Source organism: Neolewinella xylanilytica (assembly GCF_002934605.1).
GTDB lineage: Bacteria > Bacteroidota > Bacteroidia > Chitinophagales > Saprospiraceae > Neolewinella > Neolewinella xylanilytica.
In genome coordinates, this window is record NZ_PTJC01000005.1 from 1,557,130 (window position 1) to 1,672,472 (window position 115,343).

Sequence of the window (115,343 nt, forward strand, 5' to 3'; positions counted from 1 at the left end):
AGACCCTTACGGTGACGGAGGCCACGGTAACAGCCGATGTCCATCAGGCGCTTGATATTCGTTTGTACTTCGGTACGCAGATCACCTTCCACCTTGTATTCGTTGGTGATGAGGTTGGAAATGGTCCGGATATCTTCGTCGGTCCAGTCCTGCACCTTGGTATCCTGTTCGACACCGGCGCGCTGGAGAATCTCCGCAGCGCGGGTATCCCCTACGCCAAAGACGTAAGTAAGACTGACGATGCCGCGCTTGTTACGCGGCAGATCTACTCCTGCAATTCTTGCCATAGTAACTCTAGCTTAGCTTATCCCTGACGTTGCTTGAACTTCGGGTTCTTTTTGTTAATAATGTAGACTTTTCCCTTGCGACGCACAATCTTGCAATCGGCCGAACGCTTTTTGACGGAGGGTCTGACTTTCATAGTAAGGTTAATTTACGACCAGCGGCAGTCCGAAGGCTATTTGTAACGGTAAGTGATGCGTCCGCGACTCAGGTCGTACGGACTCATCTCTACAGCTACCTTATCACCGGGAAGAATTTTGATGTAGTGCATCCGCATCTTGCCGGAGATCGTCGCCTTGATTTCGTGGTCGTTTTCTAGCCGTACCCGGAACATCGCGTTCGAGAGGGCCTCTTCAATCACGCCATCCTGCTTGATCAGGTCTTTTTTGGACATGTTTTAAATTTCGGAGGGCAAAGGTAAGATTATTTTCTTATCCGCCCAAATGGTTTACGGAGCTATTTTCCCTAGGTAAAGGTTTTTACCCCCTAAGTAGTTGAAAATAAGTAGGTAACCGCCAGCTTTACTGATTCGCTGCCGATCGGTTACCGCTTCACCGTCCTGTGGATCTGACCAGGGACGACCTTGCCAACCCCCCGCGCCGAAGCAAAAGGATAGCTCGCCTACCGGATTACCTCCACCGGTTGATAGACCGCCACCAGCGCCTCGTCGAGGTTATCGACGTATTTAAGGTTGTCGTTCCGGCGAATGGCCTCCTCGATGGGGCGGTGATCGCTCATCAGGTCGGCTGGTTCGCCGTCGGGCCGGATGGCGATGCTGTGCTCGTAGTGGGCCGCCGGGCTGCCGTCGACGGTAATGATGGTCCAGCCGTCCGCCCGACTCACCACGCTGCGTTTGCCCAGGGTGATCATCGGTTCGATCGCGATAATCAGGCCGGCCTTTAGGACGGGTCCCCGGCCACGCTTGCCGAAATTCGGTACGTCGGGGGCTTCGTGCAGGCTGCGGCCCAAACCGTGGCCGACCAACTCCCGTACGGCTCCGTAGCCACATTCCCGTTCGGTGTAGTGCTGGACCGCGTGGCTGATATCGCCTACCCGGTTGCCTTGCCGGGCGGCGTCGATGCCCAGGTAAAGGCTGTGTTTGGTTCGGCGGCAGAGGTCCATGATGGGTTCGGTCACGTCGCCAACGCAGAAGGTATAGGCCGCATCGCCGTAGAACTCGTCGACGACCGTACCACAATCGATGGAGAGAATATCCCCGTCCTCAAAAATCTGGTGCTCGTTCGGTAGGCCGTGAACGACCTCTTCGTTGCGCGATACCAGCAGGGTAGAGGGGCAGCCGTACAGTCCTTTGAAACCAGGTACCGCGCCGTGATCCCGGATGTACGTTTCGGCGAAGGCGTCAATTTCCTTTCCGCTCAGGCCGGGGCGAAGCATTTTGGCTACCTCGGTGAGGGTATCGCACACCAACTGGCAGGCCTTGCGGCTACGTTCGATCTCCTCAGGCGTCTTAAAAATCATCTTGCGGCCTTTGCGTGCCATAGTTCGCGGGGTTACGTATTGGGGTAGGTAACGCGGGAGGACAAAGGTAGTTGAAGTTTTGCTGTCGTGCATGGGGTCCGCCCCGCACCCGCGCCCCGGCGCCCCCCGCTCATGAAGTAGCGCGGCTAATTCATTACCTTCGCCGCCATGGGCAAAGTAGTTGCAATTGCGAACCAGAAAGGGGGGGTGGGGAAAACCACCACTACCATTAATCTAGGGGCGTCCCTGGCCATTCTGGAACGTAAAGTCCTCATCGTCGATGCCGACCCGCAGGCCAATGCGACCAGCGGGGTTGGCATACCCGCCGAAGACCTGGAAGCCAGCATTTACGAGGTGCTGATCAACGGCCTCGACGTCAACGAGGTCGTTTACGAGACGGAGACGCCAAACCTCCACATCGTCCCCTCCAGCATCAACCTGGTCGGGGCGGAGGTCGAGCTGATCAACCGCTTCCGCCGGGAAGACGTGATGCGCAACAGCATTATCGAGCCGTTGCGCCGGCATTACGATTATATTCTCATCGATTGCCTGCCGAGCCTGGGGTTACTGACCATCAACGCCCTGACGGCGGCCGACTCGGTGCTCATTCCCGTGCAGTGCGAGTATTTCGCCCTGGAGGGCCTGACCAAGCTGCAGAGTACCATTCAGCTCGTGCAGAAACAGCTAAATCCGAAGCTGGAAATCGAGGGTATCCTGCTGAGTATGTACGACCAGCGGCTGCGCCTGGCGAATATGGTGGTGGATTCGGTACGGGATACCTTCGGCGACGAAGCCTTCAAGACCATCATCCACCGCAACGCCCGCATCAGCGAGGCCCCGAATATGCACCTCCCCGTCGTAATGATCAATGCCGGTAGCCGAGGGGCGAAAAACTTCCTCAGCCTGGCCGAGGAATTTCTGCTTAAGAACGGCGAACGCATTACCCGGTGAGTAGAAAAAAACGTCGCAAGGCCAGCGTAAGTCAGTCCCCTAACCCCGGTCCGGTTCCGGCGTCGAGCCAGTGGCGTTTCTTCGTCTGGGCGTGCTGCTTCTTCTTCCTGGCCGCCCTCCTCGTCCAACTGGACGTGATGACCGCCTGGCCCGGAGGGGAAGGCTTTGCCCTGGCCCGGGCCCTGGATGCCGGCTGGGGCGACTACCTGCCCGCCTCGATCAACCACGTCCTGCTGCCCCTGGGCGACGCGCTTTCCGACGACCCCGATTCCCGCTTCCTGTTCCCCCGCATGCTCTCGGCCTTCTGGCTGGTGCTGGCCGCATTCTTTACGTATCGGTGGACGAGCCGCTTGTTCGGCACCCAGGTCAGCCAGTTGGCGCTCCTTTGCGCCGGGGCTTCCTTGTTCCTGCCGTTCTTCGGCAAGGTCGCCACGGCCGATACCCTGGCGTTGCTGGGCCACGCCGGCATGCTCTGGTCGTTGCTGCTGTACGCGCTGGCGAAAGACCAGCGGAAGATCTACGCCTTCGGGGTGTTCGTGCTGCTGGCAGCCATTGCCGCTCCGGTTTCCACCCTGCTGCTTTCCATGATGGTGGTGGTGCTGGCGGTCTTCCAACGTACGGACTACTCCTGGACTACCCCGGCCGGCGTGGCGGTCGGGATCAGCATGCTGGTGTTGCTCGTGCAGGGCCCCCAGGGAGCGAACACTTACTGGTATTACGGTCAGGAAGACAGCCGCGTATTGGACCTGCTCTACTACGGCCTGCTCGGTATGCTGCCGCTGGCGGGGTGGGTAATTGCCGGCTTCCGCGACCTCATCTTCAAAGCCCGCAATTTCGAACAGTTTTCCATGATCGTCGGCATGGCGATGGTCGTCACCCTACTGGCCCAGTCGCTGTTGTTTATGTACCTCGTCGCGCTGCTCGCCGGTAAGCAAATGCAGCTGTACTTCAGCGAACCGAACTACCCGTGGAAGGATTTCGTGCGGGCCACTTCGGTGGTTCAGTTGGTAGTGGCCTTCATCGGCGCGTTCTTGCTGCTTACGGGCGGGGCGATCTCCTTTCCCGGCGGGGGCTTCCGGGCCGCTCTGGGCATGGCCGCCGCCTACTGGATCTTCAGTCTGTTGGCGGTATTGGGCATCTTCGGCGACCGCCGGAATTTCGCGCTGGGTGGTTCCATCCTTTCCGGCATGCTCACGGTGATGTTTTTCTGGGTGCAGGTGTATCCCTACGTGGAGGTGGAGCGCTCCTGGCCCGAGGATTTGCTGTCGCAGGTAACGGAGCCGGCCACCCTGCAAATTCCCGACGAGGCCGACGAGAGCGAGCTCAGTACGGCCCTTCCGTACTTTCGCATGGCGGGTTGGGAGTTGGCGCAGGAAGGTAGCTACCGCCTTTCCATGGCTCCCGTTGCGGCCGATTCGTTGGAGGGCGCCGGCGCGCGGGTGCGGGGCCGTGCCATCCTTCAACCGCTCACCTTCGTCCTTTCCCCGGTGGAATAACGTCCGGCATTGTCGGAACCGTAAGGAATGCATCGCCCGCGGTAACCTATTTCCTTGGCCCGGCAGACCGCATATTTTTCGCCGCGAAACGGAAGAATCGGTGTAAGTTGCTCGAAACTTTGCGATCATGAAAAAAGAAACCATCGGGTTGATCCTGGTAGGCCTGGTTGGTCTGGCGCTCTTCGCCAGCGGGATGATGAAACTTTTCGCCCCACCACCGGAAGTCGTGGAATCCATGGGGTCGAACCTACCGCTGTTGGCCATCGTGGAGATCGGCACGGTCGTGGTCATGGCCATCCCGCGGACGCGACTGCTGGGCATCCTGCTGATGGCGAGTTACCTCGGGGGCGTCATCGCGTTCGAATGGCTACAGATGCCGGGCTTTCCGGTGGCGGGGGTTATCCTCAACACCCTACTTTACGTGGGCGCCGCGCTTTACCGTCCGTGGCTGACCAAGGGCGCTTATTCCGGTATCCCGACGGCCTAGGCTTATCTTTCCGCACCGCCGGTCTGGGCGGGATTAGTAAAATCATCGATCATGAATACAGCACGGGTCTGGACTTGGGCCATCACCGTCGCGCTGGGCGGCTTTCTTTTTGGTTTCGACACGGCCGTCATCAGCGGAGCGGAGAAAGCCATCCAGGCGGAATTCGGCCTGAGCGACCTGGCCATCGGTCAGATCGTGGCCATGGCCCTTTACGGCACCATTATCGGAGCGATCTTCGGCGGGGTGCCGGCCGACCGCTTTGGGCGCAGGGCTACGCTCATCGCCATTGCGGTGCTTTACCTCGTTTCCGCGGCCGGTTCGGCGCTGGCGGCGGACCCCCTGCAACTCAATATCTTTCGCTTCCTCGGCGGACTCGGGGTTGGGGCCAGCTCCGTGGTTGCCCCCATGTACATCACGGAAGTAGCACCGGCCGGGCAGCGAGGACAGCTGGTTGCGGCCTTTCAGCTCAACCTGGTCCTCGGTATCCTGGTAGCCTACTTCAGTAACTACCTGATCGTGAACGCCACAGTTACCATCGACTGGCGGTTGATGCTGGGGGTAGAAGTGGCGCCGGCACTGTTGTTCCTGATCCTGCTCTTTTTCGTCCCGCGCAGCCCCCGGTGGCTGCTCACTAAGGGGGGAAACCGGGCGGAGGCGCTGGATGTACTGATGCGCATCAATCCGGCCACCGCCAACGAGGAATTGCGTAAGATCGAGCAGTCCAATACGACCCGGGAAAAGGTCGCGCTGGCAAAATTCTTCAGCGGGAAGTACAATCGGCCGATCCTGTACGCCTTCCTGTTTGCCTTTTTCAACCAGGTATCCGGCATCAACGCGGTGATCTACTACGCGCCCCGCATCTTCGAAGCCGCGAATCTGGGCACGGAAAGTGCCTTCCTTTCGTCGGTGGGTATCGGTGTGGTAAACGTAATTTTCACCTTCATCGGGATGTACCTTATCGACCGCAGCGGACGCAAAACGCTGATGTACCTCGGATCATTCGGTTATATTATCTCCCTCTCCGCGGTCTCCTGGGCCTTTTACACCGATAACCTGGAGGGGTTGACCGTGCCCATCTGGCTATTCGTTTTCATCGCCAGCCACGCCATCGGACAGGGAGCGGTCATTTGGGTATTCATCAGCGAAATCTTCGGCAATGAGGTCAGGGGGCTAGGTGCTTCCCTAGGCAGTACTACGCACTGGATTTTTGCCGCCATCATCGGGGGCAACTTTCCTTTCCTGGCGGCTACGTTCGGTCAGGCGGCCATTTTCGCGGTTTTCGCCTGCTTCATGGTGGGGCAGTTGCTATTCGTTTATTTCCTGATGCCGGAGACGAAGGGGGTGGAGCTGGAAGATCTGCAGAAGGAGTTGGTGCGGTAGTCGCTCCCTTCGGTCGCGGTTAGTTCTTTAGTCGCTCCCTTCGGTCGCGGTTAGTTCTTTAGTCGCTCCCCGCGGTCGCGGGGAGCGACTAAACTACTACCCCGGAAGGCGAAGGCAGCCGACTACCGTATTACAACTTACTCCACTTCTCGGAGCGACGCGAGTTCTCCACCACGACCTCCACGAAGCGCATGCCGCGTAGTCCGTCCTCCACGGTAGGGAAGTCCGCTTCGATTTCGGTAGGTTGCCGTCCTTCCATGCGGGCCCGCAGGGTGGCGGCGAAGTTTTTGTAGATGTTGGCGAATGCTTCCAGGTAACCCTCCGGATGGCCGGGGGGCGGTACACGCTGGGCGGCCACCGCGGCGGGGTCCAGTTCACCGACGCCGGTACGGTAGTGGATAGCGGGTTGCTCGTGCCGTTTGTAGATCAGGGTGTTCGGTTCTTGCTGGTGCCATTCCAGGCCGCCGGTTTCGCCCCATACGCGGATGTTGAGGCCGTTTTCCTCACCTACGGCAATCTGGGAACAATGCAACAGGCCTTTGGCTCCGTCCTCGAAGTGAAGCAGGATGTTGGCGTCGTCGTCCAGTTGGCGGCCTTCGACGTAGCTGGTCAGGTCGGCGCAGACTTCGGTTACCTTCAGGCCGGTGACGTATTCCGCCAGGTTCTCGGCGTGGGTGCCGATATCGCCCATGGCACCGCCAAGGCCGGATTTGCTGGGGTCGCTGCGCCAGCTGGCCTGTTTGTTGTCCGTGGCTTCCTTCTTATCCGCCAACCATCCCTGGGGGTATTCGACTACGATCTTGCGGATCTTGCCGAGTTTGCCGTCGCGCACCATCGCTTTGGCCTGTTTGACCATCGGGTAGCCGGTATAGTTGTGCGTCAGGGCAAATACCAATCCCGTTTCGTTCACCAGAGCTACCAATTCCCGCGCCTCGTCGACACTGAAGGCCAGGGGCTTATCGCAAACGACGTGGAAGCCGTTCTGCAGCGCCAGCTTGGCCGGACCGAAGTGAACGTGGTTGGGCGTGACGATGGAAATGAAATCCATCCGCTCTCCCTCGGGAAGCTCCTTCTCCTTTAGGATCATCTGCTCGTACGATCCGTAGACCCGGTTCGGTGGGAGATAAAAATCCTCTCCGCTTAAACGGGATTTCTCCGGATCCGAGCTGAACGCGCCACACACCAACTCGATCTGCTGATCGATCGCCGCGGCTATGCGGTGTACACCACCGATGAAGGCGCCACGTCCGCCACCTACCATTCCCATTCTTAATTTCCTTGCCATTCGTTGCATGATTTTTTACGGTGGCAAGTATAGGGAAAAGATGGTTGTCGCGGTGGGATAGGTGGCGAACTGGCGGTCGGCGGTGGAAGCACGCGTTGAGGGCCTCGTACTTTTCCGCTTACCGGGAAGGACAACACGTCGAAGTGTCGCCGTACGCGGTAGGCGACCGGTGAGGATGCGGACCAACGAAAAACCCCGCCAGGAAACAAGTCCTGGCGGGGTTTCAATCAGCCATGCTGTGGGAGGTCAGCAGTGCCTACGTAGTTACGGGTGATTCTGCTTCGGTCTTCACCGTCTTGACTTCCTGCTCGTCTGTCAGGTCGTACACGATAGGGGTAGCAATGAAAATCGAAGAATACGTACCGACCACGATACCCACCAGCAGGGCAAAGGCGAAGCCCTTGATGCTCGCTCCCCCGAAGAGGAACAGCACGAACACCACCAGTATAGTCGTGAAGGACGTCATGACCGTCCGGCTGATCGTACTGTTGACGGCCAGGTTGATCATGGTCTTCTTATCCTGGCTGACGTGGTTGTTCAGATACTCCCGGATCCGGTCGAATACGATCACGGTATCGTTGATGGAATAACCGATCACGGTCAGGATGGCGGCGATGAAGGCCTGGTCGACCTCCATGTTGAAGCCGATCCAGCCCCAGCATGCCGCAAAAATACCCAGCGTAATGATGGAATCGTGAAAAAGGGCGACTACCGCACCCGTTGAGAAGCGTTTGCCCTTGAAGCGGAGCAGCAGGTACAGGAAGATGCCCAGCAGGGCGATCACGCCGGCCCATAGCGCCGAGCGCTTGATGTCGTCGGCGATCGTTGGCCCTACCTTGCTAACGCTGGTGATGTGCGTTCCACCGTCGGATTCGATATTGCCGAATTCTTCCAGGGTCAGGGCGGTATTACCGGTCGCTTCCACTACGCCTTCGTAGAGGGCTGCCAGTACGATATCCTGCGGCTCCTGGTCGTCGATCAGGCCGGTTTCGTTCACCAGGTAGTTGGTGACGATGTTGTAGGTATTATCCGTGTCTACCGATTTGATGGTCGGGGTACCCTGGAAGGGACCTTCCAGACTGGTACGCAGTTCCTGGGCGGTGACGTTCTCCTCCAGAACGACGGTGTAGCTGTAGCCCCCCTTGAAGTCGACCCCGAGGTCGAAGCCACGGACCAGGATAGCCACGATGGACAGTGCCACCAGAATGCCGCTGAAGGTATAGGCGGCTTTCCGCTTGCTGAGCCAGTCGATATTCACATCGGCAAATAGGTCCTTGCTACCGCCCGTCCAGAAGGTCATCGTGCCCTTCTTTTCGACCCAGTAATCCACCAGGAGGCGACCCACCAGTACGGCCGTGAACACCGAAGCCAAGACACCCACGATCAGCACGACGGCAAAGCCCTTGATCGGGCCGAGGCCGAACCAGGCCAGTACGGTAGCAACCAGAATGGTGGTCACGTTGGCGTCGATGATCGCGCTGTAGGAATTGCCGAAACCATCCCGGACGGCCTGGGGCACCGTTTTGCCCGTGCGCAGTTCCTCCCGCACCCGCTCGTAAATGATTACGTTCGCGTCTACCGCCATACCGATGGTCAGCAGGATGCCCGCGATGCCCGGCAGGGTCAGTACGGTTCCTAGGCTAGCCAGGGCGCCGAAGATGAATACCAGGTTAAGCAGCAGCGAAATGATGGCTACGATACCCGCTCCACCGTAGTAGAACAGCATGAAGGCGAGCACGAGGCTAAAACCGATCAGCAGCGCCGTAATGGAGCTGGTGATGTTGGCCTCACCCAGCGAGGGGCCGACGATGCTTTCCTGGATGATCTCCGTACGGGCGGGCAAGCGGCCTACCTGCAGGATATTGGCGAGGTCGGTGGCTTCCTGTACGGTGAAGTCGCCGGTAATGCTGGTGCTTCCGCCGGTAATCGCGCCGTTCACGCGGGGAGCGGATACCACCTGGCTATCCAGCACGATCGCCACCTGGCGGTTGCCGGCATTGGCGGCTTCGGTGGTCATGCGGGCCCAGATGCGGCTGCCCTCGGAGTTCATGCTGAGGTTGACGGCGACCTGGCCGTTCGGATCGGGGCCGCTGCTGGCCCGGGTCACGTACTCGCCGGTCAGGGGCGCTTCGCCGCCGCGGGGGAGGTTCAGTTGGTAAAGCGGGTACAGCTCCACCGCGTCACCGCCCTGGTCGCCGAAGTCGAGCGGCCGATCCGCCCAGCGGTAAATGGCGTTGCGGGGGAAGAGGCGGGCGATCTCCGGGTCGCTGAGGTAGTTGGTTACCGCAGCGCGGTCACCCGCCGTGGCTACGCCGACCACCGCCGGGCCCAGGTTACCCTGGTTGGGCGTCAGGACGCTGAACAGCGGGCCGGCCGTCTGCCGGGGCACCTCGCGCTCCTCGACGGAGGCAATGCTGTCGGGCAGCAGGTTGCCGTCAGCGTCCGTGGCGTAGATGGTGTCCAGCACGATCTCCGTGGTGGAGAAGTCGGCGCTGTCCTGGCCTTGCGCCAATGCTTGCCGGCGGGCCAGCAATTCATCGGCCTGGATCAGGGCGTTGACGCTGGCCTGGTCGATGTTAACGACGTCGTAGAATTCCAGGTTGGCGGCAGCTTGCAGGAAGCTGCGCGCCCGCTCGGGGTTCTCGACTCCCGGTAATTCGACCAGGATGAGGTCGCGCTCGGCGTCGAGGCTGACGTTCGGTTGCACCACGCCGAGTTCGTCGATCCGCTTGCGCAGCATGACGTACGTCAAATTGACCGTTTCGTTGGCTTTTTCCCGCAGGATGCGGAGCACCTCGGCGTCGGAGGTGTTGATGCCGATCTGGTCGCGCAGGGCGTCGTTCCGGCCGAAGATGGTGGCCAGCTGTTGGTCGCCGGCGCGTTCCATCCAGGCGTCGCCGAATAGCTCGATAAAGTCGGCGTCGGCGGTTTGCTGAGCTTGGGAGGCTGCATTGAGGGCTTCTTCAAAGGTGGGGTCCTTGGTATTGCGGGCCAGGGTTCGGAGGAACTCCCGGAGATCCACCTGGAGGACGACGGACATGCCGCCCTTTAGGTCCAGGCCGAGGGCCAGCTGTTGGGCCTTGAGATCCTGGTAGGTGTACGATTTAATGAGCGGAAGTCGGAAGACCTCCTGGTCGGAAATGCTGTCCAGATAGGACGCGCGAGCAATGCGGTAAGCTTCGCCTGAGTCTTCTCCCGTGAGGTTTTGCGCGTACTCGTCCGCGTCATTTTCCACCGCGTTGGTGGGGATGACGAAGAGGTACTGTGCAACCGTCACGAGGATCATGACCACAAGGAAAAACTTGATAAGTCCCTTGCCTTGCATAGTAAAGAATTTAGGTTCCGGCGGTGCCGCCGTCGGAATCGGGCGGACCACCACGTTGAAGAAGATGGTGAAACCTTTCGCCGTCGGGGCCTCCCAGACCCGGGCCTGCGAAAGGGGCCGCAAATATACGGTTCAGCCGATTACTAAATTGTTCGCCCCCCGTCAGGCTTTTGCGGGAAGTCGGCCTCCCTACGTGACCTTTTAACGATTCTCCGTCTAGGAATACCGCACAACCCCGGCTGCCCGGGGGTTTTATAGCTTGCTTCTAATCCTACCTGAATGACATCGCACCTGCGCTTCGGCGCAAAATTTTTCTTGCTCCTCGGTCTGTTGAGTACCTCCTTTCGGGGGGGCGCCCAGTCTCCTCTCGACGTAGGCGTTCACCTGACGCCCCAGGTTCGCTACATCACCTCGTCACCCGCCGATCTGCGCCAGACGACCATTCCGACGGTCGGTGAAGACGGCCTGGCCGTAGGTTTCGGCGGCGGCGGCTACCTGGAATACGAGTTCGCCCCCGGCTGGTCCGCCCGGGGTGGGGTTGACTTCTCGTACAAACGCAACCACTATACCGTCAAACGGACCTTCACGGAGACCGGTGAAGTAGTCGAAGGGCACAATCGCATCGCCTACGCGAGCATCGAAGTGCCGGTTTCGCTGGTCTACCACTTCGACTACCTCCGCCACGACAACCGCTACCTCATCGGGGTCGGTACTACGCTCAACCGGTGGAACGGCGCCCCGACCTTCCGCACGCGGTTTTTTCGGAAGGGTACGGTAGATGAGCCCGTCTCGGTAGCCAAGCACACTTTCACCGTGTTCGGCGGCTACGAGCATCCGGTTTCCCGGGCCTTCGTACTGAGTTTCGAACCCTACTTGACCTACGTGCCCAGCGAGTTTCTTCTGGAAACCGCCAGTCGCTCGAAAATTTTCCTGGAAAGCGGACTATCCGTTCGCCTCCGCCTCGACAACTGAGACCATCCCGTCGGTCCAGTCTTGCCACTGCATTTTACTGATGCCGACCTTACCCGCCAGGGCTACCGCTTCGTTCCGCAGCCGGTCGAGCACCGGCCCGTCGTGCACGTTCGGCCGCTCGTTCCGCCCGTGCACCTCGGCCGTTACGCACTGGCCGATTTGCCTGACGATAAAAGTGTTGGTGGCTCCTTCCGCGTAGAAGTGGGCGATGGTCCGGTCGTTGCCTGCCGGATTGGCGCATGGGGTAATGGTCAGGGACGCCCAGGGGGTGGGTACTTCTCCCGCGTTGATGGCCGTGATTCGCACCCAGTCGTAGCCGGCCCCCGAAGGACTACCCGGCCCCACCAGGTCGATTCGGATGAAGTCGCCGGGCCGCGGTGGTCGCTGCACGGGCTCGCCACTATCGCCGCATAGCCGAAATTCCGTACGGATGCCATCGTTCAGTTCTTTCCAACGATCGATTTCGTACAGCCGGGTGCTGAGCTGCTCGAAGGCTTGTCCGGCGCCGCTATCGAGGCAGTGCATGCTTACCGTATCGTGGTGGCTGCCTTCCCGGCGGCCTGGTATGTCGGCGGTTGTCATATGCGGTGGTTTGGGCGCCGGAGCGCGGGAATAAAGATCCCGGTGGAAGCAGTACGGACCAGCTCTTTCCATCCCCTTAACACCGGCGAAAGTGATTTGTGCCGCCGGCTTAGCGGAGGATCAATACCGTGGCCGCGCGGGCCGGTACGGTCAGGCCGCCGGACAGTTGGTGTACCTCCCCGTCGAGGGTTTCCCCGGTAGTGGCGGAACCGAAGAGCTCCCGGTAGCGGTCGAGCGGCAACGTTACCTCCGACGTGTTTTTGTTTAGGATTACCGCTACCCGCCCGCCGTCGTCGTCGAGTCGGCCGTAGACGTACACTCCGTCCTGAGGGGCGAAGTGCAGCGTACGGCCCCGGGCGATGACCGCCTGGTCCTTCCGCCAGCGAAGCAGTTGTCTCAGGTAGGCCTGCACTTCCCGTTGCTCGGCCGATAATCCCGAACCGGAAAAGGCACTGACGGCATCGTCCGCCCAGCCGCCGGGCATGTCGGCGCGGATCACCCCGTGGTCTCCGGGCGCCCCGTCATTATTCAGCAGCACTTCCGACCCATAATAAAACTGGGGGATGCCCCGCACGGTGGCTAAGTAGGTCAGGGCCATCTTGATGGCGGCCACGTCCCCGTCGAGTTGGGTGGCCAGCCGGTCCATGTCGTGGTTTTCGGCAAAGACCATTACGGAAAGCGGGTCGGCGTAGAGGAAGTCCATGGCCAGGGCCTCGTAGAGTTTGATGAGTCCGCGGTCCCAACCCTCTTCTTCCTGGAGTGCGGCGATCAGCGCCGCTTGCTGGGGGAAGTCCATGACGCTCGGCAGGCACGAACGATACCCGTCACTGTTTTCCTTACCGCGCTGCCAATAGGCAACGATGGCCGGTTCGTACGACCATTCCTCGCCGACGATGGAGAAGTCGGGGTATTCGTTCATGATCCGGCACGACCATTCGGTCAGGAAATCGGCGTCGGGGTAGGGGTAGGTGTCCTGGCGAACGCCGCCCAATCCGAGCGTCTCTACCCACCAGATGCTGTGCTGGATCAGGTAGCGGGCCAGGAAGGGATTGCGCTGGTTGAGGTCGGGCATGGTGGGAACGAACCAACCGCCGATCATCAGCTCATGGTCGACCTCGGCGGCGTAGGGGTCCTGGTGGACGGTCCGTCGATGATTGGTCACCTCGGGGTTGTCCTGGAAATTCAGCCAGTCGGAGAAGGGCAGATCCTCCATCCACCAGTGCCCGGACCCGCAGTGATTGACGACCTGGTCCATGATGAGTTTGATGCCCCGCTCCCGGGCGGCTTCGGCCAGGTCGATGTAATCTTTCAGGGTGCCGAAACGGGGATCCACGGCGTAGTAATCGGTGATGGCGTAACCGTGGTAGGACCATCCAGGCATATCGTTTTCCAGCACTGGACTGGGCCAGACGGCGGTGAAGCCCATATCAGCGACGTAATCCAAGCGGTCGGTGATGCCCCGGAGATCGCCGCCGTGGCGGGCGAATCCGGCGGTGCGGTCCACGAGCCCTTCCCGCATACCGGCTACCGAGTCGTTTTCCGGCACGGCGTTGGCGAAGCGGTCGGGGGTGATAAGGTAGATCGCGTCCGCGGAAGTGAAACCCGCAAAGGACTCCGGGTCGCGGGCGCGGGCCTGGATGGGGTAAGCGTGGGATTGGACGAGCCGGCCATTCCGCGTAAAGCGTAGTTCGATTTCCCGGGCCGGTGCGTTCGGCGAAATCGCTAGGTCCACAAAGAGGTAATTGGGGCTGTCGGCGGAGTGGGTAGCGGTCACGGCTACGCCCTCGGCTTCCACTTCGACCTGCAGGGCTCCCACCTCCGCGCCATGAACGAGGAGTTGCAGGGTAGTGTCGTGCATGCCGGTCCACCAGTTCGGGGGCTCCACCCGTAAATCCTGGGCGGATAGGGATGCTGCGAGTAGCAAGGCTATGGGAAGCAGGTGCCGAGTAAGGTGCATGGTAGGGACTTTCTGAGCGGAAGGTACACTTCCGGCTTGGATGGGCTATTCAAGCCTATGTATGGACAATTCAATCTTTAACATTTAATTTTCCGGTAAAGCCGCCTCCGTTTACATCTATTGGAAGGGTGACTTGTTGCACTGGTAGAACGACCCCATCCAAAATTCGCAGAATGCCCAACCAATATTTGAATTGGTCAATCATTTTTAGCGCGCTATTCTTCCTGTTTTCACCTATTTCGACGGTTACCGCCCAACAGCGGCTCGATCTGGGCGTAGTGGGTGGTCCCGAAGTTAACTTCGTGGGGTCCGAACCTCGGCAGAGCGAGTTGTCCCGCATTCAGACCATCGGGGAAGCCGGAACCGCAGTCGGATACTTTCTTGGCGCGTATTTAGAGTATGAAGTGTTGGGTGGCCTGTATGTACGGGGCGGACTCAACTACAGCCGAAAGCGGTACAGCTACGCCGTTTCTCGCGGGCTGCCCGAACGAGGGGATGTTTCTTACGGGCAAAACCGTATCGTGTATACCGCCATTGAGGTTCCGTTAGCGATCCTTTACCGTTTCCCTTATTTACCGAACAACGACCGCTTTCTTGTGGGCTTGGGTGGGGTAGCTGACCGCTGGGTAGGCGATCCGCAGGTGAAAACGGATTTTCTGCCCGGAAGCGCCGATCGGTCGTACATCCGGGAAGCGCACCGCTCCGTGAATTTTTTTATTGGCTACGATCATTACCTGTCCGACCGCTTTGTCATCGGCATCGAGCCTTACCTCTCTTATTCCCCTACCGAATTCCTGTTTGAGACAGAAACCATCAGTGCCAACCGCGTACAGGGTGGGATTGCCGTAAGGATTCGCTTCGACAACTGATCGGGGCGCGCCTTCGCCGGGCCGTCGAAAACTCTTAACATCGTACTAAGGAAAGTTAGTTGTGAGTTAGAAGGAAGACATTCATTCTTCCCAAAAAACTCCTGCCTCTATGCGGCAATTGCTACGCTATTCTACCGTATTCGTGTTTTTTCTTGGATTACAGTTTAGCCCACTCGGGGCGCAGACTAGGCTATCGTATGGATTCCATCTCTCTCCGGAGGTGAATTATATCATGTCCACGCCTAAATCAAGCCGCGATAAAAAGCTGACCACCGGCAAGTCCGGGATGGCTGCATCCGCCAGTCTGGGAGGCTATTTGGAATACGAGCTGATCCCGAACATCTACCTCCGCGGCGGCATGAACGTTGCCGTCCGCCGGCATTACTACGAAGTGGAGCGCCGCTTCGAGGAGACCGACGAAATAGCGATGGGAGAAAACAAGGTGACGTACTACGCCATCGAGATGCCCGGCGCCATCGTGGCCCGAACCAATTTTATGAAAAAGAACGACCGCTTTCTCATCGGAGTCGGTGGCGTACTCAACCGCTGGATCGGCGATCCCTGGATTGAAAACAGTTTCATAAACGGGAGCGCCAACCCCGAGTATCGCACCTTCGCCAAGCAGACCGTTACCGGCTTCATTGGCTACGAATTCGAGCTGTCGCGCCATTCCTCGATGTCCATCGAGCCGTATCTTTCCTACACTCCGACCAGGTTCTATTTCGAAAATTATTCTTACGCCGACGTGAAAGCCGAAGGCGGTATCTCCTTCCGCGTCCGCTTCGATACCTAGGACAGGTTACAGCGCTACCGGCACCAGATGCCAGAGTGCCGCTGCCGCAGTTGCCCCGAGCATGGGCCCGACCACCGGGATCCACGCGTACGACCAGTTGCTATCGCCCTTATTCGAGAGCGGTAGGGTGGCATGGGCAACGCGCGGCCCGAGATCGCGGGCCGGATTGATGGCGTAGCCGGTCGGTCCGCCCAGGCTCAGACCGATACCCAGTACGACCAGGGCTACGGGCAGGGCATCTAATGCACCGAGACTTCCCGCGTCCTCACCGAATTTAGGTCCGGTGATGTAGAGCACGGCAAAGACGAGCACGAAGGTTCCGATCGCTTCGGTGAGGACATTGGATACCGCATTCGGAATGGCCGGATCGGTACTGAAGGTCGCCAGTATTTTCCCCGGGTCGTCCGTGGCACGGTAGTGGTCCCGGTAGGCCAGGATCACCAGCGCTTGACCGACGAAGGCCCCGGCAACCTGCGTCAGGAAGTATCCCGGTACCAGTGCCCAGGAAAATTTCCCCGCCCATGCCAGCCCGAGCGTAACCGCCGGATTCAGGTGGGCCCCGGAAAGGGGAGCCGTAATAAATACCGCCGTGAATACGGCAATGGCCCAGGCGAAGGTGATCGAAATAAGACCGCCGTCGTGCCCCTTGGTTTTGTCCAGCAGCACGTTGGCCACTACGCCGTTACCGAGCAGAATGAGGATGGCGGTGCCGATGAATTCACCTAGGTAAGCAATGGTAGCTGTTGTCATGATCGAACGCTAAACGGGTAAACCGAATGCTGATCGGTCGAAGGAAGCGCTCCGACCGGTAATTTCCCTCCAGTATACGCAGAATCAGCGTTTCAAAGCCAGACCGGCCTCCCATTCATATTTCCCCCTTCAGTTTTTTGTGTACTACCTCCATTTTGGAGTTCACCTGCAGTTTGCGGTAAATATTCTTGATGTGGTCGCGGACGGTTTCGATGCTGATGTCCAGCCGCTCGCCGATCTCACGGTAGCTCAGGTTGTCTACCAGGCCCTGTACGATTTCGAGTTGCCGCGACGTCAGTTGGTCGGCTACGTTGACGGTCGACTTTTTGCGCTGCTGATTGTGGAAGGCCACTACCTGCCGGGCGATACTGGGGCTCATGTAGCTACCTCCCCGGTTTACGGTGTGCACCGCGTCGCGGATAATGGTGGGGTTGACCCGTCGCTTCGAGATGTACCCCACGGCCCCCGCCTGCAACGCCCGGAAGATGTTATCGCTCTCATCGCTGTTGGTCAGCATGATGATGTCCATTGCCGGCCAGCGCTCCAGCAGCTTGGGAATTCCGGCGATGCCGTTCATTCCCGGCAGCATAATGTCAAGGAGTAGCGTGTTCAGTGGGCTACTGGCTGGCAAGCGGGTCAAAAACTCTTCTACGCTGGTCGCTGCCAATTCTACCCGGACTTCCCGGTTGCCCTCGAAGCATTCCTCGACACTGGCGAGCATGATCGGCTCGTCTTCAATTATACCCAAATGGATCATTCCTGTTGTAGTTAGTTACGGGTCTAAGTTATTCGGTGGATGCCCGACGGTTGCGGTAAGCTACGGCCCCGCGGTACACCAATAGGCAGAAGAGCAATACACCGATTCCAAGGTACAGATAACTTAGCTCACCGACTTTGCCGTAAATCACTATAAATACGATACTTACCAGAAAGAACGTGGGGACCTCATTCCACAACCGTAGCTGCCAGGTCGAGAAGGGGCGTTCGCCGGAGCGCATCGGTAGCATCAATTTTCGTTTGGTATACACCTGGTAGACCGTCAGCCCGACTACGGCCGCTAGTTTGACCGCAAGCCAACCGGGCGTCCCACTGATGAAATAGTCGGGATTTACGGCAACCATCACTAACCCACCAGTCCAGGTAACCATCATGGCAGGGTTGGTAATGATCCGATACACCCGGTCTTCCATCCCGATGTATTCCCGTTGGAGAATTTCCGCCCGTAAGGCACCGTCCGGTGCACCGTCACTAGGCAGCCGATCCGTCTCGGCGTGATTCACCAACAGCCGGCCCAGAAAGAAGAGTCCGGCGAACCAGCTGACGAATCCGATAACGTGGAGCGCTTTGGCGAAAAGGATCAGGTCCATAGACCGCAAAACTACGGTACCCGTGTTCGCCATCGCTCAATTTCGCGTCAAAAGAACGGGCTTACAGCGTCTCCCGGGGTTAAGTGTTAAGGACGAATCTTTGCCGAACATGGTCCCTTACCCCGCCGTTTACGCACCGAATGCAAGGGGTTTGGGCCCCGGCATGGGCTACCTAGTAACAATCAACTATCTGATATCCGTTTTATGAAATTTGACGAGCTTTGCGGCAAGTTATTCGTAGTTCTGCTACTCATCGCGCTCTTGTACGCATAATGTGAAACCTGCTTCCACGCTTTCTATCGTTGTACCCGCCTTTAATGAAGCGGCAACCATTCACCGCATCCTCGATCGGGTGAAAGCCGTGGAGTTGATCGGTAATCTGCAAAAGGAAATTCTGATTATCAATGACTGCTCCACCGACGATACCGAAGGGGCCATCGATCGCTATGTCCGGCAGAACCCCGATCTGAACATTCGCTACCACCGCCATCCCCAAAATCTCGGAAAGGGTGCCGCCCTGCATACCGGTATCCGCCTGGCAACGGGAGAGTACCTCATCATTCAGGACGCAGATCTTGAGTATGATCCCCGGGAATACAACGAATTACTGCAACCCATTCTCGATGGCTTCGCGGACGTAGTCTACGGCAGTCGGTTTCAGGGAAGTAAGCCCCACCGCATCCTCTTTTTCTGGCATACGCTGGGCAACAAGTTTCTGACCACCCTCAGCAATGCCTTCAACAACCTGAACCTGACGGATATGGAGACCTGCTACAAGCTGTTCCGTACCCGGCAGTTACAATCGCTCGTTCTGCGGGAGCAGCGGTTCGGCTTCGAGCCGGAAGTAACGGCCAAGATCAGCCGCATTCCGGGCATCCGGATTTACGAAGTCGGTATCAGTTATTACGGGCGTACCTACCAGGAAGGAAAGAAGATCGGTTGGCGCGATGGCTTCCGGGCGATCTACTGCATCCTGAAGTACGGTATGTAGACCGACCCATAAAAAAGCAGCATGGGCGCTCATTGGCTCATGCTGCTCTTTTTTAGGACACGCCTTTTGTTACGGCTAATCGATGGTAAAGATTTCCGGATCCAACTCCGTATTCACTTCCACGGAAGTAGCCGACAGCTCGATCGGGAAAGGTGCCATACCCGTCAGGGTCATTTGGTGGGGGAAAAGTATCCCCCGCACCGGCTGATAGTCGGAATAGCGCTGGGTGAGCGTCTGCGGGCCCTGGCTCCGGATCGTTTGCACTTTCAGCATGGTCTCCGCGTCGTAGTACTCGCGTACCGGGCCACCCGCACCGTTCACGACGAGCACGACGGCCTGCTTGCCATCCACCATTTCCGTACCCTCCAGGGTGACATCGGACAGGTTTTCGAGGTAGTTGGCTTCCGGGAAGATCACGGCCTGTTCCGCCAGGGCCTGTACGGCCGCTTCCGGTAGTTCAACGGCCTGTCCCATCTGCTTGACCTGTGCCTTGCCGGCCGCATACCGCTGGTCGGCCACGACCATGCCGCTCATGCTGGTCTGGCTGCTCATCCTGCCGTCGCTGGTGGTAGTCATGGACTGGGAGAGGGTTTGCCCCTGAACGGATCCCTCCAGCATCATGGAAACGTTCTCCAGGGCCAGCGCCTGTTCCTTGCCGCCGATCGCGTCGAAGTACCCGTTCAGTACCTGTTCCGCGGTCAGATCGGTTGGTGCAGCGGTTTCCGTCCTATCCACTGGTTGCCCGTTCACGTCATAGTAGTTCACGGTACCGCTGGTAGCGAAGCGGGCGAGTTTGTCGGCTACGGAGGGGTCGCCCACCACGATGATGTTCGTATTGCCGGCGGTAACGATATCGTTGGCTACCTCGGCCACGTCGTTGAGGCTGCTGTTCTGTACCACCTGGAGGTATTCCGGGTAGAAATCGCGGTCCAGATCGTAATGGACGGTATTCAGTGCATAACTGGCTATCCGTTGGGGGCTCTCCAGCGCACGGCCGAAGGAACCCATCGTCCGGGCCTTGGCCACGGCCAGTTCCGCGGAGTCTACCGGCTCGTCCGTCAGGCGCTCCAGTTCGTAGAGGAATTCCGCCACGGCCGAATCCGTCACCTCATTGCGGACGCTAGCGTAAGCGCGAAAACTACCCACCCGGGGATCGTCGCTGATACTGCTATACGCGCCGTAGGTGTAGGCTTTGTCTTCGCGCAGGTTCGACAGCAACCGGCTGTTGAAACCACTGCCCAATGCCTGGTCCACTAGGCCCGCGCGGATGGACGCTTTCGTACCAGGCTCCAGTTCCACGGGGTGGGAAACGATGATGTTGGATTGAACCGATCCGGGGCGGGAAACGAAGTTGACCGTTACGCCATCGGGCCGCTGGGGAGTAGGGAACTCCGGAACGGCCACGTCCCGTTCCTCCCAATCGCTGAAATGCTCCGTCGCCAGGCGGCGGGCTTCTTCCGGACGGAGGTCGCCTACCATCACCAGGTAGCTGCGGTTCGGTACGAAGTACGTGTCGTAGACCGACTTCACTACCTCCAGGTCGATCGAATCGAGGGTTTCCTGCGTCATCTGCTCTCCGTAGGGGTGATTGGTGCCGTAGGTGATCGCCTGGCTTACCCGTCCGGCGATGGCGTCCGGGCTGGTGACCTGCTGAGCGAGGGCCGCACGGGCGTCTTCCTTCACCTTCGCGAATTCAGACTCCGGGAATTCGGCGTTCAGGATCACCTTGCTCATGAGGTCGATCACTTCCTCCTTGTATTTGCTGATGGTAGAGGCGTAGGCCCCGGCCCCGCTGGTGCTCAGATTGGCGCCGATGAAGTCGACGGCCTCGTCGATCTCTTCCTTGGTCATGTCGGTCGTTGCGCGACGGAGCATACTGCCCAGGAGTTGCTGTGCACCTGCGTACGCGCCCTCTAAATGCGGCGGAACGTCCACGAAAAGCTGGTAGCTGACCCGGGGGAGCTTGTGGTTTTCGACCAGGACTACGGTGAGCCCGTTATCCAGTTCGAATTCCTCGAAATCGCCCAACTGAATCTCGGGCGCCGGTCCGGGCTCGGGGGCCGTGGCTCTGAAATCTTCGTTGGCCACCGGTGCCGCGGTTTGGGTGGGCGGCGGGGGCGCGGGTTCCGTGCCGGTGGTAGCCGGCTTGGGTGTCCCGCAAGAGAAACCCAGCAACAGAAGCAGGATTGCCAGGGGAAAATATAATCGTTGCATGGTATAGAATTCTTGGTGAGGGTTTTAGGCTAGCGGCTGCTGGGCTGGGGAAGCCAGTAAAGGAGGACGCGGTTGTCGTCCGTGTAGTATTCCCGGGCGACGCGGCGGATGTCTTCCTTGGTCACCGCTAGGTAGCGATCGGTTTCGGTATTGATCAGGTTGGCATCTCCGAGAAACATTTCGTTGTTGGCGAGGCTTTCGGCAATGCCCGCCACGCTACCGTAGCCGGAAATGGCGCTTACCTCGATCTGGTTGCGAAGCTTCTGAAATTCCCGGTCGGTGATGAGATCATTCTGCAGCCGCTCGATTTCGGCCTGAAAGGCTTCCTCCACGGGGCGCAGGTCTTCGGTGCCCGGAGGCGTAAGGGCGTAGGCGATGGCCAATCCCGGATCCTGGCTGGAGGAGGGGAAGCTACCGACCTGAACGGCTAACTCCTTTTCGTCAACCAGCGCTTTGTTCAGTCGGCTGCTCTGTCCCTGGCTGAGCACCTGGTTTAGCATGCTGATGGCGTAGTAGTCCGGATTGCTACGGGCAACGGTGCGGTAACCCATGACCAGGGCGGGTAGGGGCACCTGGTCGTAAACGGTGTCCCGGATTTCGCCGCCGAGGGGTGGTTCGACTACGTCCACCCGGGGGGGCTCCGGTCCGCGGGGAATATCGGCGAAGTACTTCGCTACCAATTCCTTGGTTTCCTCTACGTTGATGTCTCCGGCGATACTGAGGATGGCGTTGTTGGGCACGTAGTAGGTCTCATAAAACCGCTTAAAGTCGGCTTCTTCGGCACTGGTGAGGTCTTCCATGTAGCCGATATTGGGGTCCTTGTACGGGTGTTCCTTGAAGGCGCGCTTGTACAATTCCATGGTGAGGGTACCATAGGGCTGGTTGTCGTACCGCTGCCGGCGTTCCTCCTTGACGACGTCGCGTTGGGTTTCTACGCCGACGTTCTGGACCTTGGCGTGCAGCAGCCGTTCGCTTTCGATCCATAACCCGAGCGCCAGTTGGTTGCTGGGAAGAATCTCGTAGTAATAGGTCCGGTCGAGGCTGGTATTGGCGTTCAGCGCCCCGCCGGCTCCTTCGACGTAGTCGTCAATGGCGCCGCGTTCGAGGTTTTCGCTTCCCTCGAAGAGGAGGTGCTCGAAGAAGTGGGCGAACCCGGTGCGGTCCTCGAAGCTGTCCTTACCCCCGACTTCATACATAATGGAGACGGCTACGATGGGAGTGGTGTTGTCCTGGTGGAGAATGACCTTCAGGCCATTGTCCAACTCATACTCCACGAAGTCGATGGTGGTCGACTGGGCAACGGCCACGACGGACAATCCGACCAAAAAGCAAAGCAGCAACAGCCACCGGTTTAAAGCATGCATAAGGGTAGTGTTTTCTCGAATAACCGAAAATACACCACTTCGTTGAAAAACGGGTAGGGGGTTAAATCGCGCCGACGTCCTTCCGGCGACGCTCCAGTTCCTGTTGGATAATGCACCGCAGCCGTTTGCCCCGATCGTGGCATTGGAACCTGCCCCGCATGTACAGATTGCCGGCGATGAGCAAAAGGGTGAGGAACAACAGCGCGGCCAGCGTGCCATACACTACGGGAAGCCACCCGAGTAAACCCGCCGCGCAAGCCATGAATAACATGAGGGGAACGCAGATAGCGAGGCGGAAAATGGTCCGCCGGATTTCCCGCAACCGCATGGATTCAATGCGTAACCGACGCAACAACTGGTGCAGCTCATGCGTAGCGTATGCTTTAGCGCCTCCCGTTAGGATCAGGAGAAAATCATTGTTGCCCGCCTGTTCGAGACGATTGATTTGCCGGTTCCAGAAGCGATCTGCCATCTTAACAGCTAAAATTATAGACTTGTCCCGGAGGTTCAAAGGAAAAGAAAAGAAAATCATTTCTACCGGCAGATATAATTCAAACAGCCTTGTAATTATTAAAACATTTTGTAATATTTGCGATTGCTGCCACAAAGAGAGACTATGACATCCGTACCGGCCCGCGCCGCCTTGAAAAAGTATTTCGGTTACGACGATTTCCGGCCGTTGCAGCAGGCCATCATCGAGCACGTGTACGCGGGTAAGGATGGCATCGTGCTGATGCCCACCGGCGGCGGTAAGTCCATGTGTTTCCAGATTCCTGCGGTTACGATGACCGGGACGGCGGTGGTCGTCAGTCCCCTGATCTCCCTGATGAAAGACCAGGTCGACGGGCTACGCGCGGTCGGGGTACGCGCCGCCTTTCTGAATAGTACCCAGCGGGGAAGCGAGAGCCATGAGGTCGAACAGGCCTACGAAAACGGCGAACTTCACCTACTGTACGTGAGTCCGGAAAAGCTGCTCTCTTCCGGTTTCTTCACCTTTCTCCGGCGGCGGCGGGTCTGCCTCTTCGCCATTGACGAGGCCCACTGCATCTCCGCCTGGGGGCACGACTTCCGTCCGGAATACACCCGGCTGCGGCAGCTCAAGCAAGCCTTTCCCAATGTTCCGGTACTGGCCCTGACCGCCACGGCCGACCGCCTGACGCGGCGCGACATGGCCGAGCAGCTCGGCATCGCGGACGCCCAGCAATTTATCGCTTCCTTTAACCGGCCGAATTTGCGGCTGGAGGTACGGCCGGGCCAGAAGCGCCGGGAGCAGATCGTACGCTTTCTGCGCGACCGCCCCCAGCAGGCCGGCATTATTTACTGTTTGAGCCGGAAGCAAACCGAGCAGCTATCGGAAAAGTTACGCGAAGCGGGCTACCGCAGTGAAGCTTACCACGCCGGACTTACCGCGGATCGGCGGGCCAAAGTGCAGTCCGACTTCATTCGCGACAAAACCCTCATCGTCTGTGCCACGATCGCCTTCGGCATGGGGATCGACAAGAGTAACGTACGGTGGGTGATCCACTACACCATGCCCAAAAACCTGGAGAACTACTACCAGGAGATCGGCCGGGCAGGCCGCGACGGGACGGATGCCGACACGCTGCTATTTTACTCCTACAACGACTATTTGACGCTGAAGGACATGATTTCCGGGAGTGGGAACGCCGAGATCCAGTTGGCTAAGCTCGACCGGATGAAGGAGTACGCCGAAAGCCTGGCCTGCCGCCGCCGAATCCTGCTGAATTACTTCAGCGAGGACCACGGCGAAGATTGCGGCAATTGCGACGTCTGCGCCAACCCCCCGGAACGCTTTGACGGTACCGTACTGGCGCAAAAGGCCCTTAGTGCGGTTGCCCGACTGCGGGAGTCGACGGGCATCGGCCTGACCATCGATATTCTCCGTGGCTCCGGACGCAAGGACGTGCTCGCCAACGGCTACGATCAGATCAAGACGTACGGGGCGGGGCGGGATATGTCCACCTACGATTGGAGCCAGTACTTCGGACAGCTGATTAGCCTGGGGTACCTCTACGTTGCCCACGAGGACTTCAATAAACTTCGCCTCGCGCCCGCCGCCCGCCGGGTGCTTTTCGAAGGGGAAACCGTGGAGCTCGTAAAGTTCCAGACCATCCGTGATCGCAAGCAGGCGGAGGAAAGCCAGACGGCCAAACGCGCCGCTGCCCCTCGGAGCCGCAACTCCCTCTTCGATGTACTGCGAGAACTCCGGCGCACCCTCGCCCGGGAGGCCTCCATACCGCCATACCTGATCTTTTCCGATAGGACGCTCGAGGAAATGGCCGCCGCCGAACCGACTTCCGAACGGGAGATGGCCCGGATTAACGGGGTCGGCGAAGTCAAGCTGGCCCGCTTTGGCGATCACTTTATCCAGGCGATTAAAAACTTCGACGGCGGAGCGGAAGCGCCGGAACCGGAACCCGTAAAGAAACGCGACGGCGACGTCCGCAAGGCCCGTCGCGCCGAGGATCGCGAGCGCCACGGCGATACGCCCACCCATCTGGTGAGCCTGGCGGCACTGCAGGCGGGGGAATCCGTGAAGGCCATCGCTACCGCCCGCGGGGTTAAGCCGGCTACGGTGTACAGCCACCTGGTAAAGGCCTATCGGGAAGGAAGCGACTTTGCCATCGAATCCCTGTTGCCGGCGGAAGCCCGGGACTGGATCGACGAGGCGACACAATCGACGGACGAAGCCGGGGGGCGAAAAGCCATCCTGGCGTACATTGCCGCGCATCACCGCGAGGGAGTGGTACAGTATCACCACCTCGAGCTGATGGAAGCCTTTCGTAATCGCTACCCCCTAACCCCAACCCCATGAGTGATTCATCGAACTACCTATTCGTATACGGTACGTTGCGCAGCGACATACCCTCGAGTATGAGCAAGTTTCTCCGGCGCCGGGCTACCCTGGTGGGTAAGGCCACCGTTGTGGGACGGCTGGTGGACCTGGGTGGTTATCCGGGCTTCATCACGGGAGAAGGCACCACGAAGGGAGAGTTGTACCGCATTGGTGAAGAGCAGGCGGCGGAAACCTGGCAAATGCTGGACGCTTACGAGGGGGTGTCCGGGCTGGATTCCGATCACTACCGACGGGTAGTGGTTGACGTACAGGTGGGTGACGGTGGCCGTTTCCGGGCTCAGACCTACGAATACCAGCAATCGGCCGAAGGGAAAACGGAAATCCCCCACGGAGACTATCCGCCCTTCTACCGCAACAACCCCGCGCACCGAAAATTCACCGGCAACGACTGATGCGCATCCTTCATACGGCAGACTGGCATCTCGGGCACCGGCTGTACGGCAACGACCGAACCGAGGAGCACGAGCGGGCACTTGATTGGTTACTCCGGACCGTTCGGGACCGGCGGGTCGATCTCCTCATCGTAGCCGGCGACGTGTTCGATAGCATGAACCCATCCAATACCGCCCGAAATTTATACTACCGATTCCTCGGTCAGTTACAGAGCACCGGCTGCCGTACCGCGGTGATCGTAGGGGGTAACCACGATAGCCCCAGTCAATTGGATGCTCCCGCCAGCCTGTTGCGGCACCTGAACGTTCATGTCATCGGTGGCGCCCGGGAGGTCGTAGCCGATCAAATCATTCGGATTACCGGTGCCGATACTTCCTCCTCGGAGGTCGTTATCGCAGCTGTACCATACTTGCGGGACCGCGATCTGAAATTCAGTGTGGTCGGAGAGAGTGCGGGAGATAAGGTGGAGCGGATGCGCGCGGCTATTCGCCAGCATTACCAGGACGTGGCCGCCGCCGCCCGGGCTGCCCGCACCGATGCCCGGACTCCGATCGTCGCCACCGGCCACCTCTTCGCTTCCGGCGGGGAAGATGCTGACGATAAGATCACCAACATCTATCTCGCGGACCGGAACAACATCGAGGCGGGCCACTTCGACCCTTGCTTCGATTACGTGGCCTTGGGCCATATTCACCGCCCGCAGCGGGTTGGGGGGCAGGAGCACATTCGGTACTCCGGTAGTCTGATCCCGCTCACCTTTGGGGAAGCGCAGGTCGATCAGTCCGTTTGCTTGGTCGAGTTGGCCGGAGCTGGGGAACCGGTTAAAACCGAGAAGATTGCCGTTCCGACCTACCGAGCCCTGGTAACCTGTCGGGGCCCCGTAGAGGAGGTGAAAGCCGCCTTGTCACAACTCGTGTCCCGACAGCGTAGCGCCGATCGCGATGATCGCCCGCCCTGGGTCGACATCCGCGTCGAAACCCCGCATCCACTACCCTTACTTCGGGAAGAACTTCAGGAGGTGGTCACCCCCAGGGAAGACGAAAGCAATGCGGGAATGAATAGCCTTCCGCTGATCCTGCGGTGCACCACCGTGCTTCCCGTGGGTAATCGCCGGCAGTTTGAAGTAGAGACGGTGAATCTGGAAGAGCTACACCCGGAAGAGGTCTTCCATCACCTGTGCCACGGCGGAGAAGCAACACGACCGGACTATCCCGAATTGCTCGAATCTTTCCGTGAATTGCGCGGATGGATGGAAGATCAGACGGGCACATGAAGATTCTGGCGATCAACATTTTTAATCTCAATTCCCTCGTGGGGCTTCAGACAATCGACTTCCGCACCGAGCCCCTGCGATCGGCGGGTTTGTACGCCATTGTCGGTCCTACGGGTGCCGGCAAGTCCACCGTACTCGATGCCATCACCCTGGCACTCTACGGGCGGACGGAACGCGACACGTACGGTGCCGAAGTAATGAGCCACGGCACCGGCGAATGCTTTGCCGAAGTGATCTTCGAAACCGGCGCGGGTACCTTCCTGAGCCGGTGGGAACGCCGTCGCGCCCGACAACGCCCCGACGGGAACCTACAAACCGCCCAGCTGCAACTCAATCGCCTGGATCCGGACGACGGGCTGTTCAAACCCTTGCCCGCCGATAAGCTCCAGGAGGTGAAAGAGTTGACCCGCAAGACGATCGGATTGGACTACGACCAATTCGTTCGATCGGTCATGCTTACGCAGGGTCAGTTCGCGCGCTTTTTGTCCTCCACCACCAAGGAGCGGGCCGATATTCTGGAGAAGATTACGGGCACGGAGATATATAGCCGCATCAGCCAATCCGCCTTCGAACGGCATAAGCTCGCCCGCGAAGCCTTCGAACGGCTACGGGAAAGTCAACGGCACTTGGTCCCCTTGTCGGTGGAGGATCGCGCGGAAGTTCAGGGCCGCTACGATACTTTGCACGCCGAAATTGAGACCCTACGACCCCGACTAGCGGAGTTCCGCCGGCACATCGAGTTGCACCGACGGTTCCAATCCATCACGGAGCGGCACGGTCAGCGAAAGGAAACGTATGCCGTGGCGGAAAATGATTGGGCGAATTTGCTATCCATCCGCGAGGCACTATCGGCAAGCCGGCGCGTTGCTCCTTTCCGCGAGCCTCTTGCCGGCCATGACCGGTTAAAGCGGGAAAGAGAACAAGCCGAAATACATCTCCGGGAACAAACGGCCCTCCGCGAAGCGCGTAACCGGGAAGTGGGAGAGAAAGCGGCCGCCGCCCAGGGAGCCCGCACTGCGTGGTCGGATTACGAATCCGGAAAGCCAGACTGGCAGCAGCGACTGGCTGCTGCCGCGGAGACGGAAACCCAGCTCACCGTACGTCAGCGGGAGGAGGCAGCCGATCTATCCGAGCGGGCTCAGGCGGAGGAGCGGGGGAACCGTTTGGCGGAGGAAGTTAATGCGTCCGCCAGTCAGGCCGCGAAGCTGCGGCAGCTGTTGCAGGAGCGGGATCCGGAAGCCATTACCCGGGAATTGACCGAACTCGAGGATCGGCTGCAGGAACTGGTTAATCGTCGCGATCAACTCCAGGAATGGCAAGTCCGCCTCGATCTCGAATCCCGCCTGGAAGGTTTACGGAAAGAGAGCGAACGCTTTAGCAGCGAACTGGAGGAAGTTAGGTCGTTGCAGCAAGCCGCCGCGCAGGAACTCAGCCGCGCCGAAAAATTGGTAGAAACCCGGCAGCGCATGCTGACTCGGCTGGAGCAATCCAAGGGAGTCGAGCATTTACGGCACGAACTCGCGGAGGGGGAGTCCTGTCCCGTCTGCGGTTCGACCCACCATCCCGCCCTAGAGGAAGGAGCGACCGATCTGGATGCCGATATTCGCACCGCACGATCGGATCTCCGCACCATCACGGAGCAACGCAACCTCGCGCGTCAGCAGGATCGGCAAGCAGCTACCGCGCTGGCGCAAACGGAAACGCGCTATCAGGAACACCGGAAGCGCGAACAGGAATTGAGCTTGCAGCTCGAATCCGGAGCGCCGGAACGGGAGCGTCCGCCGGGTAGTCTGGAGGAAATTGTCGACCTGCTCGCGCAGGTTCGTAGTCAGGGACAATCCACTCAGGATCAACTGCAAAAACTCCGGCAACTCCGCTCCGCAGCGCGGGAGTTATCCCAGCTGCTACCCAAATTGGAAGCCCAGCAACGGCAACTGAAAGAGAACGAGGGTGCCCTGAGCCGGCTGATGGAATGGGGCCGGCAACGGACTACGGAAATGGAGGCACTGCGGGATAAACGCCGCCGGCTCATAGGAGGGGATTCCGTGGAGGCAGCACGAAAACAAGCGGACGATCGCGAAGCCGGCCTGCGGAAAACGCTCGCAGAGCGGGAATCCGAGCTGCAACAAGCGCTGTCGGCGGCCCGAACGGCGGAGGAGCGGGAAGCGGATCGCCGTAAGCAGCTCTCTGAATTGGAGCAATCCATCGCGGCCCTTGATCTGCACCTTGGCCAGTTGCTAAACAAGCATGGCCTGGAGTCCTTAGCGGTGGCCCGCAGTCTACTGCTACCGGCCGACCGGGAAGCGCAATACACCAAACTACGCGAAGCAACCCAGCTGAGACTCCACTCGCAGCGGGATGCCCTGGCTTCTGCTACCCAGGAGCTTGCGGCTGCCGCAACGGCCGTTAAGGACCTGCCGGCCGCTCCGGACCTATCCGCTGAACTCGATAAGGTGGAACGGCGGGCGGAGGAATTAAATCAGGAAAAGGGATCGGTGCTGAAAGAGCTGGAGCAGGACGATCAGCGCCGCTTCGCCTATGGCATCTTGGTCGAAGAACTGGAGCGAGCCGATAACGAACGGCAGCGTTGGGCGCGCCTCAACGACCTGATCGGGCAAAAGGACGGGGTAAAGTTCAGCCGCTTCGCCCAAACGCTCACCCTGCAACGACTCGTCGAGGCGGGAAACCGTCACCTGCGGCGAATCAACGAACGGTATCGGATGCGTCACCGGGCCGCGGACGATATGAGCCGGGAAAATCTGGAACTCGAAATCATCGATACTTTCCAAAACGATAACTGCCGGCCGATGACCACTCTAAGCGGCGGGGAAACCTTCATCGTCAGCTTAGCCTTGGCCCTCGGATTATCGGAACTCGCCAGCGGTCAGACGAACATCCGCTCGCTGTTCATCGACGAAGGCTTTGGCACCCTGGATGAAAAGATTCTGGACGATGCCGTCTCCGCACTGGAACAACTGCAGGGCCAGGGGAAGACGATCGGCCTCATCAGCCATGTAAAGGAGTTGCGTGAGCGGATCTACTGCCAGATTCAACTCACGCCGCGGGGAAGCGGCCACAGTCAGCTTTCGGTCACTCCCTCGTCGTGACGAGCTAGCCAACCAAGCAGCGCACCGCGAAACGCGTCCGGCGCTTCGGCAAAGGACACGTGCCCCACGCCGTCCAAGGCAAGTAACTCGCCGTTGGGTAAGCGCTCCGCGTACGCCCGCTGGTGCGCGAAGGGGATGATGGGATCCCGGGTGCCGGCGATGGCCAGGACGGGAATCGTGATGCCGGCCACTTCGTCCATCAAGTCCATATTCAGCAGGTAACGGAATAGCACCCGCTGTCCGTGAATGGAATGCCGGCTGACGTCCGGAAAGATGTGCTCCAGGGTGGGGTCCAGCTCGGGGTAAGCGAAGAGCTGTCGCCACCGTCGGGCGTAGAAGACGGTGGCGAGTTTCAGAAAAACGATGTGTTGCTGCATCACCCACCACGCCAGGTGAAAGAGGGCCTTCCGGAATAGATTCCCCGTACTGAAGAATTGCAGTACCCCCTCCAGTCCCTTTGCCCGCCCGGTCATAAATCCCCCAATACTAATCACCGAAAGCACCCGACCGGGATGCTTCGCGGCGTAGTTCAGACAGGCAAAGGCGCCAAGACTGTAGCCGGCCAGGTGAAATTTTCCGGCGGGGAGCACGGAATCTACCGCTTCACGTACCAACTCGGCAAAGAGCGTTTCGCTCAGCGCGTCCACGCTAATATCCCCCGCATAGGTGCTGGGGTAATGGAGCGGCAGACTGATGGAGTACCAGCTGCGCGAAGCCCGGATCTCTTCGTACATGGCGGCCTCCCAGAAGCGCAGACTGGCCGTCAGTCCGTGAATCCAGACCACGGGCGGGCGGGTAGCTTCCGCATTCGAGTGCGACAAGATCGCCAGGCTATGACCGCCGTGGCTAACGAAAGAAAGGAGTGGCTCGGACATAAGTCGGCTGGCGAACGAAATCGGGGCCGGGGGGTTAGATTGGGGCAGCCCCGCTGATTAGCGGTCGCAAGGTAGGCCCAAACCGGCTTACCACTATTTCCATCACCAAAACCAAGCATTTATGCAGGTTATCATCCATAACTCTTCCGAACTGTCGGACGTCACTACCAAGGTCATCAACGAGAAAGTCAATAAGCTCGAAACCTACTACGACCGCATCGAACGGGCGGAAGTGTTCCTTAAGGAAGACGATGGCAGCGCCGCCAACGGGCACACCGTGGATATCCGGCTCTTCATCCCCGGTAACGATCTTTTCGCCACCCACACCGACGAAAGCATCGAGCGCGCGACCGCCGAGGTCACCGAAGCCCTCCGTCGCCAGATCCTTAAGCACAAGAGCAAGCAAAGTAACTAGGCCCATTCACTGGCAACTAGCCGCCCAAAAGGCCCGATCGAATTTTCGGTCGGGCCTTTTGCGTTTATTTCGGGCGCCGGGGCGCGGGAACCAAACCAGCCCGATATCCCGTAATATTGCCCAAAATATTCCCCCATGGCCAATGCCCTCCGCGAAACTAATTTTTCCTTCGATCCGCCGGCCACGCTGTATCGGGGCAAGGTCAGAGACGTCTACCGGCGGGACGGACAATTGCTGATGGTCGCCAGCGATCGCATCAGCGCCTTCGACCACGTACTGCCGCGCGCCATCCCCCACAAGGGACAGATTCTTAACCAGATCGCCGCCCATTTTTTGGAGGCTACCCGCGACATCTGCCCCAACTGGCTGGAAAGCAACCCGGATCCCAACGTAGCCATCGGCAAGGCCTGTCAGCCGGTGCCCATCGAGATGGTCATCCGGGGCTACCTCGTCGGACACGGATGGCGGGAGTACCAGGCCGGCAAACGGGAACTCTGCGGCGTGCCGATGCCCGAGGGCATGAAGGAAGCCGATGCCTTTCCCGAACCCATCATTACCCCCGCCACGAAGGCCGAGGAAGGGCACGACGAAGACATCAGCCGGGAAGCAATCCTGGAACGGGGTATCGTCGCACCCGACGTCTACCGGAAATTGGAAAACTATACCCGCCGTCTCTTTGCCCGGGGTACGGCCATGGCCGCCGAGCGCGGATTGATCCTCGTTGACACCAAGTACGAATTCGGCATTGCGGACGGCGAGATCTACCTCATCGATGAAATCCATACCCCCGATTCCAGCCGCTACTTTTACGCCGAGGGTTACGCCGACCGGCAGGCCCGGGGGGAGCACCAAAAGCAGCTCAGCAAGGAGTTCGTTCGGGAATGGCTCATGGAGCACGACTTTCGCGGCCTCGCAGGCCAAACGATGCCGGAGATGCCCGACGAGTTTGTCGAGCGCATCACCGCCCGCTACACCGAGCTTTTCGAACTCATCACCGGGAAAACGTTTCAACCCGCCGCTACGGAGGATATCGCGGCCCGAATCGCTAGCAACCTTTCCGCCACGGACTGGAAACCCATCGCGAAAGCCTGGTGACGCGGCCCTGATCATCTATGTTTAACGTCCAAACCCACCACCCATGAAAATCATATGCATCGGCCGGAACTATGCCGCCCACGCCGCCGAACTCGGCAACGCCCGCCCCGAGCGGCCTATTGTGTTCATGAAGCCAGGTTCCGCTATTCTGCCCAACAACAAACCCTTCTACTACCCGGAATTTAGCAAGGATATCCACTACGAAGTGGAACTGGTCGTCCGGATCGCGAAGAACGGCCGCCACGTCGAACCCCAATTCGCCCTGGACTACGTCGAAAGCATCGGCCTGGGGCTGGATCTCACCGCCCGCGACCTACAGCAACACTGCAAGGAAAACGGCCATCCCTGGGAGGTTGCCAAGGCTTTCGACCATTCGGCTCCGCTTTCGCCCGAATTTTACCCACCCAAGGATTTCAGTGACCTCAACGATATCGAATTCACCCTGGAAAAGAACGGGGAAGAAGTGCAGCACGGCCACAGCCGCAATATGATTTTTCCCCTCACCGAGTTGATCTGCTACACCAGCCAGTATTTCCGACTACAGAAGGGCGACCTGCTCTTCACCGGTACACCGGAAGGGGTAGGGGGCTTGCAGGTCGGTGACGAGCTCATCGGCCACCTCTATACCAAAGAGGGAAAGAAGGAGATGTTCCGGACGCGGGTGAAGTAAGGGGGGTAGTGCCGGGCGGCCTATGTAGTGGCTCTATACCTACCGATCAGCATCTTTGCTGGGATGGGTTTTGCTTTTGGCGCGCTTATCATTAACGTAAAAACGAATGCGTTCCCACCCGAGGTGAGAATCGGCCGCGTATGTTTCGGCTGCTAAGGGGAGGGGGGGACTGTTGTAATGACTTGCCCGGATATGGATCACCACCCGGTTGGGTAAGCAGAGCCGGAGAATTACCTCACGTAGGAGCATAAAAATACCCGTAGTCAGTCGTAGCCAGATAACGAGTTCGTAACTGACTGATGTACAACTAACTACGGGTGAAGTGGAGGCGGCGAGATTCGAACTCGCGTCCAGCGAAAGCGCAAGGCAGCTTTCTACATGCTTATTTACCAATCGAATTTTCGAGCACCGGGTAAGTATGGTAACCCACTCATTCGGTGCCTTAAATCCTTAATCTCGCTCACGATTCGGATTAGGATCATGAGCCAGCCCGAGGGGGTGATGATATGCGGCGCAGTGTGTATCAGGCGTCAACTACACGGCACATTTAGACAGCTAAACTGAGTTTAGGCTGCCATGGCATAGCTGGGAGTGCCAACTAAGGGTTGGATCGTTATTTTTTACGGAGTAACCAATCATGCTCCGGCATGCTTACTACAAAGCTTACTTCCCTGTCGATTCCGGTACGCCCCCGTTGGGACTCAGCTCCTCTTTCGATTCACTGACCTTCTGAGGGTAAACGCGCTCGGTTCGGGGATAGTTCGGAGGTTAATCCGCTTGTTGGTAAGTCTTTTCATTTTTATCAACCGAAGCAGGAGCGGGTCAACTACCGACTCCGGCTGCGCTCGCTTATAGAAAAGGGAATCGCGCGATGCATGCTGCGCCGTCCTAAAGGAGCGTAGAGAGTTATTCCGGTGTCGTTAGGGTAGAGGACCCCGAGAGATCCGGATGATTGCCTCTCTCCGGCCCGTACCACTCCCTACTGGCTGCTGGCGTCGTAGGTAACGACCTGGTTGGGGCCCACCCCGTCAAAACGGTACTCGTTGTTACTGACTTTGTAGTACAGCTTTGGCCGCACCAGGGTGAACTCGAACTTATCGAGGGGATTCATCGCCGCATCGAATTTAAAGCCCGGCACGTTGGTCACGATCGGCATACCGTGGATTTCCATTTCCACGTCCGTACGGAAATTGGTCCGCCCGGCGTCGCCCGCCCCGGTAACCAGCGCCCCGTGGGATATGCGGCGATCGTCGATGTCGTCCGACCTGCCCCCCTGCCACACCGCGAGGCTGTTGCGCATGAGCAACGATTGGGGCGGGCTCCGGAAAACCTGGTCGAAGTTTCCGATAAACTCGAAGTCGTTGATTTTCGATACTCCGCCAATGGTAAAGGCCGTCTCCCCGTTCTGGCCCACGCCGCTCACGCTCGTCAGGTCGGTCTCCTCCGGACCCGATCCGGTCGCACCGAAGATGGACGAGACCACCCCGCTACCCCGCAAGCCGTTGATGAACAAGCCCGGCGATTTGATACTGATCAGCGCATCCACATCGATCGCGGACATGGTGCAATCCTCTATCGTTACTCTTCCCCCCGCGGTCGCCGACCATTGGTTGATGTCATTATTCAGGATCACGCCATCCCCGCCCATCTGTACGAATTCGCAGTCGCGGAAGAGGGTATTGCCGGTAGTCAGGCCGACTGACATCACCCCGATGGGTTGGTTTCCACCCATCGGGGAAGCCCGCTCCGTATTTTTTGCGTCGAAGAAGAAGTAGTCACCGATAAACTTCGTTCCCTCCGAAAATTCAATGATGGCGTGTTTGATGTTGATCCAGCGGGTCCCCGTACTCACGAAATTGGTCATGCTGCGGGCGATTTGTGAGCCGACCCACTGACCCGGCGCGGCCTCGATCACGCAGTCTTTCATCCGAAAGTTCAGGCCGCCGTCGCCGTTCAGGGTCAGCCCGCCTTTCTCGTTCGCTTTGTACAGCATATGGACGCGCTCCGCTCCGCAGTCCACCAAATTGGATACGGTAAAGGCATTGTAGTTGGCCCGGACAGACATATCCCGCACCCAGCCGCCGCGCAGCGTCCGGGTTGCCAGGAACAGGGTCCGGCTCTTCATCACCCGTAGCTCGTTTTCCGCATACCTGGTACCCGCCGGGTCATTGAATTTTCCCGCTACGTTCTCGATGGTGTAGGTGTTATTCCCGTCGTCCGATACCAGTCGGAACAAGTTGTTGCCGTATGAGAAGGTCTTATCGGGCCCGCCCGGCGCTTTTCGACTGGCGAAACCGGGGTCTCGGTTGAACTGAACCTGCACGGTCCGGCCCTCCACAGGCATCGTAAAGGCACTTAGTCCGCCAATGCTGCTCGCATTCTCCACGCTCAGGTCTCGTTGAAACGGATACTCGAAGATGATCCGGGCACCCCGAATCTCCCGCACCACGTTGAACTGGCCGCCGTCGACGTCGAAGCCCATCCCGCCGTTGCGGGCAAACACCGTCTGGCCCGACTTGAAAATCCCCGCCATGGACGCGTCCTTCAAGTCCAGGTAGTTCTGCCCGGCGTTGACCTGGTCCGTAAAGGTGGCCTGGAACTCCAGGTTCGAGTCGGAGTCGGTCCACCCGAGCGACCGTGCCGGACTGTACTCAATGCCTCCGGGCTGAAAACCATCGGCGTTGTAGCGCTCACAGAGGAGGTAGGTTTTTCCCATCCCCTGGCCGTACACCTCAATACTGTCGTAGAGTACGTCCTCGCTGTTCTCGTAGCGCAAGTGCAGCGTGAGGGCTCCTTTGCTCACCCGGTGTTTGCCCCGCTCCCGACCGAAGAGGGTACGGACCCCATCCGTGGTATCGACCATGGCGTAGCCCCCGTATCCGAACTCTATGCGGCCCTTCCCCTTGACCGCGGCCAGCGCCTTGCGGTATCCGTGGTAGCTCTTCGTTCCGTAACTTTTTAGCTCCAGGTCGGAGGAGTCGAATACCGCATCCGGTTTGGAACCGAACCAGTCTACCTTCGCGTATTTTTTGCCCAGATGAACGTGCCCCTCTCCGATAAAAATCTCCTTAAACGGGGCGTTCACCGCTCCATTTATGGTAAGGTCGACCGCGTTGTCCAGCAACTGGAACTGCCCCGGCCCTTCCTGGAAAGTGAAGTTAATGCGGTCGGAGAGCTCCAGGTCCTCCCGGAGGTATACTTTTTGCCGCAGGATAATCAGGATCTCCTCGTCGGGGTCCAGCGCGCGTAAATACGCTTCGGTAACGTCTACCTCCTGTTTTCCTTCGGAGGTAATGACTTCGGAAGGACTTCCCGGGTCGACCGGACTCGCGGCCCCGGCAAGCGAAAAATTGTCGACGGACTGACCGAGCAGGTTAGTCGCTACCGTCATCGCAACCAGATCCCCGGCATGCAAACCCCTTCGATTCGCATCCTGGGCCGTAAGCGTCGGGTAGGAGCTTACGGCCCACAGGCAGCATATGGCGGTTCGGATAAGAGAGGTTAGGGATAGAGCGGATAGCGGGTATTCCGTCATGCTGGAAGGCTTGTGTGCTGGTGGATAAATCGGTGCGGGGGAAATCGGCCGGCTACGCCCCCCCACACACAATACGCACGGAACCTACCGCCTGGTTGTTGCCGCTCCTGACAATTAACGTATTCCGTTGCCCACTGCCACGGCGAAGCTCTGGAAGGTGGGAGGGGGACCCCCTAATTTAAACCGAGGATGCCTTCGGACGGAACGTCCCTTACATCTTCATCCGAATGGGAACTTCCCCGAAGTACCGGTGGAACATGCTCTTGCCGTTCAGGCTTTTGGCGGACTTCCGGGCCTCCTGCTCGGTACAGGGAGCCATGGCCTCGATGGCGGAGGGATGAATCAGCAGCTGCCGGTCCAGCAGCACCGGAGCAAGCCGCACCATGTCTGGAATTTCAGTTGCTCCCTCTCCAAGCGCGGCAACGAACCGCATTTTAGACTTCAGGGTAATGACGTAGTAGGAACGTTCAGACATAGTGGACAATAGCTAATTCGAGTAATGAAAAGACAACAGGCGATCAGCGGCCATTCGGATAACAAACGGCCTGACCGACATTGACAACGCGTGGGTTTATTGTAGTAACAACGCATTGACCGCGGAAGTGCCTTCCGCGCGGATTTGAATAAAATACGTTCCGGCGGGGAGATCCCCCAAAGCGCTTTCCAACCGCTGCGGGCCGGCGCTTAGTTGTCCGTCGTAAAGGTTACGGACCGGCCGGCCCATCAGGTCGAGCAACCGTACGTTCACCGGGGAGGCACCCTCTAGCGTGAACGTAGTCACTACTTGCCCCGCCGTCGGGTTCGGACTGAGGGTGAAGCGGAAACGGTCGACCGCAAGGTCGTTGGTAGCGGTGAGCCGACCACCGTCCCGGGCCACGTCCTGCGACAGGTACAGGTGGTATTCCCCCGGCGCGAGCTCGATCGCTGCGGCTGGATCGATTACTTCCAAGGTTTGTCCGCCGAAGTAATCGTACCAGGTGCCCGCCCTTGGGAACGGATTGGCTACCGTTCTGCTTGTTACGCCGAAATTACCGATCACCGCCGCCGCGCCATCGGCACTACTGAGGTGGACGTATTTGGTTTCCCCGGCAAAACTGGCGGAGGTCACCTCCCCGTGGAAGTAATCGTAGTTATTACGGACGTACAGTAGGTCCGCGATCGTGTGGTACAGGTCCTGTCGGTTCGGATCGTCCCGGTACTCCCAAACGATGGGCTTCGGGCCGGTCCGGCAGGGCTCGCTGACGGTACCGTCCTCGCAGTAATTGATTGGGTAGTCGTAGCCGAGTTCACCGAACTGCCACAGCATCTTCGGGCCGGGCAGGCTATAAAAGAAGGCGGAAGCGAGTTCCGCTCGGTCGAGCGCCGTAGGCAGTTCGGTGATGTCGTAGCTCCCGCTGCCGTTGCCGAACTGCACGTTTTTGTAGACCATGCGCTCCTCGTCGTGGCTTTCCATGTAGGCAAGCAGGCTAGGCTGTTCGAAGCCCCGGTTGTCGGCCAGGGCGGAGGCGAAATCGGATTTGCTGTCCTCGTTATAGCCCATCGCACCCTCCAGGTAGGCGTCGTGGGGTTGGCCGCCCGACCAGAAGTACATTCCCTTGCCGTACTGCGCCAGTTCGTTCTCCTCCCGGCTTTCCCCGAGGTGCTCCATGATGACGTAGGCTTCGGGATCCACCGACCAGACCTGGTCGGCGTACTCCTTGATAATCGCGACGCGGGACGCATCGTAGGCATTCCAACCGGGGATGTCGGTACTTACATTCTGGGTGAAGCCTTTACTCAGGTCGAAACGGAAACCATCCACGTGGAATTCCCGCAGCCAGTAGGCCAGGGTGGTCTTCACGTACTCCCGGGTCAACGCGCTTTCGTGGTTCAGGTCGCTGCCTACATTGAAGGGATGGCGGGCGGTCACGTTGGCGTAGGGGTTATTCGGTCCGGGGTAGAACGACTGTTCTCCGGGCCACATCCCGATCAGCGGGCTCTCCCCGAAGGCATGGTTATAGACAACGTCCAGAATGACGGCTATGCCCCGCTGGTGGGCGGCGTCGACGAACCGCTTCAGGCCTTCCGGTGCCCCGTAGTACTTATCCAGCGCCATGTGAAAACTCACGTTATAGCCCCAACTGATGTTCCCTTCGAATTCGGTGACGGGCAGCAGTTCGATCGCGTTGACCCCCAGGCGGGCCAGGTAGTCGATGGTATCGGTCAGGGTCTGGTAGTCGTGGGCGGCGATAAAGTCACGAATCAACAACTCGTACACGACCATCCGTTCCGGGTCTGGTGCCTCGAAGTCCGTAACGGTCCAGTCGTACGCCGGTGCATCCAGGCGGACCCAAGTGAGTATCCCGTCCGCCTTCTCCGAGGGGTAGGGGGGGATACCCGGAAAGGTCGTCTCCGGGATGAAGGGGTCATCGTCCGGATCGAGTACCAGGGTACTGTAGGGGTCCGCGAAGCGGCCGTCGTCGTCAATGGCGTACTGGTACAGCAGGTCTTCCGCCGGCAGGTCTTCCGCTTCGATTTTGAGCCAGAAGGAGGTGTCGTTGGGGGAACGCACCATCCGGGATGCGGCCGTCGGCGACCAATTGTTGAAGTTGCCCACCACGAATACGTCGGATTTTTGCGGCGCGCGCAGGTGTAATAGCATTCCCCCGTCAGACGTAGGGGTGGCTCCGGGACGAGCGTCATCCGGAACCGCGGCAACCTCCGGAGATCCGGTGATGAAGGTAACGGTGGTGTAGGCGGATGCTCCCAGGTAAGTAGCCGTAATGGTGTAGGTAGTGACGTCACCCTCCGGTAGCGTCACCGATTCGGTAACGGTAGCGGAATTGGTCGTGGCGATCACGGTGGTGCCGTCCGAAATTTCCAGATCGGCCGTGACGTAGGAAGTCGCTGCAATGGTGTACGCTTCTCCGGGATCAGCCTGGATAACCGAACTACCGGGAGCCGTGAGATCCACCACGAGTTGGCCGCTGATCCGAAAAGAATCGGCTGCTGCTTCGGTGTTGTTGCTCGCCACCGCCCGGATAGTGTGCATCCCCGGGGTAAGTAGTCGTACGTCGTAGGACAAGTCCGTAGCCGTGGTAGTCGTCAGCAGGCTATCGTTATCGTAAAGCGATATGGTGGCCTCCGAAGTGGTACCGACCGTCACCGGCAGTGGCCGTCCGAGGGCGTAGGTCGGGGTTCCCGGGTTGCCGGCCAGATTAATGGCCAATTCGGAACCATTGCTGACGGCTACGAAGATGTCGGCGTTACCGGTGGCTTTGCCTTCCCGGTTGCCGGTGGCGTCCCGGAATACCAGGGCCAGCCGCAGGATATCTTCCGCTTCGGGTACATTGAAGTATTCCCGAAGACTGGGGCTGAAGGTGTAGGTGTAGGTATTGGGCGCGCCGTCGACGGGGCTGAGCTTCCATGCTTCGTTGGCTTGTCCCCACGTGGTGGCCGTATACCGCCATTCCACGTCCGTGGCGCTTTCGGAAGTAACCACTCCGGTGTGCAGGTAAACGTCGCAGTTGCAGTCGTTGAGCCCGCCGGTGCCGAGGCTGGCATCAAAGGTTATGGTGAGGGGTTGGTCGGCGACCGGCGCGGCCGGATTCGTCGTAATAAGTTGGGCGTTTGCAAGGGCTCCGGCCACAAGGACCAGCATGAGGGTAAAGATTTGGTGCATGATCGGGCGGTTAGGGTAAACGGGAAAAAGAAAACTAGCGGAGCGGGTAAATATAAAAGCCCCCCGGAAGTAAATCCGGAGGGCTTCTTATTCAGTCGGAGTGTCCGAAGACACTAGTTGTTGTAATCGTCGTTGCGGCGATTGCTCGGACGCCGGTTGCGGTCGTCGTAACGATTGTAGTTTTCGTAGTCTTTGTCGCCGCCGCGGTCGTAGCTGCCGCCACGGTTGCCGCGATCGTAACGGGAGCCGCTGTCGGTGCCACGGTCGTAGCTACCACGCTCGTAGCCTCCGCCACCGCCGCCGCTGTAGCCGCCACGGTCGTAACCGCCGCCGCCCCCGCCGCGTCCGCCACGGTCATAGCCGCCGCCACCGCCGCTGCCGCCGCGTCCGCCACGGTCGTAACCGCCGCCGCCACCGCCGCGTCCGCCACGGTCATAGCCGCCGCCGCCTCCGCCGCTGCCGCCACGGTAACCACCGCCGCCGCCTCCGCCGCTGCCGCCGCGGTAACCACCGCCGCCGCCGCCGCCGCCGCCGCCGCCACGGTAGCCTCCGCCACCGCCGCCGCCGCTGTAGCCGCCACCGCCGCCACCACCACCGCCTTTGCGGTCGTTTTCTTTGACGACAATAGTGCGACCGTCGAGGTCAGATTGGTCTAGCCCTTCTATTGCAGCTTGGGCTTCTTCGTCGTTCGGCATTTCTACAAAGCCGAAGCCACGGGAGCGACCGGTTTCCCGGTCAAGGATGATCTTTACCGACTCTACTTCACCGTAAGCGTTGAAGGTATTGCGAAGCGTGTCTTCGTCGGTATCCCAGCTTAGCCGGGCAACAAATAAATTCATAATGAGGAAGAAAATGGATAAAACAAATGGTAATGTTGAAGGCAATGCCTAAATAGATATTGTAAGCAAAATCAGATTATACGGTAGCCAACTCCAAAACCGTGACAGAATAATTAAAAAACAACATTCATCCGAAATGTTCCGGACAGTTGCAAAAATAAGCCCTAAATAGATGGAAAACCTAACTTTTTGCGGAATTCTCCTCTTCTTTCTACTTGGATGTCAGGAAATTGGGTCTTCCCGGGAGCCCGATGCCGCGATAGAGGCCTCCATCGGGCAATTGCGCCGCACGTACGCACCGGATCGCCGCACCGATCGCGTAGAGGTAGCGGTGATCCGCAGCGGCGACAGCGTGGTCTTCGACGGGTATACGACCGTAGCCGCGGCCGCCGCGTCGCTTGACTCCCTGGTGGCCGCTACCCCGGGAGGGGTCAACCGCGTGCGGCAGCTACCCGCGGCGGAAGGCTACGCGCTGATCCGGGTGTCGGTAGCCAACATCCGTACCGAGCCGGGCCACTCCAGCGAGTTGACATCGCAAGCGCTGATGGGCACCCCCGTAAGCCTGCTGGACTACCGGGACGGCTGGTTCCTGATCCGCACGCCCGATCGGTACATCGCCTGGCTGGAGGAGGGGGCGCTGGTCCGGGTTTCGGCTGAGGAATTGGCTGAGTGGTTTTCCGGCGATCTTGTTGCCTGCGCTCCGGCGCAAACGACCGTTTATGCCACGGATCGGGGTATCGTCTCGGAGCTCGTGGCGGGTGGCCTGGTGAAAAAAATAGGCGATGTGGCGGGTGATCGGGTACCCATTCGGCTACCCGACGGGCGGACGGGGTACGTAGGCCCGGACGAAATACTCCCCTACGAGCAACTGGCGACGCCGGCATCCGTGTCCGTGGACGACGTGCTGGCCACCGCCTTCGCCCAGGCCGGCAAACCCTACCTGTGGGGCGGCACCAGTCCGAAGGGGATGGACTGCAGCGGCTTTACCAAGACCGCCTACTACCTCAACGGCTACGTCATTCCGCGGGATGCCAGTCAACAGGTGCACGCGGGGGAGGTGGTAACGCTGGACGAGTCCTTCAGCCGCTTGGAACGGGGCGATTTGCTCTTTTTCGGCAACTACCGCGACGACGGCAGCGAGCGGGTTACCCACGTAGGTTTTTACCTCGGAGACGGTCGCTTTTTGCACGCCGGGGCCGACAACGGCTACATTACGGAAAATTCGCTGATCGAGGGAACGGCCGACTACGCCGAGCACCGACGCAACAGTCTGCTTCGGGCGCGGCGGCTCCGCGAGGGGGACCCCGGCGTGGTCCGCATCGATACGGCCTTCGCCGCCGTTTATACGAGATCTTCGTCGCGGTAGGGGCGCCGGTCGAGTTCCTTGAGCTCCATCCGGTCCTCCAGGTCCGGCAGGGGAGTGCCCCGCTCCTCCTCGCGGGGGTGGACGTCTTCGGGGTCGGCAAGCGGCCCGTACAAGCTCATGGCCTGCATGGCGATACCGATGCCCCAGCCGAGAATGGGCCACACGGCCCAACCGATGCTGCCGATGGTGAAGAGGTTGAGGATGATGAAAAACGCGGACATGACCAGGTAGGTACGTAAGTGCCGGCGGAAGTCGATCTTCTTCTCCCGGAGGCTTTTGTCGTCGTACTTTTTACTGCGTTGCTTTCTCATGCTCCTTATTCAAGCTCGGCGATGACGGTTTTATTGCCCTTTACCTTCTGGCCGATCTCGACCCGGAGGCGGGTACCGATCGGAAGGAAAAGATCAACCCGACTACCGAATTTGATAAATCCGAAATCTTCTCCCTGAACCACCTGCTGGCCCTCCTCCAGGTAGTTTTTGATGCGCTTGGCCAACGCGCCGGCGATCTGTCGCAGCAGGATCTCCGTTTCGCCGGTGTCGATGACCACGGTGGTGCGTTCGTTCTCCGTGCTGCTTTTGGGGTGCCAGGCAACCAGGTATTTTCCGGGGTGATATTTATTGTACTTCACCAGTCCGCTTACGGGGTTGCGATTGACGTGCACGTTCACCGGTGACATGAAGATGCTCACCTGCAGCCGTTTGGCGCGAAAGTATTCCGGTTCGTAGGCCTCCTCGATGACGACGACCTTTCCGTCGGCCGGGGCGTAAACCAGGTGGTCCGCTTCCTCGGGCACCATGCGGCGGGGATTGCGGAAAAACTGGAGAATAGTGAGGAAAAATAGACCGGCAGCGATTGCCACGATCGGCAACTGAGCCGGAGCTTTCCAGGCCACGAGGCCGACGATCAGGCCTAGGCCGACGAAGAGTAACGCCAACATCCGGCGACCTTCCGGATGTATTCGCATGGGTTTACGCAAGGCAGGGTGGTTTAGTAGCAGACAATGAGCTGGCTTTCGGGGATATGTCAGAGGATAACAGGGTGGAGGGGGTAGAGTTTGTTACCGTAAAGATATGGATCTAACAATCTGAAGAATTACTACCGACGGCAGGGTGCTAACGCACGGATGGGCCATCGGTCGGTTCCGCATGTTTCCCGTGCTAACAGCAAGGGTGGCTGTACAACGTCGGGTGACCTACCGATCGGTACGCCCGGAAGATAAATACCTTTTCCTAGGTGCTCAATGATTTTTCTCCGGTCGCCGCGGGTCGCGGGTCCGGGTTCACGAAGCGGACTGCCACCGCGACAACGGTAGCGGCGACGCGCGCCAAAACCGGAGGAAAGTTACCTTTGGGCGGTGGAAACCTTGAACGCCATGCTACTTGGGCTGGCCGCCGCGGCCGGGGCGACCTTGCTTCCGGGCATGTTGAATATGACCAGCGTGAATGTCAGCCTCCGGGCCGGCCGTCGGACCGCCTACATCTTTGCCCTGGGAATGGCTACCACGGTGCTGCTTCAGGCCGGGATCGCCGTGTTTTTCGCCGGCTTCCTGAACGACCACGCTTTGGTGGTGGATGCCCTGCGGCAGTGTGCCATCCTGGTCTTTCTTTTCCTGTCGGCTTTCTTCCTCTTCAAGGGTATCCGCGCCCGGGTCGCGGAGGCTTCCCAGCCCGATCGGCCCTACCGCGGAAGCCCCTTCCTGCGGGGCACGTTGCTGGCGGTGATGAACCTCCTCACGGTGCCTTATTTCTTTGCTACCAGTGGCTGGTTTCTGGCCAATGGATCGCTGCACGACACGGCCCTGGCCCGGATAGTCTTTGCCGGGAGCGCCGGCGTCGGTGCCCTGGTCATCTTCATGGGCTACGCGCGGGCGGCCCACTGGATGCACCGAAACGCCAGGTTCGTGACCCGGAACATCAACTATTTGCTGAGCGGCCTCCTGCTCGTGTTGGCGGTAGCGCAGGGACTTCGTCTCTATTTCTGACCCACCGGGCCGCGATGGCTAATTTCGAGAACGGCAAACATTGGGCGGGTCGCGGGGATTTGATTGGCATATGTCAGCTAATGTCAACACCGGGGAATTTCCCTCCCCGAATGCGATCGGGCAAGGGGTCAAAAACCAGTTTAAGGAGTGGGCGGCGGAGACCTTCGCCCACGGCGGATATCCCGCATCGGAGATGGGTGTACTGGCCAACGCCGGCCTGCTAAGCTGTATGCTGCCCGGCGAACCGCTGGATCTCACCGCCCCGGGGCGGGGGAAACTTCTCGAGCTGTTGCGAACCATCGGGGAAGGCAATCTTTCCGTAGGCCGCATCTACGAAGGGCACGTAAACGCTATACAGCTAATCGCGCTTTACGGCACCGAGGCACAGCGACAGCGCTACTTTACGGATGCCCGTCGGGGCCACGTATTCGGGGTCTGGAATACGGAAATGGCCGATGGCGTCCGCTTCCATCCGGCACCCACCGGCTTGCGGGTCTCCGGGAGCAAATCCTTTTGTAGCGGATCCATTCACGTGACGCGCCCCATTATCACCGGGCAACTGGCGCCGGGCGGGAATACGGCCGGCGGTTGGCAGATGGCCGTCGTCCCACTGGACAAGCACCAGCCACCGGTGGACCGCACCTTCTGGACCACTACCGGAATGAAGAACAGCGTCAGCCATAAGATAGACTTTACCGACATCCATCTCGCAGCGGACGACCTGCTGGGGCAGCCGAACGACTACAACCGCCAACCCCACCTGAGCGGAGGAGCCGTACGTTTCGCGGCCGTTCAACTCGGCGGGGCGGAGGCGATCCTGCACGCCACCCGTACCTACCTTCGGCAGATGGAGCGGACCGCAGACCCCCACCAGCGGATGCGATTAGGACAGATGGTGATTGGGGTGGAAAGCGGCAAACTATGGCTCCGGAGAGCAGGAGAAATGCTGGACAGCCAACCGGACGCCGACGCCATCGTGAATATGGCCAATCAGGTCCGGACGGCCATTACCGGTTACTGTAAAGAATGCCTCGAGTTGTCCGACCAGAGCGTCGGGGCACGCGGCATGCTCCCCCCCCAGCCCCTTGCCCGACTGCACGCCGATCTACGGGTGTATTTACGTCAGCCAGCTCCCGACGCTACCCTCGGCGCGGTCGGTCAATACTTTCTGGATGGAGCATCCTAACCTGAACCCGGAGCGGCTGGAGGAAGCTAAGCGCCGCCTCTATTCGGAGGTTCCCCCCCACCCGGCGAGCGATTTACTTGCCTGGCAGTCCACGGTAATTTTTTCTCCTCATCCCGACGATGAGTCGCTGGGGTGCGGGGGCCTCATCAGCCAACTGGGCGATTACGGCAAGGACGTGCGGGTCGTGTTCGTGACGGACGGGAGCATGTCCCACCCGAACTCCACCAAGTTTCCGCCGGAGGCCAGGGCGGCACTGCGGCGGGAAGAGGCCCGGAAAGCCTGTTCGTTACTCGGTGTAGGCCCGGACCGGGTGTTTTTCCTCGCCTTACCCGACGGTCAGGTTCCCTCCGAGTGGGAGCCCACCTTTTCCGGGGTGGTTTCCGACTTGGTAGCCTTGATCGCGCCGTGGGGGGTGGATACGTTCGTGGTGCCGTGGCGACGCGATCCCCACGAAGACCACCGCGCCACGTGGGAAATCTGCCGCAGCGCCGCCAACCGCTTGGAGCAACCACTCCGGTGGGTAGAGTATCCCGTTTGGATGTGGGAGGCCCGCAATCTCGTCGACTTGCCGCGGGAAGAAGAAGTAATCGGCTGGGGGCTGGAAATCGAAAACAAGCTAGCGGTGAAGGAGGCGGCCATCCGGGCCCACGCCTCCCAGTGGCTGGGGGTGATCGACGACGACCCCGCCGGCTTCCAACTGCCGGAGGAAATGATCGCCAAGTTTCTACGCCCCCGGGAGGTCTACTTCGTGCCACCGGACAAACGCTACCGCAGCCTGGATAGCACCTACTTCGATGAGGTGTATCGGGACGGAACCGACCCCTGGAACTTCGAAACCAGCGCCTACGAGCGGGATAAATACGCGGCTACCCTGGCTGCCCTGCCGGATGCCCGCTACCGGCGTGCGTTGGAGATCGGCAGTTCCATCGGGGTGCTCAGTGAAGGGCTGGCGGCGCGGTGTGATGCGCTGGTCGGCGTCGACCCGGTAGCGAAAGCCCTCGACGTGGCACGTGCCCGATTGCAAGATCATCCGGCGGTATCCTTTTTACGGATGAGCGTGCCCGACGATTTCCCGGATGGGGCGTTCGATCTGGTGGTCGTTTCGGAAGTAGGTTATTACTGGAGCCGGGCCGACCTGGAAAAGGCCATCGACCTCATCGGGAAAGCACTGGAGCCGGGGGGCGTATTGCTGCTGGTCCACTATACCCCCTACGTTCCGGATTATCCCCTCACGGGTGACGAAGTGCACGAGGCCTTCAACCAACGGCTGACCGGCTTTTACCGCGTACGCGCGGATCGCGCCGATCGGTATCGGCTGGACGTATGGCGGAAAGAACGGGCTGATGGCCACTCCGCGTAAAGGTGCGCAGTTCCTGAATAGCCACCTCAAAGGTCCGGTCGGAGAAGGAGTGGGTACGCTCGATCCGCTGCCGTATATCCAGGTAGAGTGCCCCGAAGGTCGTTGCCTGGACGATCGTCCGCTGGAGTTCGCCGGGAGAAAGCTCGAGAAATGCGGCGAGCGTGAATATGGCGGGAAGGCTACCGATCCGGCGCTCGTAAAACGCACGTCGTAGAGCTACCTTCCACTTATAGAGATCGATGCAGTGCTGCAGGCCGAAGACTACGGGACGCCGGTTTTCCTTTACCATTTTAGCCCATTCCTCCAGACTTTGGCTGAAGGTGACGCCCTCGATCCGGTTGCTGACCCGGTCGGAGGTATATACCCGCACGGCGGGATCGTGCACCGGTTCCACGTCAATCCGTTCGAGGGCCCACGCGAAGGCGGCGTCTTCGATGGACCGGAGGGGTGGCATACCGCCGCTAGCAACATACGCTTCCCGGGAAACCGCGAGGCTGGGGCCGTAATGCTGGAAATGCCGCGGCCAGGGGTCCTGAATACTCGGGTCGATCATGCACTCCAGCAGGGCACGGAGGCTGCGGTAGGTTACGTCCTGCAGGTGAATCTTGCGATAGTCGCGGCGACCGTTCGGCGGCACCAGTATGCGCCCCCCTACGGCCCGTGCGCCCCGTCCGAAGGCCCGTAGCGTAGCCGCGATCCAGTGAGGATCGACGACCGTATCGGCATCCGTCATGGCGATGATGCCACCCTCCGGCAGGCGCCGGGCGGCTTCGTCCATCATTAGTTTCCGGGCCACGCCCACACAGGCCTGGGCGTCCGGAAGGTCGACTTCGATGACGTGTATTGGCACCGCGGGGTATTCGTCCGCTACCCGTCGCGCCACGGCGGCGGTGGCATCGGTGCAATTATTAGCGAGCACCATTACCTCATAAAGCGATGGATCTAGCCGGCTGCCGTCGAAATCCAGCTGGTTTGCCAATGCTTCCAACGTAGGCCGTAAGAAGGCCGCTTCGTTTTTGGCAGGAATGGTTACGCAGAATTTGCAGCTCGGCAGTACCGGGGGCAGGCAAACGGGGATCACCGGCGAAAAATCATGATGTGACAATACCTGGATTTACCCTATAAATCCGCTTTGACCCGCTCGTGTTCCGGTTGCCGTTTAATATGTCCGTGGTGGGGGACAGTGAAAGCCCCGTCTGCGGCTGCTTGGGTGGCTAATCCTGGTTGCCGACGACCTGTACCTCCGGCTCCAGGTCGACGCCGAACTTTTCCGCTACCGTCTCCTGCACGTGACGGCTGAAGGCCAGAATATCGCCTCCGCTGGCGCCGCCGCGGTTGACCATCACCAGAGCCTGGCGTTCATAGGTGCCTACGCGTTCGTTTCCGGCACCCCGCAAACCGGCCCGATCGATCAGCCAGCCGGCGGGGAGTTTCACGTAGGCGTCGTCGATGGGGTAGGCAGGCAGGTCGGCATACGTCTCGCGGAGATTTCCGTAGTGGCTTCGTTCGACGACCGGGTTTTTAAAGAAGCTGCCGCTGTTGCCCAGGAAGAACCAGTCCGGGAGTTTACTGCGTCGAATATGCGTGACCGCGTTGGCGACGTCGCGGGGAGTAGGATCGGTGATGCCGGCGCGTTCCAGTTCTTCGGCAATAGCCCCGTATTCCAGTTTGAGGGGGCGTCGTTCGCTGAGGTTGAAGTCGACGGCCGTTATGAGAAAGCGACCGGGCTCCCGCTTGAAGCGGCTGTCCCGGTAGCCGAAGGCGCAGTCTTCGGGGGTAAGTTCGACCATTCCCTTACCGTATTCCCAGGCGTGGACGGCGGTGATGAACTCCGCTACCTCCGCCCCGTAGGCGCCGATGTTCTGGACCGGGGCGGCGCCGACCGTGCCGGGGATGAGGATGAGGTTCTCCATGCCCGGGCAGCCCCGCTCCAGCGTATAGCGTACGAACTGGTTCCAGTCGGTGCCGGCGCGGACGCGGAAGCGGCCATTTCCGTCCGTGGACTCGATGCCGCTAAGCAGCACGTGAACGGTCAGCCCGGGGATTCGCTCCAGCAGCACCAGGTTGCTGCCGCCGCCGAGGACGAGGGCGGGCTGTTCGGTAAATGCCTCCCCGGATAACTGGCCGACATCGGTCAGGGCCAGGTACCGTTCGGCGATGGCGGGTAGCCCGAAGGTATTGTAGCGTTGTAGGTTAACTCCTTCTCTCATTCGGCCAGATCGAATTGCAGCCGGGCCAGGGCGGAGTAGGCACCGTGGGGAATGGCGCTGAGCTCGCCGTGGGTGCCGGATTCCACGATGGACCCGTTTTCGATCACATAGATACGATCCACGTCGCGGATCGTCGCCAGCCGGTGGGCAATGATGATGCTCGTACGCCCCCGCATCAGGTTGTCGAGGGCTTGCTGGACTACCCGTTCGCTCTCGGCGTCCAGGCTACTGGTAGCTTCGTCGAGCAGGAGGATTTTGGGATCCTTGAGGATGGCGCGGGCGATGGCTACCCGTTGCCGCTGGCCGCCGCTGAGCTGGATGCCGCGGTCGCCGACAATGGTATCCATTCCTTCGGGGAAGCCGTCGATAAAGTCGAGGGCATTCGCCTGACGGGCCGCTTCGCGGATCTCCGCCTCGGTGGCGTCGAGCTTGCCGTAGGTAATGTTCTCCCGAATGGTACCGCCGAAGAGCAGGACTTCCTGGGGAACCAGGGCGAGGCTGTCCCGGTAGGCTTCGAGTCCGAAATCCCCGATGTCGTTTCCGTCGACCGTGATGCGGCCCCCCTGTACGGCGTAAAAGCGCAGCAGCAACTTGACGATGGTGGATTTGCCGCTTCCGCTGGCGCCTACCAGGGCGATCTTTTCTCCGGGCGCCGCGTAGAGATCGATATCGCGCAGCACGGTCACGTCCGGACGGGTGGGGTAGGCAAAGGCGACGTTTTCGTAACGGATGGCGCCTTCGAACGCATGTTGCACCTGCGCTCCGGCGCCCGCTTCCGCGTGCTCGTAGTCCTCGCTGTCCAGAATGTCGATCACGCGATCGGAGGCCCCCAGTGCCGCTACGATCTCCGTGTAGAAAGTGCCGAGGCTGGCGATCGTGGCGCCGATCATGGCGGTGAAGACTACGAAGGAGAACAGGTCGCCGACGGGAAGATCGCCCGCCTGCACCAGCAGGATCGCCCGGTAAATGATGTAAAAAAGGGCACCGAACATGACGGTGACGATGAAGGCCGAAAACAGCCCCCGGACGTTGGCGGTGCGGATAGAGATAGCGACCGTTTCGTCGATACTGCGGCCGTACCGCTGCAGCTCGAACTCCTCGTTGGTGTAGGCCTTAACGGTGGAGATGCTCTGCAGGGTTTCCTCGACGATGACGTTCGACTGCGCCAGCTTCTCCTGTCGCTCCTTGGTCATCCGGCGGAGGTACTTCCCAAAGAACATGGCCGCCACGACCACGGCGGGAAATACGAGCAGACTTACGAGTGCGAGCTGGTACATCGTTACCAGGATGTAGGCGATGGCACCGACCAGGATAATGATCTGCCGGGCAAACTCGGTGAGGGTAAGGGCGAAGACACCCTGGATCTGGGTGATGTCGTTCGTGATGCGACTCGTGATCTCGCCCACGCGACTCCGTTCGAAAAAGGGGATATTCAGCCGCAGAATTTTCTCGAATAGATCCTTGCGCAACGAAGCCATCGACCGCTCGCTGACGATAGCCTGGATCCGGACCCGTAGAAAGCTGAGGGGGGCCTGTGCGACGATGAGGACGGCCAATACCGTAAAGATCTCGTCGATGGTGAGTCCGTACTTCCCTTCACCCTGGTAGACGTTGAGGGCCTCACCCGGCAACTGGAGGATGGTCAGGAACACGAGGCTACTGAGGCCGAGAATAATAAAACTGAGGAGGAACAGCCAGCGGTACTGCCAGACATAGTCGAAGATGCGCAGGGAGCGGCGCAGCCTAGCCTTGGAGAGGCGGGGTTTCGGAGCTTCGGTCGGGGGAGTGGTAGCGGCCATTTGAACAAAGGAAACGCTTTCGGGGCCAAAAGGTGTCGCCCGGAGCGTTTTTTGAACTTACTGTGAGATAAGTCGGTATTATGGATTGCCCGTTGCCGTTCCGACCATGCTAAACTAATGTCGCTACCTCCGATAGTGAACGCACAATTTTAGCGGGGCTCAGTCAGTTAGAGGCATACATTCAGTTCAAAGCTTACCCCCCAGCATACCTTACGCGAACCACCTGCGATGAAAAGATTCACTATTCCCTGCTTGCTAGTGGCCCTCGGCCTAACATTTTCCGGTAGCCTGACCGCACAGGACAGCTACTTCGAACTTGGTATTCAAGGCGGCGACATGCCCTACAACGGCGATCTCAGTGCGGGTGGCGTCGGATTTCTTTCCAACTGGAACACCTTCGGCGGCTTTTACCTCCGCTACCGGCCGATTAATCGGGTCGGCTTGCGGTTTAACGGCATTTTCGGGCGCATCGATGCGTCCCGCGATTACACTGTCAGCGTCCCCGGTGGCGGTCGAACTTCCTACACCCGCACCTTCCGTTCCCCGATCACGGAGTTCAGCCTGGCCGCCGAGGTCGACCTCTTTTACCTCGGTGATCCCGACGATCGCTTCGTAGCCCCCTACATCATGGCCGGTATCGGTCGTACTTCGTTCAACCCGCAGGCGGAGAACGCCGACGGCCTGCTGGTCGATCTTCAGCCCCTGCGTACGGAAGGTCAGGGCATCGAGGGTGGTCAGTACGATCCCTTCCCTTACGACCTGGACATCATCACCTTCCACCTCGGTGGCGGTATTCGCGCTAAGCTCAGCGACCGTTTCGTACTGGGCGGCGAAGTGAGCGGCCGCGTTACGGGTACCGATTACCTGGACGACGTAAGCGCCACCCGCCTCAACTACAACGACGTGCTGGAGAACGGGGGCAGCCAGTCCGCCTACTTCTCCAATCCCGCCATTACCCCCGGTGATGACGTCCCGGATGATTTTACCTATACCCGCGGTGGTGCTTCCAACGACTTCTACTTCCTCATCAACCTGACCCTGGGTATCCGGCTCGGCGGTTTTGGAGGCAGTGGAAGTGGCTGCTACAGTTTCTAGCGGACGGCAATAAACCTTGCCGCGTAAGTCCGGTTGTGGACAAATGGCAATTTTGCCGATCGTTCACAAACACACCGTATGAACTTACGTTACTTTACCCTCCTCCTTTTGTTGGTGACCATCTCGTTTGGTACGTCTAACGCAGCTATTGTATCTCCGGCCACCGTCACGCCGGCGGAAACCGCCGCCACCGAGGTCACCGAAGCCGAAGCCCTCGCCGCCGCCCGGGAATACAAGGAATCGCTCGAAGCCATGTCGGCAAAGGAGCGTCGGCAGCTGAAGCGGGAACAACGCCGGGAGGTGAAGTCGGCCCTCAATGATTACCAGGGTGCCGATACCAACACCATTCTGTTGGTTATTTTGGCCATTCTCCTTCCCCCCGTTGCCGTATTGGTACACCAGGGAGAGCTGAACTCCAAGTTCTGGATCGCCCTTTTGCTGACGTTGTTGTTCTACCTGCCGGGATTGATCTATGCCCTGCTGGTGATCTTCGGCAACAATTACAAGAAATAAATTACCCGATAATGGCCGCGGCGGCGCGTTCCGCCGCTCCGCCTTCCCCCAGCGTCTGTCGCAGTTGCGCCAGATCCTTTAATTGCCGGTCCCGCAAGGGGCCGGCAATTATTTTTTTGAGCTCCTGGGTCAGGCGTTCGGCGGTGAAGTCGTCCTGGATTAACTCGGTAACTACCTCCCGGTCCATCACCAGATTGACCAGCGAAATGAATTGGATGCGACTCGCCACCAGTTTGCGCGCCAGCCAGTAGTTCAGGCGGCTTCCGCGGTAGCAGACCACCTGGGGCACGCCGAAGAGCGCGGTTTCCAGGGTGGCGGTTCCGCTGGTCACCAGGGCTGCTTTCGCGCCGGCGAGCACGTCGTAGGTGCGCCCGCTGACGAAGCGTAGCCTGGGCGGCCCGTCGGATTCCGCCAGGAGCGTACGGTAGAAGCCCTCGTCCTGACCGGGGGCGCCGGCCACTACGTAGTCGTGTTCCGGTAGACGCGCCGCCGCGGCAAGCATCCGGGGCAGGCTGCTGCTGATCTCCTGCTTCCGGGAGCCAGGCAGGAGGGCTATATGTTCCCGCGGCCGGGCTGGCCGGTCCTGGACCACGTCCAGGAGGGGGTGGCCGACGAAGGTTGCCTGGACCCCGTGCTCGGCGTAGAAGTCGGTTTCGAAGGGCAGGATCACCAGCATGCGGTCGACGTTGGCGCGCACTTGCTTGACGCGGCTGGTGTGCCAGGCCCAGATCTGCGGGCTGATGTAGTAACTGATATCTAGGCCGGCGCGGCGGGCCCATTTGGCCATGCGCAGGTTAAAACCGGGGTAATCGATCAGCACGAGACGGTCCGGACGGAAGCTTTCAATGTCGCGCTTACAGGCACGGAAGTTGGCCAGGATGGTCGGCAGGTTCCGGATCACCTCCACGAAACCCATGAACGCCAGGTCGCGGTAATGCTTGACCACGGTGGCTCCGGCTTGTTCCATCAGCTCGCCGCCCCACGCCCGGATTTCCGCTTCGGGGTCCAGGGCGCGCAAGGCGGCTACCAGGCGGGAGCCGTGGAGATCTCCGGATGCTTCGCCGGCAATGAGGTAGTAACGCAAGTCGAAGGGTATTTTTGCGCCGGGGCGCGGGAGCAAGGAAGATCAAAGATAGCCGGGCTATTCCGGTAGTTGTCCGAACTTGGCGGCCAAAACATATCGTATGTCCCTCGACTGGAAGGCCTATCGCTTCGACGAACTCGACGTGCACCTGCTCTACGCCATTCTCGCCCTGCGGCAGGAAGTCTTCGTAGTGGAGCAGACCTGTTGGTACCTGGACGCCGATGGCAAAGACCAACCGGCTATTCACGTAGTTGGCAGCTTGGACGGCAAGGTGGTGGCATATACCCGGGTTTTGCGTAAGGGCGTTTCTTACGACGCTTACGCCAGCATCGGCAGGGTAGTTACGGCGCCTTCGGTGCGCGGACACGGCGTTGGCAGGCCACTGATGCGCCAATCCATTGCGGAGCTCTACGCACGCTACGGCCGACAGCCGATCAAAATCAGCGCTCAGGCGCATTTGCAGCCCTTTTACGGGAGCCTGGGCTTTGTGGGCACCGGCAATATCTACGACGAGGACGGCATTCCGCACCGGGCGATGCTGTTGGACGATGGGGCGAGTTAGGGAATGATTTGCGGCCTTATTCTATATCAAAGTAGACCAGCTTTATTTGGATCTCCTCGACGGTTTGTCCGGCGCGTCGCGCCGGAACGAACGTCGGCAACTGCCGCAGGGTGCGGGCGACCTCCTTGCTTAGGTCAGCTTGCCCCCTTTTCAGCCGCTTTTTGTTAGTCGTGGCGGTGCCGGTATAGGCCGGACCGCCAACGCTGTAAGCTACCACGCGCAGCACGTCGCTCTCGCGTATGCGCATGGGGCGTGCGGCCAATTCCTCCGGGCTGAAATAGCGCGTCTCTTTTACGGTCAGCCCCCCCGCAGTATCGATGGTATAGGTAACGAAAACGGCCCCGGTGATGCCGTAAGCCCGCGCGGTTTGGGGATATTGGATGTTTTGGTAGATGGCGGTGAGGAAGCGTGATTCCGCATCGTCCGAGGTGCCGGCTTCCAGCCGAACGGAACCGGCCGGTAGGTGAGCGGCAGAATCCTGAGCGGAGAGTCCGATCACGAAACATACACCTACCCATAGGGTCAGGAAAAATCGTATCATCGATGAGGTTGATTAAGGAGCAGTGGCACTTAGAAGGTAGATAGAACAAACGGTGGAAAGACGGATAAGCGCCGATTGTTAAGGACTTTGCTGTAGATGCAGTTGGTTAAGCGCGCCCATATAGAGGGGATTTGTCAAAGAGGCTGATGCAGATGCGGTTTGTCAAGGACGGTGATACAGATGTGATTTGTGAGGGCGTAGAAGTGCTCACTGTCGGATCGCTGCTTCGTCGCCGAGCCGTGTTGGTCGCAAACTTTCGCGAGCAAACCGGTAAAGCGTATGCGGTCGTTGGAGAATTATTGTTCCCTGGCCGGGTTTGCCCCCCGGGCTAAGTAGCTGTGGCCCCTTCCCCAGCTACCGCGAATAGGGAGGTACCCGCCTAGCCACGCATCCATTCTATGTAGGTTAGCTACGACGGATAGGGAGAATTGCCGGTGAAGCAGGCTAATGCAATGCAGTTCGTTCAGGACTTTGATACAGATGCGGATTGTTGAAGGGCGCTGATGCGGATGTGATTTGTCTCGGACCCCGATGCAGAGGTGATTTGTTGACCCTGCTGCGGACGTGCTTTGTCCCGTACCCCTAGGCAGCAGCGAGTTGTTGACACTAGTGCAGCGGTGCTTTGTCAAAGATTCTGATGCGGCTGTGATTTGTTGACCCTGATGCGGATGTGCTTTGTTGACCCTGGTGCAGCGGTGCATTGTCAAAGATTCTGATGCGGCTGTGATTTGTTGACCCTGATGCGGACACGATTTGTATCGGAACCCGAGGCAGAGGTGATTTATTGACACTGGTGCAGCGGTGCATTGTCAAAGATTCTGGTGCGGATGTGATTTGTTGACCCTAATGCGGACACGATTTGTATTGGACCCCGAGGCAGAGGTGATTTGTTGAGGACCCTGATACGGATGCGATTCGGAAGGGTAGACGGCTCCCCTTAGTGGGTGGGAGAACCCACCCGGCCGCCGCCACGCTGGCTCCCTTGCCGCGTCCAAACCACCGCCCACGCCGGTGGCCCTCTCGTTCTGTCCGGAAAGGTGAACGAAGCAAGGGATGGAGCAATGCGCCCGTATCCCGACCGGTACCTGGCCAGGCTAAGCGAATTGCCTATGTACGATGATTGGTGCCGACGGAACTAGTGCGGTCATGGAGGGTTCGTAGAGGGAATCTCCGTCGGCGATAACCCAATATAGGCGCGTTTTTTCAAACAAACAAATTGTTGGTAAATTTGCTTCCTCTGAATCAGTTACTTGCCCGCCCTTTTTAGGGTGCCGACCTTGCATCATTTATTCCATCTCCCCCTAAGCTTTTCCCCATGCAGCCCTTAGCCGAACGAATGCGCCCGAAAACCCTCGACGATTACGTCGGCCAGCAACACCTGGTCGGCAAGGGAGCCGTGTTGCGGCGGGCCATCGAGACGGGTAGGTTGCCCAGCTTTATCCTTTGGGGACCGCCCGGCGTAGGCAAAACTACCCTGGCCCAGATCGTGGCTAACCAACTCGAGGTGCCCTTCTACATGCTGAGCGCGATCAACTCGGGGGTGAAGGATGTCCGGGATACGATCGAAAAAGCGAAGCGGGGCAAGTTTTTCGAATCCGCTTCCCCGATCCTGTTCATCGACGAGATCCACCGGTTCAGTAAGTCGCAGCAAGACAGCCTCCTCGGGGCCGTGGAAGCCGGCATTGTCACCCTGATCGGGGCCACCACGGAAAACCCCAGTTTCGAAGTCATTCCCGCCCTGCTGTCGCGGGCCCAGGTATATGTGCTCGAACCGCTCGGCCGCGAGGAATTGAAGGGGATGGTCGATCGCGCCCTGGCCGACGATGACTATCTGAGCAAGATGGAAGTTCAGGTAGACGATTACGATACCCTCATCCGGTTTTCCGGGGGAGACGGCCGCCGCCTCTACAACGTTCTCGAGTTGGTCACCCACGAGGCCGCCGATGGCCGTTCGGTGACGCTGGACACTGACTACATCACTTCCCGGGTACAGGAAAATCTCACCCGCTACGACAAAACCGGCGAGCAGCACTACGACATCGCGTCGGCCATGATCAAAAGTATCCGCGGCAGCGATCCCAACGGGGCCGTCTACTGGCTGGCCCGGATGATCGAAGGAGGCGAAGACCTCAAGTTCATCGCCCGCCGATTGGTGATCTCCGCATCCGAAGATATCGGCCTGGCCAACCCCAATGCCCTCCTCATGGCCACCACCGCAGCCCAGGCAGCGCAAATGGTGGGCTACCCGGAAGCGCGGATCATCCTGAGTCAGGCAACGGTCTACCTGGCCACCAGCCCAAAGTCCAACAGCAGCTACAAAGCCATCGGGGAAGCGCAGCAAGCCGTTAGAAAGACCGGTACCTTGCCCGTCCCCTTGCACCTGCGCAACGCGCCCACCAAGTTGATGAAGCAGTTGGATTACGGGAAAAATTACAACTATAGCCACGATAATCCCGGCAACTTCAAGGCCCAGGAATACCTCCCCGAAGCGCTATCCGGCACCGCGTTTTTTAAGCCGCAGACCAACAACGCCACCGAGGTAAAGATCGCCGAGCGGCTGAAGCAGTTGTGGGGAAAGAAGTACGACTAGGAAAGCGCTACACCGTATCAATCAGGAAGTGGAGGTAGTGCTTGAGCAGCTTCGGGGCGGTATACAGGAGGTCGTGTTGCTTATCCGGCACCATATGGTGGATCAGGATAGGGGCATTGACGAGCTTATCGCAGGCGTAGTAGGCATTGCGGGGGTAGATCAGCCAGTCGTCGGTGCCGTGCAAAATGACGGTAGTGGCGTTGATATGGTACCATTCATCCGCCATATCCACAAGTTCCGCTTCGTGGGCCAGTTTCTCGTGGTTCGCGCTGTTGAGTCCGCTGGGAAGCAGCCAGGAGAGGGCCCAGAGCGAATTCGGGTTCGTGATCCAGTAGGTGTACTCCTGGGATGGAGCCAGGCTGGCCGATTGCAGCAGCAGGCCGTCGATCAGTTCCGGAAAATCCATCGCGATCCGGGCACTCACCGTGCCCCCGTAGCTGCTCCCGTGCAGAATCACCTTCTGGCCTGGATACCGCCGGGTACGAATAACACTCGCCACGTTCGCCGCCTGCTCCTGTACCGAGGTCATGGGTTTACCGAGCCCGCTTCCCCCGTAGCCGGGTCGGTCTATGGCCAGGATGTTTGCATCGTGGCGTAGGGAGCTGTCGCGCATCATACTGAGCCACCAGGCACTGGAGGAGGGGGCCCCGTGGATAAAGACCAGCAACGGTTTACTCGAGTCTTGCCCGATTTGCAAGTAGCGCAGTCGCCGCGTCGTTCCCTCCATGTAGCCAATCTCCGCGACATCCAGGTTGGCCCGTAGCATGGTGGCGCTGAGGGTTTCGTCGTCCATCTGAATCCGCACGTAAGGCTCCAGCCGGTAGATCGCGTAGGTCACGAACACCAGGAAGGCGAGTAGCAGGTACAGCCTTTTCATTTTAAGCAACATCGCGCGGCGGAGTGTGCTAGGAAGACACTTTCGGACGGAAGCTGGTTGGAAATAAACCTATTCAAACCACCTTTTAAAGCAACCTTTTGCCACGCACCACGAATCGGCTTTCTGGCCCCGCAGAAATTCCCCGGGAAGGCGTAGGGTCGCTCCGGAATTAATTCGGGCATTTGGCGTCGCCGACTTGCATCACCAGCAACAAATGCCATAAATTCACAGTTGCAATAGCAATAGTTGTCATAGCAAAAAAAAGTTCATCATGCCTACCACGATCTCCGATAAGCCCGTCCAGAAATACGATGCCTACACCGCAACGGACTACCGCATCTGGCGGCTACTCGCCCAACGGCAGACCGAGGCGCTCAAGCCGGTGGCGGCCGCCGAGTATCTACGCTGCCTCAACGAACTGTACCCGATCCTTTCACCCGAGCATCCTCCCCGTTTCAGCGACCTCAGCCGCGCCCTCCGCGAGGCCCACGGTTGGTCCATTGAGGTAGTGAAAGGGTTTCTTCCGGTGGACGAGTTTTTTGCCCTCCTTTCCCGCCGCCGCTTCTGCTCGAGCACCTGGCTGCGCAACGAAAACCAACTCGATTACCTGGAAGAACCCGATATGTTCCACGACATCTTCGGTCACATTCCCCTCTATCTGAATAAGAACTACGCCGACTTCGCTCAGCAACTAGGTGCGCTCGGCGTGAAGTACGCGGGAGACGAGCACAAGATCACCAAGCTCCAGCGCCTCTACTGGTTCACGATCGAGTTCGGCGTCATGCGCCAGCGCGGAGAGCTCAAGGTATACGGAGCGGGTATCTGCAGCAGCCCCCAGGAAACCAAGCACATCTTCGAAAACAAGGAAGTCCAAGTCGTCGACTTCGATCTCGACCAGGTCATGGCCCAGGAGTTCGTCATCGACAAGGTCCAGATGAAGTATTTCGCCATTGACAGCTTCGCGAGCCTGTACTCGGCGGTGGATGCTTTGGCGGAGCGGTGGGGGTAGAATAGTACGGTAGTAGAAAGTCGCTCATTTCATTCGCGGGGTAGTACGGTAGTGTGCGGGTGCTACCGTACTACCGTACTAAATTCTACCGTACTAAAAAGTGCCCCGTAAAGGATTCGAACCTTTGACCTGAAATTTAGAAGATTCCTGCTCTATCCAACTGAGCTAACGGAGCTTAATCCGTGCAAAACTACGGTTCCCGGCGTACATCGCAAAGAAAGTGCCGCCACAGACCGGGAGAAGTCACTACCGCACCTTTGTAGGTTTGCCTTTGTCCACGATTATGCGAACTTATTTACCCAATTCCCCCTGGGTAGTGCGTACGGGAGCACCGCGGAAACTGACGACCAGGCGGTACTCGTCGCCGATGCCGGAAACCAGCGGACCGAACATCGTGTCCATCAGGTTGGTGGCCTGGGTTTTCGCGCGATCCATGACGTTGCTTTCCAGGGCGTCTTCCCGGAAGCTTTCCCGTAGGGCATTCACTCCTTCGTTGATGTTGCCGCCCTCGACCTCACGGAGCCAGCCGATGTCGAGTTTTTCCACCTTGGGAAGTACCTCGTGGCTCAGGATTTCCGGTTCGGGAAGGGTGATGTTGACGGTTTTGTTTTGCTCGTCGAGTTGGAGGTCGAAGTACTCGTTGAGCCGGAATCCTACCTTCAGGATCGATAGCGCCGTAATCTCCACGTCGGTTTCGCTCACGTTCATTCCCCAGATGGTGGTCTGCAGGTTTTTGTTGATGCCCTTTTTGTCGCGGATCTCGATCGTCGCCAGCTCCCCGATCACACTCTCCACTCTTTCCTGGAACAAGCCCCTGCTGCGGCTGAAATCCTCGATGGCCGCCCGTTCGCGCATACGGCCTACGAGCGGGCGCAAGGCCTCCCCCATGGCGATGGAACAGGGGTTCTGTACGTCCGCCCCCCTGGCCAGGATGTTCCCGTTGCGGGTGCGGATGACGGCCGCCATCACCTTGTTCAGCATGAAGCAGGTGTAGTTACTCGCCACTTCCTCGAAGATTTCGGTGACCTTCTGCCCGCCCTCGTCGTACCAGGTTTCGTACAGGGCCGCGCTGGTGTCGCGCAGCCGCATGAAATCGTTGAAGTAGAGGTCGGTAAGTTGGGGGTGCTGGCGATCGTATTCCGCGATTACTTCCTGCTGGAGACTGTCGTTGAGTCCCATGCGGTTGCTCACGTGGCGCAAGATATCCGTATTGATGCCGTAAACCAGGTCGTCGAATTCACGGCGGTAGCGGCGGGGGTTCCGCAAAATGGCAAGGGCGGTTTCGGTGTCGATGTCGAGATTGAAATCCGCCGGCTGGTATTGCAGCTCGTACTCCGCCGGTCCGGCCAGGAAACTACCCGGCGTATTCCGCAGCGTCCGGTAGCCAAGCACCCCGAGAATGCCGAGGATGGCCACCACGATCAGGATCTGGGCGGTGCCGATGCTTTTGGTTTCCTGGGGAGGGTTGCGGGCCATGGGGCGTTAGATGCGTTGCAAATGGTGAAAACAGGGTAGGGGCGCCAAAGTTGGCGGCGTGTCCCGGGAGCAGCTACGGTCGGCCGATTGGCCCGGACAAGTGGGAGCCATCGGAATCAACGGCCGGTATTGGCTATGCACCCGCGCGCCGCCGCCCCAATAGCTATACGAGCCTACCCGAAAACCGAAAACCAACCCCCGACAACCGACAACCGACAACCCCCGACAACCCACAAATCACTCCCCAACCAGCCGAGCCTCCTCCAGCAAACGGTACAGCTTCACCGTTTGGACCGCTTCCTTCACGTCGTGCACCCGCAGGATCGACGCCCCTTGCTGTAAGGCGTAAAGGTTGAGCGCCGTGGTGGCCGGCAAAACGTCGGCGGCGGTGGACTTCAGCGGTTTGTAAATCATTCCTTTCCGGCTGATGCCAGCGAGTACCGGGGCGCCGAGGTGGCGAAACGCATGCAGGTTCTTGAGGAGCTCGTAGTTCTGTTTTAGGGATTTGCCGAATCCGAAGCCGGGGTCGATGATGATGTCTTTTACCCCCAGATTCCGGATCGCGATCAGCTGTTCGGCCAGAAAGTCCCATACCTCCGTAACGACTTTATCGCCGTAGCTCTTGGTGTGTTCCTGCATGGTCGCCGGCGTAGCTCCGACGGGCATGTGCATCAGCACGTAGGGGACCTTTAGCCGGGCCACGGTGGGCACCAGTTCCGCGTCGAAGCGGCCCGCCCCGATGTCGTTGATCATCCCGGCACCGGCGGCCACGGCGGCCCGGGCGGTGGCGGCGTAGATGGTGTCGCAGCTGATCACCGCGCCGGGGGCGGCATTCCGGACTTCCTCGATGACCGGAATCACCCGGTCGATTTCCTCCTGGGCCTCGATCAGTTCTGCGCCGGGGCGGGAGGACATGCCGCCGATATCGATGATGGTCGCGCCGTCTTCCCGCATGCGGGCTGCATCCGCACCGGCCTGGGCCACGTCCGTCCGGCTGTCGGCGTGAAAACTATCCGGCGTGGCATTCAGAATGCCCATGACGAGCGGTCGCTCGACGGTCAGCAGTCTGCCATTGCAGTTCAGGGAAAAAGGGGAAAAGCGCAAGGTGGTGGCAAGTTATGCGCGAATTACCGCATTATGTACGACTTTTACCAACCGATGCCCTATACCGAACAGCAGATCCGCGGCCTGGCTATCAATTTTCTGCGGTTTCACTACAAGCTACGGCCCCGTTACGGCGGCAGCGGTACGCGGGTGGTGGATAAGCCCCACTACTATCAGGGGGTGCTCATCGATGCCCGTCTGGCCTACCGCAAACCCGATCGTACCTACTTCACGGCTACGGTCGAGGCCACCAGCGTCGATCGCCAACACGAGATTCTGTATCAGGCGAATTACTGGCGGATCGGCTGGCATACCCTGGTACTCACCCTCTTCGTGGCCGCCTTGCTGGTCTGGGCGGGGCTGCCGCCGCTGTCTGGATTGTTGGGCGCCGGAGCGCCGGAGCCGAGATTCAACCTGTGGCGCGCGTTCGGCAGCCCGGGTGTTTACGGCTTTCTCTTGCTTGCCCTGCTGGCCATTGCGGCTACGATCTTCGCCTTCCTGCGCCGCTTACGGACGTATCGCTACATCTACGCCGTCGACCAGTTCAAACACTTTTTCGCCGACGCCCAGTGGGTGGCTTACGACGTAGAAATATTCCAACCCGACAACTGGCGCAGCCGCCGCAAATACCGCGAACTGGAACGGCAATGCGTCAAATACGGCTTCGGCCTGCTCGCCGTCGAGGCGGATAAGGTGGTGAAGAACGTGATCAGTCCGAGCCAGGTAGACCAGTTTCGCGGCCACCGCATTCGTTTGCCGCGGTGGCTGGCCCGGGCCGAGGAAACCCAACCGGCCGACCCCGGCACCCTGCCCCCGGAAGTGGTGGACCCCCTGGCGCTCGAAAGTCCGGAAGTGGTGGTCCTGCCGCCCCGGCCCGGTCGGCCCAAGTTTTACGAGGAGCCGCGCCGGCGCGGTGCTCTGTGGCGCGCCCGGGCCCGGCGGGTGTACCGCAAGCTTTTTCCCAGCGCCCTGCGGAGTCGGCCGGGCTACTATAAGCTAGGGTGGTGGGTCCTCATCCTGGGGCTGCCTTCGCTGGTGCTGCTCGGTTACGGACTGTACCGCCAGGCGGCCTATAGTCCCCTGGCGACCGCGGGCGGCAAGTTCGCGGCTCCCGACCTGGCGCCCCTGGAGTCCGAAAACGACCCGGTCCCGTTCATCGATCCGGAGGTTGGCGAATACCACCGCACCATCGAGCCCGATCCGGGCGAAGCGGCGGAGCGGAACGTGCCGGAGGAAGCGCTCGTGGCTCCCGAGCGGATCGAGGACCTGATGAGCCTGCGCCGGTACCGCCTCTCCGCCGACGGACAGGAAATCCTGGACTACGACTGCCTGCCACTGTACCAGCTGGAAGAATCGGTATTTATTCTGCTGTTCGGCCGCTACGCTTCCTTTGCGTCCGCCCGCGAATGGGCGCTGGAACTAAACCGGCTGTACGGCTCGCCGGTTACCGTTGCGGCGGGGGATTGCGTGGAAGCGGACGGCTCGGGTTACCTGCTGTACATCGATACCCCCACTTCGGACGAGGGCGCGGCGAATTACTTGGCGCGCACCTTCATCCGGGAGACGGGACTGGACGTGGAGATCATTGAAATTAACTGACGTCCCACGTTCCTGCGCCCCGCCGCGAAAAAAAACACCACAGCCCCTTAGTAAACAAGCATGGAAGTAAAAAATAACATCCTCGAGACCATTGGTAACACCCCCCTGGTGCAACTACACAAAGTGGTCGAAGGGCTGCCCTGCCGGGTCCTCATGAAGGTGGAGACCTTCAATCCCGGCCACTCGATCAAGGACCGCATGGCCCTCAAGATGGTCCAGGACGCCGAGGCCGACGGCCGTCTCAAGCCCGGTGGCACCATCATTGAATGCACCTCGGGCAACACGGGCATGGGCCTCGCCCTGGCCGGCTGCGTGAAGGGCTACCGCTGCATTTTTACTACCAGCGACAAGCAAAGCAAGGAGAAACTCGACATCCTGCGGGCCATGGGTGCCGAGGTGATCGTGTGCCCCACCAACGTCAGCGCCGACGACCCCCGCAGCTACTACTCGGTAGCCGAGCGGCTGAGCGAGGAGATCCCCAACAGCTTCTGGTTCAACCAGTACGATAACCTCAGCAACCGCAAGGCGCACTACGAAAGCACCGGACCGGAGATCTGGCGGCAGACCGACGGGGAGGTTACTCACGTAGTCGTCGGTGTCGGTACCGGCGGCACCATCAGCGGTGTCGGCAAGTATTTAAAGGAGCAAAACCCCGACGTCCAGGTGTGGGGCGTGGATACCTACGGCTCGGTCTTCAAAAAGTACCACGAGACCGGAGAATTCGACGAGAAGGAAATCTACCCCTACATCACCGAGGGCATCGGCGAGGACATCCTGCCGAAGAACGTCGACTTCAAAATCATCGACCTCTTCGAAAAGGTGAGTGATAAGGACGGTGCCGTGATGGCCCGCCGGCTGGCCCGCGAGGAGGGGCTGCTGCTGGGCTACTCCGCCGGAAGCGCCGTCGCCGGCCTGCTCCAGCTAAAGGACCGGCTCAAGCCCGACGACCTGGTCGTAGTGGTGATCCACGACCACGGCAGCCGCTACATCGGCAAGATCTACAACGACGACTGGATGCGCGACCGCGGCTTCCTGGAAACCGAGCTCAAAGTCCGCGACCTGATCAGCCACAAAAAAGAAGCTTCTTTCACCGGCGTCTCCCGCGACGAAAGCGTGCGCGCCACCCTGAAGATGATGAAGGACCACGAGTTCAGCCAGATGCCCGTCATGGATGGCGAGGAAGTGGTCGGCTCGATCACGGAAACCGACGTACTCAACTTCCTCCTGCAAAACCCGATGGACCACGCCGAGCGCCCGGTCCGCGACATCATGAAGCCGCCCTTCCCCGAGGTGGGTACCGACCTGACCCTCTCCGAACTCGGTCGCCACATCACCAAGGAGAACCCCGCGGTGGTGGCTACGGACCGCAGTGGGCGGAAGCATCTGATCGCGCAGTACGATATTTTGCAGGCGATTTAAGGGCGTTAGACATCGGATGTGTCAGGTCCTGCCAAAATGGCAAAAGGCCTGACACATCCGATGTCTAGCTCCGCCTTGCGAGGGTGATTTTCCCGGAATCGAGGTTCAGGGCCGTGAGAATGCCCATCCCCGGATGCCGCATTGCACAGCCGGAATCAAGGCAAACAATCTTTCGTTCGTGCATGTGGGTTACCTTGGCTTGAACCTCCGCCGCGGTGCGGGGCGTATGCCCGTAGAGCAATACGCGATCCCCGAGCCAGGCCAGGTCGGTTTCCGATTCCCAATCGCGGATCCACAGCATGGCGTGCTCGTCTTCCAGTGGGTCGGGGACGCCGAAATTCAGTCCGGCGTGGACGAGTACGTAACCCGGTATTTCCAGGTACAGGGGTAGGCCTTGCATCCAGATCAAAGTCTGCTGGCGTTCGGCGTAGGCGGGCATGTAATCCCAGGCGGGGCGGCTCTGCTGCATCGCATCGATCAGCATTTGCTCGTGGTTGCCCCGCAGGCAGTGCACGCGGTAGCCCTCCCCCTGTAGCTTCCAGACGAGTTGCAGCACGCCGCGGCTATCCGGTCCCCGGTCGATGTAGTCGCCCAGGAGGAAAAGCTCGTCCTCCCGGCCGAAACCGATCTCATCCAGCAACCGCTGAAAGGCGAAGAAGCAGCCGTGAATGTCGGTGATGGCGTAGCGGGGCATTACAATTGGTGAATTTTTGAATTGGTGAATCAGTGAATTTGCGGGGATGCTCGCTACGCTCGTGGGATGCTCAGGGGGTGAATGGTTGAGAGACTGAATTAGTGAATGGGTGGGGATGCTCGCTACGCTCGTGGCGGACGTGTCGCCCCCCCACTTTGCAACAGGCTAGCTACGAGGAATGAAACATAGCAGCAAGAACGTGGATTGTTCTTTTCCTCTTTATTTTAGCTGCCAAGTCACGAGGAGAGGTTCTTGCCAAGGCTTCTAAGAAATAACGGGAACCAACCTCGCCGCTTTCCTCAGTCGCTTGTATTCCACCACACTCGGTAACGACCGCATTCAGTAATTCACGAATTCGGTCCTTCAACCCCTGCCGGTATCGCCGGAAGCCGACTGCATTCAGTCCTTCACGCATTCAGTCATTCAACCCCTGCCGGTATCGCCGGAAGCCGACCGCATTCAGTAATTCACGAATTCGGTCCTTCAACCCCTGCCGGTATCGCCGGAAGCCGACTGCATTCAGTCCTTCACGCATTCAGTCATTCAACCCCTGCCGGTATCGCCGGAAGCCGACCGCATTCAGTAATTCACGAATTCGGTCCTTCAACCCCTGCCGGTATCGCCGGAAGCCGACTGCATTCAGTCCTTCACGCATTCAGTCATTCAACCCTTGCCTGTATCGCCGGAAGCCGACCGTATTCAGCAATTCAAAGATTCACCAATTCACTCCTTAATCCGCACCCAGGCCTGTTTCTCATGGCTCTCCAAAATAGCGTCGCAGAGGATCAGCTCCCGGTGGCCGTCTTCGAAGTTGGCGTAGAGGGATTCGCCGGCGCTGGTGTCGCCCAGGATGGCGTTGTAGAAGGAGCGGAAGCACTGCTTGAAGGTATCGGGGAAGCCTTCGTTGTGGCCGCCGGGGTAGTTGACGAAGGGGGCGGCGGTGCCGGTCATCAGTCCGGGGTCCTTCATCAGTACCTGGTTGAGATCACCGCGGCGTCCGATATGGAGTTCGTTGGGGCGTTCGCTGTTCCATTCGTAAGCGGCTGACTGGGTGGCGATATCGTACTTCAGCTGATTCTTGTGGCCGGCGGCTACCTGGCTGACGAAAAGTTGGCCCTTCGCTCCCCCCTTGAATTTGAAGAGGATGCTGGCGCAGTCGTCGGTGGTGATGTCGATCGTTTCGGTAGCCTGCTCCTTTTCGCTGTCGTTAGTGAAGGAGCTCACTTCACCGAGGGGGCGCTTGCGTTGCGGGTGGACGGTGGTGAGGTCGGCCAGGATGGCTTCGGCCTCCAGTCCCGTCACGAAGTGGATGAGGTCCAGCCAGTGGGTCCCGATATCGGAGACGGCGCGTAGGGCACCGCCCTGATCGGCCAGCACCCGCCAGTTATAGTCGGTATCGTAGAGAAGCCAGTCCTGCTGGTAGCTGCCGGTCACCGAGAAGATACGGCCATCGTCCTTTGCCAGCCGGTCGCGCACGTTAAGGTTGATGGGGTAGAAGCGCAGGTTGTAATTGACGGCCGTCTTGAGGTTGCTTTTGCGGGCCAGTTCGACCAGTTCGGCACTCTGCTCGGAGGTCATCGCCAGGGGCTTTTCACACATCACGTGCTTGCCGGCGGCGAGGGACTTTTTCACCATACTGTAGTGCAGCACGTTGGGTACGGCGAGGTGTACGGCGTCGATTTCCTCATCGGCGAGGAGGTCCTCGAAGGTAGCGTAAGGGTGCTCCAGGTTCAGCTGCTTACAGGCGGAGGTAGATTCCTCGAGGTCCTTGCCTAGCAAACCTTTGACGCGGATGCCGAGGCGGCGCAGGCCTTCGACGTGAACGGGGCCGATGAATCCCGCCCCGGCAACGGCGACGGTGATCGAATCATACATAGTGGGTAGAATTGATAGGATGAATGGCCGGCCAATATAGTAAAGCAACGGGTGGGCGCCGGAGCGCGGGAGAAGGGAACGGCCCCTTTCCGCACCCTCACAGGTCGTCTACTGCGTACGGCCACCCTCCGGGGTGCTATGCCTATCGGTAATCCGATGAGCGCCAGGCCCTCGGAGGGTGCTTGTACCTCCGAGCGTCCGGATCGGCGAAACAACTTGACCCGGCTACCGTACCTTCCCTTCGCCAACCCTACCGTTTCCGTTCCACGCCAACCTCGTCCGATGCGCCGTTTCTTCCTTGCCCTGTTCGTATTCCCCGCCCTCCTGGCCGCCCAATCCGCGGACACTTACGCCGCCATCACGCCCGTCCAAACCCAGCTCGACGCTTACAATACCGGCGACCTCGACCTCTTTCTCAGCGCCTACGCCGATTCCGTGCGGATTTACAACTACCCCGACGAGCTGCGCAGCCAGGGGAAGGAGGGTATGCGGGCTACCTATGGCAATATGTTTGCAGAGCTGCCCGATCTGCAGTGTCGGCTTGTCAACCGGATGGTCATGGGCAACCGCGTGATCGACCACGAGAGCGTGATCTTCACCGCCGGAGAAGCACCGGTGGAGGTGATCGCCATTTATACGGTGGCCGACGGAGCCATTACGGAAGTACGGTTTATGCGGTAGGGGAGGGTGGGCGGTTTTCCGTTTCCCCTGGCTCCTGCGCTCCGGCGCCCTATTTTGTGGACTTAACGTTCCCGCTATGTTCGTCCGCCCGATACTGTGTCTGATCCTGCCGACCCTGTTCCTGACCTGCGAGCGAGAGCAGGAGGTCACTACGGTAGACCCGACGAACTGGAATACCCGGCGCGCGGTGACCTTCGGCGGCGATTCGCTGATCATGGGATCGACGTACCTGTCCAGCTACTCCCAGATCTATACCGAAACCGAGCACCGGACCTTCGACCTGACGGGCACGATCAGCATCCGCAACATCAACCGGCAGGATAGCATTTATATCCGCTCCGCGGCCTACTACGGTACGAACGGGCAACTGGTGCGCACCTACTTTGAGGAGCCGATCTACCTAAGCCCGCTGGAAACCGTGGAAATCATCATCGAAAGCCAGGACCGGGAAGGCGGCACGGGGGATAACTTCTACTTCGAATGGAGCGTGCCGGCGGGGCTGCACGAGCCGCTGTTCGAGGGGGTGTTCATTTCAACTTACGGGCAGCAGGGGATATCGTTTACTACGCGGGGGGTGCGGGTGGAGTAGGGGGTGGGGAATTGTTGAATTGTTGAATTGTTGAATTGTTGAATTGGTGGGGGTGCTCGCCTGCGGCTCGTTAGCTCCGCTTGCGGGTTATGGTAGCTCGCCTGCGGCTCGTTTTTGGTTAACACGGAGGGCGCTGCGCGCTTCACAGAGCTGTCACAGAGATTTAGATGCTCGCCTGCGGCTCGTGGGTTTAACACGGATCTTCACGGATTTACTTCGCAGCTGCCTTCGGCGGTTGGGGCACTGATTTGACACGGATTTTCTGGCAGCACAGTGGCTTAGCTCTCCTCCGGCTCGGGGGAGCAACACGGATTTTCATGGCAGCTGCCTACGGCGGTTTAGGGACGGATTCGCATGCGTTTTGGATAGACAGGCCCGCACTCGCCCCCCGCGAAACGCAGCGACCTTGGCGTCTTTGCGATATCCCTCCGTAGCGCGGCGGCTACTCCGCTGTCCGCCTCCGTGGCAACTCTGTGCGGTACTCAGTGGCACCTCTGTGTTTCCCTGTCACGCAGTAACCGGGCCAAGTCAAAGTACCTCGGGGAACACCACCACGCCAAAGGATAATTGGGATTCAACCGGATTTTGGTACTCAGCCCCACGCTCGCCTCCGCGAAACGCAGCGCCCTTAGCGTCTTTGCGGTAACCCCTTCGTCGCGCAGCGGCCGCTCTTCGGTCCACTTCCGTCGCCTCTAATTACGTTACTTGGAGTCACCGCCGTGTTTCCCCTGTACGCAATAACCATGTCGCTTCCCGCGTAGCCGCAGGGAACTCAACCTGACTCAACACATGAAAACTCGTTCATATTTCCATACGTTACGTATGTCCAAGCCTAACCCTATGAACGATCGACTCACCACCGAGGACGTCCACCGCTATTTTCCCGAATTTGTTGAACCGGGCTTACTGCAGGTGATTGCCAATGAGGGCCGGATTCACCGTTTCGCGGAGGGGGGCGTGATCATGGATTATGGCAACTATGTCCGTATGCTGCCGCTGATCCTGGAGGGGACGATCAAGATCAGCCGGCAGGCCGACGATGGGTCCGAACTCTTTCTGTACTACCTGACCCGGGGGGAGAGCTGCGCCATGACCTTTAGTTGCTGCATGGCCGCCAAGCGCAGCGAGATCCGGGCGGTGGCGGAGGAAGATACCGTCATCCTGGGGCTTCCCCAGCCGAAGCTCGATGAGTGGATGATGCGGTACAAGAGCTGGAAGAACTTTGTGATGCAGGCCTACGACCAGCGGATGAACGAGCTGGTGCGAACCATCGACCAGGTTGCCTTTCAGCAACTCGACGAACGCCTGGCCGATTACGTGAGCAAGCGGGCCGCCATTCGGGAAGACCGCACCATTCTCTCCACCCACCAGGCCATCGCCGACGACCTGCACGTGAGCCGGGAAGCGATCAGCCGGTTGCTGAAGACCATGGAAAACCGGGGGATGGTCGCCCTGGGCCGCAACCGCATTACCCTCCTGCAACCGTCCTGATTATTCCCTGTGTGACCCGGATCACCGATTGGCGGGAACGGGGACGGGATCTTTGCCAGACACGTATAACAGCTTTATGCCCAAGCCCGTCTGGCCCCCCGCCCGCTCCTGGATTGCCCACTACGACCGCAGCTGGTTCACCGACGACCTGACCGCCGGACTCACCGTAGGCGTCATGCTCATCCCGCAGGGAATGGCCTACGCCCTGCTGGCGGGGTTGCCGCCCGTATACGGACTGTACGCCGCCACCCTTCCCTTGCTGGTCTACGCCCTACTCGGAACCTCCCGGCAACTGGCCGTCGGACCGGTGGCGATGGACAGCCTGCTTACCGCCACCGGGGTAGGGGCGCTGGCGGCCGTCGGGACGGAGCAATACCTCTACCTGGCGGTTCTTCTGGCGCTGCTCGTGGGCGGGATTCAGTTGCTGGCGGGAGTGTTGCGGCTGGGGTTTCTGGTAGACTTATTGTCGCGGCCCATCATCAGCGGCTTCACCTCCGCGGCGGCCCTCATTATCGGTCTGAGTCAGCTGCCGCATCTGATGGGGGTCGACCTGGGGCGGAGTCCGTACGTACAGGAGATTCTTTATTCGGCGATCGTGCACGTCCCGGAGATAAACCCCGTAACCCTGGTTCTTGGGCTGGGAGGCATCTTCGTGCTGGTGGGCTTGAAGCGGTGGCTGCCCGCCGTGCCCGGCCCGCTGGTGGTGGTCGGGCTCGCGATCGCCGCGGTTTATTTCGGCGGACTTTTCGCCACCGGGGTAAGCATCGTGGGTGAGGTGCCCGCCGGCCTGCCCGCGCTGGGACTTCCCGCTATGGCGCTGACCGACGTACGCGCGTTACTGCCGACGGCGCTGACCATCGCCCTGATCGGCTTCATGGAAGGTATTGCCGTGGCGAAGGCGGTCAACGCGCGGCACCCGGAATACGTCGTCGTTCCGAACCAGGAACTGGTGGCCATCGGAGCTTCCAATATCGGGTCGGCCCTGGTGGGCGGTTTTCCGGTGGCGGGGGGATTGAGTCGGACGGCCGTCAACGATGCGGCCGGAGCGACGACCGGCCTGGCCGCGGTGATCAGTGCCGGCGTGATCATTATGACCTTACTCTTCCTTACCCCGCTGTTTTACTACCTGCCGCAGGCCGTGCTGGCCTCCATCATCATGGTGGCGGTGTTCAAGCTGATCGACTGGCGGGAGGCCGTCCGGCTCTGGCGGGTGGACCGGTCGGACTTCTGGATGCTGGCCGTGACCTTCCTGGCTACGCTGTCGTTGGGCATCCAGACGGGCATCGCGGCCGGGGTGGCGTTGTCCATCGGCGTGCACGTCTACCGCAGTATGCGCCCTCACCTGGCGGTGCTCGGTCGCATCGAGGGAACGCATACCTACCGGAACGTCAATCGGTTTCCGGAAGCATTGGAGGAGCCGGGTACGTTGATCCTGCGCTTCGACGCCCCCCTGTATTTCGGGAACATGAGCTACTTCGAAGCGCAGCTCGAAAGCCTCCTGGCCGAGCGCCAGCGAGCGCTGCACACCATCGTGCTGAACGCCGAAGCGATCGCCGGCATCGACAGCAGCGCGATGTACGGACTGCGCCGCTTCGTAACCGACCAGCGCGGCCGCGGGGTGACGGTGCGCCTCGCCGGCGTGATCGGCCCCGTGCGGGACGCGATGAAGCAGGCCGGACTGTACGAGGACGTCGGGCGTGAAAATTTCTTCCTGGACGTCGACCAGGCCGTCCACAATCATTGCCGTACCGGCTACGCCCTGCAGAGCAATGTGCCCTGATTTAGGGCTGTGTGATGCACATCACTGAACCCGGGAAAGGCCCGCCCTACCTTTGTATTACCAAAATATCTATACCATGAACGTCGAACAGATCTATACCGGATGCCTCGCCCAGGGCGCTTACTACATCGAAAGCGCCGGGGAGGCCGTTATCATCGACCCGCTGCGGGAAACGGGGCCGTACCTGAAAAAACTAGCGGAAACCGGTGCCCGGCTGAAGTATATTTTCGAGACCCACTTCCACGCCGATTTCGTCTCCGGCCACCTGGACCTGGCGCGGGAAACCGGGGCGCAGATCGTCTACGGACCCCTCGCCGATCCCGACTATGCGATCTACTCCGCCGCCGACGGGGAAGCGCTGCGGGTGGGGGAACTCACCTTCGTAGTGCTTCACACCCCCGGCCATACCATGGAGAGCAGCACCTTTTTGCTCCGTGACGCCTCCGGCAAGGACTACGCCCTCTTCACGGGCGATACCCTGTTCCTGGGCGACGTCGGTCGGCCCGACCTCGCCATCAAGCAGGGGGAGGTGACCAAGGAAGACTTGGCCGGCTACCTTTTCAACAGCCTGCGCGGTAAGATCATGCCGCTGGCCGACGACGTGCTCGTTTACCCCGCCCACGGTGCCGGATCGGCCTGTGGCAAGAACCTGAGTAAGGAGACCTTCGGCCGTCTGGGTGATCAGAAGCGGACCAACTACGCGCTGCGGGCCGATATGACCCGGGAGGAATTCGTACGGGAAGTGACCGCCGGGCTGACCCCGCCGCCGCAGTACTTCGCCAAAAACGCCCAGATGAATAAGGGGGGCTACGACCGATTCGACGAGGTACTCGGTCGTGGAAACCGGGCCCTGACCGCCGACAAGTTCGAGCAACTGGCCGAAAGCGAAGACGCCCTGATCCTGGACGTGCGCGACCGGGCCGACTTCGCCGCCGGCTTCATCCCGAACAGCATCTTTATCGGCATCGACGGGCAGTTCGCCCCCTGGGTGGGCGCCCTTATCGTGGACATCAAGCAGCCCATCCTGATCGTGGCCCCCGCCGGCCGGGAGGAAGAGGTGGTGACCCGGCTATCGCGGGTAGGCTACGATACTACCCTCGGCTACCTCGACGGCGGCATCGCTGCCTGGCGGGCAGCCGGCCGGGAAGTGGATACCATCGAAACGATCTCCGCCACCGAGTTTGCTACCCGGGTGGAGCGGGGCGGGGTGGACCACATCCTGGATACCCGCAAGCCCACCGAGTTTTTATCCGAGCACCTGGAAGCCGGGGAAAACTTCCCCCTCGACTACATCAACGGGAGCCGGATGCAGGAACTCGACCGCGAGGAGACCTATTACCTGCACTGTGGCAGCGGTTACCGTTCCCTTATTGCCGCCTCCATCCTGCAGGCCCGGGGCTACCGCCACCTGGTGAACGTGGAGGGTGGCTGGAGTGCCATCAAGGATACCGATCTACCCAAAACCGCCTATACCTGTCCGACCAAAATCGATCAGCAAGCGGTGGACCGAGCCGTCATAGCCGTTTTATAAGTTAAGGTGTTTTTCCGGAGGGTTCCCGCATGTGCGGGGCCTTCCCCTTTTTATAACCCCAACCAACTATGTTAGAAACCATCTCCGGACCCTGGCACTGGTCCGTCAGCGGCATCGCCATCGCGGCCGTTATGTTCATGCTGCTCTACGCCGGTAAGGAATTCGGTGTTTCCTCCAATCTGCGCACCGCCTGTACCATCGCCGGGGCGGGGCGGAAGTACCCCTTCTTCGACATCGACTGGCGGGCCCAGCAGTGGAACCTGCTCTTCGTAGGCGGCAGCGTTTTTGGCGGCTTCCTGGCGTACTACGTCTTCCCCTCGCCGGAGCCGGTGCAGATCTCTTCGGAAACCATCGACTATTTGCGTTCGGTGGGGGTCTCCGCGCCGGGCGAGCAGGTGGGCTCTTCCTACGTGCCGGCGGAGCTGTTCGCCCTTAGCGAGTTCTCCCTCGCCACCCTCCTTACAGTAGTCGTGGGTGGCTTTCTCATCGGCTTTGGCGCCCGCTGGGCCGGGGGCTGTACGAGCGGGCACGCGATCAGCGGCTTGTCGAATCTCCAGCTACCGTCACTCATCGCCGTGATCGGCTTCTTCATCGGCGGACTGGCCATGAGCTGGTTGATCCTTCCCCTCATCCTGCAACTCCAATAACCCATGCACTACTTCACTTATCTCACCATCGGGGCCTTCTTCGGCTTCGTGATGACGAAATCGGAGGCCGTTTCCTGGTACCGCATCCAGGAGATGTTCCGCTTCGAGAGCTTTCACATGTACGGCATCATCGGTACGGCGGTCATCGTCGGGGCGATCGGCATAGCGCTGGCCAAGCGCTTCGACTGGAAGGCCATCCACGGGGAGGAGCTACGGCTTAGACCCAAGGACTTCAGCGTGCCCCGCTACCTCTACGGCGGCATCCTCTTCGGTCTGGGGTGGGCGCTTACCGGGGCTTGTCCGGGACCGATGTTCGTCCTCCTCGGCCAGGGCATCTGGCTGATCGGGGCGGTGATCCTGAGCTCCATTTTGGGCACCTTTACCTATGGCGTATTGCGCGACCGATTGCCGCATTAGGGGACTGTCTTGGCGGGGCGGCTAGTGGTCGCGCGAGTAGTGGTCGGACGGCTAGTCGCCCGACGAGTTTTCGCCCGACGAGTAGTGGTCGGACGGCTAGTCGTCGGACGAGGTCACGAAAATTAACCTACGGTTAACATTGGCCGCCAGCCACGCGGCAAATTTCGTAATAATCACCACGCAATCTTTCCCCACCCCATCTTCTCATATTGCTTCGGGGCGCCGCAGCGCGGGAACCAAGCCAATTTCTGAACGTATAACCTGAACCATGAGCATCAAGCAATTCTACGACGAGGGCCTAGCCCACGCATCCTATATCGTGTACGCGGACAACGAAGCCGTTGTCATCGACCCGGCCCGGGACTCGCAGCCTTACTATGATTATCTGGGAAAGACGGGCACCAGGCTGACGGCCATCATCGAGACCCACCCCCACGCCGACTTCGTTTCCGCCCACCTGGAAATGCACGGAACGACTGACGCACCCATCCTGACCAGCGGCAAGACCGGCGCCGGCTACCCCCACCGGGCCTTCAACGGGGAGGATACCTTCTCCCTCGGCGACCATACGCTTACCGCCCTAGATACCCCCGGCCACTCGCCGGACAGCATCTGCATCCTGCTGACGGATGCCAGTGGCAAGCAACTTGCGGTCTTCACCGGGGATACCCTATTCGTGGGTGACGTCGGTCGCCCGGACCTGCGGGAATCCGGCGGCGAGGCGGAGAGCAAGAAAGAGCGGCTGGCCAGGGCCATGTACCACAGCCTGCGCGACAAACTGATGCCGCTCGACCCGGGCACCGAAGTCTACCCCGCCCACGGCGCCGGCAGCCTCTGCGGTAAGGGACTGAGCGACGAGCGCAGCTCCACCATCGGTAAACAACTGAAGGAAAACCCAGCGCTGCAGGCAATGACCGAAGCCGAATTCGTCGAATGGCTACTGGCCGATCAACCCTTTGTGCCACAGTACTTCCCCTACAACGTGGAGGTGAACAAGCAGGGCGCGCCGAATCTTCAGGATAGTCTTGCGGATGTACGCCGCGAAACGTACGGATTCACCCCGGAAAAGGAGGTGGTCGTAGTCGATACCCGCGACGAAGCCACCTTCAAACTCGGCCACCTGCCCGGGGCCCTCAATATCCAGGACGGCGGCAAGTTCGAAACCTGGCTGGGGGCCATGGTAGCGCCGCGTACGCCGTATTACCTCGTTGCCAAAGATGAGAAGGCGCTGGAGCAGGTTCTTCGCAAAGCCACCAAAATCGGCTACGAATCCTATCTCCGTGCCGCTTTTCCCATGCGCGAATCGGCTGCTTCGGCCGGCCTCGATCCGCTCGACCTGCCGGACTTCCGGGAACACCCCGAGCACTACACCATCGTGGACGTCCGCAACGGCAGTGAAGTAGCCAAGGGCAAAATTTTCGCTTCGGCAATCCCCATCCCCCTGCCGGAGTTGCAGGACCGGGTAGGGGAGATCCCTACCGACAAGCCGGTGGTGGTCCACTGTGCCGGGGGATACCGCTCGGCCATCGCGGCGAGCATCGTTGCGGCGCGGACGAAGGGAGTGGACGTATTCGATCTAAGCGAGGCGGTAAAGGACTTTCAGGATTGAGCTACCCCGTCACCGATTAATCTCCCCCTACGCTATGTTCCCCACGCTGAAGCGATTCCTCAACACCTGGTTCTTCCCCGGCCTGGTCTTTGGCGGGCTGTACCTGACGGGACTTCACACTCCGGTAATCGCCTTCGTTCAGCGCGGCATCCTGGCTACCGGGCTTCTCCGACCGGAGACCGACGTGACCCTCCCGACGGCCACTACCGTTACGCCGCCGACCACCGACCACCTGAAATTCCGTATGACCGATTCCGCCGGCCGAACCGTCGACGCCCACGCGCTGGCGGGTAAGGTAATATTCCTCAACCTGTGGGCCAGCTGGTGCCCGCCCTGCCTGGCGGAGCTGCCGAACATCGCCGCCCTGCATGCCGACTACGCCACGGATCCCGACATCGCCTTCGTACTGCTTAACGTCGAGGAGGATGTTACCAAAGGCACTGACTACGTCGAGCGCCACGGATTCGATTTTCCGGTCTACCACCTTCGCGGCACACTACCGGAAAGCCTCAGTTCCGGCACCCTGCCTACCACCTACGTCATTGCCCCCTCGGGAGAGGTGGTGGTGGCGCGGAAGGGGATGGCGCAGTACGATACCCGGGCATTTCGGGAGCTACTGGAGCGGCTGCGGCCGTAGTGGTCGCGCGAGTATTCGTCGGACCAGTAGTCGTCCGACCACTACTCGTCCGACGAGTTGGCTACCGACGACCCGGCGAAAATTAACATACGGTTAATATTGGGGCCCACACGGCACGCCCTCCAGGTACTGGGCGGGGCCGGTTGATGCAGGAGTAGGGCCGATCAAAGGTTTCCCCGCTTTCCAGGGAAAAATGTGGCAATTTTGCGCGGCGGAGCGCGGGTGCAACGCCAAAATCCGATTAGATGAGGCGTGCCGTTCTCCTTTTTTCCTCGCTGCTAATGACCCTTTCCCTATTCGGGCAATCCGACAGCAGCCGCATTACCCGCCTCCTGGCCGACTACCGGATCAAACCCTCGATCGGACTTCAGTTCTGGTCCACCTACAGCATGAATATGCAGGTGTACGATGCGGAGACGGGGACCTACCGACGGGTGGACGATCGCGTGAACGTGCAGTTGCGGCGCAGTCGCTTCGGACTGAGCGGTCAGCCCTACGAGCGGTTAAAGTTCAATATCGTCACGGCCCTCGATCTGCTGGGGCACGACGTGCTGGCCGCCACCCAGGCCGGCAGCCTCAACGGCAATGCCCCCATATTCCGGATCTGGAACGCCTGGCTGCAGTGGCAACTGACACGGGAGAGCGACCGGCTTTACCTGGTCACCGGCTATTTCCTGCCGCTCATCGGCCGGGAGAGCATCACCCCCGCCCTGCGGAGTACCAGCTTCGAAAAGGCCTGGTCGCAGTTTTACCTCCGCCGGCAGTTGACGGGCGCCGGATCGGGGCGGGCGCTCGGCCTTATGCTGGCCGGCCAGTACCACGACCCGGGCGGTAACTTTCACCTGACCTACGAGGCGGCCCTCCAAAATCCCACCTTTACCGCCTACGACGGTAATTCGGTGGGGGAGCGCTACCGTCCGCTGCTGAGTAGTCGGGTGTCGTTTCAGTTTGGCGACGCGGAGGCGGCAAGCTACTCCGTCACCCGGCGCGTGAACTACTTCGGGGACCGTACCGGGCTGACGGTCAGCCTCACCGCCGCCCGACAGGGGGAGACCGACCTGTTTAGCTCCAACGAGGCTTACGGATGGGAATGGGTGGGCAATCACGGTCAGTGGCAAGTAGACGGAGAGTACCTTTGGCTGCGCCGGCGACTGGAAACGGAACCGGTTACCCAACGCTGGGCCGCCCGTACCGGCTACCTGCGCATCAGTCGAAACTGGCCGCTACCGGCGGAGCGCACCCTGCAACCCACGGTGAGCTACTGGTGGTTTCGGGGACCGACGACGCGGGAAGCCGTCACCACCGCCCAGCAACTAGAGTTGTATACTGGCAGCGACTCCGGCCTGGACGTCGGGTTCAATCTCTACCTGAATCCGGATACGAAGTTTTCCCTCTTCTATGCGCACCGCAGCGGGAGCGCCGGGGCGGGTGATCCGGTGGTGACCAACAACACCTTTTTTCAGCAAGCGGGCGCGGGATCCGTGCGTCGGGGTTCCTATCTCGGGCTTGGAAGCGTAGTTATCTGGTAGCTCCGCGGGCGGAGTGAAAAATTTTCACCCTATTATTAACAAACAAGGTATTTTTAACCCGCCGCGGAGCAATATCACCCGGGGCCCAACCATGATTCATCCGAATACCCGTCTGCAATTCATCAACCCCAGTATCGGTTACGGCGTCTTCGCCACCGCCGATATCCCCGAAGGCACCATCGTCTATGTCAAGGACAGCCTCGAGTTGGTGATCACCCCCCAGGATTACGCCGGCCACGGTCCGGAAATGCGGGAGGTAGTCGACAAGTACTCCTACATCGACGAAAACGGCAACCGCATCGTTAGCTGGGACTTCGCTAAGTACGTCAACCACTGCTGTGACTGCAACACGATCAGCACCGGCTACGGCTTCGAAATGGCGATCCGCCCGATCAAGGCCGGAGAGCAGATCACCGACGAATACGGCATCTTCAATCTCGACATCGAGATGGATCTCATGTGCGGGAAGCCCGGCTGCCGGAAACGCATCGGTCCGGGCGATTTCGATAAGCACTACGAAGTCTGGGACGAGAAGATTCAACGCTCCATCCCCCGCCTCTTTGCCGTCGACCAGCCCCTGCTGCCCTACCTTACTCCCGCCACCCGGGCCGATCTGGACCGGCTGGAGAACGACGCCGATGCCTACCGCTCGGTCTATGCCCTGAAATTTCACGGCAGTACGGACGCGGTGGAAAGCGCGAACCACGTAGCTTCCAATACCAAATAGACGGCTGCCCGCCGTTCACGCCGCAACATAGCCTTACGGATTCGGCGGGATACCTTCCGCCGATCCGTAAGGCTCTTGCCTCAACGTGGCCACGGGGCAAGGGCCGTCATCCAGCCCTATCACCGTACCGCCGGTCCAGGGCATACGCTACGATCACGCCCAGGCTATAGGCCACCAGGTCCCCCAGGCTGAATCCCGTGCCGATCACGGTCTCCGCGAGCCGGTTGCCCTTTAATCCCAGTACCTCCACGATCCGGAACAGCTGGGCGAATTCGACGGCGAAGGAAAACACCAGCGTCACCACCGCCAGCGTAAGCGGCGGCCGGGCGACGAAGGTGCGCAGGAAGCAGTAAATCAGGATCACGACCAGGAAGTCACCGCCGTAGGGCCGTACCCACGCGTCCCGGACGAAAAGGGCGATCGCCACCTCCACGAGGAAAAGGACGACGGTCAGCAGGAAATACCGGGGGCGAAAGGTCAGCATTGGGGTTGCAAAATAAGCCTACAAGCGCGGAGAAGATTTGGTTACCCGATTCCCCTCCACGCTTGTGGCTCATTACCGGTTCGCCTACTCCGTTTTAACCAGCCGGTGGGAAACACTTTCCGCACCCGCCCGGACGCGGACGACGTACATACCGGCGGGCCGGCCGCTCAGGTCGAAATCCAGTTCGTGGGTGCCGGGGAGGGCTTGGAAGGGCCATTGCTCCAGCGTACGGCCGCGGACATCGGTGAGGGTGACGAGGCCGTTTTCCAGGTCCGCGTTCAGGCGCAGTTCCAGGTGCACGGCGCCGTCGGTCGGATTCGGGTAGAGGGACAGCGCCATCCGCTGCGGGGCATCGGTCACCAGGGCGGCGCTTACCGCCTCGAAGCGGAAGTCGTCGTTCGTCCCGAGGGTGCACGACCACTGGATCGCGTTCCCCCCGTTGGCCGTCGAGCTTCCGCTGATGTTCACGCATTTGTCCGTGTGGCGGGCACGGAGGTGGTAATAGCCGTCGCCGACGGATTCGATCAGCCACCGCTGATGGCTATCCCCTGCGTAGGACCAGTTCACGATGTTGGCACCGTTTTCAGCGCTGCCGGCCAGCACCTCCAGGGCCTTGCCGGTGTGCTCATTGATCAGTCGGTACACGTCGTCACCGAGGTGCACCAGGTTCCACTTTTGGGAGCGGAGATCACGGGAAACGTGTTGCACGACGCTGGCGCCGTTATTTTTCTGTCCCGCTTCGATGCGGAGTTGTTTGCCGCTGTGGCGGGCGGTGAGGTAGTACTGGCCGTCGGGGAGAATCGCTACGTCATCGTCATCGTCTCCGCCGCCGGTGCCTGTCCCGCAATCGTAGCCGGTACAATTGGCCGCGGCGGCGCGGGAGCGGATGCGGTCACCGGGCTGCTCTCCGAAACCCTTGGAGAAGTTGATTCCCACGCCCTTGATGTGGCAGTAGCTCATGATCGTTCCGCCATCCTGGGGAATAAAGTCGGTCGTTGCGCAGCCGCCGTTCATGGAGGCGCAGTTGTCCAGCGGGGTGTTGTTGCCGTTCCAGGCGCAATCGTGGGTGTGCTCGGACCCGAAATTGTGGCCGAGTTCGTGGGCGAGCACGAAGACGGTCCAGGAGTAGTTCGGTACGGCGCGGTAACTGTTGTCGATCCCCGAGAGGCCGTAGCCGTAGTTTTCGTTGCACAGCACGTTTAGATAGGCCACGCCGCCGCTGCCGCCGCGATGGACGTAGTGGGCCACGCTGCCGTCCGCGTTGTCCGCGGCGCGGTGCGCACGGTAGCGGTCGAGGTTTTTGTAGAAGGGCTCCCGGGTGGTCCACACGGTGGTGCCGCTGACGGTAAGGTCGATGTCCTCATTAGCGTAGAGGGTCGCGACCTGCGCAAAGGCTGCCAGAAGGAAGGATACGGCGGCATTGCTGCTCCCGCGCTCGGCGTACACCTCCTGCCCGATGTCGAGGTAGATGCCGAAGCAGCCGTCGACCTTACCGACCACGCCCTCCGGTTTGGATTTGTCGACCGGCGGTTGGCCGCCCCCGGGCGCGCGGACCTCGCAATCCAGGTCGGGAAATTTATCCTCGATCTGCAGGTCGTCGTAGAAGAGGTAGGCAGCCTCGTCTTCCAGTCGGACGAGGTTCAGTTCCCCCGATTCGCCGGGCAGGCTGACCAGTCCCGTGACCGCCCCGTCGATGATGCTCAGTACGGCCACGGACCCTTCCCGGCCGGCAACCTCACCGCGGTAAAACACGCTTTCCGGCTGGTCGGTAACCACGACATTGGCGGGCATCTCGACGATTTGGAAACCCGGCCCCAGCAATTCGAAGCGCGCCAGCTCCAGGTCGAGCGTGCCCCGTCCCCGCGGATCGGGCAGCGCTACCGACAGGGTGGGGGGGCGGTCGCCGAGCAGCCGGAGGGCTTCGGTCTCGTCGAGGGTGAGGAGGGCGAAGGCCGTGAGGTCGGCATCGCGGTCGCCCACCCGCCGTTCCAGCTCGGGGGAGTCGGCGGGGCGGAACAGCTTGGTCGATTGCGCGGCCGCCGCGGTACTTAGCAACAGGGCCAGCAAGAGCAACGGCAGGGTGGGGCGGGGCGCCGGAGCGCGGGAGCCGGACATGAGATCGAGCAGGAACTTCGGGTAAAGATTGAATCGCATACGGAGTTGATTGTAGATGAAATGATCCGGCCCCTACGTGCACGAACCAGGCGGGCGCGCACGAACGATCACCGGCAAGGAGGTGATGCAAAAGCAAAAATCAACTGGGGGGATCGGTAGCCTGGGGAACTCCGGTTAGGCGGACGAATTGCCCGTCCTGAATAGGTGTCTGGTGCGGAAGGATCGACTCCGGGGTATCAACGTTTTTCCCGGCGCAGCGCCGATCCATTCAAAAGCCGGGTCAAAATAGGGGAAAATTTGGAACAGGAGCCGGGAAGCCCGGTCCGCCGCCACCGAAGGAGACCCTGTTCCCGCAGCGTGCCGTTACTTTGAACCCGGACTAAAATTTCCGGTTTTCCCCGTTTCGCCCTTCCCCGCTGCCCATGATTACCCAAAAATTTCTTCCCTTTAGCTACATCTTCGACAAGGTCAAAGTGCCCTTTTTCATCGTGCTGACCGGCGCGGTGGCCTTTGAAACCTTACCGTTGATCCTGGGGTACCGGCTTCCGGAGATCCCGATCAACATCGCCACCACCCTCGGTATCGCGATTTCCATCCTGTTGTCGTTCAAGATCGGCCAGTCGTACGACCGCTGGTGGGAGGCCCGCAAGATCTGGGGGGCCATCGTAAACGACTCCCGCTCGCTGGTGCTACAGCTGCAACTGTATCTGGAGGCTGAGAATCCCGTCATCCGCCAGATGGCCTACCGCCAGATCGCCTGGTGTTACGCCCTCACCCGGTCGCTGCGGGAGCAGGAGCCGATGGTGGACCTCGACGGGCTGCTCCCCGCCGACGAGTTGGACGGGCTACGGCGGCACAAAAACGTTCCCCTCGGTATCCTGGGCCTGCAGACCGCCTCCGCCAAGCAACTCAGCGGCTCCGAGTTGCTCGACAACTTCAGTCGCCTCCAGATCGATGAGACCCTGGTGCGGCTGACCGCCTCCATGGGGAAATGCGAGCGGATCAAGAATACCGTTTTTCCGACCAATTACCGCAAAGGCCTGCACCTGGCGATCTACCTCTTTTCGATCTTTCTGATCCTGTCGGTGCCCCTGCAGCTCAGCATCGTGCTGGAAATCGTGATCGTCGTGGTGCTCTCCATGATCTTCTTCTACCTGGAAAAAGCCGCCTACCTCCTCCAGGATCCCTTCGAAAACCTCCCCACCGATACCGCGATGACGGCCATCAGCCGTACCATCGACATCAACCTGCGGCAGCTGCTGGGGGAGACGGAGCTGCCGCCCAAGGTGCAACCGGAGGATTTTTATCTGATGTAGCGGTACCGCAATATGGCGGCGGAGCGCGGGTAATCGTGCGTTCGCGGGCCGGGAAAGGACCGTTTTTTGCTCGAACCTGAGCCAGGATCCGGGCCGGATCCTCTTCAGCGGCTGCCGGTACCCGGAAGGCGCGGGCACGCTGACGGCAATTGACCGTTGCGGCGAAGCGCCAGGATGGGCGGTAAAACCGGACCGGATCAAAACGCGGCCGGAAGACACAACAACCCAATCACTGACTACGTGGTGCAACACCATTAGGATAGCGAATTGACAATGGTTACTTTTCGACATCCGACCGTGGGCCCCGTGGCTCATCGAGCTCGGTAAGCTTTCAAAACCAACTCATTTCCCTAACCCAAGTCACTGACTTTATGCTTATCAAACGTTTACCCTTTTCCACCACCGTCTTCCGGGCACTCTGTGCCGCCCTGCTCTTCCCCGTGCTGTTTACGGCCTGTACGGAAGACACCGACGAGGTGATCGCTCCCCAGGAGGAAGCGCTCCCCCAGCAGATCATCGAACTCGCTCCCAACCCCGAGGAGTGGGTGACCATCCAGGCAAGCGACGTTGCCGGAATGGAAGAACTGGGAAAGAAGAAGCGCGCGACCCAGGCCCCCGGCGTTGATCGCGGCCGCTTCAACATCACCCTGAAATATATCGTCCCGGTCACGGAACAGCAGGAGCAGGTCTTCAACGACGCCGCCGCCCGCTGGGAGCGCATCATCATCAAGGACGTTCCTTCCTTTACCGGTACCATCCCCTCGGCCTTCACCGGCTTCCCCCCCGCCATTGACGGCACCGTGGACGACATCCTCATCGAGGTCGCCCTGGCGCCCATCGACGGTGAGGGTGGCATCCTGGGACAGGCCGGTCCCCGCTTCGTACGCACCGAAGATAACCTGACGCTGTCGGGTGTCATGTTCTTCGACGTGGCCGACCTGGCCTTCCTCGACGAGCTCGGCCTGTTTGAAGAGGTCATCATCCACGAGATGGGCCACGTACTCGGTATCGGTACCCTGTGGAACTTCGGCGGCAGAAGCCTGCGGGAATTCAACGCGGAAGACCTTCCCTACTTCGACGGCAAGCAGGCCAACGTATTCTGGAACGCAGAAGGCGGTACCTACGAGCTGCCCATCGAGGACGATTTCGGCCCCGGTACGCAGTTCAGCCACTGGAAAGAAGCTACCCTCAACAACGAGCTGATGACCGGCTTCCTGAACCTGGGCGAAAATCCGCTCAGCCGCATCACCGCCGGCTCCATGCGTGACCTCGGTTACGGCGCGGCCATGGTGGGCGAAAGCTACGACCTGCCCGAAGGCGCTACCGGCGTCAACGTAGACGGTGACGATACCCCCTCCGACGACGAAACGAACGGTGAAGGCATCAACATCGCCGCCCGTGAGATCACCTTGCTGCCGATCGGCTCGGTGACTACGAAGTAATCGATACATGGGGCTGGGGCGCTAGCCCGCGCCGCTCGTTATCAAAAGGACCCCCGCACGAATTTCGTGCGGGGGTTTTTGTTTTTGGGCGGCGGGGCGCGGGAGGAGCGCAACAAGCAACGAGAAAAGCCTACCTTCCTCTTCGGGCCGGGGACCAAGATTCGTCGATCATGCACACTTACCCTTTTACCATTTTGCTCCTCGGCCTGCTGCTGAGCGCCTGCGGCCGTACACCGTCCGGGGAATCCATGGACACCGCCGCCACACCCCCAACACTGGGCCATCGCTCGGTACCGCTGCTGACGGCAGACGGGCAATCCTTCAAAGACCTCAACCGCAACGATTCCCTTGACCCCTACGAGGACTGGCGACTTAGCGCCGAGGAGCGCAGCCGCGACCTGCTGGGCCGGATGACCCGGGAGGAAAAGGCCGGCTTCCTGCTGATCAGCACGACGCGGATGGAGAACGACGCGGGCTTCGGTCCGGGGGGCGGGGAGCCGATCGCCAGCGGCTTCAACGAGGAAGACCAGGTGAGCGAGACGAACATCTTCACCCGCAAGCCGCTGGACGCCCCGATGATGAGCTCGGCCGGTACCACCCGGGCGGTAACGGAATTCCACGGCCGCCACTTCATCCTGCGGGCCACGGCCGCGCCGGCGATCCTGGCCGAGTGGTCCAATAACCTGCAGGCACTCTGCGAGCAACAGCGGCTGGGCATCCCGGCCATCGTGGCCTCCAATCCGCGTAACCACATCGCGGTCGACGTGGCCGCGGGCCTCAACGTGGGCACCTCCGCCTTCACCGCTTGGCCGGGCGAGCTGGGACTGGCGGCGATGCGCGACTTCGAGCTGGTGCGGGAATTTGCCGACGCGGCGCGGCAGGAATGGACGGCCGTCGGTCTGCGCAAGGGCTATATGTACATGGCCGACCTGGCGACCGACCCCCGCTGGCAGCGGACCGAGGGCACCTTCGGAGAGGACCCCGAACTGGCGGCACGAATGATGCGCGAGATTGTCCTTGGCTTTCAGGGAGAAGCCCTTCACCCGCGCTCCGTCGCCCTGACCACCAAGCACTTCCCCGGGGGCGGCGCCGCGGAGGGCGGACAGGATCCCCACTTCGACTGGGGGAAGCGGATGGTCTTCCCCGGCGGCCGCTTCGAAGATAATTTGATCCCCTTCCGGGCGGCCATTGAGGCCGGTACCTCGGCGATCATGCCCTACTACTCCTACCCGACGGGCACCGAATACCCGGAACTGGCGTACGCCTACAACCGGGAGGTACTGCAGGGGGTGCTGCGCGAGCGGCTCGGCTTCGACGGCATCATCAACAGCGATACCGGTCCGATCGAGATGATGCCCTGGGGCGTGGAGGAGCTGAGCATCCCCGAGCGCTATAAAACGGCCCTGGAGGCCGGCGTCAACCTCTTCTCCGGCACCGCGGACCCGACTCTGTTGCTGGAAACCCTGCGCACCTACCCCGAGCTGGAACCGGCCGTGGACGACTCGGTCTACCGCCTGCTGCTGGAGAAATTCCGCCTCGGCCTCTTCGAGGACCCCTACGTGGATCCGGCGGCGGCTACCGCTACGGTCGGTAAGGATGCCTTCCGGGAGCGGGCCGCGGAGGCGCACCGGAAGTCGATCGTGCTGCTCCGCAATGGCGAGGTAGCTGGCGAAGCGGCCCTGCCGCTGGCGGCGGGCACAAAGGTCTACTTCGCCACCTACCTGCCCAGCCGCGAGGGCGATCCGGTGACGGTCTACCGCCCCGATGCTACCGCGGACTGGCCCGTGGAATTCGTCGACGACCCCGCCGCGGCCGACCGGGTGGTGCTGTGGCTTTTGCCCCGCGGCAAATCGCTGTTCCAGTCGGACGGCAGCCCCCTCCACGTCAACCTCTCCGCGAACGGCATCGACGTAGCGGCCGTCAAAGCCCTGATGGCCGACAAGCCGACCGTCCTGCTGATCAACTACAGCAACCCCTGGGCCATCGACGAGCTCTACACCGACGGCGACCCGCAAATCCCCGCCGTGCTGGCCACCTTCGGCACTACTCCCGAGGCCGTGCTGGATATCCTTACCGGTGCCTACGCGCCGAGCGGCAAGCTGCCCTTCACCACGCCGGTGTCGGATGCGGCGGCGCAGGCGCAGTTGTCGGACGTACCGGGCTACGACGAGGAAGCGGGCTATGGCCTCTTCAAGTTTGGGGAGGGGCTGAGCTGGTAGTGGCGGTCTCCGACCGCGCCGTACGACGCGGTTTCCAACCGCGCAGTAGGATGCGGCCTCCGGCCGCGGCAGTACGATGCGGTCTCCGACCGCGACTTACCCCATTTCAAACAGATACGCAGCACGAATCGAAAATGAGGTTCCAATACCACCCACGCGGCTACCAAATCCTTTTAGTCTTTTGCTTGGCTACATTAAGCTGCAGCGACCGGCCCTTCCCCACCGGCAAAACCATCTACGGCTACTGGTACGAAACGGCCTGGACTGTGACTATACAGAAGCGCGGCTCGCCATAAAGTGAGTCAGAGATATCACCTACTTTGGGGTTGACCACGGCTGGTACTACCTGACCATAATCCTAGACCTACCGGACTGTGGCATCTTCAGCTGGGTAATCAGCGACGATCTGTCGGCGGAGTCGACCACCGTGGCTGCCCTGCGCCGGGCCGTGGTTAAGCGCAATCCGCAGGATGGATCTACTCTTTCACTCCGACCGTGGCGTACAGTACAGCTGTGGTCGCTTCCGTGAGGAACTGGCGGCGATCGGGGCCATCCAGAGCAAGTCGCGCAGGGGCAACTGCTGGGACAAAGCCGTGGCGGAATCCTTATAGAAAACTCTTAAAGTCGAGTGAACGACCGCCGGGAGTTCCGTAGCCTCCACCAAGCCTGGAGTGAGATTTCAACTAGATCGAAGGCTGGTACAACACCAACCGCATCCATACGAGCTTGCGGGGCTTGACCGTGCGCCAGGCCTACGAGCAAGAAACGCAGCTAAACAATTAGCCAAATCTGAAGCAGAGTCATTGTCAACTTTCCTGAGCAGGTTCAACCCTGACCCCAAAACACCTTAAAAGCGGTAAGCATAACCAATACTAAGGAATATTTTGCTCTGTAGATTATTCTGCAGGACATTAGGCGGTTCACTAAAATCCTGATCTAGGTCAATGGCGTCGCTCACTACAGTCGAATACCCCACGATAAGCCCGGCATCGACGGCCAGACTGTGGTCGTGGCCAAAAGTGAGTCCTATTCCGAGCATGCCGCGTGGCCTTACGACCTCCCCAAGGGATAGGCCCGTACCAGCAGCTACGTGCCAACCCGCGCCGAGACTTGCCAGCTTCGGATGCTCGTCAGAAGAAAACCGCTTTCCACCGCGTATTAACAGGGCGGCACCGATCTCCCCATTCAGCGGATCGAGTTCTTGCGCGGTATAGACCGTCGACGTATCGTTCTGCCGAACTCCGGTAACGCCGATGCGCTCGGGCTCGAATTTAGCGTAGTACATACTAGATCCTACCGACCAGTAAAAAGGATTTTCCGGGAAGCGCACGGTGGGTAGCACGAATTTTTGGAGGTTGGAGAAGGAGTCTTTAGGTAGGAACTGAATATCAACCTTCGCCTCTTCGCCGTTCATCTGGATGGGTAATGATACATACGTACCGGTAGAAGATAGCGTAGTGGCGGACCGCAGCAATTCCGCCACACGGTCGGGTTTTATCCGATCAATGGCTTTGCCGATCAGGTCGGACAATCCACTATATGCCGCTTTCACTTCACCGGCATAGGCTTTGACCTCTTTCAGTTGAGGGTTAGCCAGTAGCTCCACATTGGTGGGGCTAGCTAAAATGCCGCTCAGTTTGCCTAGTTCTTCATCTACCTGACATTTGAGACGGGAGAGCTGGACGCTCACGGTAAGAAACTGATGAAATTCCTGTTCCAGGTCCAATGTCCCGCCGGCGCCGTTGAGGGACGTTTGATTGGTGGTCATGTAGAGACGGTAGCGCGATTCCAGCGCCAATAGCTTTTGGTTGAGTTGAGTTAGTCGGGTCAGGTAGGTGCGGAATCGCCTATCGTAGTCGCCAAGTGACTCTACTAATCGATTTATTTCATTGATCTTATTCGATGACTGTGTTTGGCTGCCTAATAATGGTTGTCGTCCTTTGTTATTGTTCCCACTTCCATCGGATACCGTGGGAATTAAAATTTCAATTCCAGGCAAGGCGGTAATCAATCCCGCCAATTTAGTGGGATCCAAGGCGCCGAAACCGGGAAACTGGAGTGCCCGACTACGTACCGTATCGGTAGCATTTAGGACGATGTCGTAAGCGTTCAGGTTCACATTATCGATGACGACCTGGTAAAATTCGCCCCGCTTTATATCCTTGGGGATAGTAATTGTACACAAACATGTAAAGTCAAAATGCACTCGGGGGAAGTTACTATGGTTAATTTCCTTGTTTTTGTCTCCCCTAGAACAGCAGGTGTCTCTTTTAACTGGGGTGGTACTGAGGGACAAGGCACCGGGTAAAGGATCCGGGAAGAGTAAATCACAGGCAGTAGATTCTGGCAATCTGCCCGGATTGGTCAGGTCCAAGAGAGTTCCATCAGTTTTAGCTAGGGCTAGTAATGTGCGAGACGTACTCAACTGACTACAGTTACCTGTTCCCTGGACGTTATCGCTGGTCAAGTAAAGCTGCTGGCCGGAGGTAGAAGCAATTCCTTCAAGATTACTGCTCACGGAAGGGGGCAACGCATTCGTGGATTTAGTGAAATCGATGGACTCCAGCGCTGCTGCCGCAATCTTAATGTCCAGAGGCAAGCCCTTATCGTCCAGGGGAAGTTTGTCAGCGTGGTAGGTTACTCCCTTTTTGGTATGCAATAGGTAAAGGATGTTTTCCTCCCCCGGCAGGTCTAAACCTGTAATTCTTTCCCCGGCTCCTAATTGTATGGTATATGGATTAGTTACGCCGTCAATCGGGGAAAGCGAAAGTGTATCGCCTTCGTAGTTGATGTTGTACACGTACAGCTCGGCATTTCCCTCACCATTACGCTCCCGAACTAAGTATAATAGTTTTCCACTACTGGACACTTCGATGCCTTCCAGCCCCAGGTTTTGACTACCATCGTTCGTCAAATCAGGATCGTCCGGCAGAGAAAGTTCAATGGCGACGTCCTTTGAGCCGATCTGCTTTACCCAAACTTTGCTCTGGTTGCCGTCAGCGCTCGATTCGGTCACGTAGAACAAAGTAGAACCGTAAACCGCCACGCCTTCCACTTCCGCTTGCTTTTCCGGATGGTCTAGGGGGTAGGTGCTCAATTGTTTCCAAATTAGATCGTAAGAAAAAAATAGATCACATTTCTCCGACACGAAGTATAACTGATTGCCAACCGCATCTAGGCTAGATATCTGATAGCCCTTACGAAGTTCTTGTAGCGGTGCCATAGTCTGCCCCCAGACGCAGGTTGTCACAACGCTCATTAAGAAAAATGAATACAAGCGTGTCTTAGACATAGATCAGTGAGGTTTAAAAATCGATGCAGGATAGGTTAAGGGGCGGCACGTATTTCACACGCTCGTCTACTTATCCCAGTGAGATCAGAAAAGTAACCCTTCTCACGCTTTTCGTATAATGATGCACCTGCGCCCCGCCGCCCTATATTGCCGTCCGATCTGTTTTTCCTGGTCTTCATCTCTTGACCCTAAATTTGCCACACTCCGTCCATGTCCGACCAACACAAAGCCCAGCTAGAAGCCCAACTCTGGAACATTGCCAATACCCTGCGCGGCAAAATGAACGCGGACGACTTCCGCGACTACATCCTCGGCTTCATCTTCTACAAGTTCCTGTCTGAACAGCTGGAGAACTTCGTCAACGACAAGCTGCTGCAGGAGGCGGACGGCTTTCTCTACGACGGGCTGGACGAAAGCAATCCACAGTACGGTGACTACCTGGAAGCCATCCGGGAAGCCTGCCTAGACGAACTAGGCTACTTCCTGCGCCCCGACGAACTCTTCCACAACATCGCGCAGCGTACCGATTTCATTCTCGAAGACCTCACCGCGATTCTGCGAAACATCGAGAGCTCGACGATGGGTACGGCGAGCGAGGACGACTTCGATAACCTATTCGAGGACCTCGACCTGACCAGCAGCAAACTCGGGCGGAGCGAGCAGGATAAGAACAAGCTAGTGAGCAAGGTGCTCAGCCACCTCGACAAGATCGACTTCGCCCTGGAGGATACCGACGCCGACGTTCTCGGTGATGCGTATGAGTATCTGATCGGCCAATTTGCCAGCGGGGCGGGCAAGAAGGCGGGTGAATTTTATACGCCGCAGGAAGTCAGTTCGGTCCTGGCCCGGCTGGTTACCACCGGAAAGCAGCGGTTGCGCTCTGTCTACGATCCCACTTGTGGATCCGGCTCACTGCTACTGCGGGTGCGGAAGGAGGTTGAAGACGTCGGTCACTTTTACGGACAGGAACAGAACCGTACCACCTACAACCTGGCCCGCATGAACATGATTATGCACCAGGTGAAGTACGACCGCTTCGACATCCGCAACGAGGATACGCTGGAACGCCCCCAGCACGTCGACGAGCGCTTCGAGGCGGTGGTGGCTAATCCGCCCTTCTCCGCTAAGTGGAGCGCCAACGACCTCTTCAACGGGGATGACCGCTTCAGCCCCTACGGTCGCCTGGCCCCGAAGAGTAAGGCCGACTTCGCTTTTGTGCAGCACATGATCCACCAGCTGGCCGAGAACGGACAGATGGCGGTGGTACTACCCCACGGGGCCCTCTTCCGTGGTGGCGCGGAGGCGCACATACGTCGTTTTCTGATCGCAGAGCGCAACTACCTCGACGCCGTCATCGGCCTGCCCGCCAATATCTTCTACGGCACCAGCATCCCCACCTGCATCCTGGTCTTCAAAAAGTGCCGCGAGCAACCCGACGACATCATCTTCATCGATGCCAGCGAGCACTACGACAAGGCCAAGAACCAGAACAAGCTCCGCCCGGAGGATATCGACCGCATCGTGACCACCTACCGCGAACGGACTACCCAAGAGAAGTACAGCCACGTAGCCCCCCTTACCGAGGTAGCCGAGAATGACTACAACCTCAACATTCCCCGCTACGTCGACACCTTCGAGGAGGAAGAACCCGTGGACCTGGCCGCGGTGAGTGCCGAGCTGCGCGAGCTTGACCGAGAACTGGGCGAAAATGAGAAAGTCATCGCGGGCTTTTGCCGGGAGTTGGGAATCGATCCGCCCTTCTAGAATATACCAACCTTTATTTTTTTTGCGCGGTCGCATGTGCCGTGAATTTTAAGTAAAAGCAATGAAACAGGATTTAGTGCCTTCGCTTCGGTTTAAAAGGTTTTCAGGGAAGTGGATAACCGAAAAGCTAGGAAAAGCAACCATTAAAGTCGGTAGTGGTAGCACACCAAAAGGCGGATCTTCCGTCTACGTTAACTCAGGTGTAATATTTATTCGGAGTCAGAATGTGAATAATGACTGCCTTGATACAGGTGATGTTGCCTTCATAACAGAAGCCACACACGAAGCGATGAGGGGAAGTACTGTGAAACCGGGTGATATTCTACTAAATATTACGGGAGCATCACTTGGACGCAGTTGTGTCGTTCCCCAATATTTCAAAGAAGGCAATGTGAATCAGCACGTTTGTATTATTCGACTAAGGAGCAATTACTCAAACGAGTTTTATCAGGCATACCTCTCTTCGTTTAACGGACAGAAAAAGCTGTTTCGAAACCAAGCTGGAAGTGGGCGTGAAGGACTGAATTTTCAAGGAGTTCGTTCACTTAAGGTCGCAGTTCCCACCCTCCCCGAGCAACAAAAAATAGCCGCCTTCCTCACCGCGGTGGACGGGCGGCTGCGGGCGCTGCGGCGCAAGCGGGAGTTGCTGGAGGCGTATAAGCGGGGGGTGATGCAGCGGGTGTTTGGGGGAGACGCAAAAAAGGATGGCAACAATAGTGAATCCTCTATACCTCTTCGCACTGTAAAGTTTGGCAAGGTATTTGAGCGTGTGAAGCGCAAAAACAAAGACAACAATCAAAATATACTAACCATTTCAGCACAACAAGGACTGGTAAATCAACAAGACTACTTTAATAAGTCAGTTGCAGCAAATAACGTCACCGGATATTATCTTTTAAAGCGCGGCGAGTTTGCCTACAATAAAAGTTATTCAAAAGGTTACCCTTACGGCGCTATAAAAAGGCTAAACGAGTACGACCAAGGTGTTTTATCAACCCTTTACATTTGCTTTAAGATCGCCGATGATCAGGTACTGCCAGAATTTATGGAGCAGTATTTTGAAGCTGGTGGTCTTAACCACGAAATAAGCAAGATTGCTCAAGAAGGCGCAAGAAATCACGGTCTCTTAAACGTGAGCGTTGTAGAATTCTTCAAGGATATCAATCTTTATCTTCCTCCTTTTCAAGAGCAAGGTCGTATAGCTACATTCCTTCGTTCTCTCGACAATCGTATCGCGTTAGTGGAGCGGCAGCTGGCGGGGGGTGAGGCGTTTAAGCGGGGGTTGTTGCAGCAGATGTTTGTGTGATGAAAGCCGTCAGCCAGCAATTGTACGAGAGTGGCATAAACTTTATTGATCAGTCAATAGACGATTTTGCCGCTCGTCGTTATAAGTACTCAGTTCTGCATTTTGCTGCTGGTATAGAAGTTATACTTAAAGCACGCATAGTACACGAAGACTGGAGACTAATAGTCCATAGGAAAAAGCGGATGCAAGTCACAGAAAGTGGTTTTGCAAGCGGAGATTTTTATTCCATCAAACCGAGTGACTGTATTAAATGCTTACAAGATGAACTCAAAATTGAGGTGCCAAAATGCGGGGCCAACTTTGACCTGATCAGTCAACTGAGAAATAAGGCAGTACATTTTATTCTGACGGACGAAGATGGGTCTATTGAATTGCTACAGTATCACGCTTACAACGACCTTCGACGATTTATCAGGTCTAATCAATACGTTTTCAGAGGGCACCGAAATGATATTAAACGGCTTTTTCAAAAATTGGGAGATTTTGTAGGCACACGTTTTGAAAAACAAATTGAAGGCCTAAATGCGAGTTTGACACAAAGGCTGACCTATCTATCACGCCAACTAAAGCTAGAAGATCAATTTGAATTAGGGGTTTGGCAAAAGCTTTCAGTGGAATACCTTTTGAAGTCTAAAAGGTCACCATTATATAGAGTTGGAAAGATTGTCCGTTGTACTAAGGTTGACCTTCAACATAATAAGTATTCACTTACGATTAACCAGGATAGAAATGGATGGTCTGTATACGAAGGTCACGAGAAGTGTGCCAATCAGGGCATGGTAGTTTTATTCAAGGATGAGATATTATCCAAATTTTATCAATACGTATTAACCTTTAATAGCGCAAAATTTTACCATACTCACAAACAAGGCTCGATGCTGCCGTTTGTAAGCCGCACAGACTTTGAGCAATTTTTGATTCCGTCACCTCCAACAGAAGTAATGAGAACCATAGTTGCTACAATGGATGCATTCGCTAAGAGAAAGCAGTTATTGAAAGGTAAGCTCGATGCCTTGATTGAGTTCGACAAGGGCGTCAAACAGCAGAAATATATTTGACTGATGGGCTGGCTACGCAATCTCCTCTCCGGTAACAGGAACGACGGGTTAATTATCCAATGCACCACCTGTGCGTGGGAGCCGGTCAAGTCTTCGCGGTGGCAGTGTTCGTGTAGGTTTGTATGGAATACCTTCGACACCAGTGGCCGCTGTCCCGCCTGCAACAAGCAGTGGGAAACTACCCAATGCCTAGGGTGCGGTACAAAATCGCCCCACGCGGAGTGGTATAAGACCCCGGAGCTCGTTGCCGCGCTCGAGCAGCAGGGTGATCCCATTCTTACCGCCCGCAAGAAGCGTCTGGAAAAGCGATTGATTGGTCATGGCATCCGCGACTCCCGCTTTCGGGACCTACGGTATCTCAATTACGAGGGCGTGAAGTTCAAGTCGCCGCAGGAAATCGGTCGCCGCATGCTAATCCTTTACGCTTTGTCGTGGATCAGTTTCGCGCCGGAAGACCGGTCCTGGGTGGAAGACCGGGTTCGAATCAGCGAACTCTGGAAGGACTTGTCCGCATGGGAACGCGAATATCTCGCGGATGAGAATCCCGGGGAAGAAGTACAAGCCGAAATTTCCTGGTGCATTGAAGGCGCGATCGTGCTGGCCTGGTGTGTAGGCTTGCTAGACGATCTGCCGCCCCTGGACGCCGACGGTGCCGACGCGATAGAGACGTTCCGCGAGCGGGTACCCGCCGTAGGAGGCTGTCCACCCTCCTTCTTGCAAACGCTCCGCCTGCGGGATAAGGGCGAGATATACGAGGAAAATCTTTTGAATGAAAAAGTTACGGCGTATTTCCGGGATCTACTTTTCAACGGTGAGGCCGACAAAACGAACATCGACCGGGGAGTAAGCCTGGAACGGCACCGGGCTCTCAACTGGGTACGCAATGTAGGGGGAAACGGGACGGACGTGAGTTGGGAGCAGACGGATACTTCGACTTAAACCCCCTACGGATTTACCGATGGCGCCAAATTTGGCGTGCCAGCGGATCGACCCGGCACCGAACAGTTTCGTCGAACGGCCCCGCTCGAATTTCTATATTTGCTGACGTGTCAGTAACAACCGTCAACCTGTGCGAGCTTGGGATTGAAATAGGTACAGGATTGCTCTATCCATGTACAAACGAAACGATTATGTTATCCTCAGGGCAGGTCCAAGTCGGCTAGATGGAAACGCTTAGACGCAAATTAGACCAAAGTTAGACTGAAGCACCCCTAATTTATACATTTAATCCACTGAAGATTAGAACTTTGTAATGATCTTTTAAGAACTGTTAAGACTTTTCTCCCGCGCTCCGGCGCCCAAGAATTATGCCCCCACCTTCCAACACCACCACTCAGCCAGAGGCCGTTTTAGAGGAGCTTTTAGTTCAGCAATTGTCAACGCTGGGTTACGCCAAAGTTTACCTACCGGACGAAGCGGCGCTGTTCGCGAACCTGAAACAACAGTTGGAAAAGCACAATGACTTGGTGCTTTCCGAGCGAGAATTTCTGCGGGTTCTCAATCACCTGGACAAGGGAAACGTATTCGACCGTTCCCGGACCCTACGCGACCACATGCAACTGGATCGCGACGACGGCACGGTAGCCTACCTACAGTTTCTGAACACCGAGCACTGGTGCCAGAATGAATACCAGGTAACGAATCAGATCAGCCAGGAGGGTAGGTACGCGAATCGATACGACGTTACCCTGCTGATCAACGGGCTGCCCCTTGTCCAGATCGAACTGAAGCGGCGGGGGATGGAGATGAAGGAGGCCTTCAACCAAATCAACCGCTACCAAAAACATAGCTTTCGGGCGGCACGGGGGCTGTTCCAGTACGTGCAAATCTTCGTGATCAGCAACGGAGTCAATACCAAGTACTACGCCAACAACCGCCGGCAGGAATTCAAACAGACGTTCTACTGGACCGATGCGGACAACAAGCTGATCACGCGGCTGGAAGACTTCGCGGAGGCCTTTCTGGAGAAGTGCCACCTGTCCAAAATGATCTGTAAGTACATCGTGCAGCACAATACGCATAAGGTACTGATGGTGTTACGCCCGTATCAGTACTATGCCGTGGAGGCCATCATCGACCGGGTGAAGAACAGCCGCAAAAACGGCTACATCTGGCATACTACCGGATCGGGTAAAACGCTGACCAGCTTCAAGGCAGCGCAGGTGCTTAAAAAGCTACCGGAGGTAGACAAGGTCGTTTTCGTAGTCGACCGAAAAGACCTCGATTACCAGACGACGCGAGAATTCAACGAGTTCAGCAAGGGCAGCGTGGACGGTACCGAAAACACCTCGACGCTGGTGCGGCAATTCGCCGACGATACGGATCTGATCGTCACGACCATCCAGAAACTCAATACGGCGATTTCGGGGCGGCGGTACGAACAACGCATGACTCACCTGCGCGACAAGCGGGTTATCTTTATTTTCGACGAGTGCCACCGCAGCCAGTTCGGCGATACCCATCGGCGGATCGTGGACTTCTTCCGTGGGGCGCAGCTCTTTGGCTTCACCGGTACGCCGATCTTCGCCGAGAATGCTTACTCGGGACCCGGTGGCAAGCAGACCACGGTGACACTCTTCGAGAAGTGTCTGCACAAGTACGTCATCACCAATGCGATCAAAGATGAGAACGTACTCAAGTTTAGCATTGAGTACGTAGGCCGCTATCGGAACAAGGAGAATGGTAACGACGTGAGCCTGGATATCGACGTTGAGGCCATCGATACCCGCGAATTGCTAGACGATGAGCGGCGGCTTAAGAAAATCGTCGACTGGATCATCGCCAACCACGGCCGTAAAACGCACGACCGGAAATTCACCGCAATTTTCGCGGTAAGCAGCGTAGATAACCTGATTCGCTACTACGACCTGTTCCGCGAACGGGACACTGCCGGGTTGCGAATCGCCACGATCTTTAGCTACCGCGCGAACGAACCGGATAAGGCGGCCGACGGCATGATCGGGGAGCCGGATTTTGACGACGACGGACCGGCCGACTCCCACACCCGCGACCGGTTAGAAGAATATATCGGCCACTACAACGAGCAGTACGGCACGGCCTTCACCACCCGCGATAGTGCCAAGTTCTACAGCTACTATAAAGACATCGGGAGGCGGATTAAGGACCGCGAGCGCGACAATGCGCTGGATAGGGACCGGGTGGATATTCTGCTAGTAGTAAATATGTTCCTTACCGGATTCGACGCCAAATTGGTGAATACCCTGTATGTGGATAAAAACCTGCGCTACCACGGGCTGGTGCAGGCTTTCAGCCGTACGAACCGGATCATCGGGGAAGTAAAAAGTCAGGGCAACATCGTCAGTTTCCGAAACCTGAAGGGGGCAACCGACGAAGCCATTGCGCTATTTTCCAATCCGGAAGCGAAGGAGGAAATCCTGGTAGAGCCGTACGAGGTATACATAGAGCGCTTTGACGAAGCCCTTAACGAACTGCTGGCCATTGCGCCAAATCCGGAGGCGGTCGATCGGCTGTATTCGGAGGAGGAGCAGCTGGCATTTGTGCAGGCCTTCCGAAAACTTATTCGGATCGACAACGTCCTTTCAGGATTCTCCAACTACACCGAGGATGAAGTAGCCATAGACAGCCAGACCTTTGAGGACTTTAAAAGCAAGTATCTCGATATCCGCGATAAGGTCCGAAGCGACCACAGCGTCGAGAAGGTGAGCATTCTGAACGACGTGGACTTTGAGGTCGAGCTGATACACCGGGACCAGATCAACGTCAGCTACATCATACGTCTACTGGCGACCTTACACACGGCTACGAAGCCCGAAGAGCGCCAAGCCGCGCGCCAGGAGATCGACAACCGCTTATCGAACGAGGTGCAACTGCGCAGCAAACGCGAACTCATTGAGAAATTCATCGATCGAGAGCTACCCAAAGTGCGCAAGGACGCGGACATGGAGCAGGAATTCGAGAACTACATGAGCGGGGAAAAGCAGCGGGCAATCGTCGCTTTGGCGCAGGAGGAGAATCTTGAAGAGCGTGGGCTTCAGCAACTCATTAATTCCGCGGTGTACACCGGCCGGACCGCTTCCCAGGCCGACGTACAGGACATCATGCTGGTACCCCCACGTATCCTGAACAGGTCGACCATACTGAGTCGTATTCAATCGCGCCTGCAGCAATTGCTCGAGCAGTTTTACGACGACTAGATCGATTGCCGGAAACGCCGGATTGTTATCGCATGATTATAAAGCAAGCCATACTGAAGGCCCTGGAGGACCTGGAAGGGAAATTATGAGGTGGTGGTGAGATCTATGAGTGGATCGTTCGGCATAACTACTACGATTTTGGAGACGCGAAGACGCCCAACATGTCGGAAATCTCGAGGTGCTGTTTGTGCGTGCTCGGTGCGGCTGCTGTACGGAAGATGGGCGTACACTGCCGTATTGCTAAAGCATTTTGTAGTACTCATGAATTTTTTCGGACATCAATTTTCTTCGCTCCACTAGAAAGTCCTGGTACTGATCAATAGTAAGGTCGAAAATGGACTCCGGAATACAGTTTTGGCGTAGATTTTCAATCAATTCTTGCCGATTATTTATGGCACCGTATCCAATAGTTCCACCGTCGATCTGATCCAAAATTCGGCGGAAGTAGACTTCTGGGGACTGCGCTCCAATTTGAATGTTGATCTCCTGCTGCATGTAGACGTAGTTGGCGATTTGATTGTACTGACCTCGCTTGAGGCCTTCATTCGCCAAATACTTTCGGGGAAAGAGATGGTGGATATCTCCTCGGTGCATGATTAGATCGGCCACGGTGATGTCACGGGAAAGGAAGCCTTTATCCCTGGCCTTGACCTGACTGGCGAGAAACACCTGAAAGTAAGGGCTAGAGCGAACGGAACTGTCCATATGCTGCTCCGGAAGTGCTACTTCCCAGTATCCCTCAGTCAGAGTAGCACTTTCTATAGACTGCAGGTATTCACCGAAGTCTACTCCGGCCATCCGCTTCAAGTCGTAGTCAAATTGGGATTCAAAAGATCCTACCGCACGTCCGGTAAGGATGGTTAGGACAAACCACCTGCGTACGTAAGATTCAATTTTGGCCGCTTCCGTACCGTTCGTCCGCAGCGTGAGGTACACGAGATAGGCAAAATTGACGGCGTTGCTGGAGCGGATCATCGCCGGATCGATGAACCCGGCCGATCGAATGATCATGAGAAAACGCTTGAAGTTCGTTTCGTTCATGAACTTCATCACCCCATCCTTCAGCTTGTCAAACGAGCGCTCGGCGATTTCCTCTTCGAAGGTCCGGGTCTCGAAATTGCGTCCGCTTAGCAGGCTTACCAGGTCGGCCAGTTTTCCCCGATTAAATTCGGAACCGAATGAGACCCGCAGCATATCGGTATAGGAAGGATCGTAGAGGTCATCCTTCTCATCTTTGAGCCAGCTCATTTTGGCGAAATAATCGGTCTTCGCAAATTCTTTGTCATTATCCCGGACATACTCGTAGTATTCCGGTGCTACCGCAAGATGGCTGAAGTAATCAATGGCCTTGCGCAAGTCTTGTCCGCCGTACGTTTCGTTTGCGGCGATCTTGGACATAGCGAAATCCGCCTGGCTCAACTCCACTCCCTTTGAGTTAATCCGGATAAAAATTTCTGTAACCGTTTCGATATCCAGGTCAGGCGCTAGCTCAATTACCCCCACTGGCTTTTTCATCAGGTCGTAAAGCGCCGTGATGGTCTGAATGACCGCCTGCTGATTGGCTTCAGGATTGCTGGTGAGGTAGCTACTGATCGCGGTAAAAGCATTGCCGTTGCCGACGAAGAGTTCTGAAATATCCGGAATCCAAACTTTGTCTTTGCGGATTACGGGTGTTTGCACTTCAAATTTTCCTTCCTGGGGATTGAAAGCAATTTTGATGCGAATCCGCTTATAGGATTTGTTAACGACGTATTCACCATTGATGGCGGCTCGTAGGGCCGTGACGCGTTGCTGTCCGTCGATCAGGATCTTTTTTCCCGACGAAAGACTACCATCTTTCAGCCGGACATCCGGATTTTTCCACACAATGATGTATCCAATCGGATAGCCGTTAAATAAGCTATCCATCAAATTGCGGACACCGGACCTGTCCCACACAAACGGTCTTTGGATTTCTGGGATGGCAATTTCCCCTGACCGAACCCAAGCCAGTATGTTCTCGATGGGTTGCTGATTAACGTTGTATTTCTGCGTGAGAGAAGGTGATACAGTCATTTGTTGAGGTTAAAACAAAATTTCGCTTTAAGGTAGTAGATTGTTTACTAGCGCTGTATTGACTGCACAGGATACCTAGTTCGCGTTTACCATCATCCACCGCCGTAGACTTACTTCGGTCAGTTCGCGGAGGGTGCTGTCTTCGTCGAGCAGGAATATGGATTCGGCCACGGATAAATTTTGAAGAGCTCAGGACCACCAAGGTAGCTACAGTACCAGTATAGCCCGCCTACACATTCTCCGTCTGCAGCACCTCACCGAGGATAATAGCAAAGCCGTAACGCTCCTCGCTATCCTCCGGCTCATCCGTGTATTCCTCAATCACGATCTTCTTAAATTCGACATCCATGATGCGGGAATTCGAACTGGATCCATGCCGGAAGCGGACAATGTCGTATTCCCGCAAGCTCTCGATCTCGCCTTGATCGTTCACAGTGGCCAGGCGGGAAATCCAAAAGGGGGAAAAGGCGCGGTATTCTTCTTTCTTCGTGCCGGCTAAAATGGCGTCAAATGATTCCCGCTTGACCGGAATAGGTAAAATGGAAGCTGCTTTAGACATTGCAGATAGGTTTTTAGGGAGTAAGTCACCGCAAAAGCGGCCATGTGCCTGAGCGCTAAATGTATTGGAAACCATTCACTTTACCAATTTCCCCATGCGGGTAACCACCTGGAACCTGGACCACCCCATTCAAAACACTAAACGGTTCGATTCCATCCGAGACTACCTACTACATCTCGACGCTGATGTGCTAATCCTAACCGAAGCCAACGCCGCCCTACACCTTCCTGGCTACACCGCCGTCTTCAGTGAGGAGTCGCCCTACCTGCGGCGGGGGAGGAATATGGACCCGCCTAACCGGTACCACCAGGTCGGTATATACGCTAAGGGGGAGCTGCGCAAGTTGCCGGAGATACATGATATCAACGAAGTAGCCGCCGAAGTCGATGGGCTTCGGGTCTACGGCTGCGTATTCACTATCAAGGACCGCTGGGCGACTTGGTCCGATAAAACCTACCGCGATCGCGTGCAGGAGCAATGTGCTGTTATCCGGCAACTGGCGGGGTCCGACTTCCTCTTGGCCGGCGACTTCAACTTCCGCGGCACGGGGTCGTACAACCGGGTTGGCGCCAAGCGGGTCCGGGAACTCGCCGTGGCAACCGGGCTAGCGTGGCCTACCGAACGGGAGGATCGTAGCGTGCAGCACCTCCTACACTCCCCCGATCTGCAGCTCCGGTATTCGATCGACGACCCCGTGACCCTTAGCGATCATCCGGTTGTATGGGGTACGCTGGCCCTCTGAACGATAAGGTGCCAGCTTTCCGGCCGGGCTGTAGAGAGTACGGGCACTGGGCACGCTGGGCAGACGAGCTATCGCTCGGCGGACCAGCGTGCGACTCAGTGGACCTGCGCGCCGCCGCTCATAAATTAGTACCCTACTCCGGAACGAAGGCTGAGGGGCGGCTGGGCCGATTATACGGTCACTCCGGTTACGTCCACGCCGGCAATTGCCTTCTCCAGGGCGTGGTCCTTCAGGTCCGGCAGGGAAGTGCCCTCTACGCGGTGTACCTCCACGTCCGTCATCCCCAGAAAACCAAGGACAGCCTTCAGGTAAGGCGCCACGAAATCGTAAGCCGCCGCCGGGCCGGAGGAGTACACGCCGCCGGAAGCCAGGGCGATATATACTTTCTTGCCTTTTACGAGCCCCTCGGGGCCGGACTCCGTATAGCGGAAGGTGACGCCCGCACGGGCGATGTGGTCGATCCACGACTTCAGTACCGACGAGACGCCGAAGTTGTACAGCGGCGCGGCGATCACGATGGTGTCCGCGTCCTTCAGTTCGGCGATGGCCTCGTTGGAGTGGCGGACGGCTTCGCGCTGCTCGGGGGAGTGGTCCTTCTCGGGGGTGAAGAACGACTGCAGGTGGACCTCCTCCAGGTGGGGGAAGGGCGGCGCGGTCAGGTCGCGGACGACCACCTTGCTGCCGGCTTCGGCGGCGGTCAGCTTGTCCACGATCGCATCGGCGAGCTGGGTGCTGTAGGAAGCTTCCCCACGGGGACTGGAAATAATCTGTAGGATTTTCATGGTTCGGTTGTTTGGGGTGCGCCCGGCGGGCAAAACGCCCGCGAGCCTACACAACCCAACCAACCCGTACCGCCCCCCGGCGGCGCAATGGGTTACACCTCTGTAACCGCTTACACGGATGTAACTACTCCGCCTCCGTCGGGTCGTGCGGCCGCTTCGTGCCGGCTACCCGCTCGTAGTGCAGGTAGCCCCATTCGTATACGGCCTCGATTAGGGGGTCCAGCGTAGCGGCGTGGGCCGTCCGCTCGTACTCCACCGTTACCGGGCGCGTCTTGCGTACCGTGCGCTTCACCAGTTTGTTCCGCTCCAGATCCTTCAGCTCGCGGCTCAGGATGCGGGGGGAGATCTCGAGTTCGCGGGTCAACTCATTGAAGCGCACGGTGCGCTCCTTCAGGGCCGAGAGGATCAGGAGTTTCCACTTGCCGCTGATCACGTCGAGGGTGTCACGCATGGCCCGGTGGTGGGATTTGCAGACGGGAGATTGAACGTCGAGCATGGTTTCTTTGGGTTTGGGTAGTACGGATCGGATAGCGGTAGGATATACAGTCGAAAGCCGCGGGGGGTTGCGCCGGGAACTAATCCCGTTCCGCCCACCGTTCTTCATGCTATAGAGCTACACGCCCGGCGCCTGCTTCGCAAATTTGACAGCCAGGACTTGGTCGACCGGGCGGAATCCGCCCTACGCTATGAGGTTTCGCCAAATGGTCGACGCGCTTACCCTAATCCCGATGGGTCTGATTCTTCAGTATACCCCAAGCCTGTGAGATTGTGAAGACAGGCAACCCTCGGTAGGGATTTTTGCGTTTTCATTCTAAAGCTTGGACTATGGCCTTAATCATACCAGATGCAGTGCTACAAAAGGCACAGCTGTCGGGTGAGGATCTGCTAACGGATCTAGCCTGTTACATGTACGATAAGGGACGGCTAAGCTTTGGAAAAGCCAGTGAACTAAGTGGATTAAACTATCTGCAATTTCAAAAAGCCCTGGCTGAAAGGGAGATTGATATTAAATATTCAGAACAGGACCTAGATACGGATTTGAAGAATCTAGGGATCACACTATGATCGTTGTAAGTGACACTTCGACCATCACCAACCTGCATCAAATTGATCGCCTCGATGTATTGCGGTCCCTTTACGGCACGATTATAATTCCTCCTGCGGTCAGGCGAGAACTTTACCGGATCGAAGGTCAACAGGGGGCGATAGAACAGTCTGACTGGATACGAACAGAATATCCGAAGGATCAGACCCTGATTACAGAACTCTTAGAGGAACTGGACTTAGGTGAATCCGAGGCTATAGCATTGGCGATAGAACTAAATGCTGACTATTTGGTCATCGATGAATACAAAGGCCGAGCAATTGCCGAAAAGAAAGGGGTGAAAATTGTAGGACTGTTAGGTGTATTAATCGCTGCGAAGAGAAATGGCCACCTCGAAGCAATTAAGCCACTAATTGAAAGGATTCAGCACAACGGCTTTCGATTGAATAGTAGCCTGATCCTTAAAGTTCTTACCGCTCTGGGAGAAGAATAAAATGCCGCTAAACCTGGCGCCATCGACAACGCGCCGGAAATGGTCCGCGAGGCTTGTACCCGATTTCTGAAGGGGCACGCGCTCGGGTAGGGCTTCCGGCAACTCCGCTACCCCTTCACGAAGCGCCGCGTTTGCAGCGTCTCTCCTTCGCCCACTTCCAGGTAGTACAATCCGGGAGCAAGATCGATGACCGGTACCTCCGTACGCAGCACCGTTCCCGCCTTCGGGTAGCGGTACTGCCGGAGCGGCCGGCCGAGGGCGTCGCGCAGCGTAAGGGTCACCTCACCGCGGTAGGCGTCGTTCAGCCGGACGGTGAGCTGGTCCGCGGCGGGGTTCGGGAAGTAGTCCAGGCTCCCCGCCACGGTGGAAGCCGGCAGCGGGGTAGACGGGATGAGCGGGCGGGCGACTGCGGCTTCGGAATGCTCCGGACAGCCCGCTGCCGCCGGTCCGAAACCGGCGGGGAGCTCCACCGTCGGCGATACAATCAGCTTATCGAGCCGGGTCCCCGGCTCCCGGGGGGCTACAGTAACGGTGTGCCGCCCGGCCGCCAGCGGGAAGGCGTATGGCCGGGCGGCAGCATCCAGGACACCCCGCCACTCGAAACCGTTGGTGAGCAACGCCCGACCGTCGGCCTCCCGCCATACCCGGATCCAGGCTCCGTCGTCTACGCTCACCCAGAAGGAGTTTCGTCCGACGTCCGGGGCGTCGAGGCGCAGGAAGAGGTAAAAAGTATCGGCCCGGGCGGTCGCGAAATCAAAATACAGGTTCCGGTAGGCTTCCGCTTCGGTCGGGGCCGCGGTGCCGGTAATACGGTCCGTGAAGGTCGTGAAGGTCCCCCCGCTCGCGGCCCCGTCGGCCTGGACCCGCCAGCCGGGATCGCGGGCCCCGCACTCCGCCTCGAAGGCAAAGGGTGGGGCGGAGGGGATGTCCTCCGGTTCGGTGACCAGAAGGTCAAGGGTAGCGGCATTCGTATAGCCGTCCAGATCGGTAACCGTCAGCGTGACGGCGTAGTGGCCGGCCGTGAAGTCCACCGTCGGGGTGGGGCCCGTAGCGCCGCCGCCCGGCCAGCTCCAAACGTAGGTGGCGATGGTGCCGTCGTAGTCAAAACTGCGGCTGCCATCGAGCCGGACGGTCAGCGGGGCCACGCCGCGGGTCACCGAAGCGAAGGCGATCGCCGTGGGGGGCTGCGGCGCCAGCTCGGAGCAGTTCGTGGCCGGCTCGCCGAATCGCGTGGGGGCGATTGGGTCCTGGGCGAGGTAGACCTTGTCCAACCGGGTTTTCCCCTCCCGGAAAGCGATATCGAGGGTGTTAGTACCCGCAGACAGGATCAAAGGCTCCGGCAGCGTGGCCCACCGGAAGTTGCGTACACCGGGGATGTTGTTCCACCGGATCCAGGGACCGTCGTTGGCACGCACCCAGAAGGAGTCCTCGGAGGCATTGCGGGCGAGGACGCGGACGTGCAGGGCATACGTTCCCGCGGTGGCCTGCTCGACGGTAAAGCGGATGCGGTTCTCGGGCTCGTCCGCCGGCGGCCGGGTGGTATGACGCCGGTCCGGGGCGAATACGAAAGCCTGGTTCGCGGCGTCGGGATCCGCTTCCACCCGCCAGTTGGCCCCTACCGTGCCGCACTCCGCTTCCAGCCAGAAGGCGGTGCCCAGGTTGCAGGGTTCCCCCATGACGTCGTCGACCAGGCCGTTGCAATCGTTGTCCAGGCCGTCGCAGGTTTCCGGCGCCCCCGGGTAGACCGCAGGGTCGAGCGGGTCGCAGTCGTCGGAGTCGTCAACCCCGTCGTTGTCGCTGTCGGCATTGGCGTACTCCACGGCCCCGATGCTGGGGGGATTGCCCCGGGGTTTACCGTCGATGTCGGTGGTCACCTCCGGTACCGCCAAGCCGCCCGTGGTCAGTTCCGGCGACGGGGGATCCGCCACCGGAAAGAAGCTGTAGGAATGCGCATCCTGCCCCGATACGGTTTGCCAGTCAGCCAGGTCTTCCGCGGAGGTCCCCCCGTAGCGCCCCAGGACCTCTCCGTTGCTGAACAGGATGTTGTAGTCCATCTCCAGGTCACCCCCGATGGCGGAGAGCTCCACCGCGGGGGCCAGGTCCGCGCGGAAGATGTTGTTCTTCACCGCTATGGCTCGGGCATCCGCGAGCTGGAAGGGAATAACCTGGCGCCCGGCGCCGTAGACGCTGTTGTGGTATACCAGGAAGTCGGCGACCCGGGAAACGCGCACGGCCACCCCTTGCGTCAGGGTCACGATGTTATTGGCTACCAGCGCGGGGGTCTCCGGGCTGCCCGTCCAGTTGCTGAGGCAAATCCCGCATTCTCCGTAGTTAAACGTAACGGGCCCCGATACCCGGTTGCCCATTACCGCCCCGCCCCGCAGTGTTGCCAGGTAGATACCTCCGTAGAAAAAGCGGTCGACCTGGTTGTCGGTGATCTCCGTGTCGGTAGGCAGGACATCGCCGGTGCCGTGGAAGAAGATCCCGTACGTTCCCCCTTCCACTCGGTTGCCCCGGATGCGGATGCCGGTGGCCGTGGTGGGGTGCAGATAGACCACCGCCTGAATGGGGTCGGCTACGGGTACGGCCGCGTCCGAGAAGAAACGGTTGCCCTCGATCACGATATCCTCCGCCGCGTTCACCACTTCCAGCGCCCGGTGATAGAAGCCGGAGGTGGCGGCTACGCCCAGGCGAAGCAGGCGCAGGTGGGCGGCGTTGCTCAGGCGGATCACGTAGTTGTCCGAATCCGAGGAGGCCGCGTATTCGAGGTCCACGTAGCGGGCCACGCCCGGCGCCGGCCGGAAGGTGACGGTGGCGGTGGCCGACGTACCGGCGATCGCGGGGATGGTGATTTGCTCGTTGTAGGTCCCCTCGGCGACGTCGAAGACCACCGCGGCGGATACCCCCTCCGCCTGCAGCGCCGTCACGGCCGCCGTGAAGGTGGGAAAATCGCCCCCCGCTCCGCCGATGGTGTAGGTGCCCGCTAACTGGGCCCGCAGACCGGCAAGCGCGAAGAGTAGCGTGAGTACGGTAAGGACGACGGCCCGCGGGGGCGGTGCTATCCGGAAGGGTAGTGGCATGACGATGAATCTGGCGGTGAACGGACATCCGTCCGGACACTCCTTCTGCCCCCTCCGGCGCGATTGACAACCAGACAAGCCTACTACCCGCCCTTGTCGATGATCAACGTCTGGGATGGGGTTTTTCGGTGGTGCCCGTGCGGTCGTACTAAAGCTACGGGAGTGCCGGGGAATTTAGCAATACGTCCCCCTACCTAAATTTTTAAAAGTCGGAATAGAGCAGTAGGGTAGGTATGCGGGGCTGTGGCAGAAACTTATCGGGTTGCCCGTATCTCTCGCTACGCCATGGATCTTTCCTACACCCTTCTTCACTTGCAGGCCCGCCGCCAGCTGACCAACTTCGACAGCCAGGAACTGGTCGACTGGGCCGTAGCGGCGCTGGTAGCCGGTTACGAAACCGAGCACCTGGTGATGCTGGCGGGGATGGCCGGCTACTCCAGCCTGGAGCTATGGGACTATTTCAACCGGGCCATCGCAGCACTTGCACCCGAACTACCCCCGGCGGATGCCGCAGCCCTGCACGCAACCGGTATCCGCGTGGCGGAGCGGACCACGGCCGGCGCGCATCCTGGAGGATATCACGGCCACGCGAGCTAATTTTATCGCCGTGACCCCAACCGCCCCTCCGGAAGGCATCTTCCTCAAAGACCTCTACGACCCCCGCCGCCGCATCAGTCGGGAATACTTCGGGGTATTCGCAATCCTGCTGGCGGTGATGCCGATCATCATTTTCTTTGGAGTGCCGACCGTGTTGCACTTTTTCGCCGCCCGCCGGGGCCCGAACCGGGGGCTGGTCTTCGGAAGCAGACCCATCGACCTCGCTCCCGAAGTCTACCCCTACGCGTTCGCGCTGTACGCCTACGTAGTGGTTGTCGTGTGCATCAACCGCATGCGGGCCACCGGGCGATCGCTGGCCTGGTTGCTGGTGCCGGGGTACAATGTGTATCTGTTGTTGCGGGCCCCCGACCGCTAATTCGCTTTCTACCCGCGCTCCGCCGCCATATTTACGCTAATTTTATGGGGCTATGCACCACTCCCTACGCTCCTTCTTCGGCACTTGCCTGCTGCTGTTGACACCATTTATCGCCCGTTCGCAGGCGGACGTCGAATCCGATCCGCTGGCCGACCTCATCGACCGGCTCTACACCGCGGAAGGTTTCCAGCAACGCTTCGTGCGGGCGCTGGAGGCGAATGCGGTCTTCCGCGAGAACGACGCGGACGAGGCGTTCATCGAGGCGGTCATGCCCCTCGTGCGGGAAACCGCACTGCTGCGGTACGGAATGGCGGTGCGGCAGGCCTTGGCCGACTTCTCCCCCGGCGAGATTGCCACTCTGCAGGAAACGATGGAGTCCTCCGCCGGCCCGGTACTGGCAAAGGTGCTGGCGGCCGACCAGACCTCCGTGCAGTCCCAGCTGCGTACCTACGTAGCCGAACTCGTGGCCACCGGGCTCGCCGCCAAGGGAGCAAAGGACAGCCTGCTCTACCACCGCGATTTCGGCTACGACCTGCGCGAGCTCATGGACGGCGAATACCTGCAGCCCACCGGTCCCGGCACGGCCACCCTCGTACGCCGGGAAGGAAACGTCCAAACCGAATACGTAGGCGCGGTACCACTACGCTACGACGTGGAGTGGCGCTCGAACAGCCGCTACCGCCTGACGCCCCGCGGGGATAATCCGCTGCCGACGGCGGGGGAGCGCACCGTCAACGTCTACGAGATCGAGGGCAACGAGTTCCGGTACATCTACCCGAACCCCGACGGTACCTATACCAAGGATCGCTTCTTCAAGACCGCCTACACCTCCTACGAACAGGAGATGAAAACCTTCCGCGTCGCCCTCGACGAGCAGTACCGACACCCCGGCACCTCGCCGCTCCCGGAGGCGGAGCGGGAGACCTTCGCGGGCCACGACTTCTTCCCCGTGGACGAGGCCTACCGCGTCGTGGCCGACTTCGTACCGGATACCACCGGCGCCGAGCTCACCATGCTCACCAGCAGCGGGAGCTCCGTCACCTACACCGTATACGGCCGCGCGCAATTCGATTTGGGCGGCGGAGCGCAGGAGCTAATGCTCCTCCACGACGCCCGCACCGACGACACCCCGACCGGCCGGCTCTTCGTTCCCTTCCGCGACGCCACCTCCGGCAAAAGCACCTACGGCGGCGGGCGCTACCTGGACATCCCTTTCCCGCAGGACGGCACCCTGGTGCTGGACTTCAACAAGGCCTACAACCCCTACTGCGCGTATACGGTGGGATATGCTTGTCCGGTGCCGCCGGAGGAGAATACGTTGGGGGTTGCGGTGGAGGTCGGGGTTAAAGCGCCGCCGGCCTATTGACACTGCGCGTCAGTGGGGTAGCGGCAATCATTCGCTAAATAATCGGTGATGGACATAGCCCAGATTCCGTAGCTGCCGGTAGCCTCGCACAGGTACCAGTTCTTCGTTTTACCCGGAGCCAATCCTTCATTGAAGGTGCCGTCTACCGTACTGTACCAGGTGCCGTTGGCGCGCTGCAGGCAAATGCCGGCTTTGATGAAGCCGTTCGAATCATTGCGTACGGTGACCTCGATGCTGTTGTCGCTGTTACAACGGGTACCAACTACGGCTTCAACAACGGTGATGAACTGCGTTGCGCTGTTCCAGTCACAGCTTCCACCGCCCCCTCCACTATTGCCGCCACCACCGCCGTTTCCATCGGATAGCATGCTGCAGGTCACCGGATACTCCACGCATCCGTCGCTGCTCACCGTGACCTGGCTGGTGTAGGTTCCCCCCGCCTGGGAGACCGTCTTGAGCGTGTAGGTCCCGGGATCTACCCAGGCCGTAATGTGGTCTTCGTCATGGGCGGAATGGCAGTACGGCCCGCCGTTCGGCCACAGGTAGGAACTCCGTTTGACCAACTGATCGTTGATGTAGTATTCGACCCACCCGGCTTGGCAATCGTCGTTGCGCTGGAAGATGATTTTCCCGGGCGGGGTACTTCCGGTGCCGCCACCGCCACCGCCGCTACCGCCATTATTACCCGAAAGCATGCTACACGTAACCGCGTATTCCAGGCAACCGTCGCTGGTAACGGTCACCTCATCCGTCCACGAGCCACCGGCTTCCGAGCGGATGTTTATCGTGTGCGACCCCGGGTTGGCGAGGATGACAATGTGGTCCTTGTCGGGCGTCCAGTTGCAGGCCGGACCGCCATCCGGCCAGTATTTCGTGTTGCGATGAACGAAAGCCCCGTCGAGGTAGTAATCGTCCCAGTTCCCCGTCTCACAGTCGCTGTTGCGTTGGAAGATGATTCTGCCCGGAGCCCCACTACCCGAGCCGCCGCCGCTGCCTCCACCTCCGCCGGCTGCACCGAAGCGGGAACAAAGGATACGGAACGGCGTACAATCCGTATTACTGGAAATGAAAACCGCGTCCGTCAGTTGGGCGCCGGTGCCCTGGGCGACGATGCGAACGGTATGCGTACCGAAGGGCAGGTCCGTAGCCAGGTGATCGAGGGTTGGAGCGTCGCCACAAAAGGGTCCTCCGTCGCTCCGATACGTGTCGAGGGTACCGATCCACTGCTCATTCACGTAGATATCCAAGGCTCCGCCGCCGCAGTCCTCGGCCAGCTGGAACAAGATTTTTCCCGTCGTGGCTTCTTCTTCCAGGATATCGGTTGGGTCGGGGCAGCCGAAGAAGCATAGCGTGCCGCAGGAGAGGATGTATAGTACGTGTCGCATACGTAGATTATCCCGCCATTGGTGAATGGTAACCCGGCTACGAACGGTTTATGGGATTACGCACCCGCGTCTAGCTACTACCGGAAGCAATAGCTTCCGGAGCCCCGCCGGCAATCCTGACCTACTGCGCTAAGGCCTACAACCCCTGTGGCGCCTTAGCCATGGGCTACGCATGGCCGGTACCGCCCCGGGAGAATACGCTGGCGGTGGCAGTGGAGGCAGGGGGGGAAGCGCCGGAGAAAAAAGTGGTTGATAATTCCTTCTCCGGTTACCCACAACGGGATCTCCGGTGGTCGTCGGGGCATGGCCGTAGGATTTCATCGAATTAAGTGCGAAGAAATTGTCCGAAAACAGAGAAGCAAACTTGACAAAGTGTAAAATAAACTTTACATTACAGGACAAATTCATCCGACCTACGCCATGCACCCCAAACAGCGCTACCTCGTCCCCTTCTTCAGCGGAAGCTTTTATATCGGCATTGCACTCATCCTGCTAGCCCTCGGAGCGCTGGGCTACGAGTGGACCAGCAACGGCGTCTGGTACCGGGAGAGCCTGATCGGTACGCTCGGCATGGGGTTGCTGTTCCTCTTTTTCTCCGGACGGCCGATGGTGGACGAGCGTACGCGCTTCCTCAAGTTCCAGGCCCTGGCTTACGCTTTCGTCATTACCACCGTCGTTGGCAGCCTGGTCAACTACCTGATCACCTACCCGGACGGGATGCACCAGGAAGCTTTCTCCTCCTATTTCTTCGTGTTCGGCTGCCTTTTGCTGGCCTTTATCTGCTACCGAATCCTCAGCGTCCGCGGATGACCAACCAGCTGAAAGTTGAGCGGGCCCGCCACGATCTTTCCCAGGCCGCCCTGGCGGCGCGGGTAGGGGTGAGCCGGCAGACCATCAATGCGGTAGAGACGGGCCGCTTCGTACCGTCGACCCTGCTGGCCCTTAAGATTGCCCGCGTACTCAACAGCCGCGTCGACGATCTTTTTGCCCTCGAAGCGGACGAGTTAGAGAAGAACGGGTAGGGTAGCGGGGCGCCGGCGCGCAGGAATCGGCCCGCCTCCCGCGCCCCGGCGCAAACCCCACCTCCCTCTACGTTGTTCTCCACCTTTACCCCCAATCGAACCCCACCGCTAAATGGCCAGTCCCAACACCCCGGAAGTACAAGCCCCCGTCGCCCACCCCGAAATTGAAAAAGTAGAACTGAAGTACCTCACCATCCGGGAGTACAAGCAGCTGCGCGACATCATGGAAGAGGCCTACGCCGTGCTGCCGGATGCCGCCTGGGCGCGGGAGGAGATCCAGGCCCTGATCAAGCGGTTCCCCGAGGGGCAGGTGGCTATCCACATCAACGGCCAACTGGCAGGTTGCGCCCTGTCGATTATCGTCGACTACACCCGGTTCAAGGACACCCACACCTACGAGGAGATCACCGGCAATTATAAGTTCGACACCCACGACCCCGACGGCAACATCCTCTACGGAGTGGACGTCTTCGTAGACCCCCGCTTCCGCGGCCTCCGCCTCGGCCGGCGTATGTACGACTACCGCAAGGAGCTCTGCGAGGAGCTGAACCTGGAAGGCATCATGTTCGGCGGCCGACTGCCCAAGTACCACCAGTACGCCGACGACCTCACTCCGAAGCAGTACATCGACCGGGTGAAGTCGAAAGACATCCACGATCCGGTGCTCAATTTCCAGTTTGCCAACGATTTTACCGTAAAGCGCATCATTAAGGGCTACCTCGAGGGCGACCATGAGAGCCAGGAATACGCCGCCCTGCTGCTGTGGAACAACGTGCTCTATACCGCCCCGACCCGCAAGGTGGGTACCGAGAAGAGCGTCGTGCGCCTCGGCCTCGTCCAGTGGCAGATGCGCCCGTACAGTGGCATGGACGAACTCGTGGAGCATGCCGAGTACTTCGTCGACGCCGTGGCGGCCTACCGCTCCGACTTCGCCCTCTTCCCGGAGTTCTTCAACGCGCCCCTCATGGCCGACTACAACCACCTGCCCGAGCCGGAAGCCATCCGCAAGCTGGCCGAGTTCACCGAGCCGCTGGTGAAGAAGTTCAGCGAGTTCAGCATCAGCTACAACATCAACATCATCACCGGATCCATGCCCTCCGTCGAGAACGGTAAGCTGTACAACGTCGGCTACCTCTGCAAGCGCGACGGATCGGTGGAGAAGTTTTACAAGCTGCACGTCACCCCCGACGAGGCCAAAGTGTGGGGCATGACCGGCGGCAAGAAACTCAAGGCCTTCGATACCGACTGCGGAAAGATCGGTATCCTGATCTGCTACGACGTCGAGTTCCCCGAGCTGCCGCGCCTGCTGGCCGAGCAGGACGTCGACATTCTCTTCGTTCCCTTCCTCACCGACACCCAGAACGGCTACAGCCGCGTCCGCCACTGCGCCCAGGCCCGCGCCATCGAAAACGAGTGCTACGTGGCCATCGCCGGCTCGGTCGGCAACCTGCCGAAGGTGCACAATATGGACATCCAGTACGCCCAGTCGATGGTGTTCACCCCCTGCGATTTCGCCTTTCCCAGCAACGGCGTTAAGGCGGAAGCCACCCCCAATACGGAAATGATCCTGGTCGCCGACGTCGACCTGGACCTGCTGAAGGAGCTGCACGTGCACGGTAGCGTGCACAACCTGCGCGACCGGCGGACGGATGTGTATAATCTGTCTTTGCGGTAGGGTTTGTCGTTAGCGGCTTCATGCGTACTGTGGTATCTGCCCGGAGCTGGGGCTCCGGGGCCCCTGGTCGGGGTGGAGGAGCTCCGGCTCTGCCCGTGTCTCCCAAGTGATGATTGGTAAGGCAAATCAGCAGGGGCGGGGCCGCTTGCGCTCCGCGCCATTTTGTAGCTGGAGCTCCGGAACCAAGGGAGAGGGACCGACCTAAGAAAACATTCAAAACTTTCAGAAAATATTGAAAGTAAGGGCAAAGCCCCGTATCTTTAGGGTCCACCAAAGCCGAAGACCATGGCTGTTCCCACCCTCCTTTACGATGATGCCTGTCCGATGTGTAAGGCGTATACCGCGGGTTTCCAACGCGCCGGCTGGTGCGATCGCGCCGCCTTCAGCGGGGTGGGGGAGCGGGGGGCAGCTCCCGGCCTAGACCTCGATCGGGCCCGTCACGAAATTCCCCTCGTGGATCCCGCAACCGGTACCGTCTACTACGGCCTGGATGCCATGACGCGGGTAATGGCTGGCGGAATGCCGGTACTCAAGCCCATTTTGCGCAGTCCGCTCTTGCGAATGGCGCTGACGCCGCTGTACAAGATCATCACCTACAACCGGCGCCTGATCGCCGGTACCCACGCCCCGGCTGCGGGCTTCGATTGCGCTCCCGATCGCCACGTCGGGTGGCGTTGGACGTATATCGCGCTGATGCTGTTAATAACGGGTTGCCTCGGGCTGCCTACCCTCTTCGGCGGAATCGCCATCATAGGTGGCATTGTCGGCCTCTACCTAACTCCCGATCGACTGAGCTATTTGGGTCACTACGCTACGGTGCTGTTCCTGGCAGCCGTGGCGCTATACGTTTTGCCCGCCCCCGTCGCCCCAATCGGTGCCAGCCTGCTCATCGGTTACGAAGCGCATCGTCGCCTCAATCCTTAGTGGTCTGCCGAACGGAGCGTAGCGTAGTTCGTCCGCCCACGGGTCGCCTCCGGTAGCATCTCGGCGTAGAACGCCTCGACCTTGGAGCTCACTGCCCAGCGAGTCTCCCACGAGCGTTCAATGTCTTATTTCACTGATAAGGAATCTCGGCGTGCAACGCCTTGGCCTTGAAGGGGCCTAAACCAGTTTAGTCCCCCCCACCCGGGTAAGCTCCCGGAACAGGTCCTGCACCCGGTCGAGCACCGATTCCCCGTGCTTATTCACGATCTCCCGCCCGTCGATGGCCCGTACGCGCGTGAGCTCGCCCATCGTGCCGGTGGTGAAAACCTCGTCGGCGACGTAGAATTCGCTGGGAGAGATGCGCCCCTCCTCGCAGGGAATGCCATTATCCCGGCAGAGCTGGAGCACCGTCGCCCGGGTGATGCCCGGTAGGCAGTAATCGGCCCAGGGTGTGCGGACCTTTCCGCGGCGAATACAGAAAACGTTCACGCCGTTCGCCTCCGATACAAAACCGTCCTTATCCAGCATCAGGCCCGCGTCCGTTCCCGCCTGGTTGGCTTCGATCTTGGCCATGATGTTGTTGATGAGGTTGTTGTGGTGGATCTTGGAATCCACGCTCATCGGGCTGTTGCGGCGCACCGAGCTGGTGGATAGCGTGATCGAGGCCGGGTACACCGGGGGCTTGTGCTCGGCCAGCACGATGAGGGTGCATCCCCGCTGGTTGAGCCGGGGGTCCATGCCCGAGGTGATCTTTTCCCCGCGGGTAAGCGTGAGGCGGATGTGGACGTCGTCGCGCATGCCGTTA

Annotated in this window: 97 protein-coding genes, 1 tRNA gene and 1 other RNA gene (2 of these 99 only partly in view); 56 read left to right on the forward strand and 43 right to left on the reverse strand. The window is 59.1% G+C overall.

The window, feature by feature from the left end; all coding sequences use genetic code 11:
* The 4 genes from rpsM to map form a co-directional block, all read right to left on the reverse strand.
* On the reverse strand, positions 1–287 hold the 5' portion of the coding sequence (rpsM, locus tag CLV84_RS06130; RefSeq protein WP_104418841.1) for a 30S ribosomal protein S13. The gene continues 91 nt to the left of window position 1, outside the view; 287 of the gene's 378 nt are visible here — the first part of the coding sequence; it begins with the start codon at positions 285–287; its stop codon lies beyond the left edge, outside the window.
* Positions 288–304: 17 nt separating this feature from the next.
* Complete coding sequence (ykgO, locus tag CLV84_RS06135; RefSeq protein WP_072010990.1) at positions 305–421, reverse strand: type B 50S ribosomal protein L36; 117 nt, start codon at positions 419–421, stop codon at positions 305–307.
* Between the two features lie 36 nt (positions 422–457).
* A complete protein-coding gene (gene infA, locus CLV84_RS06140; protein ID WP_099105792.1) occupies positions 458–676 on the reverse strand; it encodes a translation initiation factor IF-1 in 219 nt (72 codons plus the stop codon).
* 227 nt (positions 677–903) lie between these two features.
* Positions 904–1,782, reverse strand: coding sequence for a type I methionyl aminopeptidase (map, locus tag CLV84_RS06145; protein WP_211295182.1), 879 nt, complete (start codon positions 1,780–1,782; stop codon positions 904–906).
* A 147-nt stretch (positions 1,783–1,929) separates the two neighbouring features.
* Between map and CLV84_RS06150 the strand changes: the two genes are divergently transcribed.
* From CLV84_RS06150 to CLV84_RS06165, 4 genes are all read left to right on the forward strand, one after another.
* The gene (locus CLV84_RS06150; protein ID WP_104418842.1) at positions 1,930–2,712 is read left to right on the forward strand and encodes a ParA family protein; all 783 of its coding nucleotides are present in this window, start codon (positions 1,930–1,932) and stop codon (positions 2,710–2,712) included.
* Positions 2,709–4,208: an ArnT family glycosyltransferase gene (locus tag CLV84_RS06155; RefSeq protein WP_104418843.1), complete on the forward strand. Its 1,500-nt coding sequence runs from the start codon at positions 2,709–2,711 to the stop codon at positions 4,206–4,208. The genes CLV84_RS06150 and CLV84_RS06155 overlap by 4 nt, the downstream gene beginning before the upstream one ends.
* Before the next feature lie 127 nt (positions 4,209–4,335).
* The gene (locus CLV84_RS06160) at positions 4,336–4,695 is read left to right on the forward strand and encodes a hypothetical protein (protein WP_104418844.1); all 360 of its coding nucleotides are present in this window, start codon (positions 4,336–4,338) and stop codon (positions 4,693–4,695) included.
* 51 nt (positions 4,696–4,746) lie between these two features.
* Entirely contained in the window at positions 4,747–6,075 is a 1,329-nt protein-coding gene (locus CLV84_RS06165) for a sugar porter family MFS transporter (protein ID WP_104418845.1), read from the forward strand.
* A gap of 130 nt (positions 6,076–6,205) precedes the next feature.
* Here CLV84_RS06165 and CLV84_RS06170 read toward each other — a convergent pair whose 3' ends face one another.
* Both CLV84_RS06170 and secDF read right to left on the reverse strand, forming a co-directional pair.
* Entirely contained in the window at positions 6,206–7,360 is a 1,155-nt protein-coding gene (locus CLV84_RS06170; protein ID WP_170067592.1) for a Gfo/Idh/MocA family protein, read from the reverse strand.
* Between the two features lie 256 nt (positions 7,361–7,616).
* Positions 7,617–10,685 (reverse strand): protein translocase subunit SecDF, encoded by a 3,069-nt coding sequence (secDF, locus tag CLV84_RS06175; RefSeq protein ID WP_104419524.1) that lies wholly within the window; start codon positions 10,683–10,685, stop codon positions 7,617–7,619.
* A 279-nt stretch (positions 10,686–10,964) separates the two neighbouring features.
* On the opposite strand from secDF, the gene CLV84_RS06180 reads away from it, so the two are divergent.
* Positions 10,965–11,657 (forward strand): hypothetical protein, encoded by a 693-nt coding sequence (locus CLV84_RS06180; protein ID WP_104418847.1) that lies wholly within the window; start codon positions 10,965–10,967, stop codon positions 11,655–11,657.
* Here CLV84_RS06180 and CLV84_RS06185 read toward each other — a convergent pair.
* Positions 11,628–12,239, reverse strand: a complete 612-nt coding sequence (locus CLV84_RS06185; RefSeq protein ID WP_104418848.1) for a hypothetical protein — start codon at positions 12,237–12,239, stop codon at positions 11,628–11,630. The two genes, CLV84_RS06180 and CLV84_RS06185, sit on opposite strands and share 30 nt — an antisense overlap.
* Before the next feature lie 109 nt (positions 12,240–12,348).
* A complete protein-coding gene (locus tag CLV84_RS06190) occupies positions 12,349–14,196 on the reverse strand; it encodes a glycoside hydrolase family 13 protein (protein WP_104418849.1) in 1,848 nt (615 codons plus the stop codon).
* Positions 14,197–14,369: 173 nt separating this feature from the next.
* Here CLV84_RS06190 and CLV84_RS06195 point away from each other — a divergent pair, with 173 nt between their 5' ends.
* Complete coding sequence (locus tag CLV84_RS06195; RefSeq protein ID WP_104418850.1) at positions 14,370–15,065, forward strand: hypothetical protein; 696 nt, start codon at positions 14,370–14,372, stop codon at positions 15,063–15,065.
* A 232-nt stretch (positions 15,066–15,297) separates the two neighbouring features.
* Positions 15,298–15,858: a hypothetical protein gene (locus CLV84_RS06200; protein WP_146088735.1), complete on the forward strand. Its 561-nt coding sequence runs from the start codon at positions 15,298–15,300 to the stop codon at positions 15,856–15,858.
* 6 nt (positions 15,859–15,864) lie between these two features.
* On the opposite strand, the gene CLV84_RS06205 is transcribed toward CLV84_RS06200, so the two are convergent.
* The 3 genes from CLV84_RS06205 to CLV84_RS06215 form a co-directional block, all read right to left on the reverse strand.
* Complete coding sequence (locus CLV84_RS06205; protein WP_104418852.1) at positions 15,865–16,608, reverse strand: MIP/aquaporin family protein; 744 nt, start codon at positions 16,606–16,608, stop codon at positions 15,865–15,867.
* A gap of 115 nt (positions 16,609–16,723) precedes the next feature.
* On the reverse strand, positions 16,724–17,365 hold the full coding sequence (locus CLV84_RS06210) for a response regulator transcription factor (RefSeq protein ID WP_104418853.1): 642 nt from the start codon (positions 17,363–17,365) through the stop codon (positions 16,724–16,726).
* 28 nt (positions 17,366–17,393) lie between these two features.
* Positions 17,394–17,975, reverse strand: a complete 582-nt coding sequence (locus CLV84_RS06215) for a CopD family protein (protein WP_104418854.1) — start codon at positions 17,973–17,975, stop codon at positions 17,394–17,396.
* 274 nt (positions 17,976–18,249) lie between these two features.
* On the opposite strand from CLV84_RS06215, the gene CLV84_RS06220 reads away from it, so the two are divergent.
* Positions 18,250–18,966 (forward strand): glycosyltransferase family 2 protein, encoded by a 717-nt coding sequence (locus CLV84_RS06220; protein WP_104418855.1) that lies wholly within the window; start codon positions 18,250–18,252, stop codon positions 18,964–18,966.
* Between the two features lie 75 nt (positions 18,967–19,041).
* On the opposite strand, the gene CLV84_RS06225 is transcribed toward CLV84_RS06220, so the two are convergent.
* The 3 genes from CLV84_RS06225 to CLV84_RS06235 form a co-directional block, all read right to left on the reverse strand.
* Positions 19,042–21,180: an insulinase family protein gene (locus tag CLV84_RS06225; protein WP_104418856.1), complete on the reverse strand. Its 2,139-nt coding sequence runs from the start codon at positions 21,178–21,180 to the stop codon at positions 19,042–19,044.
* 29 nt (positions 21,181–21,209) lie between these two features.
* Entirely contained in the window at positions 21,210–22,544 is a 1,335-nt protein-coding gene (locus CLV84_RS06230; RefSeq protein WP_104418857.1) for a M16 family metallopeptidase, read from the reverse strand.
* Positions 22,545–22,605: 61 nt separating this feature from the next.
* Entirely contained in the window at positions 22,606–23,016 is a 411-nt protein-coding gene (locus tag CLV84_RS06235) for a hypothetical protein (RefSeq protein ID WP_146088736.1), read from the reverse strand.
* A gap of 144 nt (positions 23,017–23,160) precedes the next feature.
* Between CLV84_RS06235 and recQ the strand changes: the two genes are divergently transcribed.
* Genes recQ through CLV84_RS06255 form a run of 4 tightly spaced genes read left to right on the forward strand, consistent with a single transcriptional unit; the run spans position 23,161 to position 30,195 of the window.
* On the forward strand, positions 23,161–25,380 hold the full coding sequence (recQ, locus tag CLV84_RS06240) for a DNA helicase RecQ (RefSeq protein WP_104418859.1): 2,220 nt from the start codon (positions 23,161–23,163) through the stop codon (positions 25,378–25,380).
* A complete protein-coding gene (locus tag CLV84_RS06245; RefSeq protein WP_104418860.1) occupies positions 25,377–25,814 on the forward strand; it encodes a gamma-glutamylcyclotransferase family protein in 438 nt (145 codons plus the stop codon). Before recQ ends, CLV84_RS06245 begins: the two co-directional genes overlap by 4 nt.
* Positions 25,814–27,088, forward strand: a complete 1,275-nt coding sequence (locus CLV84_RS06250; protein WP_104418861.1) for an exonuclease SbcCD subunit D C-terminal domain-containing protein — start codon at positions 25,814–25,816, stop codon at positions 27,086–27,088. Before CLV84_RS06245 ends, CLV84_RS06250 begins: the two co-directional genes overlap by 1 nt.
* Complete coding sequence (locus tag CLV84_RS06255; RefSeq protein WP_104418862.1) at positions 27,061–30,195, forward strand: AAA family ATPase; 3,135 nt, start codon at positions 27,061–27,063, stop codon at positions 30,193–30,195. Before CLV84_RS06250 ends, CLV84_RS06255 begins: the two co-directional genes overlap by 28 nt.
* Here the strand turns inward: CLV84_RS06255 and CLV84_RS06260 are convergent.
* Positions 30,168–31,070 carry an alpha/beta fold hydrolase gene (locus CLV84_RS06260; protein WP_104418863.1) on the reverse strand — a complete coding sequence of 301 codons (903 nt, stop codon included), beginning with the start codon at positions 31,068–31,070 and terminating at the stop codon, positions 30,168–30,170. The two genes, CLV84_RS06255 and CLV84_RS06260, sit on opposite strands and share 28 nt — an antisense overlap.
* 121 nt (positions 31,071–31,191) lie before the next feature.
* Between CLV84_RS06260 and CLV84_RS06265 the strand changes: the two genes are divergently transcribed.
* The 3 genes from CLV84_RS06265 to CLV84_RS06275 all read left to right on the forward strand — a co-directional run bounded on the left by CLV84_RS06265 (position 31,192) and on the right by CLV84_RS06275 (position 33,250).
* Positions 31,192–31,485 carry an HPF/RaiA family ribosome-associated protein gene (locus tag CLV84_RS06265; RefSeq protein ID WP_104418864.1) on the forward strand — a complete coding sequence of 98 codons (294 nt, stop codon included), beginning with the start codon at positions 31,192–31,194 and terminating at the stop codon, positions 31,483–31,485.
* Between the two features lie 135 nt (positions 31,486–31,620).
* Positions 31,621–32,580 (forward strand): phosphoribosylaminoimidazolesuccinocarboxamide synthase, encoded by a 960-nt coding sequence (locus tag CLV84_RS06270; protein WP_104418865.1) that lies wholly within the window; start codon positions 31,621–31,623, stop codon positions 32,578–32,580.
* A gap of 43 nt (positions 32,581–32,623) precedes the next feature.
* A complete protein-coding gene (locus CLV84_RS06275) occupies positions 32,624–33,250 on the forward strand; it encodes a fumarylacetoacetate hydrolase family protein (RefSeq protein ID WP_104418866.1) in 627 nt (208 codons plus the stop codon).
* 320 nt (positions 33,251–33,570) lie between these two features.
* On the opposite strand, the gene ssrA is transcribed toward CLV84_RS06275, so the two are convergent.
* From ssrA to CLV84_RS06305, 5 genes are all read right to left on the reverse strand, one after another.
* Positions 33,571–33,943: a transfer-messenger RNA gene (gene ssrA, locus CLV84_RS06285) on the reverse strand.
* A gap of 286 nt (positions 33,944–34,229) precedes the next feature.
* Positions 34,230–36,641 carry a hypothetical protein gene (locus CLV84_RS06290; protein WP_104418868.1) on the reverse strand — a complete coding sequence of 804 codons (2,412 nt, stop codon included), beginning with the start codon at positions 36,639–36,641 and terminating at the stop codon, positions 34,230–34,232.
* A 355-nt stretch (positions 36,642–36,996) separates the two neighbouring features.
* The gene (locus tag CLV84_RS06295) at positions 36,997–37,260 is read right to left on the reverse strand and encodes a hypothetical protein (RefSeq protein ID WP_104418869.1); all 264 of its coding nucleotides are present in this window, start codon (positions 37,258–37,260) and stop codon (positions 36,997–36,999) included.
* A gap of 96 nt (positions 37,261–37,356) precedes the next feature.
* Positions 37,357–40,446 (reverse strand): DUF4961 domain-containing protein, encoded by a 3,090-nt coding sequence (locus CLV84_RS06300; RefSeq protein WP_104418870.1) that lies wholly within the window; start codon positions 40,444–40,446, stop codon positions 37,357–37,359.
* A 113-nt stretch (positions 40,447–40,559) separates the two neighbouring features.
* Positions 40,560–41,285 (reverse strand): RNA recognition motif domain-containing protein, encoded by a 726-nt coding sequence (locus tag CLV84_RS06305; RefSeq protein WP_104418871.1) that lies wholly within the window; start codon positions 41,283–41,285, stop codon positions 40,560–40,562.
* Positions 41,286–41,457: 172 nt separating this feature from the next.
* On the opposite strand from CLV84_RS06305, the gene CLV84_RS06310 reads away from it, so the two are divergent.
* A complete protein-coding gene (locus CLV84_RS06310) occupies positions 41,458–42,651 on the forward strand; it encodes a C40 family peptidase (RefSeq protein ID WP_104418872.1) in 1,194 nt (397 codons plus the stop codon).
* On the opposite strand, the gene CLV84_RS06315 is transcribed toward CLV84_RS06310, so the two are convergent.
* Both CLV84_RS06315 and CLV84_RS06320 read right to left on the reverse strand, forming a co-directional pair.
* Complete coding sequence (locus CLV84_RS06315; protein ID WP_104418873.1) at positions 42,627–42,962, reverse strand: 2TM domain-containing protein; 336 nt, start codon at positions 42,960–42,962, stop codon at positions 42,627–42,629. The two genes, CLV84_RS06310 and CLV84_RS06315, sit on opposite strands and share 25 nt — an antisense overlap.
* Before the next feature lie 5 nt (positions 42,963–42,967).
* Positions 42,968–43,618, reverse strand: coding sequence for a phosphatidylserine decarboxylase family protein (locus tag CLV84_RS06320; RefSeq protein ID WP_104418874.1), 651 nt, complete (start codon positions 43,616–43,618; stop codon positions 42,968–42,970).
* Between the two features lie 408 nt (positions 43,619–44,026).
* Here CLV84_RS06320 and CLV84_RS06325 point away from each other — a divergent pair, with 408 nt between their 5' ends.
* The 3 genes from CLV84_RS06325 to CLV84_RS06335 all read left to right on the forward strand — a co-directional run bounded on the left by CLV84_RS06325 (position 44,027) and on the right by CLV84_RS06335 (position 47,181).
* The gene (locus CLV84_RS06325) at positions 44,027–44,635 is read left to right on the forward strand and encodes a LysE family transporter (RefSeq protein ID WP_146088737.1); all 609 of its coding nucleotides are present in this window, start codon (positions 44,027–44,029) and stop codon (positions 44,633–44,635) included.
* A gap of 70 nt (positions 44,636–44,705) precedes the next feature.
* Positions 44,706–45,821: an acyl-CoA dehydrogenase family protein gene (locus tag CLV84_RS06330; RefSeq protein WP_104418876.1), complete on the forward strand. Its 1,116-nt coding sequence runs from the start codon at positions 44,706–44,708 to the stop codon at positions 45,819–45,821.
* Entirely contained in the window at positions 45,808–47,181 is a 1,374-nt protein-coding gene (locus CLV84_RS06335) for a bifunctional PIG-L family deacetylase/class I SAM-dependent methyltransferase (protein WP_104418877.1), read from the forward strand. The genes CLV84_RS06330 and CLV84_RS06335 overlap by 14 nt, the downstream gene beginning before the upstream one ends.
* Here the strand turns inward: CLV84_RS06335 and CLV84_RS06340 are convergent.
* The 3 genes from CLV84_RS06340 to CLV84_RS06350 all read right to left on the reverse strand — a co-directional run bounded on the left by CLV84_RS06340 (position 47,078) and on the right by CLV84_RS06350 (position 51,190).
* Positions 47,078–48,286 carry a glycosyltransferase gene (locus CLV84_RS06340; RefSeq protein WP_170067593.1) on the reverse strand — a complete coding sequence of 403 codons (1,209 nt, stop codon included), beginning with the start codon at positions 48,284–48,286 and terminating at the stop codon, positions 47,078–47,080. The genes CLV84_RS06335 and CLV84_RS06340 overlap by 104 nt on opposite strands.
* 109 nt (positions 48,287–48,395) lie before the next feature.
* Positions 48,396–49,391, reverse strand: a complete 996-nt coding sequence (murB, locus tag CLV84_RS06345; RefSeq protein WP_104418879.1) for a UDP-N-acetylmuramate dehydrogenase — start codon at positions 49,389–49,391, stop codon at positions 48,396–48,398.
* Entirely contained in the window at positions 49,388–51,190 is a 1,803-nt protein-coding gene (locus CLV84_RS06350; protein WP_104418880.1) for an ABC transporter ATP-binding protein, read from the reverse strand. Before CLV84_RS06350 ends, murB begins: the two co-directional genes overlap by 4 nt.
* 228 nt (positions 51,191–51,418) lie before the next feature.
* On the opposite strand from CLV84_RS06350, the gene CLV84_RS06355 reads away from it, so the two are divergent.
* Both CLV84_RS06355 and CLV84_RS21965 read left to right on the forward strand, forming a co-directional pair.
* Positions 51,419–52,285 carry a hypothetical protein gene (locus tag CLV84_RS06355; RefSeq protein ID WP_104418881.1) on the forward strand — a complete coding sequence of 289 codons (867 nt, stop codon included), beginning with the start codon at positions 51,419–51,421 and terminating at the stop codon, positions 52,283–52,285.
* A gap of 78 nt (positions 52,286–52,363) precedes the next feature.
* The gene (locus tag CLV84_RS21965) at positions 52,364–52,798 is read left to right on the forward strand and encodes a YqaE/Pmp3 family membrane protein (protein WP_211295184.1); all 435 of its coding nucleotides are present in this window, start codon (positions 52,364–52,366) and stop codon (positions 52,796–52,798) included.
* A gap of 1 nt (position 52,799) precedes the next feature.
* Here the strand turns inward: CLV84_RS21965 and lpxB are convergent, their stop codons facing one another.
* The gene (gene lpxB, locus CLV84_RS06365; RefSeq protein WP_104419526.1) at positions 52,800–53,882 is read right to left on the reverse strand and encodes a lipid-A-disaccharide synthase; all 1,083 of its coding nucleotides are present in this window, start codon (positions 53,880–53,882) and stop codon (positions 52,800–52,802) included.
* A 100-nt stretch (positions 53,883–53,982) separates the two neighbouring features.
* Between lpxB and CLV84_RS06370 the strand changes: the two genes are divergently transcribed.
* Positions 53,983–54,444, forward strand: coding sequence for a GNAT family N-acetyltransferase (locus CLV84_RS06370; RefSeq protein ID WP_104418882.1), 462 nt, complete (start codon positions 53,983–53,985; stop codon positions 54,442–54,444).
* 16 nt (positions 54,445–54,460) lie between these two features.
* Here the strand turns inward: CLV84_RS06370 and CLV84_RS06375 are convergent, their stop codons facing one another.
* Positions 54,461–54,985 (reverse strand): hypothetical protein, encoded by a 525-nt coding sequence (locus CLV84_RS06375; RefSeq protein WP_104418883.1) that lies wholly within the window; start codon positions 54,983–54,985, stop codon positions 54,461–54,463.
* Between the two features lie 1,315 nt (positions 54,986–56,300).
* On the opposite strand from CLV84_RS06375, the gene CLV84_RS06380 reads away from it, so the two are divergent.
* The gene (locus CLV84_RS06380; RefSeq protein WP_104418884.1) at positions 56,301–57,575 is read left to right on the forward strand and encodes a replication-associated recombination protein A; all 1,275 of its coding nucleotides are present in this window, start codon (positions 56,301–56,303) and stop codon (positions 57,573–57,575) included.
* 7 nt (positions 57,576–57,582) lie between these two features.
* Here the strand turns inward: CLV84_RS06380 and CLV84_RS06385 are convergent, their stop codons facing one another.
* On the reverse strand, positions 57,583–58,452 hold the full coding sequence (locus tag CLV84_RS06385; protein WP_245911395.1) for an alpha/beta fold hydrolase: 870 nt from the start codon (positions 58,450–58,452) through the stop codon (positions 57,583–57,585).
* A gap of 271 nt (positions 58,453–58,723) precedes the next feature.
* On the opposite strand from CLV84_RS06385, the gene CLV84_RS06390 reads away from it, so the two are divergent.
* The gene (locus tag CLV84_RS06390) at positions 58,724–59,461 is read left to right on the forward strand and encodes a phenylalanine 4-monooxygenase (protein ID WP_104418886.1); all 738 of its coding nucleotides are present in this window, start codon (positions 58,724–58,726) and stop codon (positions 59,459–59,461) included.
* A 101-nt stretch (positions 59,462–59,562) separates the two neighbouring features.
* On the opposite strand, the gene CLV84_RS06395 is transcribed toward CLV84_RS06390, so the two are convergent.
* The 3 genes from CLV84_RS06395 to folP form a co-directional block, all read right to left on the reverse strand.
* Positions 59,563–59,636: transfer RNA gene (locus CLV84_RS06395), tRNA-Arg, on the reverse strand.
* Between the two features lie 116 nt (positions 59,637–59,752).
* A complete protein-coding gene (locus CLV84_RS06400; protein WP_104418887.1) occupies positions 59,753–60,937 on the reverse strand; it encodes a DUF4230 domain-containing protein in 1,185 nt (394 codons plus the stop codon).
* Between the two features lie 237 nt (positions 60,938–61,174).
* On the reverse strand, positions 61,175–62,041 hold the full coding sequence (folP, locus tag CLV84_RS06405) for a dihydropteroate synthase (protein ID WP_245911397.1): 867 nt from the start codon (positions 62,039–62,041) through the stop codon (positions 61,175–61,177).
* 33 nt (positions 62,042–62,074) lie between these two features.
* Here folP and CLV84_RS06410 point away from each other — a divergent pair, with 33 nt between their 5' ends.
* Positions 62,075–63,640: a hypothetical protein gene (locus CLV84_RS06410; RefSeq protein ID WP_104418888.1), complete on the forward strand. Its 1,566-nt coding sequence runs from the start codon at positions 62,075–62,077 to the stop codon at positions 63,638–63,640.
* 60 nt (positions 63,641–63,700) lie between these two features.
* Positions 63,701–65,059 carry a pyridoxal-phosphate dependent enzyme gene (locus CLV84_RS06415; RefSeq protein ID WP_104418889.1) on the forward strand — a complete coding sequence of 453 codons (1,359 nt, stop codon included), beginning with the start codon at positions 63,701–63,703 and terminating at the stop codon, positions 65,057–65,059.
* Positions 65,060–65,123: 64 nt separating this feature from the next.
* On the opposite strand, the gene CLV84_RS06420 is transcribed toward CLV84_RS06415, so the two are convergent.
* A complete protein-coding gene (locus tag CLV84_RS06420) occupies positions 65,124–65,753 on the reverse strand; it encodes a metallophosphoesterase family protein (RefSeq protein ID WP_104418890.1) in 630 nt (209 codons plus the stop codon).
* A gap of 723 nt (positions 65,754–66,476) precedes the next feature.
* Positions 66,477–67,628, reverse strand: a complete 1,152-nt coding sequence (locus CLV84_RS06425; RefSeq protein ID WP_104418891.1) for a Gfo/Idh/MocA family protein — start codon at positions 67,626–67,628, stop codon at positions 66,477–66,479.
* A gap of 282 nt (positions 67,629–67,910) precedes the next feature.
* Here CLV84_RS06425 and CLV84_RS06430 point away from each other — a divergent pair, with 282 nt between their 5' ends.
* The 11 genes from CLV84_RS06430 (at position 67,911) to CLV84_RS06480 (ending at position 79,266) form a co-directional block, all read left to right on the forward strand.
* A complete protein-coding gene (locus tag CLV84_RS06430; RefSeq protein WP_104418892.1) occupies positions 67,911–68,309 on the forward strand; it encodes a nuclear transport factor 2 family protein in 399 nt (132 codons plus the stop codon).
* A gap of 76 nt (positions 68,310–68,385) precedes the next feature.
* A complete protein-coding gene (locus tag CLV84_RS06435) occupies positions 68,386–68,898 on the forward strand; it encodes a DUF3124 domain-containing protein (RefSeq protein ID WP_104418893.1) in 513 nt (170 codons plus the stop codon).
* A gap of 840 nt (positions 68,899–69,738) precedes the next feature.
* Positions 69,739–70,389: a Crp/Fnr family transcriptional regulator gene (locus CLV84_RS06440; RefSeq protein WP_104418894.1), complete on the forward strand. Its 651-nt coding sequence runs from the start codon at positions 69,739–69,741 to the stop codon at positions 70,387–70,389.
* A 76-nt stretch (positions 70,390–70,465) separates the two neighbouring features.
* On the forward strand, positions 70,466–72,169 hold the full coding sequence (locus CLV84_RS06445; RefSeq protein WP_104418895.1) for a SulP family inorganic anion transporter: 1,704 nt from the start codon (positions 70,466–70,468) through the stop codon (positions 72,167–72,169).
* Positions 72,170–72,245: 76 nt separating this feature from the next.
* The gene (locus CLV84_RS06450; RefSeq protein WP_104418896.1) at positions 72,246–73,700 is read left to right on the forward strand and encodes an MBL fold metallo-hydrolase; all 1,455 of its coding nucleotides are present in this window, start codon (positions 72,246–72,248) and stop codon (positions 73,698–73,700) included.
* A 68-nt stretch (positions 73,701–73,768) separates the two neighbouring features.
* Positions 73,769–74,347 carry a YeeE/YedE family protein gene (locus tag CLV84_RS06455; RefSeq protein ID WP_104418897.1) on the forward strand — a complete coding sequence of 193 codons (579 nt, stop codon included), beginning with the start codon at positions 73,769–73,771 and terminating at the stop codon, positions 74,345–74,347.
* Between the two features lie 3 nt (positions 74,348–74,350).
* Positions 74,351–74,764 carry a DUF6691 family protein gene (locus CLV84_RS06460; protein WP_104418898.1) on the forward strand — a complete coding sequence of 138 codons (414 nt, stop codon included), beginning with the start codon at positions 74,351–74,353 and terminating at the stop codon, positions 74,762–74,764.
* A 268-nt stretch (positions 74,765–75,032) separates the two neighbouring features.
* Positions 75,033–76,373, forward strand: coding sequence for an MBL fold metallo-hydrolase (locus CLV84_RS06465; RefSeq protein ID WP_104418899.1), 1,341 nt, complete (start codon positions 75,033–75,035; stop codon positions 76,371–76,373).
* Between the two features lie 34 nt (positions 76,374–76,407).
* Positions 76,408–77,010 carry a TlpA family protein disulfide reductase gene (locus CLV84_RS06470; RefSeq protein ID WP_104418900.1) on the forward strand — a complete coding sequence of 201 codons (603 nt, stop codon included), beginning with the start codon at positions 76,408–76,410 and terminating at the stop codon, positions 77,008–77,010.
* Between the two features lie 281 nt (positions 77,011–77,291).
* On the forward strand, positions 77,292–78,539 hold the full coding sequence (locus tag CLV84_RS06475; RefSeq protein WP_104418901.1) for a hypothetical protein: 1,248 nt from the start codon (positions 77,292–77,294) through the stop codon (positions 78,537–78,539).
* 91 nt (positions 78,540–78,630) lie between these two features.
* Positions 78,631–79,266 (forward strand): SET domain-containing protein, encoded by a 636-nt coding sequence (locus CLV84_RS06480; RefSeq protein WP_104419528.1) that lies wholly within the window; start codon positions 78,631–78,633, stop codon positions 79,264–79,266.
* Positions 79,267–79,372: 106 nt separating this feature from the next.
* On the opposite strand, the gene CLV84_RS06485 is transcribed toward CLV84_RS06480, so the two are convergent.
* Both CLV84_RS06485 and CLV84_RS06490 read right to left on the reverse strand, forming a co-directional pair.
* The gene (locus CLV84_RS06485; RefSeq protein ID WP_104418902.1) at positions 79,373–79,750 is read right to left on the reverse strand and encodes a ribosomal maturation YjgA family protein; all 378 of its coding nucleotides are present in this window, start codon (positions 79,748–79,750) and stop codon (positions 79,373–79,375) included.
* 84 nt (positions 79,751–79,834) lie between these two features.
* Positions 79,835–81,904 carry an RICIN domain-containing protein gene (locus tag CLV84_RS06490; protein ID WP_104418903.1) on the reverse strand — a complete coding sequence of 690 codons (2,070 nt, stop codon included), beginning with the start codon at positions 81,902–81,904 and terminating at the stop codon, positions 79,835–79,837.
* 383 nt (positions 81,905–82,287) lie between these two features.
* Here CLV84_RS06490 and CLV84_RS06495 point away from each other — a divergent pair, with 383 nt between their 5' ends.
* The 4 genes from CLV84_RS06495 (at position 82,288) to CLV84_RS21760 (ending at position 87,453) form a co-directional block, all read left to right on the forward strand.
* Complete coding sequence (locus tag CLV84_RS06495; protein WP_104418904.1) at positions 82,288–83,181, forward strand: bestrophin family protein; 894 nt, start codon at positions 82,288–82,290, stop codon at positions 83,179–83,181.
* A gap of 371 nt (positions 83,182–83,552) precedes the next feature.
* Positions 83,553–84,623, forward strand: a complete 1,071-nt coding sequence (locus CLV84_RS06500; protein ID WP_104418905.1) for a leishmanolysin-related zinc metalloendopeptidase — start codon at positions 83,553–83,555, stop codon at positions 84,621–84,623.
* Between the two features lie 170 nt (positions 84,624–84,793).
* Positions 84,794–86,842 (forward strand): glycoside hydrolase family 3 protein, encoded by a 2,049-nt coding sequence (locus CLV84_RS06505; RefSeq protein ID WP_104418906.1) that lies wholly within the window; start codon positions 84,794–84,796, stop codon positions 86,840–86,842.
* A gap of 470 nt (positions 86,843–87,312) precedes the next feature.
* Complete coding sequence (locus tag CLV84_RS21760; protein WP_170067594.1) at positions 87,313–87,453, forward strand: hypothetical protein; 141 nt, start codon at positions 87,313–87,315, stop codon at positions 87,451–87,453.
* A gap of 236 nt (positions 87,454–87,689) precedes the next feature.
* Here the strand turns inward: CLV84_RS21760 and CLV84_RS06510 are convergent, their stop codons facing one another.
* Positions 87,690–90,134: a hypothetical protein gene (locus CLV84_RS06510; protein ID WP_146088738.1), complete on the reverse strand. Its 2,445-nt coding sequence runs from the start codon at positions 90,132–90,134 to the stop codon at positions 87,690–87,692.
* 210 nt (positions 90,135–90,344) lie between these two features.
* On the opposite strand from CLV84_RS06510, the gene CLV84_RS06515 reads away from it, so the two are divergent.
* The 5 genes from CLV84_RS06515 to CLV84_RS06535 all read left to right on the forward strand — a co-directional run bounded on the left by CLV84_RS06515 (position 90,345) and on the right by CLV84_RS06535 (position 98,437).
* On the forward strand, positions 90,345–91,898 hold the full coding sequence (locus CLV84_RS06515) for a type I restriction-modification system subunit M (protein ID WP_104418908.1): 1,554 nt from the start codon (positions 90,345–90,347) through the stop codon (positions 91,896–91,898).
* Positions 91,899–91,959: 61 nt separating this feature from the next.
* Positions 91,960–93,204 (forward strand): restriction endonuclease subunit S, encoded by a 1,245-nt coding sequence (locus CLV84_RS06520; RefSeq protein ID WP_104418909.1) that lies wholly within the window; start codon positions 91,960–91,962, stop codon positions 93,202–93,204.
* Positions 93,204–94,262: a restriction endonuclease subunit S gene (locus tag CLV84_RS06525; RefSeq protein WP_104418910.1), complete on the forward strand. Its 1,059-nt coding sequence runs from the start codon at positions 93,204–93,206 to the stop codon at positions 94,260–94,262. The genes CLV84_RS06520 and CLV84_RS06525 overlap by 1 nt, the downstream gene beginning before the upstream one ends.
* 3 nt (positions 94,263–94,265) lie before the next feature.
* Positions 94,266–95,201 (forward strand): DUF4272 domain-containing protein, encoded by a 936-nt coding sequence (locus CLV84_RS06530; protein ID WP_104418911.1) that lies wholly within the window; start codon positions 94,266–94,268, stop codon positions 95,199–95,201.
* Positions 95,202–95,569: 368 nt separating this feature from the next.
* Positions 95,570–98,437 (forward strand): type I restriction endonuclease subunit R, encoded by a 2,868-nt coding sequence (locus CLV84_RS06535; protein WP_104418912.1) that lies wholly within the window; start codon positions 95,570–95,572, stop codon positions 98,435–98,437.
* Between the two features lie 240 nt (positions 98,438–98,677).
* On the opposite strand, the gene CLV84_RS06540 is transcribed toward CLV84_RS06535, so the two are convergent.
* Complete coding sequence (locus CLV84_RS06540; protein WP_104418913.1) at positions 98,678–100,492, reverse strand: GmrSD restriction endonuclease domain-containing protein; 1,815 nt, start codon at positions 100,490–100,492, stop codon at positions 98,678–98,680.
* A gap of 229 nt (positions 100,493–100,721) precedes the next feature.
* Positions 100,722–101,051, reverse strand: coding sequence for a hypothetical protein (locus CLV84_RS06545; RefSeq protein ID WP_104418914.1), 330 nt, complete (start codon positions 101,049–101,051; stop codon positions 100,722–100,724).
* Between the two features lie 94 nt (positions 101,052–101,145).
* On the opposite strand from CLV84_RS06545, the gene CLV84_RS06550 reads away from it, so the two are divergent.
* Complete coding sequence (locus tag CLV84_RS06550; RefSeq protein ID WP_146088739.1) at positions 101,146–101,793, forward strand: endonuclease/exonuclease/phosphatase family protein; 648 nt, start codon at positions 101,146–101,148, stop codon at positions 101,791–101,793.
* Between the two features lie 170 nt (positions 101,794–101,963).
* Here CLV84_RS06550 and CLV84_RS06555 read toward each other — a convergent pair whose 3' ends face one another.
* Together CLV84_RS06555 and CLV84_RS06560 are read right to left on the reverse strand one after the other, a co-directional pair.
* Entirely contained in the window at positions 101,964–102,575 is a 612-nt protein-coding gene (locus CLV84_RS06555; protein WP_104418916.1) for an FMN-dependent NADH-azoreductase, read from the reverse strand.
* 124 nt (positions 102,576–102,699) lie between these two features.
* Positions 102,700–103,071: a winged helix-turn-helix transcriptional regulator gene (locus CLV84_RS06560; RefSeq protein ID WP_104419529.1), complete on the reverse strand. Its 372-nt coding sequence runs from the start codon at positions 103,069–103,071 to the stop codon at positions 102,700–102,702.
* A gap of 329 nt (positions 103,072–103,400) precedes the next feature.
* Here CLV84_RS06560 and CLV84_RS06565 point away from each other — a divergent pair, with 329 nt between their 5' ends.
* Together CLV84_RS06565 and CLV84_RS06570 are read left to right on the forward strand one after the other, a co-directional pair.
* Positions 103,401–103,640 carry a UPF0175 family protein gene (locus tag CLV84_RS06565; protein WP_104418917.1) on the forward strand — a complete coding sequence of 80 codons (240 nt, stop codon included), beginning with the start codon at positions 103,401–103,403 and terminating at the stop codon, positions 103,638–103,640.
* On the forward strand, positions 103,637–104,113 hold the full coding sequence (locus CLV84_RS06570; RefSeq protein WP_104418918.1) for a DUF3368 domain-containing protein: 477 nt from the start codon (positions 103,637–103,639) through the stop codon (positions 104,111–104,113). Before CLV84_RS06565 ends, CLV84_RS06570 begins: the two co-directional genes overlap by 4 nt.
* A gap of 107 nt (positions 104,114–104,220) precedes the next feature.
* Here the strand turns inward: CLV84_RS06570 and CLV84_RS06575 are convergent, their stop codons facing one another.
* A complete protein-coding gene (locus CLV84_RS06575) occupies positions 104,221–107,193 on the reverse strand; it encodes a MopE-related protein (protein WP_104418919.1) in 2,973 nt (990 codons plus the stop codon).
* Between the two features lie 243 nt (positions 107,194–107,436).
* On the opposite strand from CLV84_RS06575, the gene CLV84_RS06580 reads away from it, so the two are divergent.
* From CLV84_RS06580 to CLV84_RS06590, 3 genes are read left to right on the forward strand one after another with little or no spacing between them, the layout of a single operon-like run.
* Positions 107,437–107,790 carry a hypothetical protein gene (locus CLV84_RS06580; protein WP_170067595.1) on the forward strand — a complete coding sequence of 118 codons (354 nt, stop codon included), beginning with the start codon at positions 107,437–107,439 and terminating at the stop codon, positions 107,788–107,790.
* A gap of 10 nt (positions 107,791–107,800) precedes the next feature.
* Positions 107,801–108,166: a hypothetical protein gene (locus tag CLV84_RS06585; protein ID WP_104418921.1), complete on the forward strand. Its 366-nt coding sequence runs from the start codon at positions 107,801–107,803 to the stop codon at positions 108,164–108,166.
* A 52-nt stretch (positions 108,167–108,218) separates the two neighbouring features.
* A complete protein-coding gene (locus CLV84_RS06590) occupies positions 108,219–109,532 on the forward strand; it encodes a DUF1684 domain-containing protein (protein ID WP_104418922.1) in 1,314 nt (437 codons plus the stop codon).
* On the opposite strand, the gene CLV84_RS06595 is transcribed toward CLV84_RS06590, so the two are convergent.
* On the reverse strand, positions 109,526–110,917 hold the full coding sequence (locus CLV84_RS06595) for a hypothetical protein (protein ID WP_104418923.1): 1,392 nt from the start codon (positions 110,915–110,917) through the stop codon (positions 109,526–109,528). The two genes, CLV84_RS06590 and CLV84_RS06595, sit on opposite strands and share 7 nt — an antisense overlap.
* A 420-nt stretch (positions 110,918–111,337) precedes the next feature.
* Here CLV84_RS06595 and CLV84_RS06600 point away from each other — a divergent pair, with 420 nt between their 5' ends.
* The 4 genes from CLV84_RS06600 to CLV84_RS06615 all read left to right on the forward strand — a co-directional run bounded on the left by CLV84_RS06600 (position 111,338) and on the right by CLV84_RS06615 (position 114,538).
* Complete coding sequence (locus CLV84_RS06600) at positions 111,338–111,727, forward strand: hypothetical protein (protein WP_104418924.1); 390 nt, start codon at positions 111,338–111,340, stop codon at positions 111,725–111,727.
* Positions 111,724–111,939, forward strand: coding sequence for a helix-turn-helix transcriptional regulator (locus tag CLV84_RS06605; protein ID WP_104418925.1), 216 nt, complete (start codon positions 111,724–111,726; stop codon positions 111,937–111,939). The genes CLV84_RS06600 and CLV84_RS06605 overlap by 4 nt, the downstream gene beginning before the upstream one ends.
* Positions 111,940–112,051: 112 nt before the next feature.
* The gene (locus CLV84_RS06610; RefSeq protein WP_104418926.1) at positions 112,052–113,614 is read left to right on the forward strand and encodes a carbon-nitrogen hydrolase family protein; all 1,563 of its coding nucleotides are present in this window, start codon (positions 112,052–112,054) and stop codon (positions 113,612–113,614) included.
* Between the two features lie 285 nt (positions 113,615–113,899).
* Positions 113,900–114,538 (forward strand): DCC1-like thiol-disulfide oxidoreductase family protein, encoded by a 639-nt coding sequence (locus CLV84_RS06615; RefSeq protein ID WP_104418927.1) that lies wholly within the window; start codon positions 113,900–113,902, stop codon positions 114,536–114,538.
* 177 nt (positions 114,539–114,715) lie between these two features.
* On the opposite strand, the gene CLV84_RS06620 is transcribed toward CLV84_RS06615, so the two are convergent.
* On the reverse strand, positions 114,716–115,343 hold the 3' portion of the coding sequence (locus CLV84_RS06620; RefSeq protein ID WP_104418928.1) for an aminotransferase class IV. Its footprint extends 269 nt past the window's final position; 628 of the gene's 897 nt are visible here — the last part of the coding sequence; the start codon falls outside the window, past its right edge; its stop codon occupies positions 114,716–114,718.

Bases quoted from the DNA above. Each gene is read 5' to 3' on its own strand.
- ykgO (WP_072010990.1), bottom strand. From the start codon at position 421: ATGAAAGTCAGACCCTCCGTCAAAAAGCGTTCGGCCGATTGCAAGATT.
- infA (WP_099105792.1), bottom strand. From the start codon at position 676: ATGTCCAAAAAAGACCTGATCAAGCAGGATGGCGTGATTGAAGAGGCC.
- map (WP_211295182.1), bottom strand. From the start codon at position 1,782: ATGGCACGCAAAGGCCGCAAGATGATTTTTAAGACGCCTGAGGAGATC.
- CLV84_RS06150 (WP_104418842.1), top strand. From the start codon at position 1,930: ATGGGCAAAGTAGTTGCAATTGCGAACCAGAAAGGGGGGGTGGGGAAA.
- CLV84_RS06160 (WP_104418844.1), top strand. From the start codon at position 4,336: ATGAAAAAAGAAACCATCGGGTTGATCCTGGTAGGCCTGGTTGGTCTG.
- CLV84_RS06165 (WP_104418845.1), top strand. From the start codon at position 4,747: ATGAATACAGCACGGGTCTGGACTTGGGCCATCACCGTCGCGCTGGGC.
- CLV84_RS06170 (WP_170067592.1), bottom strand. From the start codon at position 7,360: ATGGCAAGGAAATTAAGAATGGGAATGGTAGGTGGCGGACGTGGCGCC.
- secDF (WP_104419524.1), bottom strand. From the start codon at position 10,685: ATGCAAGGCAAGGGACTTATCAAGTTTTTCCTTGTGGTCATGATCCTC.
- CLV84_RS06180 (WP_104418847.1), top strand. From the start codon at position 10,965: ATGACATCGCACCTGCGCTTCGGCGCAAAATTTTTCTTGCTCCTCGGT.
- CLV84_RS06185 (WP_104418848.1), bottom strand. From the start codon at position 12,239: ATGACAACCGCCGACATACCAGGCCGCCGGGAAGGCAGCCACCACGAT.
- CLV84_RS06190 (WP_104418849.1), bottom strand. From the start codon at position 14,196: ATGCACCTTACTCGGCACCTGCTTCCCATAGCCTTGCTACTCGCAGCA.
- CLV84_RS06195 (WP_104418850.1), top strand. From the start codon at position 14,370: ATGCCCAACCAATATTTGAATTGGTCAATCATTTTTAGCGCGCTATTC.
- CLV84_RS06200 (WP_146088735.1), top strand. From the start codon at position 15,298: ATGTCCACGCCTAAATCAAGCCGCGATAAAAAGCTGACCACCGGCAAG.
- CLV84_RS06205 (WP_104418852.1), bottom strand. From the start codon at position 16,608: ATGACAACAGCTACCATTGCTTACCTAGGTGAATTCATCGGCACCGCC.
- CLV84_RS06210 (WP_104418853.1), bottom strand. From the start codon at position 17,365: ATGATCCATTTGGGTATAATTGAAGACGAGCCGATCATGCTCGCCAGT.
- CLV84_RS06215 (WP_104418854.1), bottom strand. From the start codon at position 17,975: ATGGACCTGATCCTTTTCGCCAAAGCGCTCCACGTTATCGGATTCGTC.
- CLV84_RS06225 (WP_104418856.1), bottom strand. From the start codon at position 21,180: ATGCAACGATTATATTTTCCCCTGGCAATCCTGCTTCTGTTGCTGGGT.
- CLV84_RS06230 (WP_104418857.1), bottom strand. From the start codon at position 22,544: ATGCATGCTTTAAACCGGTGGCTGTTGCTGCTTTGCTTTTTGGTCGGA.
- CLV84_RS06235 (WP_146088736.1), bottom strand. From the start codon at position 23,016: ATGGCAGATCGCTTCTGGAACCGGCAAATCAATCGTCTCGAACAGGCG.
- recQ (WP_104418859.1), top strand. From the start codon at position 23,161: ATGACATCCGTACCGGCCCGCGCCGCCTTGAAAAAGTATTTCGGTTAC.
- CLV84_RS06245 (WP_104418860.1), top strand. From the start codon at position 25,377: ATGAGTGATTCATCGAACTACCTATTCGTATACGGTACGTTGCGCAGC.
- CLV84_RS06250 (WP_104418861.1), top strand. From the start codon at position 25,814: ATGCGCATCCTTCATACGGCAGACTGGCATCTCGGGCACCGGCTGTAC.
- CLV84_RS06255 (WP_104418862.1), top strand. From the start codon at position 27,061: ATGGATGGAAGATCAGACGGGCACATGAAGATTCTGGCGATCAACATT.
- CLV84_RS06260 (WP_104418863.1), bottom strand. From the start codon at position 31,070: ATGTCCGAGCCACTCCTTTCTTTCGTTAGCCACGGCGGTCATAGCCTG.
- CLV84_RS06265 (WP_104418864.1), top strand. From the start codon at position 31,192: ATGCAGGTTATCATCCATAACTCTTCCGAACTGTCGGACGTCACTACC.
- CLV84_RS06270 (WP_104418865.1), top strand. From the start codon at position 31,621: ATGGCCAATGCCCTCCGCGAAACTAATTTTTCCTTCGATCCGCCGGCC.
- CLV84_RS06275 (WP_104418866.1), top strand. From the start codon at position 32,624: ATGAAAATCATATGCATCGGCCGGAACTATGCCGCCCACGCCGCCGAA.
- CLV84_RS06290 (WP_104418868.1), bottom strand. From the start codon at position 36,641: ATGACGGTAGCGACTAACCTGCTCGGTCAGTCCGTCGACAATTTTTCG.
- CLV84_RS06295 (WP_104418869.1), bottom strand. From the start codon at position 37,260: ATGTCTGAACGTTCCTACTACGTCATTACCCTGAAGTCTAAAATGCGG.
- CLV84_RS06300 (WP_104418870.1), bottom strand. From the start codon at position 40,446: ATGCACCAAATCTTTACCCTCATGCTGGTCCTTGTGGCCGGAGCCCTT.
- CLV84_RS06305 (WP_104418871.1), bottom strand. From the start codon at position 41,285: ATGAATTTATTTGTTGCCCGGCTAAGCTGGGATACCGACGAAGACACG.
- CLV84_RS06310 (WP_104418872.1), top strand. From the start codon at position 41,458: ATGGAAAACCTAACTTTTTGCGGAATTCTCCTCTTCTTTCTACTTGGA.
- CLV84_RS06315 (WP_104418873.1), bottom strand. From the start codon at position 42,962: ATGAGAAAGCAACGCAGTAAAAAGTACGACGACAAAAGCCTCCGGGAG.
- CLV84_RS06320 (WP_104418874.1), bottom strand. From the start codon at position 43,618: ATGCGAATACATCCGGAAGGTCGCCGGATGTTGGCGTTACTCTTCGTC.
- CLV84_RS06325 (WP_146088737.1), top strand. From the start codon at position 44,027: ATGCTACTTGGGCTGGCCGCCGCGGCCGGGGCGACCTTGCTTCCGGGC.
- CLV84_RS06330 (WP_104418876.1), top strand. From the start codon at position 44,706: ATGTCAGCTAATGTCAACACCGGGGAATTTCCCTCCCCGAATGCGATC.
- CLV84_RS06335 (WP_104418877.1), top strand. From the start codon at position 45,808: ATGGAGCATCCTAACCTGAACCCGGAGCGGCTGGAGGAAGCTAAGCGC.
- murB (WP_104418879.1), bottom strand. From the start codon at position 49,391: ATGAGAGAAGGAGTTAACCTACAACGCTACAATACCTTCGGGCTACCC.
- CLV84_RS06350 (WP_104418880.1), bottom strand. From the start codon at position 51,190: ATGGCCGCTACCACTCCCCCGACCGAAGCTCCGAAACCCCGCCTCTCC.
- CLV84_RS06355 (WP_104418881.1), top strand. From the start codon at position 51,419: ATGAAAAGATTCACTATTCCCTGCTTGCTAGTGGCCCTCGGCCTAACA.
- CLV84_RS21965 (WP_211295184.1), top strand. From the start codon at position 52,364: ATGAACTTACGTTACTTTACCCTCCTCCTTTTGTTGGTGACCATCTCG.
- CLV84_RS06370 (WP_104418882.1), top strand. From the start codon at position 53,983: ATGTCCCTCGACTGGAAGGCCTATCGCTTCGACGAACTCGACGTGCAC.
- CLV84_RS06375 (WP_104418883.1), bottom strand. From the start codon at position 54,985: ATGATACGATTTTTCCTGACCCTATGGGTAGGTGTATGTTTCGTGATC.
- CLV84_RS06380 (WP_104418884.1), top strand. From the start codon at position 56,301: ATGCAGCCCTTAGCCGAACGAATGCGCCCGAAAACCCTCGACGATTAC.
- CLV84_RS06385 (WP_245911395.1), bottom strand. From the start codon at position 58,452: ATGAAAAGGCTGTACCTGCTACTCGCCTTCCTGGTGTTCGTGACCTAC.
- CLV84_RS06390 (WP_104418886.1), top strand. From the start codon at position 58,724: ATGCCTACCACGATCTCCGATAAGCCCGTCCAGAAATACGATGCCTAC.
- CLV84_RS06400 (WP_104418887.1), bottom strand. From the start codon at position 60,937: ATGGCCCGCAACCCTCCCCAGGAAACCAAAAGCATCGGCACCGCCCAG.
- CLV84_RS06410 (WP_104418888.1), top strand. From the start codon at position 62,075: ATGTACGACTTTTACCAACCGATGCCCTATACCGAACAGCAGATCCGC.
- CLV84_RS06415 (WP_104418889.1), top strand. From the start codon at position 63,701: ATGGAAGTAAAAAATAACATCCTCGAGACCATTGGTAACACCCCCCTG.
- CLV84_RS06420 (WP_104418890.1), bottom strand. From the start codon at position 65,753: ATGCCCCGCTACGCCATCACCGACATTCACGGCTGCTTCTTCGCCTTT.
- CLV84_RS06425 (WP_104418891.1), bottom strand. From the start codon at position 67,628: ATGTATGATTCGATCACCGTCGCCGTTGCCGGGGCGGGATTCATCGGC.
- CLV84_RS06430 (WP_104418892.1), top strand. From the start codon at position 67,911: ATGCGCCGTTTCTTCCTTGCCCTGTTCGTATTCCCCGCCCTCCTGGCC.
- CLV84_RS06435 (WP_104418893.1), top strand. From the start codon at position 68,386: ATGTTCGTCCGCCCGATACTGTGTCTGATCCTGCCGACCCTGTTCCTG.
- CLV84_RS06440 (WP_104418894.1), top strand. From the start codon at position 69,739: ATGAACGATCGACTCACCACCGAGGACGTCCACCGCTATTTTCCCGAA.
- CLV84_RS06445 (WP_104418895.1), top strand. From the start codon at position 70,466: ATGCCCAAGCCCGTCTGGCCCCCCGCCCGCTCCTGGATTGCCCACTAC.
- CLV84_RS06450 (WP_104418896.1), top strand. From the start codon at position 72,246: ATGAACGTCGAACAGATCTATACCGGATGCCTCGCCCAGGGCGCTTAC.
- CLV84_RS06455 (WP_104418897.1), top strand. From the start codon at position 73,769: ATGTTAGAAACCATCTCCGGACCCTGGCACTGGTCCGTCAGCGGCATC.
- CLV84_RS06460 (WP_104418898.1), top strand. From the start codon at position 74,351: ATGCACTACTTCACTTATCTCACCATCGGGGCCTTCTTCGGCTTCGTG.
- CLV84_RS06465 (WP_104418899.1), top strand. From the start codon at position 75,033: ATGAGCATCAAGCAATTCTACGACGAGGGCCTAGCCCACGCATCCTAT.
- CLV84_RS06470 (WP_104418900.1), top strand. From the start codon at position 76,408: ATGTTCCCCACGCTGAAGCGATTCCTCAACACCTGGTTCTTCCCCGGC.
- CLV84_RS06475 (WP_104418901.1), top strand. From the start codon at position 77,292: ATGACCCTTTCCCTATTCGGGCAATCCGACAGCAGCCGCATTACCCGC.
- CLV84_RS06480 (WP_104419528.1), top strand. From the start codon at position 78,631: ATGATTCATCCGAATACCCGTCTGCAATTCATCAACCCCAGTATCGGT.
- CLV84_RS06485 (WP_104418902.1), bottom strand. From the start codon at position 79,750: ATGCTGACCTTTCGCCCCCGGTATTTCCTGCTGACCGTCGTCCTTTTC.
- CLV84_RS06490 (WP_104418903.1), bottom strand. From the start codon at position 81,904: ATGCGATTCAATCTTTACCCGAAGTTCCTGCTCGATCTCATGTCCGGC.
- CLV84_RS06495 (WP_104418904.1), top strand. From the start codon at position 82,288: ATGATTACCCAAAAATTTCTTCCCTTTAGCTACATCTTCGACAAGGTC.
- CLV84_RS06500 (WP_104418905.1), top strand. From the start codon at position 83,553: ATGCTTATCAAACGTTTACCCTTTTCCACCACCGTCTTCCGGGCACTC.
- CLV84_RS06505 (WP_104418906.1), top strand. From the start codon at position 84,794: ATGCACACTTACCCTTTTACCATTTTGCTCCTCGGCCTGCTGCTGAGC.
- CLV84_RS21760 (WP_170067594.1), top strand. From the start codon at position 87,313: ATGGATCTACTCTTTCACTCCGACCGTGGCGTACAGTACAGCTGTGGT.
- CLV84_RS06510 (WP_146088738.1), bottom strand. From the start codon at position 90,134: ATGTCTAAGACACGCTTGTATTCATTTTTCTTAATGAGCGTTGTGACA.
- CLV84_RS06515 (WP_104418908.1), top strand. From the start codon at position 90,345: ATGTCCGACCAACACAAAGCCCAGCTAGAAGCCCAACTCTGGAACATT.
- CLV84_RS06520 (WP_104418909.1), top strand. From the start codon at position 91,960: ATGAAACAGGATTTAGTGCCTTCGCTTCGGTTTAAAAGGTTTTCAGGG.
- CLV84_RS06525 (WP_104418910.1), top strand. From the start codon at position 93,204: ATGAAAGCCGTCAGCCAGCAATTGTACGAGAGTGGCATAAACTTTATT.
- CLV84_RS06530 (WP_104418911.1), top strand. From the start codon at position 94,266: ATGGGCTGGCTACGCAATCTCCTCTCCGGTAACAGGAACGACGGGTTA.
- CLV84_RS06535 (WP_104418912.1), top strand. From the start codon at position 95,570: ATGCCCCCACCTTCCAACACCACCACTCAGCCAGAGGCCGTTTTAGAG.
- CLV84_RS06540 (WP_104418913.1), bottom strand. From the start codon at position 100,492: ATGACTGTATCACCTTCTCTCACGCAGAAATACAACGTTAATCAGCAA.
- CLV84_RS06545 (WP_104418914.1), bottom strand. From the start codon at position 101,051: ATGTCTAAAGCAGCTTCCATTTTACCTATTCCGGTCAAGCGGGAATCA.
- CLV84_RS06550 (WP_146088739.1), top strand. From the start codon at position 101,146: ATGCGGGTAACCACCTGGAACCTGGACCACCCCATTCAAAACACTAAA.
- CLV84_RS06555 (WP_104418916.1), bottom strand. From the start codon at position 102,575: ATGAAAATCCTACAGATTATTTCCAGTCCCCGTGGGGAAGCTTCCTAC.
- CLV84_RS06560 (WP_104419529.1), bottom strand. From the start codon at position 103,071: ATGCTCGACGTTCAATCTCCCGTCTGCAAATCCCACCACCGGGCCATG.
- CLV84_RS06565 (WP_104418917.1), top strand. From the start codon at position 103,401: ATGGCCTTAATCATACCAGATGCAGTGCTACAAAAGGCACAGCTGTCG.
- CLV84_RS06570 (WP_104418918.1), top strand. From the start codon at position 103,637: ATGATCGTTGTAAGTGACACTTCGACCATCACCAACCTGCATCAAATT.
- CLV84_RS06575 (WP_104418919.1), bottom strand. From the start codon at position 107,193: ATGCCACTACCCTTCCGGATAGCACCGCCCCCGCGGGCCGTCGTCCTT.
- CLV84_RS06590 (WP_104418922.1), top strand. From the start codon at position 108,219: ATGCACCACTCCCTACGCTCCTTCTTCGGCACTTGCCTGCTGCTGTTG.
- CLV84_RS06595 (WP_104418923.1), bottom strand. From the start codon at position 110,917: ATGCGACACGTACTATACATCCTCTCCTGCGGCACGCTATGCTTCTTC.
- CLV84_RS06600 (WP_104418924.1), top strand. From the start codon at position 111,338: ATGCACCCCAAACAGCGCTACCTCGTCCCCTTCTTCAGCGGAAGCTTT.
- CLV84_RS06605 (WP_104418925.1), top strand. From the start codon at position 111,724: ATGACCAACCAGCTGAAAGTTGAGCGGGCCCGCCACGATCTTTCCCAG.
- CLV84_RS06610 (WP_104418926.1), top strand. From the start codon at position 112,052: ATGGCCAGTCCCAACACCCCGGAAGTACAAGCCCCCGTCGCCCACCCC.
- CLV84_RS06615 (WP_104418927.1), top strand. From the start codon at position 113,900: ATGGCTGTTCCCACCCTCCTTTACGATGATGCCTGTCCGATGTGTAAG.